Origin of the sequence: Phenylobacterium sp. 58.2.17, assembly GCF_026411515.1 — a bacterium.
In the GTDB taxonomy this organism is placed as follows: domain Bacteria; phylum Pseudomonadota; class Alphaproteobacteria; order Caulobacterales; family Caulobacteraceae; genus Phenylobacterium.
On record NZ_JAPMTQ010000007.1, the window covers coordinates 1 to 111284 of the forward strand.

The 111284-nt window shown below is 68.5% G+C and carries 106 protein-coding genes, 1 tRNA gene and 1 pseudogene (1 of these 108 running past the window's edge); 54 read left to right on the forward strand and 54 right to left on the reverse strand.

Translation table 11 applies throughout. The features are described 5' to 3' along the window. Positions 1-215: 215 nt before the first annotated feature. Positions 216-905, reverse strand: a complete 690-nt coding sequence (locus tag OUA97_RS07190; RefSeq protein WP_267231148.1) for an MgtC/SapB family protein — start codon at positions 903-905, stop codon at positions 216-218. 159 nt (positions 906-1064) lie between these two features. Between OUA97_RS07190 and OUA97_RS07195 the strand changes: the two genes are divergently transcribed. Further along, positions 1065-1232, forward strand: a complete 168-nt coding sequence (locus OUA97_RS07195) for a hypothetical protein (RefSeq protein ID WP_267231279.1) — start codon at positions 1065-1067, stop codon at positions 1230-1232. A 26-nt stretch (positions 1233-1258) separates the two neighbouring features. On the opposite strand, the gene OUA97_RS07200 is transcribed toward OUA97_RS07195, so the two are convergent. Beyond that, complete coding sequence (locus OUA97_RS07200) at positions 1259-2002, reverse strand: YebC/PmpR family DNA-binding transcriptional regulator (RefSeq protein WP_267231149.1); 744 nt, start codon at positions 2000-2002, stop codon at positions 1259-1261. 118 nt (positions 2003-2120) lie between these two features. Here OUA97_RS07200 and OUA97_RS07205 point away from each other — a divergent pair, with 118 nt between their 5' ends. Further along, complete coding sequence (locus OUA97_RS07205; protein ID WP_267231150.1) at positions 2121-2342, forward strand: hypothetical protein; 222 nt, start codon at positions 2121-2123, stop codon at positions 2340-2342. Here OUA97_RS07205 and OUA97_RS07210 read toward each other — a convergent pair. From OUA97_RS07210 to OUA97_RS07230, 5 genes are all read right to left on the reverse strand, one after another. Then, the gene (locus OUA97_RS07210) at positions 2296-2883 is read right to left on the reverse strand and encodes a histidine phosphatase family protein (protein ID WP_267231152.1); all 588 of its coding nucleotides are present in this window, start codon (positions 2881-2883) and stop codon (positions 2296-2298) included. The two genes, OUA97_RS07205 and OUA97_RS07210, sit on opposite strands and share 47 nt — an antisense overlap. Continuing rightward, entirely contained in the window at positions 2880-3467 is a 588-nt protein-coding gene (locus OUA97_RS07215; RefSeq protein ID WP_267231153.1) for a histidine phosphatase family protein, read from the reverse strand. The genes OUA97_RS07210 and OUA97_RS07215 overlap by 4 nt, the downstream gene beginning before the upstream one ends. Next, entirely contained in the window at positions 3464-4249 is a 786-nt protein-coding gene (locus OUA97_RS07220; protein WP_267231154.1) for an SDR family NAD(P)-dependent oxidoreductase, read from the reverse strand. Before OUA97_RS07220 ends, OUA97_RS07215 begins: the two co-directional genes overlap by 4 nt. 24 nt (positions 4250-4273) lie before the next feature. Further along, positions 4274-5107, reverse strand: a complete 834-nt coding sequence (locus OUA97_RS07225; protein ID WP_267231155.1) for an alpha/beta fold hydrolase — start codon at positions 5105-5107, stop codon at positions 4274-4276. A gap of 89 nt (positions 5108-5196) precedes the next feature. Beyond that, on the reverse strand, positions 5197-6159 hold the full coding sequence (locus OUA97_RS07230) for a quinone oxidoreductase family protein (RefSeq protein WP_267231156.1): 963 nt from the start codon (positions 6157-6159) through the stop codon (positions 5197-5199). A 213-nt stretch (positions 6160-6372) separates the two neighbouring features. On the opposite strand from OUA97_RS07230, the gene OUA97_RS07235 reads away from it, so the two are divergent. Further along, positions 6373-8103 carry an alpha/beta fold hydrolase gene (locus tag OUA97_RS07235; protein WP_267231157.1) on the forward strand — a complete coding sequence of 577 codons (1731 nt, stop codon included), beginning with the start codon at positions 6373-6375 and terminating at the stop codon, positions 8101-8103. Positions 8104-8433: 330 nt separating this feature from the next. On the opposite strand, the gene OUA97_RS07240 is transcribed toward OUA97_RS07235, so the two are convergent. The 3 genes from OUA97_RS07240 to OUA97_RS07250 all read right to left on the reverse strand — a co-directional run bounded on the left by OUA97_RS07240 (position 8434) and on the right by OUA97_RS07250 (position 12294). Next, entirely contained in the window at positions 8434-9597 is a 1164-nt protein-coding gene (locus OUA97_RS07240; RefSeq protein WP_267231158.1) for a DegT/DnrJ/EryC1/StrS family aminotransferase, read from the reverse strand. Between the two features lie 190 nt (positions 9598-9787). After that, positions 9788-11365, reverse strand: coding sequence for a globin-coupled sensor protein (locus OUA97_RS07245; protein ID WP_267231159.1), 1578 nt, complete (start codon positions 11363-11365; stop codon positions 9788-9790). A 188-nt stretch (positions 11366-11553) separates the two neighbouring features. Next, entirely contained in the window at positions 11554-12294 is a 741-nt protein-coding gene (locus tag OUA97_RS07250; RefSeq protein ID WP_267231160.1) for a TorF family putative porin, read from the reverse strand. Positions 12295-12372: 78 nt separating this feature from the next. On the opposite strand from OUA97_RS07250, the gene OUA97_RS07255 reads away from it, so the two are divergent. After that, positions 12373-13284, forward strand: a complete 912-nt coding sequence (locus tag OUA97_RS07255) for a LysR family transcriptional regulator (RefSeq protein WP_267231161.1) — start codon at positions 12373-12375, stop codon at positions 13282-13284. Here the strand turns inward: OUA97_RS07255 and OUA97_RS07260 are convergent. The 4 genes from OUA97_RS07260 to OUA97_RS07275 all read right to left on the reverse strand — a co-directional run bounded on the left by OUA97_RS07260 (position 13281) and on the right by OUA97_RS07275 (position 17418). Further along, positions 13281-14069, reverse strand: a complete 789-nt coding sequence (locus tag OUA97_RS07260) for a nucleotidyltransferase domain-containing protein (RefSeq protein ID WP_267231162.1) — start codon at positions 14067-14069, stop codon at positions 13281-13283. The two genes, OUA97_RS07255 and OUA97_RS07260, sit on opposite strands and share 4 nt — an antisense overlap. 71 nt (positions 14070-14140) lie before the next feature. Continuing rightward, entirely contained in the window at positions 14141-15724 is a 1584-nt protein-coding gene (locus OUA97_RS07265) for an AMP-binding protein (protein ID WP_267231163.1), read from the reverse strand. A gap of 190 nt (positions 15725-15914) precedes the next feature. Beyond that, complete coding sequence (locus tag OUA97_RS07270; protein ID WP_267231164.1) at positions 15915-16331, reverse strand: DUF2177 family protein; 417 nt, start codon at positions 16329-16331, stop codon at positions 15915-15917. A 55-nt stretch (positions 16332-16386) separates the two neighbouring features. Beyond that, complete coding sequence (locus OUA97_RS07275) at positions 16387-17418, reverse strand: SAM-dependent methyltransferase (RefSeq protein ID WP_267231165.1); 1032 nt, start codon at positions 17416-17418, stop codon at positions 16387-16389. 128 nt (positions 17419-17546) lie between these two features. Between OUA97_RS07275 and OUA97_RS07280 the strand changes: the two genes are divergently transcribed. The 5 genes from OUA97_RS07280 (at position 17547) to OUA97_RS07300 (ending at position 24821) form a co-directional block, all read left to right on the forward strand. After that, positions 17547-18872 (forward strand): NAD(P)/FAD-dependent oxidoreductase, encoded by a 1326-nt coding sequence (locus tag OUA97_RS07280; protein ID WP_267231166.1) that lies wholly within the window; start codon positions 17547-17549, stop codon positions 18870-18872. After that, positions 18869-19186, forward strand: a complete 318-nt coding sequence (locus tag OUA97_RS07285) for a DUF1365 family protein (protein WP_267231167.1) — start codon at positions 18869-18871, stop codon at positions 19184-19186. The genes OUA97_RS07280 and OUA97_RS07285 overlap by 4 nt, the downstream gene beginning before the upstream one ends. 111 nt (positions 19187-19297) lie before the next feature. Further along, a complete protein-coding gene (locus OUA97_RS07290) occupies positions 19298-21160 on the forward strand; it encodes an ABC transporter ATP-binding protein (protein WP_267231168.1) in 1863 nt (620 codons plus the stop codon). Beyond that, entirely contained in the window at positions 21157-23004 is a 1848-nt protein-coding gene (locus OUA97_RS07295) for an ABC transporter ATP-binding protein (RefSeq protein WP_267231169.1), read from the forward strand. Before OUA97_RS07290 ends, OUA97_RS07295 begins: the two co-directional genes overlap by 4 nt. Positions 23005-23165: 161 nt before the next feature. Further along, complete coding sequence (locus tag OUA97_RS07300; RefSeq protein ID WP_267231170.1) at positions 23166-24821, forward strand: M28 family metallopeptidase; 1656 nt, start codon at positions 23166-23168, stop codon at positions 24819-24821. Here OUA97_RS07300 and OUA97_RS07305 read toward each other — a convergent pair. The 4 genes from OUA97_RS07305 to OUA97_RS07320 all read right to left on the reverse strand — a co-directional run bounded on the left by OUA97_RS07305 (position 24818) and on the right by OUA97_RS07320 (position 27681). Beyond that, on the reverse strand, positions 24818-25294 hold the full coding sequence (locus OUA97_RS07305) for a hypothetical protein (RefSeq protein ID WP_267231171.1): 477 nt from the start codon (positions 25292-25294) through the stop codon (positions 24818-24820). The two genes, OUA97_RS07300 and OUA97_RS07305, sit on opposite strands and share 4 nt — an antisense overlap. Beyond that, positions 25284-25655, reverse strand: a complete 372-nt coding sequence (locus OUA97_RS07310) for a hypothetical protein (protein ID WP_267231173.1) — start codon at positions 25653-25655, stop codon at positions 25284-25286. Before OUA97_RS07310 ends, OUA97_RS07305 begins: the two co-directional genes overlap by 11 nt. Positions 25656-25957: 302 nt before the next feature. After that, the gene (gene fabF / locus OUA97_RS07315) at positions 25958-27226 is read right to left on the reverse strand and encodes a beta-ketoacyl-ACP synthase II (protein ID WP_267231174.1); all 1269 of its coding nucleotides are present in this window, start codon (positions 27224-27226) and stop codon (positions 25958-25960) included. 5 nt (positions 27227-27231) lie between these two features. Next, a complete protein-coding gene (locus OUA97_RS07320; protein ID WP_267231175.1) occupies positions 27232-27681 on the reverse strand; it encodes a MarR family winged helix-turn-helix transcriptional regulator in 450 nt (149 codons plus the stop codon). Between the two features lie 116 nt (positions 27682-27797). On the opposite strand from OUA97_RS07320, the gene OUA97_RS07325 reads away from it, so the two are divergent. Beyond that, complete coding sequence (locus OUA97_RS07325) at positions 27798-28379, forward strand: histidine phosphatase family protein (protein ID WP_267231176.1); 582 nt, start codon at positions 27798-27800, stop codon at positions 28377-28379. Positions 28380-28417: 38 nt separating this feature from the next. Here OUA97_RS07325 and OUA97_RS07330 read toward each other — a convergent pair whose 3' ends face one another. Together OUA97_RS07330 and OUA97_RS07335 are read right to left on the reverse strand one after the other, a co-directional pair. After that, on the reverse strand, positions 28418-29083 hold the full coding sequence (locus OUA97_RS07330) for a hypothetical protein (protein ID WP_267231177.1): 666 nt from the start codon (positions 29081-29083) through the stop codon (positions 28418-28420). Positions 29084-29115: 32 nt separating this feature from the next. Next, positions 29116-29385, reverse strand: coding sequence for a hypothetical protein (locus OUA97_RS07335; RefSeq protein WP_267231178.1), 270 nt, complete (start codon positions 29383-29385; stop codon positions 29116-29118). A gap of 105 nt (positions 29386-29490) precedes the next feature. Here OUA97_RS07335 and OUA97_RS07340 point away from each other — a divergent pair, with 105 nt between their 5' ends. Beyond that, the gene (locus tag OUA97_RS07340) at positions 29491-29853 is read left to right on the forward strand and encodes an STAS/SEC14 domain-containing protein (protein ID WP_267231179.1); all 363 of its coding nucleotides are present in this window, start codon (positions 29491-29493) and stop codon (positions 29851-29853) included. On the opposite strand, the gene OUA97_RS07345 is transcribed toward OUA97_RS07340, so the two are convergent. Further along, complete coding sequence (locus tag OUA97_RS07345; RefSeq protein ID WP_267231180.1) at positions 29850-30650, reverse strand: LytTR family DNA-binding domain-containing protein; 801 nt, start codon at positions 30648-30650, stop codon at positions 29850-29852. The two genes, OUA97_RS07340 and OUA97_RS07345, sit on opposite strands and share 4 nt — an antisense overlap. Positions 30651-30902: 252 nt before the next feature. On the opposite strand from OUA97_RS07345, the gene OUA97_RS07350 reads away from it, so the two are divergent. The 3 genes from OUA97_RS07350 to OUA97_RS07360 are packed head-to-tail and all read left to right on the forward strand — an operon-like array spanning position 30903 to position 33012. Beyond that, entirely contained in the window at positions 30903-31532 is a 630-nt protein-coding gene (locus OUA97_RS07350; protein WP_267231274.1) for a LemA family protein, read from the forward strand. Next, positions 31529-32317, forward strand: a complete 789-nt coding sequence (locus OUA97_RS07355; protein ID WP_267231181.1) for a TPM domain-containing protein — start codon at positions 31529-31531, stop codon at positions 32315-32317. The genes OUA97_RS07350 and OUA97_RS07355 overlap by 4 nt, the downstream gene beginning before the upstream one ends. Positions 32318-32319: 2 nt before the next feature. After that, the gene (locus OUA97_RS07360; protein WP_267231182.1) at positions 32320-33012 is read left to right on the forward strand and encodes a TPM domain-containing protein; all 693 of its coding nucleotides are present in this window, start codon (positions 32320-32322) and stop codon (positions 33010-33012) included. A gap of 6 nt (positions 33013-33018) precedes the next feature. Here OUA97_RS07360 and OUA97_RS07365 read toward each other — a convergent pair whose 3' ends face one another. Together OUA97_RS07365 and gloB are read right to left on the reverse strand one after the other, a co-directional pair. Next, positions 33019-34650 (reverse strand): Na+/H+ antiporter, encoded by a 1632-nt coding sequence (locus OUA97_RS07365; RefSeq protein WP_267231183.1) that lies wholly within the window; start codon positions 34648-34650, stop codon positions 33019-33021. 9 nt (positions 34651-34659) lie between these two features. Then, positions 34660-35424 (reverse strand): hydroxyacylglutathione hydrolase, encoded by a 765-nt coding sequence (gene gloB / locus OUA97_RS07370; protein WP_267231184.1) that lies wholly within the window; start codon positions 35422-35424, stop codon positions 34660-34662. Between the two features lie 81 nt (positions 35425-35505). On the opposite strand from gloB, the gene OUA97_RS07375 reads away from it, so the two are divergent. Continuing rightward, complete coding sequence (locus OUA97_RS07375) at positions 35506-36261, forward strand: class I SAM-dependent methyltransferase (RefSeq protein ID WP_267231185.1); 756 nt, start codon at positions 35506-35508, stop codon at positions 36259-36261. 67 nt (positions 36262-36328) lie between these two features. Then, positions 36329-36673 carry a P-II family nitrogen regulator gene (locus OUA97_RS07380; protein ID WP_267231186.1) on the forward strand — a complete coding sequence of 115 codons (345 nt, stop codon included), beginning with the start codon at positions 36329-36331 and terminating at the stop codon, positions 36671-36673. Here the strand turns inward: OUA97_RS07380 and OUA97_RS23355 are convergent. Beyond that, entirely contained in the window at positions 36670-38070 is a 1401-nt protein-coding gene (locus OUA97_RS23355; protein WP_323690553.1) for a hypothetical protein, read from the reverse strand. The two genes, OUA97_RS07380 and OUA97_RS23355, sit on opposite strands and share 4 nt — an antisense overlap. 15 nt (positions 38071-38085) lie before the next feature. Then, positions 38086-38427 carry a helix-turn-helix domain-containing protein gene (locus tag OUA97_RS07390; protein ID WP_267231187.1) on the reverse strand — a complete coding sequence of 114 codons (342 nt, stop codon included), beginning with the start codon at positions 38425-38427 and terminating at the stop codon, positions 38086-38088. A gap of 176 nt (positions 38428-38603) precedes the next feature. Here OUA97_RS07390 and OUA97_RS07395 point away from each other — a divergent pair, with 176 nt between their 5' ends. Further along, complete coding sequence (locus OUA97_RS07395) at positions 38604-41729, forward strand: autotransporter outer membrane beta-barrel domain-containing protein (RefSeq protein ID WP_267231188.1); 3126 nt, start codon at positions 38604-38606, stop codon at positions 41727-41729. A 20-nt stretch (positions 41730-41749) separates the two neighbouring features. Continuing rightward, entirely contained in the window at positions 41750-42028 is a 279-nt protein-coding gene (locus OUA97_RS07400) for a hypothetical protein (protein WP_267231189.1), read from the forward strand. Positions 42029-42071: 43 nt separating this feature from the next. Here OUA97_RS07400 and metW read toward each other — a convergent pair whose 3' ends face one another. Both metW and metX read right to left on the reverse strand, forming a co-directional pair. Continuing rightward, the gene (gene metW, locus OUA97_RS07405) at positions 42072-42734 is read right to left on the reverse strand and encodes a methionine biosynthesis protein MetW (RefSeq protein WP_267231190.1); all 663 of its coding nucleotides are present in this window, start codon (positions 42732-42734) and stop codon (positions 42072-42074) included. After that, positions 42731-43882: a homoserine O-acetyltransferase MetX gene (gene metX / locus OUA97_RS07410; protein ID WP_267231191.1), complete on the reverse strand. Its 1152-nt coding sequence runs from the start codon at positions 43880-43882 to the stop codon at positions 42731-42733. The genes metW and metX overlap by 4 nt, the downstream gene beginning before the upstream one ends. Positions 43883-44007: 125 nt before the next feature. On the opposite strand from metX, the gene OUA97_RS07415 reads away from it, so the two are divergent. The 4 genes from OUA97_RS07415 to OUA97_RS07430 all read left to right on the forward strand — a co-directional run bounded on the left by OUA97_RS07415 (position 44008) and on the right by OUA97_RS07430 (position 47470). Next, a complete protein-coding gene (locus tag OUA97_RS07415; RefSeq protein WP_267231192.1) occupies positions 44008-44499 on the forward strand; it encodes a SixA phosphatase family protein in 492 nt (163 codons plus the stop codon). 2 nt (positions 44500-44501) lie between these two features. After that, complete coding sequence (locus tag OUA97_RS07420) at positions 44502-44843, forward strand: DUF952 domain-containing protein (RefSeq protein ID WP_267231194.1); 342 nt, start codon at positions 44502-44504, stop codon at positions 44841-44843. Next, a complete protein-coding gene (locus tag OUA97_RS07425) occupies positions 44840-45880 on the forward strand; it encodes a quinone-dependent dihydroorotate dehydrogenase (RefSeq protein ID WP_267231196.1) in 1041 nt (346 codons plus the stop codon). The genes OUA97_RS07420 and OUA97_RS07425 overlap by 4 nt, the downstream gene beginning before the upstream one ends. Positions 45881-45973: 93 nt before the next feature. Then, positions 45974-47470, forward strand: coding sequence for a sensor histidine kinase (locus tag OUA97_RS07430; RefSeq protein WP_267231197.1), 1497 nt, complete (start codon positions 45974-45976; stop codon positions 47468-47470). On the opposite strand, the gene ggt is transcribed toward OUA97_RS07430, so the two are convergent. After that, complete coding sequence (ggt, locus tag OUA97_RS07435) at positions 47467-49188, reverse strand: gamma-glutamyltransferase (protein WP_267231198.1); 1722 nt, start codon at positions 49186-49188, stop codon at positions 47467-47469. The genes OUA97_RS07430 and ggt overlap by 4 nt on opposite strands. A 101-nt stretch (positions 49189-49289) precedes the next feature. Here ggt and OUA97_RS07440 point away from each other — a divergent pair, with 101 nt between their 5' ends. From OUA97_RS07440 to OUA97_RS07470, 8 genes and pseudogenes are all read left to right on the forward strand, one after another. Then, complete coding sequence (locus OUA97_RS07440) at positions 49290-50312, forward strand: P1 family peptidase (protein ID WP_267231275.1); 1023 nt, start codon at positions 49290-49292, stop codon at positions 50310-50312. Positions 50313-50426: 114 nt separating this feature from the next. Beyond that, a complete protein-coding gene (locus OUA97_RS07445; RefSeq protein ID WP_267231199.1) occupies positions 50427-51692 on the forward strand; it encodes a hypothetical protein in 1266 nt (421 codons plus the stop codon). Positions 51693-51788: 96 nt separating this feature from the next. Further along, positions 51789-51865, forward strand: a tRNA-Arg gene (locus OUA97_RS07450). Between the two features lie 38 nt (positions 51866-51903). Next, a pseudogene (locus OUA97_RS23415) lies at positions 51904-52206 on the forward strand (DUF6538 domain-containing protein); the annotation flags it as partial. Between the two features lie 12 nt (positions 52207-52218). Then, the gene (locus OUA97_RS07455; RefSeq protein ID WP_267231200.1) at positions 52219-53454 is read left to right on the forward strand and encodes a site-specific integrase; all 1236 of its coding nucleotides are present in this window, start codon (positions 52219-52221) and stop codon (positions 53452-53454) included. Between the two features lie 173 nt (positions 53455-53627). Beyond that, entirely contained in the window at positions 53628-53963 is a 336-nt protein-coding gene (locus OUA97_RS07460; protein ID WP_267231201.1) for a helix-turn-helix transcriptional regulator, read from the forward strand. Then, positions 53953-54705 carry a HipA N-terminal domain-containing protein gene (locus OUA97_RS07465; protein ID WP_267231202.1) on the forward strand — a complete coding sequence of 251 codons (753 nt, stop codon included), beginning with the start codon at positions 53953-53955 and terminating at the stop codon, positions 54703-54705. Before OUA97_RS07460 ends, OUA97_RS07465 begins: the two co-directional genes overlap by 11 nt. A gap of 73 nt (positions 54706-54778) precedes the next feature. Further along, a complete protein-coding gene (locus tag OUA97_RS07470) occupies positions 54779-55240 on the forward strand; it encodes a hypothetical protein (RefSeq protein ID WP_267231203.1) in 462 nt (153 codons plus the stop codon). A 10-nt stretch (positions 55241-55250) separates the two neighbouring features. Here OUA97_RS07470 and OUA97_RS07475 read toward each other — a convergent pair whose 3' ends face one another. The 3 genes from OUA97_RS07475 to OUA97_RS07485 are packed head-to-tail and all read right to left on the reverse strand — an operon-like array spanning position 55251 to position 56872. After that, complete coding sequence (locus OUA97_RS07475) at positions 55251-55499, reverse strand: hypothetical protein (protein WP_267231204.1); 249 nt, start codon at positions 55497-55499, stop codon at positions 55251-55253. Positions 55500-55520: 21 nt separating this feature from the next. Further along, positions 55521-56243 (reverse strand): endonuclease/exonuclease/phosphatase family protein, encoded by a 723-nt coding sequence (locus OUA97_RS07480; protein WP_267231205.1) that lies wholly within the window; start codon positions 56241-56243, stop codon positions 55521-55523. Then, a complete protein-coding gene (locus OUA97_RS07485) occupies positions 56240-56872 on the reverse strand; it encodes a hypothetical protein (RefSeq protein ID WP_267231206.1) in 633 nt (210 codons plus the stop codon). Before OUA97_RS07485 ends, OUA97_RS07480 begins: the two co-directional genes overlap by 4 nt. 227 nt (positions 56873-57099) lie before the next feature. On the opposite strand from OUA97_RS07485, the gene OUA97_RS07490 reads away from it, so the two are divergent. After that, positions 57100-58971, forward strand: a complete 1872-nt coding sequence (locus tag OUA97_RS07490; RefSeq protein ID WP_267231207.1) for a BPTD_3080 family restriction endonuclease — start codon at positions 57100-57102, stop codon at positions 58969-58971. On the opposite strand, the gene OUA97_RS07495 is transcribed toward OUA97_RS07490, so the two are convergent. Continuing rightward, positions 58958-59596, reverse strand: coding sequence for a hypothetical protein (locus tag OUA97_RS07495; RefSeq protein WP_267231208.1), 639 nt, complete (start codon positions 59594-59596; stop codon positions 58958-58960). The two genes, OUA97_RS07490 and OUA97_RS07495, sit on opposite strands and share 14 nt — an antisense overlap. Before the next feature lie 104 nt (positions 59597-59700). On the opposite strand from OUA97_RS07495, the gene OUA97_RS07500 reads away from it, so the two are divergent. Then, entirely contained in the window at positions 59701-60381 is a 681-nt protein-coding gene (locus OUA97_RS07500; RefSeq protein WP_267231209.1) for a hypothetical protein, read from the forward strand. 63 nt (positions 60382-60444) lie between these two features. Continuing rightward, positions 60445-60804, forward strand: coding sequence for an excalibur calcium-binding domain-containing protein (locus OUA97_RS07505; protein WP_267231210.1), 360 nt, complete (start codon positions 60445-60447; stop codon positions 60802-60804). Positions 60805-60811: 7 nt separating this feature from the next. Here the strand turns inward: OUA97_RS07505 and OUA97_RS07510 are convergent, their stop codons facing one another. The 3 genes from OUA97_RS07510 to OUA97_RS07520 are packed head-to-tail and all read right to left on the reverse strand — an operon-like array spanning position 60812 to position 61932. Next, positions 60812-61198: a hypothetical protein gene (locus OUA97_RS07510; RefSeq protein ID WP_267231211.1), complete on the reverse strand. Its 387-nt coding sequence runs from the start codon at positions 61196-61198 to the stop codon at positions 60812-60814. 9 nt (positions 61199-61207) lie between these two features. After that, complete coding sequence (locus OUA97_RS07515) at positions 61208-61618, reverse strand: hypothetical protein (protein WP_267231212.1); 411 nt, start codon at positions 61616-61618, stop codon at positions 61208-61210. Next, complete coding sequence (locus OUA97_RS07520) at positions 61618-61932, reverse strand: hypothetical protein (protein WP_267231214.1); 315 nt, start codon at positions 61930-61932, stop codon at positions 61618-61620. Before OUA97_RS07520 ends, OUA97_RS07515 begins: the two co-directional genes overlap by 1 nt. Before the next feature lie 28 nt (positions 61933-61960). Here OUA97_RS07520 and OUA97_RS07525 point away from each other — a divergent pair, with 28 nt between their 5' ends. From OUA97_RS07525 to OUA97_RS23360, 5 genes are all read left to right on the forward strand, one after another. Then, positions 61961-62299 (forward strand): recombinase family protein, encoded by a 339-nt coding sequence (locus OUA97_RS07525; RefSeq protein WP_267231276.1) that lies wholly within the window; start codon positions 61961-61963, stop codon positions 62297-62299. 341 nt (positions 62300-62640) lie between these two features. Further along, positions 62641-64269 (forward strand): ABC-F family ATP-binding cassette domain-containing protein, encoded by a 1629-nt coding sequence (locus OUA97_RS07530; protein ID WP_267231215.1) that lies wholly within the window; start codon positions 62641-62643, stop codon positions 64267-64269. A 314-nt stretch (positions 64270-64583) separates the two neighbouring features. Beyond that, entirely contained in the window at positions 64584-65300 is a 717-nt protein-coding gene (locus OUA97_RS07535; protein ID WP_323690562.1) for a 2OG-Fe dioxygenase family protein, read from the forward strand. A gap of 72 nt (positions 65301-65372) precedes the next feature. Continuing rightward, complete coding sequence (locus OUA97_RS07540; protein WP_267231216.1) at positions 65373-66191, forward strand: FkbM family methyltransferase; 819 nt, start codon at positions 65373-65375, stop codon at positions 66189-66191. Between the two features lie 33 nt (positions 66192-66224). Further along, positions 66225-67886, forward strand: coding sequence for a glycosyltransferase family 4 protein (locus tag OUA97_RS23360; RefSeq protein ID WP_323690564.1), 1662 nt, complete (start codon positions 66225-66227; stop codon positions 67884-67886). A gap of 3 nt (positions 67887-67889) precedes the next feature. Here the strand turns inward: OUA97_RS23360 and tauD are convergent, their stop codons facing one another. Genes tauD through OUA97_RS07560 form a run of 3 tightly spaced genes read right to left on the reverse strand, consistent with a single transcriptional unit; the run spans position 67890 to position 70744 of the window. Then, positions 67890-68768, reverse strand: a complete 879-nt coding sequence (gene tauD, locus OUA97_RS07550) for a taurine dioxygenase (RefSeq protein WP_267231217.1) — start codon at positions 68766-68768, stop codon at positions 67890-67892. 50 nt (positions 68769-68818) lie between these two features. Then, on the reverse strand, positions 68819-70081 hold the full coding sequence (locus OUA97_RS07555) for a DUF445 domain-containing protein (RefSeq protein WP_267231218.1): 1263 nt from the start codon (positions 70079-70081) through the stop codon (positions 68819-68821). Between the two features lie 6 nt (positions 70082-70087). Beyond that, positions 70088-70744, reverse strand: a complete 657-nt coding sequence (locus OUA97_RS07560; protein WP_267231219.1) for a type II toxin-antitoxin system HicB family antitoxin — start codon at positions 70742-70744, stop codon at positions 70088-70090. Positions 70745-70840: 96 nt separating this feature from the next. On the opposite strand from OUA97_RS07560, the gene OUA97_RS07565 reads away from it, so the two are divergent. Both OUA97_RS07565 and OUA97_RS07570 read left to right on the forward strand, forming a co-directional pair. Beyond that, positions 70841-71125: a hypothetical protein gene (locus OUA97_RS07565; RefSeq protein ID WP_267231220.1), complete on the forward strand. Its 285-nt coding sequence runs from the start codon at positions 70841-70843 to the stop codon at positions 71123-71125. A gap of 140 nt (positions 71126-71265) precedes the next feature. Next, on the forward strand, positions 71266-72471 hold the full coding sequence (locus tag OUA97_RS07570; RefSeq protein ID WP_267231221.1) for an MFS transporter: 1206 nt from the start codon (positions 71266-71268) through the stop codon (positions 72469-72471). Here the strand turns inward: OUA97_RS07570 and OUA97_RS07575 are convergent. The 6 genes from OUA97_RS07575 to OUA97_RS07600 form a co-directional block, all read right to left on the reverse strand. Further along, a complete protein-coding gene (locus OUA97_RS07575) occupies positions 72456-73694 on the reverse strand; it encodes a glycosyltransferase family 4 protein (RefSeq protein WP_267231222.1) in 1239 nt (412 codons plus the stop codon). The two genes, OUA97_RS07570 and OUA97_RS07575, sit on opposite strands and share 16 nt — an antisense overlap. Next, a complete protein-coding gene (locus tag OUA97_RS07580) occupies positions 73691-75574 on the reverse strand; it encodes a hypothetical protein (RefSeq protein ID WP_267231223.1) in 1884 nt (627 codons plus the stop codon). Before OUA97_RS07580 ends, OUA97_RS07575 begins: the two co-directional genes overlap by 4 nt. A 17-nt stretch (positions 75575-75591) precedes the next feature. After that, positions 75592-76347 carry an ABC transporter ATP-binding protein gene (locus OUA97_RS07585; RefSeq protein ID WP_267231224.1) on the reverse strand — a complete coding sequence of 252 codons (756 nt, stop codon included), beginning with the start codon at positions 76345-76347 and terminating at the stop codon, positions 75592-75594. Beyond that, a complete protein-coding gene (locus OUA97_RS07590) occupies positions 76344-77177 on the reverse strand; it encodes an ABC transporter permease (protein WP_267231226.1) in 834 nt (277 codons plus the stop codon). Before OUA97_RS07590 ends, OUA97_RS07585 begins: the two co-directional genes overlap by 4 nt. 142 nt (positions 77178-77319) lie before the next feature. After that, positions 77320-78045, reverse strand: coding sequence for a class I SAM-dependent methyltransferase (locus OUA97_RS07595; RefSeq protein ID WP_267231227.1), 726 nt, complete (start codon positions 78043-78045; stop codon positions 77320-77322). Between the two features lie 10 nt (positions 78046-78055). Next, on the reverse strand, positions 78056-79093 hold the full coding sequence (locus OUA97_RS07600; protein ID WP_267231228.1) for a dehydrogenase: 1038 nt from the start codon (positions 79091-79093) through the stop codon (positions 78056-78058). 207 nt (positions 79094-79300) lie between these two features. Between OUA97_RS07600 and OUA97_RS07605 the strand changes: the two genes are divergently transcribed. Continuing rightward, on the forward strand, positions 79301-79996 hold the full coding sequence (locus OUA97_RS07605) for a hypothetical protein (protein ID WP_267231229.1): 696 nt from the start codon (positions 79301-79303) through the stop codon (positions 79994-79996). Positions 79997-80022: 26 nt separating this feature from the next. Here the strand turns inward: OUA97_RS07605 and OUA97_RS07610 are convergent, their stop codons facing one another. The 3 genes from OUA97_RS07610 to OUA97_RS07620 are packed head-to-tail and all read right to left on the reverse strand — an operon-like array spanning position 80023 to position 85403. Next, positions 80023-81165: a glycosyltransferase family 4 protein gene (locus OUA97_RS07610; RefSeq protein WP_267231230.1), complete on the reverse strand. Its 1143-nt coding sequence runs from the start codon at positions 81163-81165 to the stop codon at positions 80023-80025. After that, positions 81162-84359, reverse strand: a complete 3198-nt coding sequence (locus OUA97_RS07615) for a glycoside hydrolase family 99-like domain-containing protein (protein ID WP_267231231.1) — start codon at positions 84357-84359, stop codon at positions 81162-81164. Before OUA97_RS07615 ends, OUA97_RS07610 begins: the two co-directional genes overlap by 4 nt. A 24-nt stretch (positions 84360-84383) precedes the next feature. Then, the gene (locus OUA97_RS07620) at positions 84384-85403 is read right to left on the reverse strand and encodes a sulfotransferase family protein (RefSeq protein WP_267231232.1); all 1020 of its coding nucleotides are present in this window, start codon (positions 85401-85403) and stop codon (positions 84384-84386) included. A gap of 203 nt (positions 85404-85606) precedes the next feature. Here OUA97_RS07620 and OUA97_RS07625 point away from each other — a divergent pair, with 203 nt between their 5' ends. Genes OUA97_RS07625 through OUA97_RS07635 form a run of 3 tightly spaced genes read left to right on the forward strand, consistent with a single transcriptional unit; the run spans position 85607 to position 89774 of the window. Then, complete coding sequence (locus OUA97_RS07625) at positions 85607-87475, forward strand: hypothetical protein (RefSeq protein WP_267231233.1); 1869 nt, start codon at positions 85607-85609, stop codon at positions 87473-87475. 50 nt (positions 87476-87525) lie between these two features. After that, complete coding sequence (locus OUA97_RS07630; RefSeq protein ID WP_267231234.1) at positions 87526-88512, forward strand: hypothetical protein; 987 nt, start codon at positions 87526-87528, stop codon at positions 88510-88512. Between the two features lie 56 nt (positions 88513-88568). Beyond that, a complete protein-coding gene (locus tag OUA97_RS07635; RefSeq protein WP_267231236.1) occupies positions 88569-89774 on the forward strand; it encodes a hypothetical protein in 1206 nt (401 codons plus the stop codon). On the opposite strand, the gene OUA97_RS07640 is transcribed toward OUA97_RS07635, so the two are convergent. Continuing rightward, positions 89771-90538 carry a DUF6270 domain-containing protein gene (locus tag OUA97_RS07640; protein ID WP_267231237.1) on the reverse strand — a complete coding sequence of 256 codons (768 nt, stop codon included), beginning with the start codon at positions 90536-90538 and terminating at the stop codon, positions 89771-89773. The two genes, OUA97_RS07635 and OUA97_RS07640, sit on opposite strands and share 4 nt — an antisense overlap. A 210-nt stretch (positions 90539-90748) precedes the next feature. On the opposite strand from OUA97_RS07640, the gene OUA97_RS07645 reads away from it, so the two are divergent. From OUA97_RS07645 to OUA97_RS07660, 4 genes are all read left to right on the forward strand, one after another. After that, a complete protein-coding gene (locus tag OUA97_RS07645; protein WP_267231238.1) occupies positions 90749-92476 on the forward strand; it encodes a type I secretion system permease/ATPase in 1728 nt (575 codons plus the stop codon). Continuing rightward, positions 92473-93846, forward strand: a complete 1374-nt coding sequence (locus tag OUA97_RS07650; RefSeq protein ID WP_267231239.1) for an HlyD family type I secretion periplasmic adaptor subunit — start codon at positions 92473-92475, stop codon at positions 93844-93846. Before OUA97_RS07645 ends, OUA97_RS07650 begins: the two co-directional genes overlap by 4 nt. Before the next feature lie 220 nt (positions 93847-94066). After that, positions 94067-96130, forward strand: coding sequence for a calcium-binding protein (locus tag OUA97_RS07655; RefSeq protein ID WP_267231240.1), 2064 nt, complete (start codon positions 94067-94069; stop codon positions 96128-96130). A gap of 101 nt (positions 96131-96231) precedes the next feature. Then, positions 96232-97896: a glycosyltransferase family 4 protein gene (locus tag OUA97_RS07660; protein ID WP_267231241.1), complete on the forward strand. Its 1665-nt coding sequence runs from the start codon at positions 96232-96234 to the stop codon at positions 97894-97896. Between the two features lie 363 nt (positions 97897-98259). On the opposite strand, the gene OUA97_RS07665 is transcribed toward OUA97_RS07660, so the two are convergent. Continuing rightward, positions 98260-98997 carry a sulfotransferase domain-containing protein gene (locus OUA97_RS07665; protein ID WP_267231242.1) on the reverse strand — a complete coding sequence of 246 codons (738 nt, stop codon included), beginning with the start codon at positions 98995-98997 and terminating at the stop codon, positions 98260-98262. A gap of 189 nt (positions 98998-99186) precedes the next feature. Between OUA97_RS07665 and rfbF the strand changes: the two genes are divergently transcribed. The 5 genes from rfbF to OUA97_RS07690 are packed head-to-tail and all read left to right on the forward strand — an operon-like array spanning position 99187 to position 103744. Then, positions 99187-99960, forward strand: a complete 774-nt coding sequence (gene rfbF / locus OUA97_RS07670) for a glucose-1-phosphate cytidylyltransferase (RefSeq protein WP_267231243.1) — start codon at positions 99187-99189, stop codon at positions 99958-99960. Continuing rightward, positions 99942-101015, forward strand: a complete 1074-nt coding sequence (gene rfbG, locus OUA97_RS07675) for a CDP-glucose 4,6-dehydratase (protein ID WP_267231244.1) — start codon at positions 99942-99944, stop codon at positions 101013-101015. Before rfbF ends, rfbG begins: the two co-directional genes overlap by 19 nt. Further along, positions 101015-102256, forward strand: coding sequence for a class I SAM-dependent methyltransferase (locus OUA97_RS07680; protein ID WP_267231245.1), 1242 nt, complete (start codon positions 101015-101017; stop codon positions 102254-102256). The genes rfbG and OUA97_RS07680 overlap by 1 nt, the downstream gene beginning before the upstream one ends. After that, positions 102256-102786 carry a dTDP-4-dehydrorhamnose 3,5-epimerase gene (gene rfbC / locus OUA97_RS07685; protein ID WP_267231246.1) on the forward strand — a complete coding sequence of 177 codons (531 nt, stop codon included), beginning with the start codon at positions 102256-102258 and terminating at the stop codon, positions 102784-102786. The genes OUA97_RS07680 and rfbC overlap by 1 nt, the downstream gene beginning before the upstream one ends. A gap of 1 nt (position 102787) precedes the next feature. Further along, a complete protein-coding gene (locus OUA97_RS07690) occupies positions 102788-103744 on the forward strand; it encodes an NAD-dependent epimerase/dehydratase family protein (RefSeq protein WP_267231247.1) in 957 nt (318 codons plus the stop codon). A 7-nt stretch (positions 103745-103751) separates the two neighbouring features. On the opposite strand, the gene OUA97_RS07695 is transcribed toward OUA97_RS07690, so the two are convergent. The 4 genes from OUA97_RS07695 to OUA97_RS07710 form a co-directional block, all read right to left on the reverse strand. Then, positions 103752-106034 (reverse strand): tetratricopeptide repeat protein, encoded by a 2283-nt coding sequence (locus tag OUA97_RS07695; protein WP_267231248.1) that lies wholly within the window; start codon positions 106032-106034, stop codon positions 103752-103754. 121 nt (positions 106035-106155) lie between these two features. Beyond that, positions 106156-106422: a SemiSWEET family sugar transporter gene (locus tag OUA97_RS07700; RefSeq protein WP_267231249.1), complete on the reverse strand. Its 267-nt coding sequence runs from the start codon at positions 106420-106422 to the stop codon at positions 106156-106158. Positions 106423-106522: 100 nt separating this feature from the next. Beyond that, the gene (locus tag OUA97_RS07705; protein WP_267231250.1) at positions 106523-107566 is read right to left on the reverse strand and encodes a sulfate ABC transporter substrate-binding protein; all 1044 of its coding nucleotides are present in this window, start codon (positions 107564-107566) and stop codon (positions 106523-106525) included. Positions 107567-107639: 73 nt separating this feature from the next. Further along, positions 107640-109154 carry an OprO/OprP family phosphate-selective porin gene (locus OUA97_RS07710; protein ID WP_267231251.1) on the reverse strand — a complete coding sequence of 505 codons (1515 nt, stop codon included), beginning with the start codon at positions 109152-109154 and terminating at the stop codon, positions 107640-107642. A 193-nt stretch (positions 109155-109347) separates the two neighbouring features. On the opposite strand from OUA97_RS07710, the gene OUA97_RS07715 reads away from it, so the two are divergent. Continuing rightward, entirely contained in the window at positions 109348-110763 is a 1416-nt protein-coding gene (locus OUA97_RS07715) for an ATP-binding protein (RefSeq protein ID WP_416362417.1), read from the forward strand. An 87-nt stretch (positions 110764-110850) separates the two neighbouring features. On the opposite strand, the gene OUA97_RS07720 is transcribed toward OUA97_RS07715, so the two are convergent. Continuing rightward, positions 110851-111284 carry the 3' portion of a TonB-dependent receptor gene (locus OUA97_RS07720; protein WP_267231253.1) on the reverse strand. The gene runs 1999 nt beyond the window's last position, so the window shows 434 of its 2433 coding nt (coding positions 2000-2433); its start codon lies beyond the right edge, outside the window; its stop codon occupies positions 110851-110853.

The window sequence follows — 111284 nt, forward strand, 5'->3', positions numbered from 1 at the left end:
GGGGCGGGCGTCTTGGGTTTGCGCCGGGGCCAGGCGGCGGCCTGGCCGGCCGCGCCCGCTGCAGGAACCACGAGGCCGAGCGCCAGCAGGTGGCGGCGGTTCAGTTTCGGCCGATCACCAGCGTCTCGCATGCAGCCCTCCAGAACTCCCACTGAGGACAATTCGCAGCTTGTCGCCGGAGTTTCGGCCATCGGGTGAAACCCGCAGGGACGCGGCTATTCGTGGCGGGGGGCCAGCTCGAAGGCCGTGACCCGCGGGTCGGCGCAAAGCTCGGCGGCGATCGCCTGGCCGGGGACGGAGCCGCGGCGGCGGAAGGTGGCGGCGAACTCGAAGCCCTCGCCGTTCGCCAGCAGCCGGTGGGTGACGACGTCGGGCGTCAGGTCGTGGCGGCCCAGCAAGGCGACCAGCTCGTCCTCGGTCGCGTAGTCGGTGGGGGCGTAGCGGATGACCAGATCGACGTGGTGGTACTGCGGGAGCTTCACCTCCAGCAGCCGGAACCCGACCAGGACCAGCAGGGTCAGCACCGTGCCGGCGATCGCCAGGCTGAAGAAGCTGATGCCGTAGAGCAGCCCGAGCGCGGCGGTGGTCCAGAGCGAGGCGGCGCTGGTCAGGCCGCGGACCGAGAACCCCTCCTTGAAGATCACCCCGCCGCAGAGAAAGCCGATGCCGGTCAGGACGCCATGCGCCATCCGCACCGGATCGATGCGGATGACGTCGTGCGGGGTGCCCCCCATCCAGCGGACCTGGTGCACGGCGGCCAGCATCAGCAGGGCCGAGGCCAGGCACAGCAGGATGTGCGTGCGCACGCCCGCGGCGCGGCCGCGATACTCGCGCTCGAAGCCGATCAGCCCGCCGGCGGCGACCGCCCCGGCCAGCGGCGCGAAATACTCGATCACCCAGTCCATGGACGTCAGAACGCGCGAGGTGCGGTTAAGCTTCGCAGGCGGTGAAAACCACGCCCCAAATCAGCCAACACCCTGTTATCGAAGGGCAATGACCGCGTGAGGCGGCGCCGTTGGGCGCAGCGCGGCTGGGGGATTGGAGAAATCGTGCGCAAGATCGTCTTGGTACTCGCCGTCGCCGGCATGGCGCTGGGGCTCGCCGCGTGCGGGCACAATGTCGAGCAGCGCGCCGCCACCGGGGCGGCCGCCGGACTGATCGTCGGCGGGCCGGTGGGCGCGGCGGTCGGGGCCGGGGTCGGCGTGGTGGTGAGCAAGGCCGCGGACAACTAGCATTGCCCGCGGCGGAGAGGTTCGGCCTAGCCGAACTTCTCCATGTCCTCGTCGGAGATGTCGTAGTCGCCGTAGACGTTCTGGACGTCGTCGTCGTCGTCCAGGGCGTCGATCAGCTTCAGCAGGGTCGGCACGGCTTCGGCGTCGACATTGACGTAGGTCTTCGGCCGCCAGACGATCTTGCTGGTCTTGGCCTCGCCCAGCACGCCTTCCAGCGCCGCGGCGACTTCGGCGAAGTCCTCAAAGGCGGTGTAGACGATGTGGGCTTCTTCGTCGGACTCGACGTCCTGGGCCCCGGCCTCGATGGCCGCTTCCATCACCTTGTCTTCGGAACCGACGCTGGCCGGATAGGTCAGCTCGCCCAGGCGGTCGAACTGGAAGGTCACCGAACCCGAGGCGCCGAGGTTGCCGCCGTTCTTCGAAAAGATCGTGCGGATGTTCGAGGCCGCGCGGTTGCGGTTGTCGGTCAGGCCTTCGACGATGATGTTGACGCCGCCCGGGCCGAAGCCCTCGTAGCGGACTTCCTCGTAGTTCTCGCCGTCGCCGCCGGCGCCCTTCTTGATGGCCCGCTCGATGTTGTCCTTGGGCATGGACTCGGCCCGCGCGTTGGTCACGGCCAGGCGCAGGCGGGGGTTCATCGCCGGGTCGGGCATGCCCGACTTGGCGGCGACGGTGATTTCACGCGACAGCTTGGAGAACAGCTTGGACCGCGCCGCGTCGGCGCGGCCTTTGCGGTGCATGATGTTCTTGAACTTGGAATGTCCGGCCATGTGTCTCTCTGAAAGGTCAGTGGGCGGCTTCTAGCGCCAGAGGCGTTTGAACGCCAGCGGGGCCGGAACCTGCTTGCCGCACAGGGGTTAGGCCTGCGCAGACACCGGAGCCTAGCCGATGACCGACTACTTCGACGACGTGATTGACGAAGAACCCACCGGATCCTTGGTGCGCTGGATGGACCGCCCGCCGATGCAGGTGGGCGCCGCGGCGCTGTCCGGCGCGGTGGCCGGAGCTTTCCTGCTGGGCGCGGTCGCGGCGCTGGGCCTGGTGATGCTGAGCCGCCGCACGACTATTGAGCCGCGACTTCGCAATCAATTCTCTCGACTGCTCCACTAGCCAGCCGGAACACGGCGTCCTGGGGCACCTCCTGCGCCAGGGTCTCGGCCCGCGGGAGGCCGAGATAGGCGCCGCGGACGACGCGGCCCGAGCCGCCGTGGCTGACCACGATCACCTTGCGCTGCGGTTCCGGCGGCAGGCTGGCCAGCCAGTCGCCGACGCGGGCCTCGACGCTTTCGTAGCTCTCGCCGCCGGGGGCCGCGAACTGCCAGCCGCCACGGCCGAAGGTCTCCGGGTGCTCGGCGGCGAGTTCGTCGCGCAGGCGCCCGTCCCACTCCCCGAACGACACCTCGATGACCCGGCGGTCGGTTTCGACGGGCAGGCCGAGGGCCTCGGCGATCAGGCCGGCGGTGGCCTGGGCGCGGCCGAGCGGGCTGGAGATCAGCCGCCAACCGTCAGGTTCCTCGATCAGGTCCCGCAGCAACCGGCCGATGGCCGCGCCCTGCGCGCGGCCGAGCGCCGTCAGCGGGGAATCGAGATGCCCCTGCTGGCGCCGCTCGGCGTTGAACGCCGTTTCACCGTGACGGACGAGGTAGATCACGCGGCCACCGGCGCGCAGGCCAGGCGTTCCACCGTTCCATCCCAGAGGCGGAACAGCGCGTCCTGCGGGGTGTCCTGCTGCATGGTCGCCTCGCGCGAGAGCCCTTGATAGGCGCCGCGCATCAGCACCCCGGCGATACCGTGACTGACCGCGATGATCTTGCGATCGGGCTCCGGCGGCAGAGCGGCCAGCCAGGGGCGGACCCGGGCGTCGACGTCCTCGAACCGCTCGCCGTCCGGGCTGCCGAACACCCATTCGCGCCCGGCGAAGGCCTCCGGATGCTCAAGACGCAGGTCAGCGTACATGCGGTTCTCCCACGAGCCGCAGCCGACCTCGATCAGGGCCGGGTCGATCTCCACCGGCAGGCGCAGGGTGCGCGCGACGATGGCCGCCGACTGGCGGGTGCGGCGCAGCGGGCTGGCGAGGATGCGCCAACCCTCGGCGTCGCCGATCTGTTCGGCGAGGACGTTGGCCATGGCCTGGACCTGGGCCATGCCCAGCGAGGTCAGCTGGGAGTCCGTCTGGCCCTGGAGGCGGCCGTCGCGGTTGTAGTCGGTCTGGCCGTGGCGCAGCAGGTAGATCATTTCTTGCGACGCACCACCGGATGCGAGGACGACAGGCCGCCGTCGACCACGATCGCCTGGCCGTTGACGTAGGAGCTTTCGTCCGAGGCCAGGAACAGGGCGGCGTTGGCGATCTCGATCGGCACGCCGCCGCGGGTCATCGGGTTGAGCTGGCCGATCTTGTCCTCGTTGCCGCGAGCCCGGGCGCCGTCGAAGATCGCCTGGGTCATGCCGGTCTCGATCAGCCCCGGGCAGATGGCGTTGACGCGCACGCCGGTGCCGTAAAATTCGTTGGCCGAGGTCTGGGCGAGGTTGATCACCCCGGCCTTGGAGGCCGAGTAGGGCGAGCCGCCGGCCCCCGAGCGGATGCCCGCCACCGAGGCGGTGCAGATGATCGAGCCCTTGCCGGTCGGGATCATCACCCGCGAGGCGTGCTTCACCAGCAGGAAGGCCCCGATCAGGTTGACCCGCAGGATCTCGGCCCAGAAGGCGCCGTCCTGCTCGTCGAAGCCGGTCCAGCCGCCGGAGATGCCGGCGTTGGCCCAGGCGACGTCGAGGCCGCCGAACTCGGCGGTCGCGGTCTTGACCAAGCTTTCGACGAAGGCCTCGTCGCCGGCGTCGCCGGTCAGGGCCAGCGCCTTGCCGCCGGCCTCGGCCACCAGGCGGGCGGTCTCCACCGCGCCGTCGGTCTTGTCGGCGATGACGAGGTTCGCGCCCTCGGCCGCGAACAGCAGCGAGGCGGCGCGGCCGATGCCGGAGCCGGCGCCGGTGATGACGGCGGCCTTGCCGGAGAGACGTCCCATGGAAGTGTCCTTTGTACTCTAGTGTCAGGCGCGCGCGGCGGCGGCGAGGATGGCGTCGATGAAGGTGTCGTGCAGGGCCGGCGGCAGGTCGTGGCCCATGCCGGGAACGACCCGCAGTTCCGCCCCGGGAATGGCCGCGGCGGTGGCCTCGCCGCCAACCAGCCGCACCAGCGGATCGTCGGCCCCGTGCAGCACGACGGCGGGAACCTTGAGCTTGCCGAGCCGCTCGGTGCGGTCGCCGTCGCCGCGGATGGCGCCCATCTGGCGGACCGAGCCGGTCGGGTTGAAGGCGCGGGCGTGTTCGGCGATCGCCCGAGCGCGCAAGGCGCCGGGCGGCCACGGATAGGCCGGGCTGCCGATGATCTCGGCGTTCTTCACGGCGTTGGCGAGGAACGCCTCGTAGTCGGCGGCGGGATCGGGCGGCGCCGCGGTCAGCACGGCGCCGGCCTCGGGAGTCGGGTCCAGGGTGCCCGGCGCGCCGGTGGCCGACATGATCGAGGTCATCGACAGCACGCGCTCGGGATGATTGATCGCGACGACCTGGGCGATCATGCCGCCCATCGACACGCCGGCCACGTGGGCCTTGGCCGCGCCAGCCGCGTCCAGCACGGCGACCACGTCGGCGGCCATGTCGGAGAGGCTGTAGGTCTCGCCCGGCTTGAACCAGGTCGACAGCCCGGTGTCGCGGTTGTCCATGCGGATCACGCGATAGCCGCGGGCCGCGAGCTTCTCGCAGAAGTCGACCGGCCAGCGGGTCATCTGCGAGCCGAGACCGCTGATCACCACGATGGCCGGCGCCTCCTCGGCGCCGAAGGTTTCGTACTCGAGTTCGACCGATCCGTTCTGGGCGCGGGGCATGGGTTTTTTCTCTCGGAGGGCGAGGACGAACCTACAGTGTCATCCCGGACCAGCGCGGCGCGCTTGCCGGGATGACACCCGTTGTTGGCTTACGGAACCAGCACCACGCGGCCGACGGCGGCGCGGCTCTCGATGTAGGCGTGGGCGCCGGCGGCGTCCGACAGCGGGAAGACCTTGTCGATCAGGACTTCCAGCTCGCCGCGGGCCGCCTCGTCGATCAGGCGCTGGATGTTGTCGTGCACCCGGTCGGTCATGATCTCGGCGCCGAGGAAGACGCCGCGCAGCTGGCGGTTGCCGCCCATCATCGCGCCGACGTCGACGACCATCGGCTCGCGGCCGGCGGCGCCGACCATCGAGACGCGGCCGCGATAGGCCAGGGCGTTGATCGAACCCTGCAGGGTCGGGCCGCCGACGGAATCGACGACCACGTCGACGCCCTTCTTGTCGGTCAGGCGCATGACCTCCTTCACCACGTCCTCGCGGGCGTAGTTGATGCCGTGGTCGAGACCGAGCGGCTTGAGGCGTTCCAGGCGCTCGTCCGACGAGGCGGTGGCCAGGACGGTGGCGCCGGCGCGCTTGGCGAGCTGGATGGCGGCCACGCCGACGCCCGAGGCCCCGGCCTGGACCAGGACGGTCTCGCCGGCCTTCAGGCGGCCGGCCTCGAACAGGCAGTCGTCGGCGGTGCCGAAGGTGACCGGGATCGCGGCGGCTTTCTTGACGTCGAAGCCGTCCGGAATGACCCAGCAGTTGCGGGCCGGCACCGAGCGCAGTTCGGCGTGGCTGCCCCAGTTGTTCACGGTGGCGACCTTCTGGCCGAGCTTCAGATGGGTGACCTCGGCGCCGACCGCGACGATCTCGCCGGCGGCCTGGTAGCCGACCACGTGCGGATTGGTCATCAGCGGGCCGCGCCAGCGGTTGAGGGTGTCGCCGCCTTCGATGGCGATCGCCTCGACCTTGATGATTACGCCGCGCGGATGCAGGTCGGGATCGGGGAAGTCCTCGTATTTCAGGACCTCGGGGCCGCCGTTCTCGTAATAGACCGCCGCCTTCATGTGCTTCCTCCAAATGACTTAAACAATTGTTTGAGGACGCTAGCCAAGACCAGGGGGGCGACGCAAGGGAAAGCGTGGCCGCCCGGTCGCCATCCCCGCCATCACACGAGGCTGTGACGCGCCTATTGCGGCGCGGCGCTTGCGGAGCCAGGGCGAACGCCGTTCTTCTGTGCCAGAACGGCACACTCAATTCAGCTCGCGGCGTTAATCCTAATGGCCCTGCTCGACAGTCAGGAACGCGTCGACGACCCGCCGTCCCCGGACGCCGCGCGGCTGGTGATCGAGACCATGTACCAGGTCGCCGCCAATCCCGAGGCATGGGAGCGGCTGATCGACGTGCTCGAAGAGGACGGCCTGGGCCGCGAGCCGGGCCCTGAGATTCTGCGCGGCCTGGCGCTCAGCGAGGACATCGCCCGGCTGGCCAGCCGCCCGGACGAGGGGCCGGCGACCACCGGCCGCCCGGATATCGGCTGGCTGCTGCTCAGCAGCCGCGGCAAGGTGATGGCGCACAACGGCGCGGCGCTGACCGCGCTGGGCGAGGCGGTGCTGGGGCTCGTGATCGGCCAGGCGGTGGCCTTCTCCAATCCCGACAACGCCGAGGCCCTGGCAGGCGCCTTGGCGCGGACGCGCGGACGTGCGGGCGGCCAGGTGATCCTGAAACTGGAGCGCAGCCGCGAGGAGGGCCCAGGCTTCGCCTATGTCATGCCGGCGAGGTCCTTGCCGGGGCTCGCCGACCTGCCGGCGATGGCGGTCGAGGAGGAGTGCTTTGCGGTGGTGTTCCCGGCCGCGACCGAGGCCGGGCGACTGTGGAGCTCGCTGTCGGAGAGCTTCGGCCTGACGCCGGCCGAGGTGCGGCTGGCGCGCAAGCTGCGGGACGGCCGCTCGCTGCAGGAGGCGGCCGACGAGCTGTCGGTCAGCGTCAACACCGTGCGCAACCAGTTGCGGGCGGTCTTCGACAAGATGGGGCTGAAGCGGCAGAGCGACCTGATCCGGGCCCTGACCGAACTGTCGTCCCTGGCCGGATTGATCGAGGCGGACGATCCGGTCCGCGCCCAGCAGGAGACGATCGCCGAGGCCCCGCCGGTGCGCTTCGTCACCTTGGCCGACGGGCGCAGGCTGGCCTATCGCGAGTACGGCGATCGCGGCGGACGGGCGGTGCTGACCTTCCACGAGGGGCTCGGCTCGAGCCTGCTCCCGCCCGGCACCGACTCTGCGGCGCGACGGCTGGGCCTGCGGGTGGTCTGCGCCGAGCGGCCCGGCTTCGGGCAGTCCGACCCGCGGCCGGACTACAGCTTCGACGGGGTGGCCCAGGACATGGTCGAGCTGTGCGACCAGACCGGCCTGGAGCGCCTGCAGATCGCCGCGGTGCTGTCGGGAACGCCGTCGGCGATCCAGACCGCCATCGCCTTGGGCGAGCGGGTGACACGGGTGCAGGTCTTTTCCGGCCGCCCGCCGCGGGCCCAGCCCGACCCGGTGCGCAATCCGCTGACCATGATGCGCAGCCGCATCGAAGCCAATCCGTGGTTGGTCGAGAGCTTCCTGGCGGTGCTGCGGCTGCGGCTGTCGCAGGCGATGATGATCCGGGTGATGCAACGCTCCAGCGCCCAGTCGCCCGGGGACCTGGCCTATCTGGCCGCCCACCCGGAGGCGGCGACCTATGTCGCGGCCTACATGACCGAGGCCCTGGCCTGTTCCAGTCGCGGGCCCGCGGACGAGCTGCGGGCCTTCCGGCGGGGGCGCAACATGAGCGTCAGCGGGCTGAAGGCGCCGTTGGTCGTCTGGCACGGCGAGCAGGATCGCCTGGCGCCGCTGCCGCAGCTGCTGGCGTTCCTGGGCTCGCACGTAAGCGAGGTGCGCATGCGGCCGGACGTGGGCCATTTCCTGGCCCTGCGACATTGGGACGAGATCCTGCGCGAGATGGCGGGCGGCGCCGGCGTTCGGTGACGCGCGGATAGTGCATTTGCGTCATGCGAGGCGGTCGCGACGCAGGGTCTGCTGGGGCGGCGGGTCAGGCTGAGCGGGCGGCTCGCCCATCAGATTCTGGATTTCGACGGCGGCGGTCTGACGCTGCGACCGTCGAGGGTCCTTCGTCAGGGATCAACGTCCCGGTCCCCTGGCGTGGCCACGGCCGAGCGCCGTGGACGGGAGCGAGGTCGTCAGGAGCGTCTTGCGGCGCTCCGGGCGCGCTGGGCCGGCTTCGGGGGAGGTCGGCCCAGGCCTCCGAGGCGGCGGATGCGGTCCCGAAGGAGCCGCGTCCGCCATCTCACCGGCGGCTCAGCCGTTGCGCTTCACATAGGCGCGGATGGCGGCGATGACCCGGTCCTGATCGTCCTGCGTCAGGTAGGGGTGCATCGGCAGGCTCATCACCACCTTGGACTTGGCGTCGGTGACCGGCAGGCCGCCCGGGGCCGGATAGGCCGAGTAGACGTCCTGGCGATGGATCGGGATCGGGTAGTAGACCGCGGTCGGCACGTCCTGGCCCTTCAGGTGGGCGATCAGGCCGTCGCGGTCGTCGGTCTCGATGGTGTACTGGGCCCAGACGCTGACGCCGCCGTCGATCACCTTGGGAACGGTGACCACGTCCGAGAGGCCGGCGGCGTAGCGGGCCGCGACGCGGTTCCGGGCCTCGATCTCGTCGGCGAAGATGGTCAGCTTCTGCAGCAGCACCGCGGCCTGGATGGTGTCCATCCGGCTGTTCATGCCGATGCGCAGGTTCAGGTACTTGGGGTCATGGTCGAAGGTCTTGCCCTCGAGGTCGGACTTCACCGCCTGGCCGTGGACGCGCAAGCTGACCAGCAGGTCGTGCAGTCGTTCGTCCTTGCACAGCACCGCCCCGCCGTCGCCGTAGCAGCCGAGCGGCTTGGCCGGGAAGAAGCTGGTGGTGGTGACGTCGGCCCAATGGATCGGGTGCTGGCCGTTCAGGGTGCAGCCGAAGCCCTGGGCGCTGTCGGAGATCAGCTTGAGGCCGTGCTTCCTGGCGACCGCCGAGATCGCCGGATAGTCGGCCGGCTGGCCGAACAGGTCGACGGCGATCACCGCCTTGGGGGTCAGCTTGCCATCGGCCTTCACCGCTTCGATGGCGGCGTCGAGGGCGGCGGGGTCGAGGTTATAGGTGTCGGGCAGGACGTCGACGAACACCGGCGAGGCGCCGACCAGCGGCATGACTTCGGCCGTGGCCGCGAAGGTGAAGGACGGGCAGAACACCGCGTCGCCGGGGCCCACGCCCCAGGCCATCAGCGGCAGCTGCAGCGCCTCGGTGCCCGAGCCGCAGGACAGCACGAACGGCGCGTCGCCGAAGGCGCCGAGCTCCTTTTCGAACTGGGCGATCTCCGGTCCCATGATGTAGGCGCCGGACCGCACGACCTTGAGGATCGCCTCCTCCAGCGGCTGGCCGAGGCGCGCGCGTTGGGCTTGCAGGTCGATGAAGGGGATCGGCATGTCGGCATCTCGCGAAACGAAGCGGCGCGCTACATGGCACGCGTCGGGAGCCTAGGCCAAACACGCTTGTTTTCGGAACGTTTCGCCGGAAACGAACTGGTCCCGGGGCGCCCCCCGACGCCGCCGGGACGGTCGGCGATCTCGAAGGAGACCAACTCGAACGTGCCGTCGTCGTGTTCGAGGCCGCTTATCAGAACTCTTCCCACTGCCGGGCGGCGGCCGCGATCTGGGCCTGGGCCCGGCGGACCGGGTTGCGGGCCGGCTGGTGGCGGCCTTCGCGCGCGGTCTCCGGCGCGGGACGAGCGGTTTCCGCGCCGGTCCGGAAGCGGGTGACCAGGCGGGCGAGCTCGACGCCTTCGCCCTTGAGGCTGGCGGCCGCGGCGGTGACCTCTTCGACCATGGCGGCGTTCTGCTGGGTCACCTCGTCCATCTGGTTCACGGCGCTGTTGACCTCGTTGAGGCTGACCGCCTGCTCGTTCGAGGACATGGCGATTTCGGAGATCAGGCCGTCGATCTCGGTGACCTTGGAGACGATGCCGCTCAGGGCCTCGCCGGTCGCGCCGACCAGCTTGACCCCGCGTGAGACCTGTTCGGTCGAGGAGGAGATCAGGGCCTTGATCTCCTTGGCGGCGTCGGCCGAGCGCTGGGCCAGGGCCCGGACCTCGGAGGCGACGACCGCGAAGCCCTTGCCGGCGTCGCCAGCCCGGGCCGCCTCGACCCCGGCGTTGAGGGCCAGGAGGTTGGTCTGGAAGGCGATCTCGTCGATCACCCCGATGATCTCAGTGATCTGGCCCGAGCTCTGCTCGATCTCGCCCATCGCCGCGACGGCGTCGCGGACCACGTCGCCGGAGGAGATCGCCCCCTCCTTGGCGCTCGAGGCGGCGGAGGAGGCCTGGCGCGCGCCCTCGGCGCTGCGCTTGACCGTGGCGGTGATCTGGTCGAGCGCGGCGGCGGTCTCCTCCAGACTGGCGGCCTGCTGCTCGGTGCGGTGCGACAGGTCGTTGGAGGCCGCGGCGATCTCGTCGGAGCCGCTGCGCAGCGTGCCGGTCGCCTCGGAGATCGCGCCGATGGCGGTGCGCAGCGAGTCGACGGCGGCGTTGAAGTCGTTCTTGATCTGCTCGTGCGCGCCGGTGAAGGCGGCGTTGATGTGGGCGGTGAGGTCGCCGTCGGCCAGCCGCCGCAGGCTGTCGGCGAGGATCTCGACGACCTTGTTCTGCTCCTCCTCGACCTGGCGGCGCTGGGCGTCGGCCTCGCGGCGAGCGGCCTCCAGCGATTCCAGGTAGACCGAGATGGCGAAGTCCATGTCAAGCAGGGTGGCCTTGACCAGGGCGCCCAGCTCGGCGGCGACCTGCTTGGAGCTGGTCGACTTCATGGCGAAGCCGCCCTTCGGCCAGCGGGCGGCCAGCAGCTTCTCGATCAGGGCGTCCAGCACCAGGGCGTAGCCGCCGATGTACCAGCGCGGCTCCAGGCCGATCCTGGCGTGGACCTCGCCCACGGTGGTCACCGCGCTGACGTAGCGCTCATCCAGGCGGCCGCTGGAGATCACGTCCCAGTGGTCGACCTGCTTGTTCTTGGCCCCCGAGATGTGGCCTTCGCTGGAGAAGAACGCGCGCGTCTGGGGCGTGGCGCGGACCTGTTCGTAGAAGCGGTCGAGCGCGCCCGGCAGCTCCTGCATGATGATGGATTTGACGCCTTGAATGTCCCGCAGGGCGGCTGGGGTGAGCTTGATGAAATCGAGCCGTTCGGCCAATGCGTTCGATGAGGTCATGGAAGTTCCCCACTGCAAGTCGTCGCCTGTGCGCGAATAACGGGGGCGCTTCGGTTAATGGCGATATAACAATGGAATGTAGAACAAGTGTTCGGTGCTCGATTGTTTTACGGAAATTGCGTAAAAGTTGGCATATCAAGATATGTGAACTTAGTTATCCAAGTATTGGGGGCTGTTGAGGCGTCGAGCTATATGATCGGCGGCAGGTCGACCCGAAGCGTCCCGATCACGCTGGGCTGGCACCAGTCGGTGAAGCCGCACTGGGCGGGGGTGAGATCGGTGTCCTCGTAGCGCAGCTCGAGAGACAACTGCTTCCAGGTCGCCGTCGCGCCGATGTTCCAATAGGTGCGGTCGTGGCCGCGCTCGATCCACCGGCGGCCGATCCCGGCCTTGAGGGACAGGTTGGGCCGCAGGGCGTAGGCGGCTTCGCCCTCCAGCCGCCAGGCCTCGCCGGCGCCATAGGAAGCCTCGGGCACGAAGCTGGCGGTGGTGGTCAACGCCCAAGGGCCCAAGGTCCGGCGGGCGGCGGCCTTGAACTGGATGAAGTTGTAGGTCGGGCCCCAGACGTGTTCGTTCGGGAAGGCGGTGAACATCGCCTCCAGCGTCAGCCGGGTCTTGCCGTCCTCAAGGTCGAAGTTCTTGCCGCCGTAGAGGTCGAGTTCGTAGGAGGTGTCGCCGGGGTCGTCGAAATCGACCTGGGTCGCGAACAGCCCGGCATAGAAGCCGTCCGGCCGCCACCAGTGGACATAGCCCTGCAGGGCCGGGTTTCCGTCCGAATTGCTGACCCCCTGGTAGCGGTAGTCGCTGGTCAGCCCGACCGATGAGAAAAGCCCGCCCCGGTTCGATTGGGCCTGGGCGCCAGTTGGGAGAAGCATGGCCGCCAGGGCGAGCAGGAGCCCGCACGGGGGAGCAGGCGATCGCAGTTTCATCTTGGCCTCGCCGCTCACTTGAGTTCGACGAGTTCTGGGCTATCTGCTCTTGGATATCGATGTTACTGAAATCGCTGCATGAGTGATTTCGATATCAATCAAGTCAGGCGGCTCGACGGCGGACTGCTGCTGGTGTTCCGCGAGTGTCTGCGGCGGCGCAAGGCGCAGGAGGCGGCGCAGGTGCTGGGCCTTAGCCCCTCGGCGGTCAGTCACGCCCTGACGCGGTTGCGCGATCTGTTCGGGGACCCGCTGTTCGTGCGCAAGCCCCATGGCCTAGTCCCGACCCGTCGGGCGCTGGAACTGGAGCCGCAGGTCGAGGCGTTGCTGCAACTCGCAGGGGCGGCCCTCGGCGGGCGCGAAGCGTTCGATCCCTCCACTAGCCAGCGCGTATTCCGGGTTTCGGCTCCCGAATTCGTCACCGACCTGATCGGCGGGCGGCTGCTGAACGCCCTGGCGGCGGAGGCGCCCGGCGTCCTCTTCACCGTCGAGCACATGGTCCAGGAACGGGCGCTGGAAGCGCTGCGGCGCGGGGAGATCGACCTGGCCGTGGGCCGGTTCGCCGGCGGCTTCGGTGAGCATCGGACCGAGCGGCTCTACGAGGATCGCTACTGCGTGGCCGCCCGGCGCGGGCATCCGCTCATCGACGGGCGCATAGACGCCCAGACCTATGCGCTCGCCGGTCACGTCTACGCCATGGCCGGCAGCGAGACGGCGGGCGACGAGAACCTGCCCAGCCCGCTAGAGATGACGATCGCGGCGCGCGCCGGCGCGCCGCACTGGATGACGGTGCTGGTGATGGTCGCGGCCAGCGACGCCATCGCCACCTGTCCGCGGCGGCTGGCTGAGCGGCACGCGGACATGCTGGGCCTGCAGGTGATGGAGCCGCCCTTCGAGCCGATGCGGCTGTCGGTCGAGGCAGTGCGGCGCCGCGGGACGGACGACCTCGGGATCGACTGGTTTCTGGGCCAGCTGCGGGCGGCGGTCGGCTAGATTTCCAGCCCAAGTTCGCGCCGCAGGTGGTCGCGGGTAGCGGCCTCGAAGGCCTCCGGCCAGGCGACGCCGAGGCGCTGGGCCAGGGGCTGGGCGTGGGCCAGGAACAGGCGGGCGATCTCGCCTTGCGTGTCCAGCAGGGCGGCGCGGTCGGCGGCGGGACCGGGCAGGGATTCGAGGGCGGCGCGCTGGTCGAGGGACAGGAACCCGTTCAGCCGCTTGGCGCCGCGGGCCGCGCGGGGGACGCCGTTTTCCTCAAGCAGCAGATCGACCAGCATCCCGCGCAGCAGCTCGACGCCCTGCTGGCCGACCAGCCATTCCTCGCGGCCGATGCAGACCGGCGACAGGCCGAGCACCCGCAGGAATTCGAAGATCAGGCGTGAGACGCGGGCGGCGGCGTCGCGATCGGGGCCCGCGGGACGTGGCGGCGGCGCGGCGGTCTCGCCGAGCAGGCGGCGCAGGCCCGCGCCGTCCTGGCCGGAGAACTCGGCCGGGGTCAGGAAGGCGAGGTCGAAGCGGCTCCAGCTGGGCGTGACGCCCGAGAAGATACGGCCGTGGACGAGGTGCGAGAACACCGTGGCGGGGAGGGCGAGCGCGCCCGCGACGCAATCGCGCAGGCAGGCGGCGAGGTCGGGTTCGTCGACGACGACGGTGACGTCGACATCGCTCCAGGCGTCGCCGGCGCCCCTGGCGAAGCTGCCCGAAAGCCAGACCGAACGGACGCGCGGGTCGGCGGCGAGCGCGGCGACGAGGTGGTCGAGCAAGGCCTGCTGATCATCGGTCATCAGCGGCAGGCTGGCGGCGCATGCGGGCGGCGGCAAACGATTTTACCGCCGCCCGTCCGTGAGCTTTGGGCTCAGATCTGGCGCGTGCGGCCTTCCCAATAGGGCGCGCGGACCTTGTTGCGCTGGATCTTGCCGGCCTCGGAGCGCGGCAGATCGTGGACGAAGTCGAGGCTGCGCGGAACCTTGAAGGCCGGCAGGTTCTTGCGGCCGAAGTCGAGGATCTCCTGGGCCAGTTCCTCGGAGGGCTGGTAACCGGGCTTCAGCAGGATCACCGCCTTGACCTGTTCGCCCCACTCGTCGTGCGGCACCCCGACCGTGGCGCTGTCGGCGACGGCGTCATGCTTGATGAGCTCGTTGTCGACTTCCTGCGGATAGATGTTCACGCCGCCGGAGATGATGGTCTCGGCGTTGCGGCCGGTCAGGAACAGGTAGTCGTCCTCATCGAAGAAGCCGACGTCGCCCATGGTGAAGAAGTCGCCGACCCGGTTGGCGGCGGTCTTGCCGGGGTCCTTGTAGTACTGGAAGCCGCCTCCGGGCGGCAGCTGATGGTAGATGCCGCCGGGCACGCCGGGGGGCAGGTCGTTGCCTTCCTCGTCGAGGATGCGGACCTGCAGCAGCGCCGGGCGCTTGCCGACGCTGCCCGGCTTCTTCAGCCATTCCTCGGAGGAGATGGTGAAGCCCGCGCCGCCTTCGGAGCCGGCGTAGTACTCGCTGAGCACCGGGCCGAACCACTCGATCATCGCCTGCTTGACCTCGGGCGGGCAGGGCGCCGCGCCGTGGACGACGTACTTCACATGGTCGACGGGATAGCGGGCCTTGACCTCGTCGGGCAGGGCCAGCAGCCGCTGGAACATGATCGGCACCAGGTGCAGGTGGGTGATCTTCTGTTCGGAGATCGTCCGCAGCACCAGCTCCGAATCCCACTTGTCGATGAAGTGCAGCGGCGCGCCGGCGCCCATGGCGGCGCGAATGTCGAAGGCCAGCGGCGCGGCGTGATAGGCCGGGCCCGCGCACAGCTGGATCGAGTTTTCGTCATAGTTGCGCAGGGCGTACATCGCCTGGGGCGTGACGACCGGCGCCTCGCGGAACACGCCCTTCGGGCGCCCGGTGGTGCCGGAGGTGTACATCATCTGGTTGCCGAGCACCGGATCGTCGATGTCCGAACCGTCCAGCGGGGCGATGGCGGCGTCGTAGCTCGCAAAGCCCGGGATGTCGCCGCCGACCGCCAGCTTGAGCACCACGTTCGGGCACTGCTCGGCGGCGGCCGAGATCACGCCGACGCGCGCCTCGCCGACCAGCACCTTGGCCTCGCAGTCGTTGATGATGTAGGCGATCTCGTCGGCGGTCAGGTGCCAGTTGACCGGTGTGATCCGCAGGCCCGAACGCAGGGTGGCGGCCTGGACCTCGATGAATTCGGCGCGGTTGGAGCAGACGATCGCCAGGGCGTCGCCGGCCTTCAGTCCATGCTGGCGGAAGAGGCGGGTCAGTTTGTTGGCCGCTGCGTTCACCTGCGCGAAGGTCCGCGAGCTGCCGTCGGGATTCACCACGGCGACCTTGTTCGGCTGCAGCTCGGCCCAGACGGCGGTGGTCATCCCGGTCGCCGCCGCGGCGTCCAGGACGGCTTCCAGGCTAGGGCGCTCTTTCAAATCTTCCATCAAATTCCTCCCGTCGCCGACGGCCGGTGCGGTCCGCGCAGCGATCTTTTCTATGATCCGAGACGGCGTTTCCCCGGCGGCCGCCACGCGAAATATGCGTTGCGGGATGGGCCGCTTCCGTTTCGGAAACTCACCATGACAGGGCGCGCGGCGCTCGACAACTTCGCGCGAAATCCAAACAAGGATCGGATCAGCCGGAGCGGGCGGCCAGGGCGCGATAGGCCGAGAAGCCGGCCGCCGCGGCGCAGGCGGTGAGGAAGGTTCCCCAAGCGATGTCGGCGAGGGTGATCTCGAGCGGCCAGACTTTTAGCGTCGCCTGGTTGGTGAGGTCATAGGTCGCATAGGCGACGAACCCGAGGACCGCGCCGTTGGCGGTGGCGCGTGTGACTCCGCCGCCCTCGCGAAAAGCGGGCCGCACCGCCAACAGCATGATCCCGGCGACGTAGATCACGTAGAAAGCGAACGCCGCGGGCAGGTCGGGCTTGTCGGCGAGGACTTGGTCGAGCGCGGGGCGATAGAGCCACGGCCCGACCTGCGTCAGCCAGACCGCGTCGATGAGCGCGAACGCCAGTCCGGCGGCGAGGTAGGCCAGGGCGAAGTTCAGCATGTCGTGTCATCCCCGAAAGCCGCGTCGCGCTGTCCGGAATGACAGCTGGGGGACATCACGGCGCGGGCTCCATCAGGTAGTGGCTTACGCCCCATTCCGATCCGTCGCGATGGCCGAACAGACCAGCGGTGGCGAGGAAGAACAATCGCCAGCGGCGGCCCCAGAGGATCGCGTTCGCGCCATAGGTTTCCGCCAGGATCGGACGGATCAGCGGGCCGTGGCGGTCGTAGTTGGCCAGCCAGTCGCGGGCGGTGCGGGCGTAGTGGACGCCGCTCCAGCGCCAGTCGGCCCGCACCTGGAAGAGATCGGGAAACTGATGGGCGAGGTCGTGGCTGGGCATCACGCCGCCGGTGAAGAAGTGCTGGGCGATCCAGTCGGTCTGGTCGCCCACATCGAAGCGGTAGGGCGTCGCGCGGTGGGTGAAGACGTGCAGAAAGAGCTTTCCGTCCGGCTTCAGCCAGGTCCTGGCCCTGGTCAGCAGCGCGCGCCAGTTGGCCATGTGCTCGAACATCTCCACGGAGACGATCCGGTCGAAGGCCGGGACCGGCGGAACGAAATCGTTCATGTCGGCGGTGACGACAGTGAGGTTGGAAAGGCCGCGCTCTTCGGCGCGGGCGCGAATGAAGGCGCCCTGGCTGGCGGAGTTGGAGACTGAGACGATCCGGGCGCTCGGCAGGGCGCGGGCCATCCACAGCGATAGCGAGCCCCAGCCGCAGCCGAGTTCGAGAATGGTCTGGCCGTCGCGTAGCTCGGCGTGGGCCGCAGTCTCCGCCAGCGCCGCCTCTTCGGCTTCCGCCAGGGTGTCCGTGGCTGATGTGTAGAGGGCCGAGGAGTATTTTTGCTGCGGCCCCAGCACGGCCTGGAAGAACCGCGCGGGCAGTTCGTAGTGCTGAGCGTTGGCGGCCTGGACGTGTTCGGCGATGGGCCGAGTCTCCATCTCGCGGGCGAAGCGGGCGGCCGCCTCGGGCGGGGCGCGGTCCAGGTTCCGCCGCGCGTCGGCGACCAGCAGGCCGATCGCCGCGCGCCGCACCGGGTCGGGCAGGGGCGCGCCCTCGAACGCATGGAGGGCGGAGGCGAGCAGGCTCATGGATGCGGCTCCGTTACGACGGCGTCCCAGATATACGGGCGCGGGCGTCGTTCGGATGCGGCTACATCCACCGGGGGCCGGCGTTCGTAGTTGCGTCGACGGGTTCGCCCGCTGACGGAGAACGCCTAGTGACCTGGAACCCGCCGTTGAAGATCGCCGTGATCGGAGGGGGCGTGGCCGGCCTGTCCGCGGCCTGGCTGCTCAGCCAGCGCTACGAGGTGGTGCTGTTCGAGGACGAGAACCGCCTGGGCGGCCACGCCAACACCGTCGTGGTCGATGGCCCGAGCGGCCCGGTCGCGGTCGACACTGGATTCATCGTCTACAACGAGCCGAACTATCCCAACTTCACGGCGCTGCTGGATCATTTCGGGGTAGCCAGTCGCCCGACCGACATGGCGATGAGCGTCTCGCTGGACGACGGCGACTTCGAATATTCCTCCGGCGCGCTGTTTGCCCAGGCCAGCAACCTGTTCAGCCTGCGATACTGGGCGATGCTGCGCGACGTAACGCGGTTCTATCGGCAGGGACCGAAGGACCTGGCGGCGCTGGAAACGCCGCTGACGTCGCTGGAGGACTATCTGCAAAAGCGAGGCTACTGCCGAGCGTTCTGCGATGATCACCTGCTGCCCCAGGCGGCGGCGATCTGGTCGACGCCGCTGCGGACGATTCGCGAGTATCCGGCCGCGGCCCTGATCCGGTTTTTCCAGAACCACGGCATGATGCGCGTGTTCGGGCGCGGCGTGTGGCGCACGGTCTGCGGCGGCAGCCAGGCCTATGTCGGCAAGCTGGCGGCGGCGATTTCGGGCGCGGTGCGGCTGTCGACGCCGGCGCGCGCGGTGCGGCGCGACCTGATCGGAGTCGAGGTGCGCGACGCCGCCGGTCGGGCCGAGCGGTTCGACCATGTAGTCATCGCCACCCACGGCGACACCGCGATGGAGCTGCTCAGCGATCCGGACCCGGAGGAGCAGCGGCTGCTCTCGGCGTTCAGCTACAGCCGGAACCTGGCGGTGCTGCACACCGACCCCAGCCTGATGCCGGTGCGCCGCGCGGCCTGGACCAGCTGGAACCACATCGGGCGGCGGGGGGATCCCGGGCACGGTTGCGTCACCTACTGGATGAACCGCCTGCAGTCGCTGAACTGTCCGCAGGACCTGTTCGTGACCGTGAACCCGACGCGGGACATCGCCCGGGAGTCGATCATCTGGGCGGAGACGTACGAGCATCCGCAGTTCGACGCCGGGGCGATCGCCGCGCAGCGGGAGCTGTGGTCGCTGCAGGGGCGGCGGCGGACCTGGTTCTGCGGCTCCTACTTCGGTCACGGCTTCCATGAGGACGCGCTGCAGTCGGGACTGGCGGTGGCCGAGGCGCTGGGCGGAATGCAGCGGCCCTGGCGGGTGAGGGACGAGTCCGGGCGCATCCAGCTGGAAAGATCGCCGTCGTGGCGAGCGGAATGAGCGTGTCCGGCATCTATGCCGGTGTCGTCACCCACACCCGGCATGGGCCGCGGCGCCACCGCCTGCGCTACCGCGTCTTCATGCTGGCGCCGGACCTGGACGAGGTCGACGAGCTGGGCGCGCGGCTGCCGCCAAACGAACGCGTCAGCGTCGCCATCGAGGCGGTCGACGGCGAGGGGGTGGTGCTCAAGGCGGCCTTCCATGCCCGCGGCCGCCCGCTAAACGCCGCGAACCTGCTGGCTGCCTGGGCGACGCAGCCGCGCCCGCGACCGCCGCTGCAGCCGGTTACCTTGGCCGTCCCGACCGGGCGCTAGAAGTCTCCGCGCAACACAACCTGGAAAATCTGCCGGTGCGTCAAAACAAGTCTGGCGCGCAGTCGACGTGCGGGTCAGAATGATCCGCATACTTCAAGATGGAAACTTGCCATGAGCGAGCCACGCCCCTCCCCGCGGGGTGCGCGCAGCTTTGACTCCACCGCCGCGCGCGTGGACGTCAGCAAAATGCCGCGCGTGCTGCAGCGGATCACGGCCCGCGCGCTGCGCTATCCGGGGCGGATGGCGCTGGCGATCGGGTGTTCGCTGGGGGCGGCGGTCGCCAGCCTGACCCTGCCGCGGCTGTTCGGCCAGGGGGTGGATCAGGCCGGAGCGCTGCTGAACGCCGGGGCCGCCCACGCCGGCGAGGCGCAGGGCGCGCTGTGGGGCACGGCGCTGCTGGTCATCGCCGCCACGGTGATCCGCGGCGTGCTGACCATGATGACCGGCTATCAGGCCGAATATGTCAGTCAGCGGGTCGGCTACGATCTGCGCCTGCAGTATTTCCAGCAGCTCCAGCGGCTGAGCTTCGGCTTTCACGACCGCATCCATTCGGGCGATCTGGTCACCCGCGGGATGCTCGACCTCGAAGGCGCGCGGGTGTTCATCCAGAACGGGGTGATGCAGCTGATCTCGCTGCTGCTGCTGCTCGGCTTCGCCGCGTACATGATGCTGACCACCGACCTGGTGATGGGGCTGATCGGCCTGGCCTTCGTGCCGGTGGCCGGCTTCGCGCTGGGGCGGATGGGCTTCCTGCTGCGGGTGACCTGGCTGCGGGTGCAGGAGCTGATGGCGGTGCTGACCCTGACCATGGAGGAGAACCTCCAGGGCATCCGCGTGGTCCGCGCCTTCGCCGGCAAGCGCTTCGAGATGGCCAAGTTCGACGCCGCCTCCAAGGAGGCGCTCGACTTCTCCTACAAGCGCATCACCCTGCGGTTCCGGGCGGTGTCGGTGATGAGCGTGTCGTTCTACGGCTCGATGGGGCTGCTGCTCTGGTATGGCGGCCACAAGGTCGTCGGCGGGGCGATGAGCGTCGGCAAGCTGACCGAGTTCCTGACCTACATGACCCTGCTGCAGACGCCGATCCGGCAGATCGCGATGATCTTCAACGCCGCGGCGCGGGCGACCTCGTCCGGGGCCCGATTGTTCGAGGTGCTGGACCTGGAGCCGGAGATCGCCGATGCGCCGGGGGCCAAGCCTCTGGCGCCGAGCGCCGGAACGCTGCGCTTCGACAACGTGGACTTCGCCTTCGATGCGGCCGGCAAGCAGGTCCTGAAGGATGTCAGCTTCGAGGTGCGGGCCGGCCAGACCCTGGGGATCGTCGGCCCGCCCGGCAGCGGCAAGTCGACGATCGCCAACCTGATCCCGCGCTTCTATGACGTCAGCGGCGGGGCGATCACCATCGACGGCCAGGATATCCGCGAGGTCACGCTGGCCTCGTTGCGCGAATATGTCGGGCTGGTGCAGCAGGAGTCGTTCCTGTTCGACGCCTCCATCGGCCACAACGTCGCCTATGCAGATCCGTGGGCGGACGACGCGCGGATCGAGGGGGCGGCGCGGACCGCCCAGATCCACGATCATGTGGCCGGCCTGCCCGAGGCCTACGAGACCCGGGTCGGCGAACGCGGCGTGGCGCTGTCGGGCGGCCAGCGCCAGCGGCTCTCCATCGCGCGCGGCGTGGTGCCGGGGCCCGGGGTGATGGTGTTCGACGATTCCACGGCGGCGATCGACGCGGTGACCGAGCGGCGGGTGCGGGACGCGCTGGCGCAAGCCACCGCGACCAAGGCGACGATCATCATCGCCCACCGGCTGTCCTCGCTGATGCACGCCGATCACATCGTGGTGCTGGACGACGGCGCCGTCGCCGAGCGCGGAACCCACGCCGAACTGGTCAGGGCCGGCGGGGTCTATGCCGATCTCTACGAGCTGCAGACGCGGTCCGACGCCGAGGCCGTGCTGGACGAGGACGCCGCATGAGCCAGGACCAGGTCAGGAAACCCCGCGCCTCGCTCGGCTCGTCCGAGGGCGAGGACATCTTCGGCGCCTTCGACGCCGGGGTGGCCAAGCGCTTCCTCGCGATGATGATCCCCTACCGCCGCGCCTTCCTGACCGCGGTGGTCGCAGTGCTGGTCTCGGCCGCCTCGGTGGTGGCGATTCCGGCGCTGATCGGACGGGCGGTGAACGCGGCGGTGGCCCGCGACGGGGCGCTGCTGGACCAGACCCTGATCGCCTTCGCCGGGCTGGTGGCGATCTATTCGACGGCGTTCTTCATCGAGCAGTGGCTGTCGGCGCGGCTGGCCCAGCGGGTGATCTTCGATATCCGCCGCAAGATGTTCGACCACTTCCAGGACGTGTCGCTGTCGTTCATGGACAAGACCCACGTCGGGCGGATCATGTCGCGGCTGCAGGGCGACGTGAACGCGCTGCAGGAGTTCCTGGAAAGCTCGACCGGGGCGGTCGGCGACTTCGCGATGCTGATCGGCATCGCCGCGGTGCTGATCAGCATGGACTGGAAGCTGGGGCTGCTGACCCTGACCGTGCTGCCGATCCTGATCGCCGTGCGGGCAGTGTGGCTGCCGTTCTCCAAGAGCAGCTTCCGCGAGGCGCGCGACGCCTCCTCGACCGCCAACTCGGCGCTGGCCGAGAACATCAACGGCGTGCGCACCGTGCAGGAGACCCGCCGCGAGGCGGTGAACTTCGACCTCTACAAGGACAAGGCCTACGAAAACTTCGAGGCCCAGGCGCGAGCGGCCTGGATGACCCAGATCATGGTGCCGACGGTCGACGTACTGACCGGCCTGGCGATGGCCATCGTCATCGTGGTCGGCGGCGACGCGGTGCTGGGCGGGCGGCTGGAGGTCGGGGTGATGGTCGCCTTCATCTTCTATGTGCAGCGGTTCTTCGACCCGGTCCGCATGCTGTCGATGCAGTACACGATCATGCAGCGGGCGATGGCCGCGGCGCACCGCATCTTCGAGGTGCTGGACGTCAAGGTGGCGATCCAGGACGCGCCCGACGCCCAGCCGCTGGGCGACGCTCCGGCGACGGTCGAGTTCAGGAACGTCACCTTCGGCTACGACCCGACGCGGCCGGTGCTGCACGACGTCAGCCTGAAGGTGAACCCGCGCGAGGTGGTGGCGTTGGTCGGCCCGACCGGCTCGGGCAAGACCTCGATCATCGCCCTGACGCACCGGTTCTACGAGGTCGACCAAGGCCAGGTGCTGGTCGGCGGCGAGGACGTGCGCGACGTCACCCTCGACAGCCTCGGCCGGACCATCGGCATGGTGCTGCAGGAGCCGTTCCTGTTCACCGGCACGATCGAGGAGAACATCCGCTACAACACCAAGGCCGCCAGCTTCGAGGATGTGGTGGCGGCGGCCCAGGCGGTGGCGGCGCACGACTTCATCATGAAGCTGCCGGACGGCTATCAGACCAAGCTGGGCCAGCGCGGGCGCAACATCTCGATGGGCCAGCGGCAGCTGATCTCGTTCGCCCGGGCGCTGGTCGCCGATCCGCAGATCCTGATCCTCGACGAGGCGACGGCGAACATCGACTCGTTCACCGAGCAGGCGATCCAGAAGGCGCTGAAGGTGCTGTTCGAGGGGCGGACCTGCATCGTCATCGCCCACCGGCTGGCGACCATCCGCGACGCCGACCGGATCATCGTGCTGCAGCAGGGCCGCATCCTGGAGCAGGGGAACCATGCCGAGCTGATGGCGACCGGCGGGCTCTATTCGCACCTCTACACCTCGGCGCACGCCTCGTTCGACGACCAGGTGGTGGCCACGACCGGCGACACGGAGTTCGCGACGCGGACGTGAGCAAGATCTCGGCTCATCCCGGCGAAAGCCGGGACCCGAGCTGACGTCGGGCGGCGCCGGGCGTGGTTCGGCGGGGCGGAGAGATCGCTTGGGTCCCGGCTTTCGCCGGGATGAACGGGTGGGTAGGGTCGCGCCAACCCTCCCAGATCAGAGTCGCATCCATGATCCGCCCCACCGCGCTGTCGCTCGCCCTGTCGCTGCTCGCCACGAGCGCCCTGGCCCAGGACCCGATCAATCCGGCCCGGCTGTCGGAGGTGACCAAGGTGCTGGCCTCGGACGCGTTCGAGGGGCGGTCGCCCGGGACGTCCGGCGAGGCCAAGACCGTCGAGTACCTCGTGGCGGAGTTCAAAGCCCTGGGGCTGGAGCCGGCCGGGGACGCCGGCGCGTACACCCAGGACGTGCCGCTGCTGCACACCCTGCTGAAGGACGACGCCGTCTTCGCGCTCGAATTGAACGGCAGGCGCCGCGAGCTGGTTCGCAACACCGACGTCACCGCCACCACTCTGCGGCCGGTGGACCAGGTGGCGATCGACAAGGCGCCGCTGGTCTTCGTCGGCTACGGCGTCACCGCGCCCGAGCGCGGCTGGGACGACTTCAAGGGCGTGGACCTGAAGGGCAAGATCGCGGTCTTCCTGATCAACGATCCGGACTTCGAGGCGCAGGCCGGCGCGCCGGTCGCGGGCAAGTTCGGCGGCCAGGCGGCGACCTACTATGCGCGCTGGACTTATAAGTACGAGGAGGCCGCGCGCCGCGGGGCGGTCGGGGCGCTGATCATCCATGAGGCGCCCGGCGCCGGCTATGGCTGGTCGACGGTGATCGCCTCGAACGGCGAGGGCTTCGACATCGTCCGCGCCGATCCCGCCAAGGAGAAGGTGCTGCTGCAGGGCTGGCTGAGCGGGGCGGCGGGGCGTGAGCTGCTGGCCGCCGCCGGCCAGGACTTCGACGCCCTGAAGGCCAAGGCCCAGCGGGTGGATTTCGCGCCCGTGCCGCTGGCCGGTGCAGCGTTCTCGGCCAGCTATGGCCTCACCCACGATCAGATCGTCAGCCGCAACGTGATCGGCAAGATCACCGGCGCCAAGCTGCCGAACGAGAGCGTGATGTTCGCCGCGCATTGGGACGCCTATGGCCAAGGCGCGCCCGACGCCCAAGGCCGCACGGTGCGCCCCGGCGCGCTGGACGACGCCATCGGCGTGGCCGGGACCATGGAGATCGCGCGGGCCTTCAAGGCCGGACCGCCGCCAGCCCGCACCCTGGTGTTCGCCGCCTGGACCGCCGAGGAGCGGGGCCTGCTGGGCTCCGAATACTACGGCGTGCACCCGACCGTGCCGCTGGAGACCATGGCCGCCAACCTGACCATGGACGTGCTGCAGCCGAACGGGCTTTCCAAGGACGTGGTGCTGATCGGCGCTGGCCAGAACGCGCTGGAGGACATGCTGGCCAAGGCGGCGGCCGCGCAGGGGCGGACGGTGACGCCCGACGCCCATCCGGAGCGGGCGCTGTTCTACCGCGCCGACCACTTCTCGCTGGCCCGCAAGGGGGTGCCGGTGCTGCTGCTGATGGGGCTGGGCGGCGGGGCCGACCTGGTGAGCGGCGGCCGTGCGGCCGGCGACAAGTGGGTCACCGACTATACGGCCAGCGCCTATCACACGACCGGTGACGCCTGGTCGGCGGACTGGGACCTGTCGGGCGCGGCGCAGGACGTGGCGCTGTTCTACGAGATGGGCAAGGAGCTGGCGGCTGGCGGGACCTGGCCGAATTGGAAGGACGGTTCGGAGTTCAAGCCGCTGCGCGACGCCAGCGCGGCCAAGCGGCGCTAGCTCGCCTCGTCGTTTGGCGCGCCGCCGCGCCGGTAGGCGGCGATCAGCATCAGCAGGTCGCGCTTGCTGTGGCCCAGGGCCTGGGCGAGCTCGGGCCGGCGGTAGACCTCGCCCGGAATGATCACCCGGCGGCCGTGCACCCGCTGGCAGTAGCCGAGGTCGATGAGGCGCGCGACGTAGCGGCGCGCCGTCTCGCGCGGGATATTCAGCGAACCGGCGATCGAGAGCACGCTGACCGGGCGGCGCATGTCGTCCGGGGTCAGGCCGGCGTCGAAGTCCGTCAGGTGGCGTTCGGGCGCGATGTGGCTGACCGTCGCCTGGCCGATGGCCATGAACACCACGCCGAGCATCATGTCGCCCTCGAAAACCTCGCTGGCGTTGGCCAGGGTGCGCAGCACGAAGCCGCCGGCCAGCCGGGCGAAGAACATGTCGGCCGGCTCGACGGCGGCCGGAGCGGGACCTTCAGGCGTCATGGGCGTCGGGCATCGGCCGCAGGCGGACCTCAAGCCCGCTGTTGGCCAACTCCATGCGGAAGGGCTTGCTGAAGGCCCAGCCCTCGGCGCCGGCCAGCAGCACGCGGCGGAACGGCGCGTGGGCGAACGGCGCGGCGGGGGCGGGTTCGGCGTACTCGCGCAGCAGCGCCTCGACGCCGGCCCGCAGTCGCCAGACCTCCATCGCCGGCATGCGGCTGCGGACGAAGTCGAGCAGTTCGTCGGCTGTGCACGGCTCGCCGAGGGTGCGGATGCCGGTGACGATGGCGATGAGCATCCGCGCCTTTTCAGCAGCAGTGTGCGGGGTGCGCAGGCGATCGGTCGGAAAATTTATGATCGTCATCCGCGAATGTCCGGACGACGGATTGTAACGCCATGTAAAATCCAGATCAGACAGCGTCGGGTATACGACGTTTGTTTGTCGTGTTCCGGCGGTGCGCCATCGATTTGCTTGAGTACCATAACTATGCGCTCGACCAGATAAGCTTCACAACTAAGGCCGATAGCCGCGCCGTGATAGCTAACAAGTCCTGAACGACGAGGTCGAAGTTCCCCATATTGGGGAAGCCGGGCGCACAAAACGATGCGGGCCGCACCCTGGGGTGCGGCCCGCGCGGCGGATACATCTTCTGGGCGCGCGGTGGCTCAGCCGTCCCAGCGTTTGAAGATCACGCTGGCGTTGACGCCGCCGAAGCCGAAACCGTTCGATAGCGCGTGGTCGAAGCTCGCCTGACGCGACTTGAGTGCGACCAGATCGAGGCCTGCGGCGTCTTCGTCGGGATTTTCCAGGTTGAGGGTCGGGGGGATCGTCTGGTCGCGCAGGGCCAGCACCGTGAAGATCGCCTCCAGCCCGCCGGCCGCGCCCAGCAGGTGGCCGGTCGCCGACTTGGTGGAGCTGATCGCCGGGCCGTGGCCGGTCCCGAATACCGACTTGATCGCCGCCAGCTCGCCCTTGTCGCCGACCGGGGTCGAGGTGGCATGGGCGTTGAGGTGGCCGATGGCCGACGGCTCCAGCCCGGCCTGGGCGAGCGCCAAGCGCATGGCGCGGGCCGCGCCGTCGCCGTCCTCGGGACCGGCGGTCAGGTGGTAGGCGTCGGCGCTGGTGCCGTAGCCGACCAACTCGGCGATCGGCTTGGCGCCGCGGGCCAGCGCGTGGTCCAGGGACTCGATGACCATGATCCCGGCGCCTTCGCCCATCACGAAGCCGTCGCGGGCGGCGTCGAACGGCCGGGAGGCCTTGGGCGGGGCGTCGTTGAACGCAGTGCCCAGGGCGCGGGCGGCCGCAAAGCCGCCGAGGCTGACGCGGTCGATGGTCGCCTCGGCCCCGCCGCAGATGGCGATGTCGGCCTCGCCGGCGCGGATCATCCGCGCGGCGTCGCCGATGGCCTGGACCCCGGCGGCGCAGGCGGTCACCGGCGCGCCGATCGGGCCCTTGTAGCCATGGCGGATCGACACCCAGCCGGCGGCGAGGTTGGCCAGGAACGAGGGCACGGTGAACGGCGAGAGCCGCCGGACGCCGCGCGCGTCGGTGATGCGCACGGCCTCGGCGATCGCCGGAAAGCCGCCGATGCCGGTGGCGATGATGGTGGCAGTGCGGTGCTTTTCGGCCTCGCTGTGCGGGGTCCAGCCGGACTGAGCGATAGCCTCGTCCGCCGCGGCCAGCGCGAACTGGATGAAGCGGTCCATCTTCTTCTGGTCCTTGCCCGGCACCGCAGCGTCGAGGTCGAAGCCGGCCTCGGCGTCCTCGGCCACGGACTGCACGGTTCCGGCCACCTGGGCAGGCACGTCGGGGGCGAGGTCGGCCGGCAGGCGCCGCAGCCCCGACTGGCCGGCGACCAGCCGCGCCCAGGCCTTCTCGGTTCCGGTTCCCAGCGGCGACACGACGCCCTGTCCGGTCACGACGATTCTACGCATCTCACTCACCTTTCAGCTCTCTCGAGGGCCAGGGCCGCATGCTCCAAGCGCACCAGGGCCTGACGGGTTTCGTCGGGGTCGCCGTCCAGCCGGGCGGCCAGATCGGCCTGGGCCCGCCGCCAGGCCGGGATGGTCTGTTCGATCAGGTCGGCGCCCTGCGGCGTGACCGCAAGTTGGCGGCCGCCGCGTCCGCGCCCGCCCTCGCCGGCGACGAGGCCGCGGGCCTCCAGCAGCCGCAGGTTCCGCACCAGGGCGGAGGGTTCGACCCCGACCTCCTCGGCCATGGCCGCGATTGATCGGTGCTCGCCGCGGGCGATGACGCCGAGCAGCACGTACTGGCTGATGTTCAGGCCGAACGGCTTGAGGCGCTGGTTGAAGGCGCGGGTCACCGCGCGCGCGGCCTTGCGGCTGCGGTGGCCGAAGCAGAACCAGAGCATGTCGTCGGCCGGCTGCATTATCTGGCATATACAGGATTTATCGCGCGCGCCAAAGCGCCCCGATGGGTCTGGCGCGGCGCGCCCGCGTCGGGGATAACGGCTGCAAAGCCGGGGAGCCGGCCAAGGGGAAACGCATGGAACTGATCCTCATCCGCCACGGTCTGCCGGTGCGCCGCGACGACAGCGCCGATCCCGATCTGTCTGCGGAAGGCCACGACCAGTCGCGCAAGGTCGCCGACTGGCTGGCCCACGAGGGCGCCGACGCGGTGTGGTCGAGCCCGATGCGCCGGGCCGTGCAGACCGCCCAGCCGTTCGCCGAGCGTTTCGGCCACGCGATCAACATCCACGAGGGCGTCGCCGAGTTCGACCGCGACTCCGGCGCCTACATCCCGATGGAGGTTCTGAAGCGCGAGAACTACGAGGCGTGGCTGGCGATGGCCACCGGCGACCATGGCGTCGACGTCGAGGCCTTCAGCGCCGCGGTGGTCGGCGGGCTGGAGGAGGTGATCGCCGCGCACCCTGGCCAGCGGGTGGCGGTGTTCTGCCACGGCGGGGTGATCAACGTCTGGACCGCCCACGTGCTTGGCATGGCGCCGCGGCTGTTCTTTGAGCCGGGCTACACCAGCGTTCACCGCTATATGTGCGCCCGCGGCGGTCATCGGAACGTGGTGGCCCTGAACGAGCGGGCGCACCTGCGGGAGATGGCGGGGGCTTGAGGGCACGGCCTTTAGCCGCCGCTTGTCGGCTGCTTGCCTTAAAGCAAGGCGATCGGGGTCAGGATCGCCAGCAGGCAGATGACCGCCGCCAGGGTTGAACCGACGGCGAACGCTGCGCCCCTGAAGATGCTCACCGCCAGCTTTGCCGAGAACCAGCGAGCCTGGACGACGAGGAACCAAGCCGCGCCGCCGGCCATCACAGCGACGCCCAAGGCGTTTGACAGTTCCTCGTGCGCGAAGATGAAGATGCCCGTGTTCAAGATCACCGCGCAGGGCGCGGCCAAGTAGCACTGGGCGTAGAAGGGCGCGCGCAGGGCCTCCCGCGAAAGCAACTCGCCTCGCGCCCTGAGCATGACCACGGCCGCCATGAGAGGCAGCAAGCTGAAGACCAATGCGCGCGTGAGCGCCTGGTTCTCGGGCGTGCTGTTGATCGCCTTCACCACCTCGGAGGTGGTCTCCGGGACCGCGTGAGTGGCGGTCCCGATCATGTTCAGCAGGACGACAGTAATGAGCAACAGCAGCGGCGGCGAAAGCGCTCGGTCGTAGCGTTCCTCGCCCTCATCCGACTGCTCGGCGTCCGAGTAGGCCATCCAGGTCAGCGGGCGGGTGACGACCCGCCAGAGCGTCAGCGGATAGAAGGCCAGCCAAGAGGTCGCTTCGAAGAGAAAATCTTCCAAGCTCCGCAGGATCTTCATGAAGTCCAAGGACTGCTCCGGGCTGGTGCGGCGATCTCAAGCTACCGAAATCTCAATCTGCCAGGTGGGAACTGGTCGAGATAGCTGCGGACGGCTTCGACCAACACCCCGCAGGTTGGCGAAGCCCCATCACCCGGCCCGAACGCATCGGTCTCGACCTTGGCGAGATAGGCTTGCGCCTCCTGGTCGTTCGCACCATTCCGCAGCTGTCCGACCAGGCCGATCAGGTGGGCGTCGAACTCATCGGCCGGGGCCGTTTCTTCCCAACCCGATGGAGAGATTGAGCGTCGCAGGGCGCGCGGTTCGCTCAAGCTCACGGTTCCGACAGTCATGGTCCGACGTTATCGGCACCCTTGATCGCCCTCAATGCGTTGCTTGGGCCTAAAGGCGAACGTCTCGCCGCAAGGAGCATGGGCATGCTGGACATCAAGATCGACGAGACCGCCGGTTACATCGAGCTGACGGTCGACGGGGCCATCGACAGTGCGGGATATGAGGCGGCGGTCGCGGCCATCGAGGCGCTGCTGAAGACCCACGACAAGATCAATGCGGTCGAGGTGGTGCGCAGCTTTGCGGGCATGGAGCCGAGCCTCTGGTGGCGCGACCTCAACTACAGCTTCTCGCGGCTGGATTCGTTCGGCCGCTGCGCGGTGGTGACCGACAACGGCTGGATGGGGCCGATGGCGCGGTTCTTCGCGGCCTTCCTTTCGGTGCAGGTGCGGACCTTCGACCTCAAGGACCTGGAGGCCGCGCGGGCCTGGGCCAAGGACGGCGTCTAACCGCGCAGGCGGGCCAGGGCCTCGGGGAAGCGGCGCGAGAGCGGCGCCTCCAGATCGCCGAGCCGGACGGCGTAGTCGCCGGACTTCTCAGGGCGCAGTTCGGTGACGCGGGCGGCGTTGACCAGCCAGGAGCGGTGGGTGCGCACGAAGCCGAGCGGCGCGAGCTCGGCCTCGATCGCGGTGAGCGAGGCCCGCATCAGCGGCTTGCGACCGTCGGCCAGGATGAACTCGACATAGTTGCCGGCCGAGGTCGCCGCCAGGATGTCGGCGGCTGGGCTTCGCAGGATCCGCGGGCCGTCACGGATGTCGAAGGTGGCGGGCGTGCTGACGGCCGCGGCCGGCTCGGCGCCGTAGAGCCGGATCATCGCCCATAGCGCGGCCATTCCCAGCAGATAGCCGAACGCATCCTTGCGCAGTTCGTAGACGAAGCGATCGGCCAGATCGAACCGGAACGGCAGATCCAGCGCCTGGAAGGCGGCCATTCGGAGCAACATGAAGCCGGTGACGTGGGCGGTCGTAAAGGCCAGGAGCCCGGCGGCCTGCACCGCGAGCATTCGCCAGACTGGGCGGCTGCCGGGCGGGGCGAGGCGGAAGGCGGCGAAGGCGATCCACAGGAAGGCGAGGGCCGACACCGCGCTGGTGCCCTCTTCCAGGACCGGCATGATGGGCGGGACCTCGGGGCGGTCGCGGAACGCCGTGAACATGTTGACGACGTTGAGCGTGACGATCGCCGCGCCGATCAGGGCGTAGGCCCGCCAGTAGGTCGAGCGTGTCCCGGATGCATCCTCGCTGGTCACGGATCGCTCGCCGCCGGTTCCTGCACGGGCTCTCGCGCCCGAGCGGACTTTCACCGCTTCGGGCCTCTCGGCCAAGCCCCGCGCGCCTCGCCCGCGCGAGCGCGTCTCAGTAATCGCGCGGAGATTGCGCAGTCGCCCGCCTCGGGCCAATGATGCGCGGGCCAAGCTCGGACTTGGCGGCCTTGGGAGCACTCTCACGTGACCAATATTCGCCAACGCTTCGCGCGCGCAGCCCTGATCGTGCTGGCGCCCATGCTGATCGCCGGCTGCGGGATCAACACCATCCCCACCAAGGACGAAAAGGCCAAGGCCGCCTGGGCTGAGGTGCAGAACCAGTACCAGCGCCGCGCCGACCTGATCCCCAACCTGGTGGAGACCGTGAAGGGCTATGCGGCCCAGGAGCGTGAGGTCCTGACCCAGGTCACCGAGGCCCGCGCCTCGGCCACCCAGGTCAAGGTCGACGCCTCGACCATCACCGACCCGGCCCAGTTCCAGAAGTATGCGCAGGCCCAGGACCAGCTGTCCGGCGTGCTCGGACGGCTGATGATGATCCAGGAACGATATCCGGACCTGAAGTCGAACCAGAACTTCATGGCTCTGCAAAGCCAGCTGGAAGGCACCGAGAACCGCATCGCCATCGCGCGGCGCGACTACAACGCCGCGGTCCAGGACTACAACACGGAGATCCGCACCTTCCCCGGCGCGCTGTGGGCCGGGACGGTGCACCGTTGGGCCAAGCCGATGCAGACCTTCGCCGCCAGCGCCGCGGCGCAGACCGCGCCGAGCGTCAACTTCGGTGGGTCGGCCCCGGCCGCGCCGCCGGTGAACATGGCGCCGGCGACTCCGGCCCCGGCCGCTCCGGTCCCGGCTCCCGCCCAATGACGATACGCACGGGGCCGTGGGGCGCAGCGCGCCTCGCGGTCCTGGTCCTGTTCGTCTGGGCCGGCGCGGCGCTGGCCGCGCCGACCTTCCCGCCCCTGACCGGGCGGGTGGTCGACGACGCCGGCATCCTGTCGCCCCAGGCCGAGGCGCAGCTGACGCAAGAGCTGGCGAGCCTGGAGACCCAGACCGGCCGCCAACTGGTGGTCGCGACCCTGCCCGACCTGCAGGGCTACGAGATCGAGGACTACGGCTATCAGCTGCTGCGCACCTGGGGCATCGGCAGCAAGGAGCGCAACGACGGGGCGATCCTGATCGTCGCGCCCAGCGAGCGGAAGGTGCGCATCGAGGTCGGCTACGGCCTGGAGCCGGTGCTCACAGACGCGCTCTCCAGCCTGATTATCAACCAGCGGATCATCCCGGCCTTCAAGGAGGGCCGGCTCGAGGAGGGCGTGGTCGACGGGACCCAGGCCATCGTCCAGCAGCTGTCGCTGCCTGACGACGAGGCGCGCGCGGCCGTCGCCAAGGCCCAGCAGCAGCCCGCGCAGGGCGAGGACGGGGTCAGCTTCGGGACCATCGTCGTCATCCTCATCGTCTTCTGGCTGCTCAGCGGCGTGTTCGGCGGCCGTCGGCGCGGCAGCCTGTGGTGGCTGCCCCTGATCCTGGGCGGCGGCGGTGGAGGCGGCGGCGGGCGCGGCGGTTGGAGCGGCGGCGGCGGTTTCGGAGGCGGCGGCTTCAGCGGCGGCGGCGGTTCCGGCGGCGGCGGCGGGGCCTCGGGGAGTTGGTAGGAATGCTGAGCGAAACGGACCGCGCCCGGATCGAGGCGGCCGTGAAGGCGGCCGAGGCCGGCACGACGGGCGAGATCTACTGCGTGGTCGCTCCTGAGTCGTCGGAGTACCTGGAAGTGCCGATCGCCTGGGGCGCGATCGCGGCCTTGGCGGCGCCGGCGGTGCTGCTGGCGGCCGGCGTCCATGTCACCGCGCCCGACGACATCGGCGGCGGCTGGTCGGCGGCGCAGATGAGCTCGGCGGCCGAAGCCGCGGCGCGCACGGCGCTGAGCGGGGCGATCCTGCTGCAATGCGCGCTGTTCGTAGCGGTGGCGATCCTGGTGGCGATTCCGGTGGTGCGCCATTTCATGACCCCGCGGGCGCTGAAGCGCGAACGCGTGCGGCGGCGCGCCCACGAGCAGTTCCTGGCCAAGAACCTGCAGGCCACGCGCGAGCGCACCGGGGTGCTGATCTATGTCTCGACCCGCGAGCACATGGCCGAGCTGATCGCCGACGAGGGCATCGCCGCCAAGGTGTCCGCCGGCGCCTGGGACGAGGCGATGGCGCGGCTCATGGCCGGCTTCAAGTCCGGGCGTCCGGCCGACGGCTTCGAGGAGGCGATCGGCCTGTGCGGGGCGATCCTGGCCGAGCACTTCCCGCCACGGGAAGGCGACAATCCCAACGAGCTGTCGGATTCGGTGGTGGTGCTGGAATAGGCCCGGCTATACCGCGTAGCGCGCTTCCAGCAGGTCGATCTCGCGAACCAGCTTGCGGGCGCTTACGTCGTCGAGGCGGCGCGCGCGCGCCAGTCGGAAGATCGCGTCGCGCTCGGCGCGCAGTCCGGCCAGGCGCAGCTGGCGCTCGATCAGTTCAGATTGGCGATGGAGCTCAAGCGCCTCGGGTTCCTGCCGGCGGCTGTCGATCCGCTGGCGATAGATCTCCATGATCCGCGCCGAGGCGTCGGTGTAGAGGTCGGCGTCGGCGCGGCCGCCGGCCATGTCGTGCTGGGCCTGTTCGATGGCTGTGATCGCGGCCTGGGCGGCCTCGACGCGGGCGTTGTCGATGTCGCTCTGATGCGAGGGCTCGGGCGGCAGCTCCAGGTTCTTCAGCAGCCGGGGCAGGGCGATGCTGGCCAGCACCAGCGAGACGATGATCACCCCGGCGGCCAGGAAGATGGCGAGGTTGCGGGCCGGGAAGGGCGTGCCGTCGGCCAGGGCGAAGGGCAGGGTCAGCACGCCGGCCAGGGTGATGGCCCCGCGCACGCCGGCCACCGAGGTCGCTGCGATCAGCCGCCAGCTGACCGGCGGGGGCGGCTGGCCCCGGCGCAGGGCGCGGGCGATGTTCCATTTCAGCGAAAACCAGGCCCAGACGAACCGGAGGGCGGCGAGGGCTGCGGTGATCGCCAGGACGTAGACGATCAGCCACCAGGGCTCGTGGTGGCCGGTGACCCGGACGGTCTCGGCGGCGCGGGCCATGATGCTGGGCATCTGTTCGCCCAGCAGCACGAAGATGACCCCGTTGAGGGTGAACTGGATGGTGTCCCAGACCGCGGCGCGGCGGACGCGGGTGATCGCCAGCGCCTGGCCGCTTTGCTCGGTGAAGCTCATGGTCACCCCCGCGGCGACGGCGGCGAGGATGCCCGAGCAGTGGAAGTGCTCGGCCAGCATGTAGGCCCCGAACGGGATCAGCAGGCTGACCAGAATCTGGACGCTGGTGTCCTCGCCCAGCTTGGCTGCAACCCAGTTCTTGGCGGTGGTGATGCTCCAGGTGACGCCGACGCCGATGGCCAGGCCGCCGAACGCCACCCACAGGAACGAGCCGACCGCGTGCTGCAGCGAGAACGCGCCGGTCACCGCCGCGGCCACCGCAAAGCGCATGCAGACCAGGCCCGAGGCGTCGTTGAGCAGCGACTCCCCCTCCAGGATGTGCATCAGCCGCTTGGGGATCTTGGTGCGCGAGGCGATGGCGGAGACCGCGATCGGGTCGGTGGGCGAGAGCACGGCAGCCAGCGCGAAGGCCACGGCCAGCGGCATGGCGGGGATCAGCCAATGGATCAGCAGCCCGACGCCGACGACGGTGAACACCACCAGGCCCAGCGCCAGTTCCAGGATCACCGCCCCGTCGCGGAACAGGTCGTCCTTGGGGATGCGCCAACCGTCGAGGAACAGCAGCGGCGGCAGGAACAGCAGGAAGAAGATGGAGGGCTTGAGGTCCACCGTCGGGATCGCCGAGATGGCGATCACGGCGCCCAGGGCGATCTGGACGAGCGGCAGGGGCAGACGCACGAGGCGGGCCAGCGGGGCGCTGACCGCGACGGCCAGCATCAGGAAGAGGATGGTCGAGATCCAGGCCAAGGCGCGGCTCTAGCCCTTGAAGCTGTCCTTGGCGGCGCGGATCGCCGCGAACGCCTCGTGGTCCGGGGCGCCGGACAGGCCCATGCGTCCGGCCAGCGCCGGCGCCCGCAGGAACGGGTTGGTCGCCTTCTCCAGGCCGATGGTCGTGGGCACTGTCCACTCGCCGCGCTCGCGGGCGGCGAAGATATCGCCGGCGCGGGCCTTCAACGCCGGGGCGTCGTCCACCGACAGGGCGAAGCGGGCGTTGGAGGCGGTGTATTCGTGGGCGCAGTAGACCTTGGTGTCGTCGGGGAGCTCGGCCAGCCGCTGCAGGCTGTCCCACATCTGCTGCGGCGTGCCTTCGAACAACCGCCCGCAGCCCAGGGTGAACAGGGTGTCGCCGACGAAGGCGATGTCGCCCGCGGGGGCATAGTAGGCGACATGGCCCAGGGTGTGGCCGCCGCTCTCGATCACCTCGAAGCGGGTCTCGCCCAACGCGACGATATCGCCGCCGGCGACGATGCGATCAGGCGCCTGGCCGATGCGCTCGACCTCGGCCGGGCCGATCACGTGGGCGCCGGTGGCGGCCTTGATCTCGGCGTTGCCGCCGGCGTGGTCGGGATGCCAGTGGGTGTTGAGGATCAGGTCGAGCTTCCAGCCGAGGGCGTTCAGCTCGCGCAGGATCGCCGCGGCGTCCGGCGTGTCGATGCAGGCGGCCAGACCGCTGGCGTCATCACGCACCAGGAAGCCGTAGTTGTCCGAGAGGCAGGGAAACTGATGGACGGTGATCGACACGTGTCACTCCAGGCCTTCTTGTCGGGGTAACTGCGATTTAGGGTCGGCAGCCGGGCAAGTCGAGCCTAAGTCTTGCAGAGCATGCGTCGCGACGTCCTCGAACTCCGCCAGTTCTACGCCACTCCGCTGGGCCGCGCGGCCCGCGAGATGGTGTCGCGCAAGGTACAGGAAACGTGGGACGACGCCCGCGACCTGGACGTGCTCGGCCTCGGCTACGCGACCCCGTTCCTGGGTTCGATCCGGCCGGCGGCGCGGCGGGTGGTGGCGGCCATGCCGGCCCAGCAGGGGGTGGAGCTGTGGCCGGCGGAGGGCGCGAACCTGGCCTGCCTGTCGGCCGAGGACGCCCTGCCGTTCCAGAACGCCTTCTTCGACCGGATCCTCGCCGTGCACGTGCTGGAGGAAAGTCCCGACCCCATCGCGCTGCTGCGCGAGGTCTGGCGCGTGCTCTCGCCCACCGGCCGGGTGGTGGTGGTCACCGCCGCCCGCAACGGACTGTGGGCTAACGCCGAGCGGACCCCGTTCGGGCATGGCCGGCCCTATACCCGCAGCCAACTCGCCGAGCTGCTGCGCGAGGCCGAGCTGGAGCCGACCGGCTGGACCCGGGCGCTCTACGTGCCGCCGGTCGCCTGGATGGCCGGCTGGGCCGAAGGCTTCGAGCAGGCCGGCTCGCGGCTGTGGCCGGGCTTCGCCGGGCTGGTGCTGACCGAGGCGGTGAAGGAGACCTTTGCGGTCAAGGCCAGGACCGCGCGGGTGCGGGTTCCTGCCGTTCGGCCGGGCCTTGCCCCGCTTCCGGCCAATCGGGCGCCTGTTTCGCGGGCGCAGGAACCGCCGAAGTAGACAAGCGCTTGGACACAGTATCGCTTGGCCCTAGCCTGGGGCGTCTGCCGAGTCTTGGAGTAGCACCATGAAAATGATCGTCGCGGTCATCAAGCCGAGCCGTCTGGACGCGGTGCTGGAGGCCGTCACCGAGGCCGGAGCCTCGGGCCTGACGGTCACCGAGGTCCGCGGCTATGGCCGTCAGCGTGGCAAGACCGAGGTCTATCGCGGGGCCGAGTACGAGGTGAAGCTGCTGCCCAAGGTGAAGCTGGAGATCGCCGTACCGTCGGACATCGCCGAGGCGGTGATCGAGGCCGTGGCGCGCACCGCCAACACCGGCAAGATCGGGGACGGCAAGGTCTTCGTGCTGGACCTCGAGCAGGCGCTGCGCATCCGCACCGGCGACCGCGACTCGGCCGCCATCGCCGGCTAGGACAGCACGAAGTCTCCGGACGAGGTCGACTCCCCGGCGGTCCCCTGCTCGTAGATGACGACCAGGGTCGTGACCGGGTACTCCGGGACAATGTGCCTGACGTTCATGGCGAACTCCGGGATCTCGATGCCGGGTCCGGCCAGGAAGACATAGGCGTCCCGCTCGCCGTCGCCATCGGTGTCCAGAAAGATTCGCTGTCCGGGGGCTAGCTTCGTTGCGAGCGCTCCGAAGGTCATCGGCTCCGTCTGGGTGGCGTCGATCCAATTATTAGTGCTGACGAGGCCCGCGTCCGGGCTGACGACGTTGACAGTCTTGCCCTCAGCGTTGACGAGACGGTCGCCTTGATCGGCGGAAAAGTCGAAAATCGCGCCGAGCAGGCCATCGGCGCCTGGCCGGTCCGGCAGGACGAACGTGTCGGCGCCGGCTCCGCCGGTCGCCAGGGCGGTCGGGGCGAGCTGAATCTGGTCGTCGCCCTCGCCGCCGTCGAGAAGATCGAAGCGGCCTTCGGGAGCCCCGCCGCCGTCGAGCGTGTCGTTCCCCTCGCCGCCATAGAGCTGGTCGGCCCCGGCGCCGCCCATCAGGCTGTCGGCGCCAGCACCGCCCGACAGGGTGTCGTCGCCGTCGCCGCCGCGCAGGGTGTCATCGCCCGCGCCGCCTTGGATGACCTGGCCGGTATGGATCTCCTCGGTCGGCGGGGCGGCGTCGTGGGTCGGCTCGGCCGGCGCCTCCAGCGCGGCCAGGGCCAGCGGCTCCGGGGGCTCGGTCTCGCCCGAGGCCGGCTGCGGCGCATCGGGCGGGGTGTCGCCCTCGGCGAGCGTCGAGCTGGCGGCGGCCTGGGCCTCCCCGCCGGCGCCGTGGGTCTGCGGGGCCAGCAGGTCCTGGCGTTGAACCTCGTCGGCGTTCGACTGGCCGCTGGCCGCGACCACGGCCAGCGGCGCGCTCGCGGCGGTCAGGTCGGCGTGTTCGATCGCGGCCGGCGTCGCCGCCGCGGCGTCGTCGACCTCGTGGATGAAGGTGGCGGCGACCACCAGGGCGATGAAGGTCTGCACCTGGCGGGCGCTGAGCGAGACGACGACGTCGTCGCGGGCCTCGCGCCAGTCGCCGCCCAGCAGCCGGTCGCAGGCGGCCCAGAGGGTCTCGCCCTCCTGGATCGCGTCGGCGGAGGCGTCGTGGATGACGAACTGGCCGTTGATCCGGGCGACGTGGATCAGCACTTCTTCCTGGTCGTCCTTGATGACGCACCAGGGGTCGCCCTCGTCGGTGACGCCGTAGACGACCTCGACCTTGGCGCCGCCTTCGGCCAGCCGGTCGGCCAGTTCGGACAGTCGCGCGCGTTCAGCGGCGGTCCATCCGCCGCCGGCGCTGGGCCGCGGCGCGAACGGGACGACGTTGTCCATTCCGACGGTGGTTCCTTAGCCCCTTCCCGCCAGGCGCGCGACCGGCGCGTCCTGGGCGGCGTCCCCGAACAGCAGCCGGAACAGCTCCGGCTCGTAGTATCGCAGCAAGGTACGGGCGAATTCGGCAGGATCGAGGCCCATCGCCTGAGCCCAGGCGCCTTGCGTCTCGATCGGCACGCGGCCTAGGCCGCTCTCCACCTGCGAGACGAAGGTATAGTAACGCAAGCCGACGCGTTCCGCCAGTTCGGCCTGGGTCAGGCCCGCAGCTTCGCGCCCGGCCTTCAGCCAGCGTCCGGCCTCTTGGCGCAGACTCTTGGTGACCGCCGCCCGCGCAGGATCGACCGCGCTTCTTGGCATGTTTCTACTCCTTCAAGCTCGCGCGGCGTCGCTGGCCGCCTGCGCATTTTGCGCACTTGACCCGTCGATGTACAGTACTTACGAAACGTGTTTATACGAGACGTGTAACGCCTCGTCATCGTCATAGCACGGATCTGTGGCCGCAAGCCACGTCGTGAGGTCCGACTGGAGTGATCATGCGCCTTCGCCACGTCCTGTTCGCCGCCGCATCGCCGCTTTGCCTGTTGGCGGGCGCGGCCCAGGCCGAAACCGTCATCGCGACCACCGTCGCTACGCCGGTCGCCACCGCCACCGCCGCCAGCGGGGCCCGCGACGACGTGAAGATCAGCACCGCCGGGACGATCCAGCCGACGTCCGCAGGCGCCGCGGTCACGCTGAACAGCAACAACACGGTGACCAACGAGGGGACGATCAAGTTCTCCAACGTCAACGACGCCACGGGCATCCTGGGCCTGGGCGGCATGACCGGCACGATCAAGCACGCCGGCACGATGACCATCGACGAGACGACGGAGATCAAGGACGGCGACGGCGACGGCGATCTGGACGGACCGTTCGCCACCGGCGCGCGCCGCTACGGCATCCGCGTCACCGGTCCGGGCGCCTTCCACGGCGACGTGATCCAGTCGGGCGGCTCGATCACCATCGAGGGCAACGACTCCGCTGGCATCTCGGTGGAAACGGCGATCGACGGATCGATCCGCACCGCCGGCGCAATCGCGGTGACTGGCTCCAACGGCTTTGGCGTCCACTCCGCCAGCACCGTCGGCGGCGATGTGGCGATCCGCTCGTCCGTGGTCGCGCAGGGCGAGGGCGCGGTGGCGGTAGCCACCGACGACAACATCGGCGGCAAGCTGATCCTGGGCGGCGCGATCTCCTCGACGGGCTTCCGCTACACCAGCCGCGGGACTGATGCGGCCGTCGCCAAGCTGGACGCCGACGACCTGCTGATCGGCGGCCCGGCGGTGCGCGTCCGCGGCGACGTGTTCGGAGGCGTCGTCGTCGACGCTGCGCCGGCCGACAACGACAAGAATAACGCCGACGAGGATGGCGACGGCGTGGCCGACGCCAGCCAGACCGCCGGCGCGGTCACCTCTCTCGGCTCGGCCCCGGCCATGCTGATCGGCTCGGATACGCGGGCGATCCGCCTGGGCGTCGGCGGGACCGGCGTCAGCGCCTATGGCCTGAACATCAAGGGCTCGGCCCAGGCGCTGGGGATCTATGACGGGATCTCGGCCACGGCCGTGCAACTGGGCGGTCTGGGCGGCGGCGTCACGATCGACGGCGGGGTGCGGGTGTCGGGCGCAGTCAGCGCCACCGCCGTCAAGGCGGGCGCCACCGGCCTGCGGCTCGGGGCCGGCGCCAGCACCCCGAAGATCCTGGTCGAGGGCGGCTCCATCAAGGCCGGCTCCACGGCCACCGAGGCGGTCGATGTCCGCGCCGTGCAGATCGACGCCGGGGCCGGCGTCTCCTATCTGGGCAATTCCGGCGACATCACCGCGACCATCACCGGGACCAAGGGGTCGGCGACCGCGATCCTCGACGCGGCCGGCTCGCTGAGCCTGATCGAGAACGTCAAGACCATCGCCGCCGGCTTCTCCACCACCGAGGCGGTCGCCGGCAAGGCGACAGCCATGGATCTGCGCGCCAACACCAGCGGCGTCACCGTCCGTCAGGGCGCGAACGCCTCGACCTCGGTCACCCCGGCCATCGTCGGCGACGTGCTGTTCGGCGCGGGCCCGGCGCGGCTGGAGCTGCTGGCCGGCACGATGGTCGGTGCGGCGGCCTTCGGGTCCGGCGCCGACGCGCTGGTGATCGACGGCGGGGCGACGCTGACCGGCGCGGTGACCGACGCCGGCGGCGGCCTGACCATGAACATCGCCAAGGGGCGGCTGACGGCGACCAATGTCGACACGCTCAACCTGACCTCTCTGACCCTCGGCTCGACCGGCGAACTGGTGCTGACCGCCGACGCGGCCGGCGGCAAGTCGACCAGCCTGAACGTCGCCGGCGCCGCAAACCTGGCCACCGGGTCCAAGGTCGGCCTGCGCTTCGCCTCCAAGCTGAGCGAGCCGACCACCTTCACCCTGATCAAGGCCGGGACGCTGACCGCCGGGACCATCGATCAGAGCCTGCTGGGCACGACGCCGTGGCTCTACAAGTCCGAGCTGCGGGTCGATCAGGCCAACAACGCGCTGCTGGCCGACGTGCGCCGCCGCACCGCGTCCGAGGCGGGACTGAACAGCGCCGAGGCGGCCGCCTATGACGCGGTGTTCGCCAATTTCGACCGCGACGCCACCGTCCGCGACGCCCTGCTGGCCAAGACCGATGGGACCGGCTTCGCCGGGCTCTACGACCAGTTCCTGCCCGACTTCACCGGCAGCCTGTTCCACACCCTGGCGGCGGCTTCGGACGCCACCAACCGGGCGATCGACGAGAACGACGGCGAACTGAACGGCGACGGGCTGCGGGTCTGGACCCAGGAGATCGCCTTCCTGGTGAAGCGCGACGTCGACCGCACCACCAACTACGACGCCGACGGCTTCGGCCTGGCCGGCGGGATCGAGGCCCCCTACACCGGCATCGGCACGCTGGGCCTGATGACCAGCTTCGTGAACGTCAATGTCGACGACGCCTTCGCCTCGGCGGCGGAGTCGCTGGGCGGACAGGTCTATTCGGCCGGCGTCTACTGGCGCGACACCGCCGGCGGACTGACCGCCAATCTCGGCCTGAACGGCGGCTATGCGTCCCTGAAGAGCACGCGGGTGCTGTCCGATCCGACCGTCGGCCTCAACAAGCAGACCAAGTCCGACTGGAGCGGCCTGACCTTCGCGGCCCATGCCGGCCTGTCCTACCTGTTCGACCTCGGCCGGTTCTATTTCAAACCCCAGGCCAACGCCGACTACTTCATGCTGAAGGAGGACGGCCGGACCGAGTCCGGCGGAGGCGCGGCCATGGACCTGTCCATCGACGAGCGTTCGAGCAATCAGCTCAGCGCCTTCGCGGGGGTCACCCTTGGGGCCCGGTTCGGCGAGGAGAGCGCCTTTGTCTGGAAACCCGAGCTGACCGCCGGCTGGCGGCAGGCAGCCGGCGACGGAGTGGACGTCACGACCGCCCGCTTCGTCGCCGGAGGTCCCGCCTTCAGTCTGGCCGCACCCGACCTGTCGGGCGGCGGGCCGGTGGTGCGCCTGGCCCTGCGCGGCCAGGGGCAATACTTCGACTTCGCCCTCGAGGGCGGCGGCGAGTACCGCGACGACTACGAGGCCTATGACGGCCGGGTGGTGGTCCGCTTCCTGTTCTAGCGGCGTGGAGTTGAACTGAGATGACGCTCTTGGCTGGAGCTTTCCTGGCGATCGCCGCCGGGCTGGTCGGCGTGGCGCGGCGCACCCATGGTCGCCCGCCGCTCTGGCGGTCGTGGGCGGCGCTGGCCGGAGCTGTCGTCTGTCTGATCTTCGGGGTCGCGCTGGTGGTCGTCGACCCCAGCGCCATCGTGGAGACGCCGGTCCTGCTTGTGGCCGGCTTCTGCCTCTTCGAAGGGAGCCTGGCGCTCCTCAGCCTGATGGCTGCGGCGGGACGCCCGCAGCCGAAGTGGCTCTCCTAAAGCGGCACTCCCCCCGGGCGGATGGTCCCCCCGTCGCCCGCCGCTATTCGAAGAGGCTTCCCGGGGGCGGGGCCGGCGTGCTTGGAGGCGCCGGCTCCGCCTTTCGGCTGAGCAGGAAGAGGGCGTTCTCGGCGCGCCAGTTCTCGATGGGACGCGACGGATCGATCTGACGCGCCGGCTTGCCCGGCACGAGCGAGGCGCAGGCGTCGATCCGCAGGTCGAGGTCGTCGCACAGCGCGGTGAAGTCGCGCAGCGTGCAGAGGTGGATGTTGGGCGTCGACCACCACGGCTCTGGCAGGGACTTGGTCTCCGGCATCCGGCCCTTGGTCAGCAGGTCCATCCGCACCCGCCAGTGGCCGAAGTTCGGCAGCGAGACGACCGCGCGGTCGGCGATGCGCAGCAGTTCCGACAACACGTGCTTGGGGTCGCGCACCTGCTGCAGGGTCTTGGACAGCACCGCGTAGTCGAAGGCCTTGGTCGGGAAGTTGTCGAGGTCGTGGTCGGCGTCGCCCTGGACCACGGCCAGACCGCGCGCCAGGCAGGCCGCGACGCCCTCGCGCGAGAGCTCCAGGCCCTGGCCGTCGATCTCCTTCTCGTTGGTCAGCAGTTCGAGCAGTTCGCCCTCGCCGCAGCCGACGTCGAGCACCCGCGCATGCGGGCGCACCATCCGGAGGATTTCCTTGAAGTCGTCGCGGATGGAAGTCACGCAAGGCCCCGCTTGTCGGCGGCGGAGGCCAGGAAGCCGCGCAGCGCCGAATCCAGCACCGGTTCGTCGAGGAAGAAGGCGTCGTGGCCCTTGTCGGTCTCGATCTCGGCGAACGAGGCGCGGCAGCCGGCGGCGTTCAGCGCGCGGACGATGTCTCGGCTCTCGGCCGTGGAATAGAGCCAGTCGGACGAGAACGACAGCACGCAGAAGCGCACGTGCCGCGCCCGGGCGAAGCACTCGGCCAGCACCCCGCCGCACCGCGCGCCGAGGTCGAAATAGTCCAGCGCCCGGGTGATGTAGAGGTACGAGTTGGCGTCGAAGCGGTCGACGAAGCTGGCCCCCTGGTGACGCAGGTAGCTCTCGACCTGGAAGTCCGCGTCGAAGCCCCACGACAGGCCGTCGCGCTGCAGCTCGCGGCCGAACTTCCGTTGCAGGGCCGGCTCGGACAGATAGGTGATGTGCGCGGCCATGCGGGCCACGGCCAGGCCCTTTTCGGGACGCACGCCGGCCAGTTGGTAGGCCCCGCCGCGCCAGTCGGGGTCGGCCATGATCGCCTGACGGCCGACCTCGTGGAAGGCGATGTTCTGGGCCGAGTGGCGCGCCGCCGCAGCGATGCAGATCGCCGAGAATAGTTTGTCCGGATAGTCGGCCGCCCACTGCAGGACCTGCATCCCGCCCATCGAGCCGCCGACGACGGCGAACAGGGTCTCGATGCCCAGCGCCTCGATCAGCATGGCCTGGGCCCGCACCATGTCGGCGATGGTGATCACCGGGAAGGAGAGGGCGTAGGGTTCGCCGGTCGCCGGGTTCAGCGAAGCCGGGCCGGTCGAGCCCATGCAGCCGCCGATGACGTTGGTGGCGATGATGAAGTAGCGCTCGGGATCGAGCGGCAGGCCGGGGCCGATCACCCGGTCCCACCAGCCGGGCTTGCCGGTGACGGGGTGGGGCGAGGCCGCGTGCTGGTCGCCGGTCAGGGCGTGGCAGACCAGTACGGCGTTGGACTTGTCGGCGTTCAGCGTGCCGTAGGTCTTGTAGGCGATCTCCAGCGGGCTGAGCAGCGCGCCGGAATCGAGGCGCAACGGCTGGTCGGCCGGGAAGCTGTGCAGCCCGCCGCCGGTTTCACCCTTCTGGATCGCAATCGCGCTCATGCGCCGCTTGGACCGCCAAGCTCTTTCGCTGTCAACAGCTTCGCGTATCGGCTCAGGACGGCTATGAGACCTTTCAAGCAGCGCTCGGGGGCGCGTCAGACAGCAAGGAGCGCGGCGGAGCGTTCATGGATCGGCTTATTCTCATGCGCCACGGGAAGGCGGAGCGCGACTCCAAGAGCGGCGAGGACTTCGACCGCAAGCTCACCGACCGCGGGGTGCGGGAATCTGCGGCCATGGCCGCGAACCTCGCCGACCTGGGTCTGGTCCCCGACATCGCGCTGGTCTCGGCCGCCCAGCGCACCCGCGAGACCTGGGCGGCGGCGCAAGGCGCCTTTCCCACCTGCGCCGCGCGGTTCGAGCGCGCGCTGTACCTGGCCGAGGAGCGGCTGGTCCGGGAGCTGGCCGAGGCCGCGGGCCAGAGCTCGCGCACGGTGATGGTCGTCGGCCACAATCCGGGCCTGCAGGAGCTGGCCATACGGCTGCTGTCGGAGGGCTCGGCGCCGGCGCCGCTGATCGCCCGCGCCCACGCCGCCTTCCCGACTGCGGCGGCGGCGGTGTTCCTGTTCGACGCCGCTGGGCGCCCCGCCTACGACGGCCTGTTCTTCCCGCGGGGCTGAGCATGGGACGCATCTACAAGATCCTCTCCCGCGCGGAATGGACGCAGGCGCAGGCCGCCGGCGTGTTCGAGGGCTCGGCGGTCGACCACGCCGACGGCTTCATCCACTTCTCGAGCGCGGCCCAGGCGGCCGAGACCGCCCGGCGGCACTTCGCCGGCCAGGCGGACCTGGTGGTGCTGGAGATCGAAGCCGACGACCTGGGCGCGGCCCTGGTCTGGGAGCCCTCACGCGGGGGCGACCTCTTTCCGCACCTCTATGGCGCGCTGGCGACCGACAAGGTGCGCGCCGTCACCGACGCGCCGCTGGCCTCGGACGGGGTTCCGCAGCTAGGGAAGCTGGCATGAGCCTGCACGACATCGCCGCCCGCGCCATGCACGTTCTCGATCCCGAGGACGCCCATCGCCTGACCATCCGCCTGCTGGCCATGGGCCTGGGGCCCCGGGCACGCGGCGACGACCCGATTCTGGCCACGCAGGTCGCGGGCCTGCGGCTGCCCAACTGCGTGGGCCTGGCGCCGGGCTTCGACAAGAACGCCGAGGTGTTCGGGCCGATGCTGGCCAGCGGCTTCGGCTTCGTCGAGTGCGGTACGGTCACGCCGCTGGCCCAGGCCGGCAATCCGCGTCCGCGCCTGTTCCGGCTGAGCGAGGACCGGGCGGTGATCAACCGCATGGGCTTCAACAACGAGGGCCTGGAGCCGTTCGCCGCGCGCCTGGCCAGGCGCGGCCCCGGCGTAGTCGGGGCTAATATCGGGGCCAACAAGGACGCCGAGGACCGCGTCGCCGACTATGTGACCGGCCTGACCCGGCTTTGGGGGCTGGCCTCCTATTTCACGATCAACATCTCCTCGCCCAACACGCCGGGCCTGCGGGCGCTGCAGACCAAGGCCGCGCTCGAGGAACTGCTGGGCCGGCTGGCGCAGGCGCGCGATGCGCTGCCGGCGGCGGGCCGCGTCCCGATGTTCCTGAAGGTCGCGCCCGACCTGGAGGACGGCGAGGTCGAGGCGATCGTCGAGACCGTGGTCGCCAACGGGCTGGAGGGGATCATCGTCTCCAACACCACCATCAGCCGCCCGCAACTGGCCTCGAAGTTCGCCGGCGAGACCGGCGGGCTGTCCGGCGCGCCGCTGACGGCGCTGTCGACCCGGATGCTGGGCGCCTTCGCCCAGGCCGCCGGCGGCCGCGTGGCGCTGATCGGGGCCGGCGGGATCGGGTCGGGCCAGGACGCCTACGCCAAGATCCGCGCGGGCGCGTCGGCGGTTCAGCTCTATTCGGCCATGGTGTTCGGCGGACCGGGCCTGGTCACCCGAATCAAGCGCGAGCTGGCCGCCTGCCTGCGCCGCGACGGCTTCGCCTCGGTCGCTCATGCGGTGGGCGCCAATTGAGGTCAAAGCGCGGGCTTTCCTACGGAATCGGCCACGCTTCGGAACGGCGCCGCGTTGCCGAACCGTTCCGGGTGCAGTAACGGGGGAGTCGTCATGGCGGACGCCCCCTCTCCTTCGGCGCCCAAAAAGCCGCCCACGCGCCGCTTTTTCTGGCCGGGCGGCCTGTCCGCACGTCTGCTGATTCTGACCGTCCTGTTCGTCGCCGGCGCCAGCGCCATCGCCCTGCCGGCGGCGCTCGCCTCGTTCGAGGAGCAGTGGCTGCTCGACCGGGTGCGGGCCGCGGAACTGGCCTCGATGGCCACCGAGGTCGCCCCCGACCAGATTCTCAGCGAGAACCTCGCCTCGCAGTTGCGCGAAGGCGCGGGCGTACAGACGGTTGCGGTGCTCGACAACGACGGCAACCGGTTCCTCAAGGTGCCCGGGCCGCGGCTGGAGGAGCCGCCCTATCTGGTCGACCTGCGCGACCAGGCGCCGGCCTCCTGGCTGTCGGCGCCGTTCCAGACCCTGTTCGGGGGCGGCGAGGGGCGGATGGTGCGGGTGATCGCCGAGCCGCGGTTCTACAAGGCCCAGTTCATCGAGGTGGTCGCGCCCGACGCCGAGCTGAAGGCCGAGCTCAGCGCCTATCTCTGGCGGCTGCTGGCGATCATGGGTTTCGTCTCGTTCCTGGCGGGCGGGCTGGTTTACCTGTCGCTCAACTACTTCCTGGTCCGTCCGATGCAGCGGATCACCCGGTCGATGGAACGGTTCGCCGCCGATCCCGAGGACACCGCCGCGCACATCGAGCCCTCGGGCCGCCGCGACGAAGTCGGCCGCGCCGAGGTGCAGCTGGAGCGCATGCAGGAGGAGCTGCGCGCCGCGCTCAGCTCGCGGGCCCGCCTGGCCGCGCTGGGCGAGGCGGTCGCCAAGATCAACCACGATCTGCGCAACATGCTGACCAGCGCCCAGATCGCCTCGGAACGGCTGGCGGCGCTGAAGGACCCGCAGGTGACCCAGGCCATGCCGCGCCTGGAGCGGGCCCTGGACCGGGCCGTGAAGCTGGCCAGCGACGTGCTGGCCTACGGCAAGACCGAAGAAGCTGCGCCCGACGTGCGCGCGCTGCGCCTGGCCGAGGTGCTGGAGGGCGCAGAGGAGGAGGCGCGCCTGTCGCCGGACGGCGTACGGATGATCTCGCTGGTCGACCCCGCCGACCAGGTGGTGGCCGATCCGGACCAACTGCACCGGATCCTGGTCAACCTGATGCGCAACGCCCGCCAGGCGATCGAGCAGCAGGCGGGGCGCGAGAGCCAGGGCGCGGTGCAGGTCTCGCTGTTCGATGAGGACGGGGTCAGCGTCATCCGTCTGGCCGACAACGGTCCGGGCGTGTCAGAGCGGGCGCGCGAGCGGCTGTTCCAGCCGTTCGCCGGCTCGACCCGGCCGGGTGGGGCGGGCCTGGGCCTGGCCATCGCCCGCGAGCTGGCCCAGGGCCACGGCGGCGACCTGTCGCTGGCCGAGACCGGGCCGCAGGGCACAGTGTTCGAGCTGCGGCTGCCGGGCGCTCCGACCCGCGCGCCGGCCCCGAAGCGCCGGCGCAGCAAGAGCCCCGAGAGCTAGAAGCCCTTCGCCACGCCCTCGCGGCGGTCGTCGGCGCCGCCCTGCAGGCCTTGCGGGGTGACCATGACGCCGTGCAGGCCAGAGCCTTCGCCGCCGCTGCCCTTGAACACGATCCCCTTGGCCGCCAGGGCGTCGACGACGCCAGGCGCGTAGCGGGCGGGCTCGGAGGCGAAGTTGTCGCCGCGGGCGATCAGGTTGGGCTGGTTGAAGGCGTCCTGCACGCTCAGCTTCCAATCCAGAATGCCGACCAGGGCCTTGAGGTTGTAGGCCAGGATCGAGTTGCCGCCCGGCGAGCCGATGGCCGCCACAAAGCGCCCCTGCCGGTCGAGCACGATGGTCGGGGCCATCGACGAACGCGGCCGCTTGCCCGGCGCCACGGCGTTGGCCGCCTTGGTCCCGTCGGCGTTGGCCGGGGCCCAGGAGAAATCGGTCAGCTGGTTGTTCAGGAAGAAGCCGCCGACCATGCGGCCGGTGCCGAAGATGCTCTCCACCGTCGTGGTCATCGAGACCACGTCGCCGTCGGCGTCGACGATCACGAAGTGCGAGGTGCCGCCCGGCTCCTTGGTGGCGTCGGGGGCCAGGGCGCCGGCGCCGCGCGGCGTCCCGGGGGCCGGCGCCGGACCGGCGACGTCGCCGATCAGAGTCGCGCGCTTGGCGACGTAGCTCTCTTCCAGCAGGCCCTCGATCGGAACCGGGGTGAAGTCCGGGTCGCCGAAGTAGCGGTCGCGGTCGGCGTACATCAGGCGGCTGGCCTGGGCGAACAGGAACCAGGCCTGCGGGTCGGTCGGGCCGCGGTCGGCGATGTCGGTGTGCGACAGGATGCCGAGAGCCTCCAACAGCGCCGCGCCGCTGGACGGGGCGTTGGGCACGCAGACGACATAGACGCGATAGGGGCGGCAGACCGCGTCGTCGACCTTGGGCTTGTAGGCCTTGAGGTCGGCCAGGGTGATGGTCCCGGGCAGCGGCCCTTCGTGCACCTTGGCCACAATGGCTTCGGCGATCGAGCCCTCCAGCAGCGCCTTGGGGCCCTCGGCGGCGATCTTGCGGACGGTGGCGGCGTAGGCCGGGTTCTTCAGCACGTCGCCGGCCTGGTAGCGCTGGCCGTCGGGCTTGGTGAAGTAGGCCTTGGCGTCGGGCGTGCCGGCTTGCGGGAACGGACTGGAGATCATGCCGGCCAGGCGCGGGCTGACCACGAAGCCGTCGGCGGCCAGCCGCTCGGCGTCGCCGAACAGGTCCTTCCAGGCCAGCTTGCCGTGCTGGGCCTGGGCCATGGCCAGCATGGCCACCGCGCCGGGCACGCCGGTCGCCTTGCCGCTGGTCACTGCGACCGGATAGGTGAGGGGCTTGCCCGAGCTGTCCAGGAACATGGTTTCGGTGGCGCCGGCCGGGGCGGTTTCGCGGCCGTTATAGGCGACCACCTTCTTCGTCTGGGCGTCGTAGAAGGTCATGAACGCGCCGCCGCCGACGCCCGAACTCTGGGGTTCGACCAGGCTCAGCACCGCCTGCACGGCCACCGCGGCGTCCACCGCCGAGCCGCCCTGGCGCAGCACGTTCAGCCCCGCCTCCACCGCCAGCGGATTGGCGGCCGTGACCATGACCTTCGGGCCCGCCGCGCTGGCTGCGGGGGCCGGGGCCGGCGCCTCTTTCGTCGCGGTGGTGGCGCAGGCGGCCAGGGCTAGGGCGAGAGGGAGGGCGGCGAAACGCTGGAGCTGAAGCACGTAGAACCCGTCGGAGGCGGAGGGGAGGAGAGCGCCACCATAGCCATCCGCGCGTGGACAACAAATGCGCCGCCGTGCTTTCGATGCCGATTATGAGCCAGATGCCTTCCGCCGCGCCGGGCGCGCGCAACCTGATCACCGACGTGCCGGGCCTGAAGGTCGGCCAGGCGAGCGACGCGGCCGCCCGTACGGGGGTCAGCGTCATTCTGCCGGATGAGCGCGCCGTCGCCGGCTGCGACGTGCGCGGCGGCGGCCCCGGCACCCGTGAGACCGACGCCCTGGCCCCGGAGAACCTGGTCGACGCGGTGGACGCCATCGTGCTGTCGGGCGGTTCGGTCTACGGCCTGGCGGCGGCCGACGGGGTGGTGGCCTGGCTAGGGGCGCAGGGGCGCGGCTACGGGCTGGTCAGCTCGAGCGGCGTGCCGCGCTCGCCGGTGGTGCCCGGCGCGATCCTCTACGACCTGAGCAACGGCGGCGACAAGGCCTGGGGCGAGGAGCCGCCCTATCGCCGGCTCGGCCGCGAGGCGGTGCTCGCCGCGGCTCTCGACGTCGACCTCGGCACCGCCGGCGCGGGCTATGGCGCGATGGCCGGGGCGCTGAAGGGCGGGACCGGATCGGCCTCGATCGTCAGCGCCGACGGGATCACGGTCGGGGCGCTGGTCTGCGTCAACTCGTTCGGGTCGGTCGTCGCGCCGGGCGGCAGGTCGTTCTGGGCCGCGCCCTATGAACTGGCCGGCGAGTTCGGCGGCCTGGGGGCCGCGGGCCTGGCGGCCGGGCCCGACGACTGGGGCCTGGCCAAATCCGACCCCAAGGCGCGGATGAACACCACCATCGCCTGCGTGGCCACCGATGTCGCCCTGACCCCGGCCCAGGCGCGGCGGGTGGCGATCATGGCCCAGGACGGGCTGGCCCGCGCCATCCGCCCGGTGCACGCGCCGTTCGACGGCGACGTGGTGTTCGCGCTGTCGACCGCGCGCCGGCCGCTGCCGGCCGAGGGCGCCGACTTTGCGGTGGCCCGGATCGGGGCGCTGGCGGCCGACGTCCTGGCCCGCGCGACGGCCCGCGGGGTCTATGCCGCCGCCCCCTGGTCGGGCGTGCGCGGCTGGCGCGATCTGCCCGTCTGACGGGTTCGGCGCTTTCGTCGCTCGCCTGGGACTGTTCGGCGATTTGGAGAACGCTGCAGCTGCGCATACAGTTTAGAGACCCGCGTTCTTAGAGTTCTGAATGGAGACCTGCCCATGCAGTGGGTGAGAACGACGGCGCTGGTCGCTGGCGCCGGCCTGATGGCCGGTGCGGCCGACGCGCAAACCAAGCAGCAGGTGACCGGCCCGGTCGCCACCTACTGGATGAGCGCCCAGACCCAGACCGGGTTCGGGGCGATGGGCGGCGGGGGCGGCGGACGGCCGTCCATGGGCGCCATGATGGGTGCGATGATGGGCGGCGGCGGCGGCAACGTCTCCAAGACCCTGACCCTGCAGCTCGGGTCCTCGCGCAAGCCGACCGGCGAACCGGCCGCCGAGCACCTGCCGCCGGCGGCCCTGCAGGCGGGCCAGAGCCTGCCGCTGCTGACGCCGAAGACCGCCGTGGCCCCGCCGCGCGAAGACGGCCGCATGCCCGAGAACTACAAGCCCAAGGGCAAGATGCTGATCTACTGGGGCTGCGGCGAACACGCCAAGGCCGGCCAGCCGATCGTCATCGACTTCGCCAAGGTCGCCGCCGGCCAGGTTCCGCCCGGCATGCAGGCCCTGGCCGCGCAGCTCGGCTCGCCGATGCAGCCGCCGTCGCCCAGCCGCAACACCACCTATGGCGAATGGCCGAACGAGAAGACCCGCACCGCGGTGCCGGGGGGCGGTTCTCTGGTCGGCGACCACTTGATCCGCGGCAGCTACACGCCCGAGATCAAGTTCGCCCTCGCCGCCCAGCAGGATTTCCTCGGGCCGCTGAACCTGACCAAGAACCTGATGAACCCCAGCGGCTCGGGCCAGCTGGCCTGGAACGCGGTGAACAACGCCGAGGGCTATCTGGCGACCGCCATCGGCGCGTCGGGCGACGAGACCATCGTGATGTGGTCCTCGAGCGAGGTGCAGGCCTCGGCTTTCGCCCTGCCGGACTACCTGTCGTCGGCCGACCTCAAGCGGCTGGTCGCTTCGCGGGCGCTGATGGCGCCCGGCACGACCAGCTGCACGATCCCGGTCGAGTTCACCAAGGCCGCGCCCCAGGCGATGGTGCAACTGGCCGCCTATGGCGGCGAGACCAACATCTCCTATCCGCCGCGACCGGCCGATCCGAAGGTGGCCTGGAACATCGATTGGACGGTCAAGGTCCGCTACAAGTCCCAGACCGGCGCGATGCTGGGCATGGAGATGCCGGGCATGGGCGACGACGACGACGCCGGCGTCGCGCGCGGCGGCCAGGGCGGCCAGCAGGGCAAGTCGCCCTTCGGCGTGCCTGGGGTCGGCGGAGCGATCTTGAAGGGGCTCGGCGGCCGTCTGCCGGGGCTCTGAAAAAGAAAATCGGCCGGGGCGAAATTTTCCTCTCGCCCCGGCTTGCCAACCGGAGCCTCCCCGACTAGGTTCCGCGCCTTCGCCGAAAGGCACTGCGCGCCCGTAGCTCAGCTGGATAGAGCATCAGACTACGAATCTGAGGGTCGGACGTTCGAATCGTTCCGGGCGCGCCATTTTCCCCACCATCGTTGAAAACACTGCGGTTTCACCGTTGAGGGAACCGTGCGCGGACGATTGCTACACAAACCTGCTACACAATCAGGCGCCTGAAATCGCCCCAACCATCGGGAAAGGCTCAGGAAAACGGTCAGTTGGCTGTTACACAAACAGTCTACACATTGTTCGACGCCATCTCGTTCGCCGGGGCGGTCGCATCTACTACCGGCGCCGCGTTCCAGAGGCTCTTCAGGCGGTCGTCGGGAGGCGCGAAATCTGGAAATCGCTGGGCACGGACAGCCCAACGGTCGCCCTGCGACGGTCCCACAGTGTAGCCGCGACGATTGAGCGTGAGTTCGAAGCGGCTCGCGTGCGCGCCGGTCTGAGCGCCGACCAGAGGATTCTTGCAGGGCTTGTTCAGGCTCCTTCCGTTGGGAGCGAGAACGACCGCCGGGGGCTTGTGCCGATCCCGCTCGCGGAAATGGCGCCCGACCTCTCGCTTCGAGAACTCTACGACCTCTACATGTCTGACCCGACGCGGGACTGGTCGCCTCGAACTCGGCTCTCCTACGAGACCACTCGAAAGCTGGTTCTGGCGATCATGGGAGAGAACACGCCTGTTCGGTCGATCAGCCGGGCTCATTGCCGAACCCTGATCGAGACTCTGCGCTGGCTGCCGCGCAATGCGCTGACGCGCTATCCGCGCCTAAACCCCGTCGAGATCGCGGCGCGCGCGAAGGAGGCCGAGCGCACCGACCTCGTGAGCCCGAGCAACATCAACACCTACCTCAACAAGGTGGGCGGTGTGTTCAACTGGGCGGTCAAGGAGGAGATGATGGACCGCAACCCAGCCAAGGGTCTGAAGGTGCCCGACGCCACTCTGAGGCGGGATAAGCGTCTACCGTTCTCCGACACTCAGCTTCGGTCCATTTTCGCCGCGCCGCTCTACACCGGGTGTCGGGATGACGGACACGGCTACGCCGTTCCCGGTGACTGCCGTCCACGCAATGCGCGCTTTTGGATACCTCTGATCTCACTCTTCAACGGGCTACGTCTGAACGAGGCGTGCCAACTGGATGTCGGCGATGTGAGGCTGATCGAGGAAGTGCCGTGCTTCGTGGTTACGGAGGCTTCAGAGGCGCGCGAGACTGACAAGCGGCTCAAGACCGCATCGAGCGAACGAGTGGTGCCCATCCATCCCGAGCTTGTCGCCCTCAAGTTCGTGGATTTCGCTGCGCGACGAAGGCGTGCAGGCGAGGCCAAGCTCTTTGGGGAGGTCGGACTCGGCGCGACCGGCTACCGCTCGACGACCTTCTCCGCTTGGTTCACGCGGTTCACAGGGAAGGTCAAAGCGCGGTCGAGTAAGACCTGCTTTCACAGCTTTCGGCACAACTTCCGTGATGCGCTCCGAGAAGCTCGGGTCGAAAGGGACATTGCGCTCGCGCTGGGTGGCTGGTCGGCTCCGGGTGGAGGCGGATCGTCGGCCTCTGTCTCTGACGCCTACGGGAGTGGCTACAGGGTCGCGACGCTCTTCGAGGCAATCAGTCGTGTGCGGTATCCTCAACTCGACCTCTCCCATCTGCACAACTTCGACAGTGTCGAATAGGACGCGCTACCTCTTGCGGTAGGTCGTGCGGGTGGTGGGGTTGTCATGGCGGCGCTCGTTAGCTGCCACCTTGGTCGTGGCCATGGATTGCGTAGAGCTAACTTATCTCTAAGCCATATTTCTGATTATGGCTTATATGTAAGTCACGTGGATCGTTCAGAGGCCCGGCTACCATGGCAAGGATCGCCCGCACATACTCCCGCTACGGGAGAGAAGCTGTTAGCGTGCTTGGGCAGCAAATTCGCATCAATCGGTTGGAGCGCCAATTGAGCGTCGCCGATTTGGCGGAACGCGTTGGCGTCTCAAGAGACATGTTGAGGCGGATCGAGTCTGGCGATCCACGCTGCACCATAGGTGCGGCCTTTGAAGCGGCTTCAATCGTCGGCGTGACTCTGTTTGAGGAGGACCGCGACAAGTTGACTCTGCGCATAGCTGAGCAGGAAGCGAAGCTGCGCCTCCTGCCAAAGGCCATCCATAAGGCGCGCACGGCGGTGAAGGATGACTTCTGAACCTCACCACGACGAGGCCTACGTCTGGTTCTGGCTGCCCGGCAAAGTAGAGCCTGTCGTCGCGGGCCGTATCGCGCGACAGCCGGATGGTCGGCTGGTATTCAACTATGGCCGGAGCTACCTCGCTCGAAACGACGCGATCTCGATCTACGAACCGGAATTGCCACTTGCGCCGGGTGAGATGCGCCCTCGGAAGAGCATGCAGATGCCAAGCTGCCTCCGAGATGCCTCGCCCGATGCATGGGGCCGGAGGGTCATCATCAACCGCACAATGGGGCTCAAGGGCAGCGAGGCCGACAGCATCGACCTCGACGAACTGACATACCTATTGGAATCCGGGTCAGATCGGGTTTGGTTCTACGCGAAGGCTCCTGAGACCCCGTGGCTCAGCATGGATCGCGAGCGCGGACAGTGGGAGGCGCTCGTGTTCGACGCCACCTACTTGCTCGCCAATCCGCTTGTCGTCGAGGCAACTCCGGACCGAGCAACAGTCTCGCATGCAAACAAGCGCCGCCGCCTCTCGGGAGCGGCGCTTGTTCCGCCAACGCGGGTCCTACAGTTGACCCGCATTCGCCGCCTCGGGTTCGTCGCGCAGGCCACTGGCCTCGGCAGCCCGAAACGTCCTCACGAACGGGTTGGCCACGAACGGCGCCTGCGCAATGGCCGGATCATTCCGGTCCGCGCCTGCGAAATCCACAAGGGTTGCGCTGGAGAACCTCTGAACCTCGTGGTGCGCCCATGACGCCGCTCCAGACTGCTTCGTCAGCAGCCATCTGACCGCGAAGGTAACCCGATGCGGTATAGTCGCACCTAACATGGCGGGCCAATGCTCATCTATCGAACGGGACTATGCCTTCCTGCGCACGCTCGCGAAGGCGACGGTCCTCGCGGTGCTGCTGCCGAAAGGGTTCATCACACGCTCGATTGAGGGCGCGATGACCCTCGTCGTTCTCGTGCTGGCTTGGGGCGCGTTCACAGGTCCCGCGACCCCGCCGCCGCTCAGCATCGTGAAGGTCGATGGCCCAGTCAGCGGGCTGGACTACCGTGTGTCCGCGCCAGACGGCGAGGGCGTTCAGATCGTGGACTTCGCGAATGACCTCGACGTTCGTGTGGAGGATGTTCGGTTCGAATGCACCTCATCCACGGTCGGGAGGTATGAGCTCCTTCTCGACCTGACCTACGAGCCTCACACGTCTGCGCGGGAGCGGGTCTACGGCAACTATTCCGAACCGCCGCCGATCTGCCGTCTAAAGTCTTACGAGACATATGCGCCCTGAGCGAGGCGCCCTACCCGCTGCTGTCCGAGCGGTCGCCCCACAGGATCACGCACGCCACCCGCAGCGCGAGAATGTAGCGTCGCTCTTCACATAGGCGGCGGAAGAGATGGATGAGGGCGCGCTCTGACGGAGGACGGTCGCCCCGCAAACAAGCGTAATTTGCCGCCATTCCGAGGTAGTAGCTGGAATAGTCGCGCAGGCTTGTGGTCAGACCACGCCGGGCGAGGATGGGGTAGAAATCGATACCGACGTTCGTCATGTCGGTATTTATGCAGATCGGTCAGCCAGTGGGGGTGAGGCGCATCACAACGCCGAAGTGATCGCTGAGTGCGCGGCCATCATCATCAAACCGGCTGAGGCCATGTAGGACCTGTGGCGCCAGATCGGCGGAATGGACGACGTGATCGATAGTCGGCTCATCGATTTCGCAGATCGGTCCATCTGTAGCGACGCGTAGGTCACCCAAGGCGGACACCAACGCAGCATGGGCCGCCTTTGAGCCCCAGATGCGGGGCACATACTGGTTGAAGTCGCCGAGCATGATGGTCGGCGTCCGTCGATCTCGGGCGCTGAGCAGCGTGGCGAGCCCGTCCCAGAACGCGATCTGTTCACTCCACATGCGCGCCTTTTCGGCGACCCCGACCTGTGATGCCGCGTGGTGCGGTGCGCAGATTCCGACCACCCGGATCGGCCCATTCGTGGTATCAGCCACGCCTGAGATATATCCGCCGGTGGCGGTGCCGTCGTTGCCTGCCACATCCACATCGCGCCATGGCTGCGAACTCCAGAGCACCACCAGTCGCTCGCTTTCGCGACGATTGAACGACCATGTTGCGCCTCGGGCCGCTATCTCGTGGCCGCCCAAGACAGTCGTCGAGCCCTCATGGGCTTCCGTGAGGCAAACGACATCGGGGCGCTCTGTGGCGATGCGATCCATCATCGTTGCGGCCTGACGGCTGTTCGGCCCCCGCCGCTCGAAGTTCCAGTTCACGACGACGGTCATGTTGGCGCCCAGCTACGCTTCTGAGCCGGGAAGCCGGGATAGGATACGGAATGATCGCCCGCATGATTGTCCATGCTGGGTTTCGTCAGGCAGCCTCGCGGGCTGGCGTAGCTATCGATCCGTCTCTCGGGCTCTTCACGCCATGTCAGGTTGAAGGCGGCGCGGATCGGATAGAACTCCATGCGCGAATAGGGAAGGTGGTCGTGAACCCACCACGCCATCGGTCGCCAATCTCGGTCAGACTCGTAGCGGTCCGCGAACCACGGAACGACGACGCACGCCGTCGCCCCCATGCGACCGTCCGCGTCACGGCGATCCCAAATGTGGCTGGCGTAGTTGGCCTCGTTGCTCGCGCAAGGATGCCCGTTCGCATTTCCAAACCCATTCACCAAGGAAGAGCGGTAGGCAGAACGGATCGCGATCCGTCCGAATGTGGCGTTCAGTGGCTCAAGCAATTCTTCGCAGAGGCGTGTGCCCGCTGCGATGGCGAGATCGGGATCGTCGGGGATGTTGGGCAACCCGTTCAGGTTCGCGATCTCGCTGTAGAGGAAATCGCGCATAAAGAAGTTGGGGGAGAGCCGCACCCGCCCGAGGTCTTCCAGCTTCGCTACGGACTTGGGTGACTTCATCGCGGGCCGGTCTCACTTTCTGGGGCACAACTTTGGGCTCCGAGGGGTTCACATTTCATATCGGCGCAGCGGCGCGATCCACCCGCGCGACCTGAGACCAGCCATCGAACATAGGGACGCTACGTCAGAACCGGTCGCACACCCTCACGCGCGCCCAATCGGCGGTTCCCCACTGCAACCTCCGTGATAGAAAGTCTCTGGGGACACGTAATGTGGGGGGATGCGCGGTGGCGCAGCAGTTCTTTGAGCGTCCGATTCTGAACTCGCCATATGAGCAGCCTGCCTGCCATTGGGAGTTGGATGACGATGGGCAGCCGACCGGCGTGCTCGTCGAGAGCCGTCGCCGCTCGGACCTGATCACTCCGGTTCCCAAGCCGAAGAAGCGGAAGCGGAAGTCGGCTGCGCAGATGGAGATGACGTTCGACGCGGGCGACGACCTGTCGTCGGTCGAGCAGGAATACAATCCGACCCCGATTATCAACGAGGTCCGCACCTATGTGGACCAGTGGCGGAAGCTGCCGAACCCGGAGCAGTGGCTCGTCACGCCTGAGACGGAGCGCCTGCTCAAGCACTGGCGTCATCATGACTTTCAGGGCGTTCGCCCTTTCTTCTGTCAGGTCGAAGCCGTCGAAACCGTCATCTGGTTGACCGAGGTCGCGCCGAAGCTGGGGGCGCGAGGCGCCAAGTTCTGGGACCACATCAAAGGCGCCAACGCGCAGGCCAATCCAAACCTGATGCGCCTTGCGCTGAAGCTCGCGACAGGCGCCGGAAAGACGACCGTCATGGCCATGCTGATCGCGTGGCAGACCGTGAACGCCGTCCGCCATCCGAACAGCAAGACCTTCTCGCGCGGCTTCCTGATCGTGGCGCCCGGCATCACGATCCGCGACCGCCTGCGCGTGCTGCTGCCGAACGATCAGGAGAGCTACTACCGCAGTCGCGAGATCGTTCCACCCGACATGCTGGCCGACATCGACCGGGCCAAGATCGTCATCACCAACTACCACGCCTTCAAGCTGCGCGAGCGCGCCAAGGTCGCGGCGGGAACGCGGACAGCGCTGGAAGGCTGGCGCAAGGAGAAGCTGGAGACCCTCGAAACCGAGGGCCAGATGCTCCAGCGCGTCATGCCTGACCTCATGGGCATGAAGAACATCGTCGTGCTGAACGACGAAGCCCACCACTGCTACCGCGAGCGCATCAAGGACGCCTCCGGCGAAACCGAAGCCGATCTCACAGGCGACGAAAAGGACGAAGCCAAGCAGGCGAACGAAGCCGCGCGTATGTGGATCACTGGCCTTGAGACGGTGAAGAAGAAGCTGGGCGTCTCGATGGTTTACGACCTCTCTGCGACGCCGTTCTTCCTGCGTGGCTCCGGCTACATCGAGGGCACGCTCTTCCCGTGGACCATGTGCGACTTCTCGCTGATGGACGCCATCGAATGCGGGATCGTGAAACTGCCCCGCGTGCCGGTCGCCGACAATGTGCCCGGCGGCGACACGCCGAAGTTCCGCAATCTCTGGGAACACATCGGCAAGGACATGCCGAAGAAGGGGCGCGGCTCGGGCTCCAAGAAACTCGATCCGCTACGCCTACCGCCGGAACTCTGCACGGCGCTGGAGGCGCTCTACGGTCACTACGCCAAGACCTACGAGCTTTGGGATGCAGAGGGCGTTGGCGTCCCGCCGGTGTTCATCGTGGTGTGCAACAACACCGCGACCAGTCAACTCGTCTACCAATACATTTCCGGCTTCCATCGTGAGAATGATGACGGCACGACCACGCTGGAGAACGGGCGCTTAGCGCTGTTCCGGAACTACGACGAGTTCGGCAATCGGCTGCCGCGCCCAAACACGATCCTGATCGACAGTGAGCAGCTTGAAAGCGGCGACGCCCTCGACAAGGACTTCAAGGAAATGGCCGCCGACGAGATCGAGCGGTTCCGTCAGGAGATGGTCCAGCGCACCGGCGACATCCGCGCCGGGGAGAACATCGACGACTCCACCCTCCTTCGGGAGGTCATGAACACCGTGGGGAAAAAAGGCAGGCTCGGCGAGCAGGTTCGCTGCGTCGTGTCGGTCAGCATGCTCACCGAAGGATGAGCGACGTTGGTAGCCAAACTGAGCACCAACCGAATGACTTCGACCATTCGAGCGTGTCTACAAACACCCCATGGGATCGCTGCGCTTGCTTCATGAATTCAGCGAGCGGCTTCAACAGGTCATCGTCACCAAGCGCTCGCCAGCCTGAAAACGGCATTGTCAGTTGGACTTCGGCCCACCCGGTTTCGCCAACGGGCTGAAGCGAGAAGGCCTTTTCCAGTAGGGTGACCGAGGCAGGCACCTTGACCGTGCCGCTCTGGACCGCGTTCGGCGCCTCGTCGATGCGCGCGTGCCAGCCCGCAAAGGCCGAAAGGTCACACCCCATCATGGACTCGTGTGTCGTAAGCACGACGGCGTGCCGAACGTTGTCCGCAGCTATCCTCGCGGCGGCGTCATCGAGGCGCTTCTGGACTGATCCTGAACCACGAGCCTTCGAGTCAGCCTCGATCACCTCAAGCGGGATGTTTAGCCTCTGGGCATCGACCCGAAGCGCGTTTGCCTGCTCGCGGATCAGAGCGATGGTGGGGAGTGCGAAGAAATAGAGGCCCGGTGTTTGGATCGCATCGAGCCGCATGGCCGTGCTCTTTCCGCATCCCGGCGGCCCTGTGAGCACTTCGATTTCCAAACTACATCCCCCGTCTGTCATTGGTGCCGATAGGGCCATTTGGAGCCCCGACTACGGTATGAACACTTGCCTCCGGCCATGTGACGGGAGGATTAAACGAGGTCATGATCATCTCGCCCGATGTCTACGCGGAGAAGCTCACCCTGTTGGGCGGGACGACACAGGAGATGATTGATCAAGCGACCGGATTATTCAGCGGTCCCAGCGTCGATCTCCATCGCTGGGCAGTAGAGGCTCGGCAATCGCTTGTTTCGCCCCCCGAGGACCCGCCAGAGAGCTTGTTCAAGGCCATCTTCGCTGTTCTCCCGGCTTGGGGAATGCACCGTATGGGCGCGAGCGCTACGCGCATGCCCGACTTCCAGACCTTTGCCGCGAGTCTGCAATCAGCTTGGCCTGACTTGAAGGGACTATGGAGGGCTGGCCTCCCGCTCACCGGCGACCAGTGGCAACAGCTTGAGCGGGCCTTCCGGGCCATCCAAGCCCGCGCGACACAAGACGGTAGCCAGATCGTATCGCGCTCAAAGGTCCTGCTGCACTTGCTGCCGTGTCTTTGCGCGCCCATCGACCGCGAATACACGCTGTCGTTCTTCGGCGTGAAGACCATTCACGAGTATCGTCGAAAGACCCAACCCGATTACGAATGGCGTCTATATCGAGAGCTTCATGAGCGGTTCTTCCACGTCGCTCCGACCGATGAGCGCACGCGCCGCTTCATGGAGCGGCAGGGATTGTTCGACACCTCTGCCATGAAGATCGTGGACAACCTCATCTTGGCGAACACTTGACTCAGCGTGCGGTCAGGCCGGGAATCAACGGGCGGTTCATCGTCGGCCCATAGGCTGAAGCCGATGCCGCCGACCGCCAAAGAACTTCGGCTGAAGCAGATCAATGCCCGCTTCAAAGCCGTCACGCCCCGACGCTACCGGCGCCGATGGCGACCGTCTGTCTCGGCAGTGCTGGTCAGCATCATGGTGATCGGCGCAATCGGCTTCGTGCTGATGCTGCCCCAGAACCATCTGGCCGATCCGGCCATGGTGGACATGTCGATCAAGGATCGCGTCCGCCATCTGCTCGCCGCTCCGAACTGCTCAGCCGCCCGACTGGTCGGAGCCACTCCCGCCCGTCGCGGAGAGCCGGGCTACTGGGACGACCATGACGCTGACCATGATGGCATAGCCTGCGAACCGATCCCGGCTTGGCATCGGTGAATGGGCCTTAGGCGCGGTTAGCGGCATCGATGTGCAGCCTCAGCCGGTCGAGGTTCAGGGCGACCTCTCGAAGCCGTCCGAATGTGATCCGCACCAGAGCGTCGGCAGGATCGCGGCAGACGACTTCAGCTTCGCCGCCACGCCGAGGCCGAGCTTGAATCTCGCAGAGCCCATGAGCAAGCAGATGCCGAATGGCGGCGGCGTCCTTGATCCCATCGACAAGCTCCGCGTCAGGCTCGGCCACCGCCAACCACCGCTGGACGACGGGCGTGCGTGTTGATCCGTCCAGTGCCTTCAGCATCGCGCTCTCAAGATATCCCCAGCGCAACATCACCTCGCCCACGGCGGCAAGCAGGTCGCGGGCGACGATGGTTCTGGTCTGGCTGGCGTCCATGGAGTGGCCCTACGCCCACATGGCTGCGGTCTTGGCGACGCAGTGATCGGGAAGGGGCTTCTGGCCGCCGACCAGATACCCAGCGGTGTTTGTGCCCTGATTGTGCGGGCCGTAGTCCACCCCGAGTTCGGCCTGCAACAGTGGGTCTATGCCCGCCATGGCCGGAAGGCCCGCTTTGGTCGCCGTCACCGCCGCCTCGCGACCGGGCTTGGAGTTGATCACTTCATACATCCGCAGCGTCAGAGGATCGTCCAAGGTGAGCGCAGCATCATTGGAGAACGGCAACCCGGCCTCTTCGATGAGAGCCTTCAGGGTTGCCCCTTGCGGCGTGTGCGCGAGCCGACAGGCGTTCTTGTAAAGCTCGGCCCGCTGGTGAACGGTCATCGCCTTCAATTCGTCGAGCGTCCACGACTTCGCCATTAGCGCACCTCCCCTTCGATCCGACCATAAAGGGCCGCGCGCGAGAACAGATTGCCCGGCGCCACGCGGGCGCCCTTGGTCACTGGTTTCCAACCCTTCTCAGCGAGAATGTCCCTGATCCAGCGGCCAACGTGCTGCTTCTCCGTATCATCGAGCGCACCAACCTTGGCCGCGATCTCTGCGCCGACAGCCTGAGCAGGCGGCAGGCCGTGCTTGGCCAGACACACCATCTCGACCTGCCAGTTGTGGTCGAAAAGGATCGCGCCGACACCCTCTCCCGTCTTGGACGCCTTAAACTCTTCAAACGAAGCCATGAGGCCCTCCCAATGAAACAAGGAGGCCATACGCCCCCTTGTTGTTGCGCACCAGCAGGCCATCGACACCTCGACCCCGTCTGGCCGCATGCTCTTCCAGATGCTCGGCGTCTTCGCCGAGTTTGAACGCGCCATCATCACGTCGAGGATCAAGGCCGCCCATGACCGCTGTCGTGTGAAAGGCGTCCGCATCGGTCGCCCGCCCATGGCCGTCAGCCGTGTCGAGAAGGTCGAACGAGCCTTGAAGGACGGTCACTCGATCCGTGCCGTCGCCGCCGCTACTGGCGTCTCCACAGCCACCGTCCAACGTGTGAAACGGTCCATGGAGACGATGAAGGAAGACCGTCAGGAGACCGTCACCGCCTGATCCCAACGACTCGTCAGATGATGGCCGAAACCATCATCCAGCGGTCGCCTCATGCCCTCCGACGAGCCCGATAGCCCGAGCTACCAGACTACCCCTCGGCAAGATCGTTCCGGGCGCGCCATTTCTTCCCAATGAAATCAAAATCCTACCCGTGAGGGGTGGCCCGGCGGAAATTCCCCTGGTCCCCGCGGCGCCGCGCCCGCCTGCTTCCGGCTGGGCGGCGTCGCTAGCGCATGCGGCGAACACTCAGTGTTGAGTTTGAGGCTGCGTGGGGCCTCGCCCGGGGGTGCGGCGGCCAGAGGACTGGCGTTCTCGCCTCGGCCGCGTTAGCAGGCCGCCCCATGATCCGCCTCGACAACATCTCCAAGCAGAACGGCCACCAGATCCTGTTCATCGAAGCGTCGATGGGCATCCAGAAGGGCGAGAAGGTCGGGCTGGTCGGCCCGAACGGCGCCGGCAAGACGACGCTGTTCCGCATGATCACCGGTCAGGAGCAACCCGACGACGGGCTGGTGGCGATCGATCCGGGAATGACCATCGGCTATTTCAGCCAGGACGTCGGCGAGATGTCGGGCCAGAGCGCCGTCGCCGCGGTGATGGACGGCGTCGGTCCGGTCAGCGCGCTGGCCGCGGAAATGGCCCAGCTCGAGGCCGCCATGGTCGATCCGGACCAGGCCGACAAGATGGACGCCATCATCGAACGCTATGGCGAGGTGCAGGAGCGTTTCGAGGAACTGGACGGCTATGCGCTGGACGCGCGGGCGCGCGAGGTGCTGGCGGGCTTGAGCTTCAGCCAGGAGCGCATGGACAGCGACGTCGGCCTGCTGTCCGGCGGCTGGAAGATGCGCGTCGCGCTGGCTCGCATCCTGCTGATGCGGCCGGACGGCATGCTGCTGGACGAACCCAGCAACCACCTCGACCTGGAAAGCCTGATCTGGCTTGAGGCCTTCCTCAAGAACTATGACGGCGCGCTGCTGATGACCTCGCACGACCGCGCCTTCATGAACCGCATCATCGGCAAGGTGGTGGAGATCGACGCCGGCTCTCTGACCACCTATTCGGGCGATCTCGACTTCTATGAACAGCAGCGCGCCCTGGGCGAGCAGCAGCGCCAGGCGCAGTACGAGCGCCAGCAGGCCATGCTGGCCAAGGAAATCAAGTTCATCGAGAAGTTCAAGGCGCGCGCCTCGCACGCCGCCCAGGTGCAGAGCCGGGTCAAGAAGCTCGACAAGATCGAACGCGTCGAGGCTCCGCGCCGCCGCCAGTCGGTCCAGTTCGAATTCCAGAGCCCGCCGCGGTCGGGCGACGACGTGGTCGCGCTGCGCAACATCCACAAGGGCTACGGCGCCCAGCCGATCTATGAGGGACTCGATTTCCTGGTGCGGCGCAAGGAACGCTGGTGCGTTCTGGGCGCCAACGGCGCCGGCAAGTCGACACTGCTCAAACTGGTGGCCGGCGCCGCCGCGCCCGATCAGGGCACGGTGAGCATCGGGGCCAGCGTCAAGATGGGCTACTTCGCGCAGCACTCCATGGACCTGTTGGACGGCGAGGAGACGATCTTCGAGTCGCTGGACGGTTCCTTTCCGCAAGCCGGCCAGGGCGCGCTGCGCACCCTGGCGGGATGCTTCGGCTTCTCCGGCGACGATGTCGACAAGCCGTGCCGCGTTCTGTCCGGCGGCGAGAAGGCGCGTCTGGTCATGGCCAAGATGCTGTTCGATCCGCCGAACCTGCTGGTGCTCGACGAGCCGACCAACCACCTCGACATGGCGACCAAGGAGATGCTGGTCGCGGCCCTCGCGGACTTCGAGGGCACCATGCTGTTCGTCTCGCACGACCGCCACTTTCTGGCGGCGCTGTCGAACCGCGTGCTGGAACTGACGCCTCAGGGCGTCCATCAGTACGGCGGCGGCTATGCGGAGTATGTCGCCCGCACGGGCCAGGAAGCGCCGGGTCTGCATCCGGGCGGGTAGCCGCAGGCGTCCTGCGGTCGGCGCTGACCTCGGGGCCGATCACGCTGTTTCCTTCGAATGGCGGAGGCGCGCGCGCCGGGTGCTGGCTAGCAGGCTCGACGAACAGATCGGCGAGGCGGTGATGGCGGAAGGTCGGACGGGCGGTGTTGGGCTGGGCGGCGTTCGCGGGCGTCTGGGCGGGCGCGGCGTGCACCCTGCAGCTCAACGCCCAGACCTTCGAACAGGCCCAGTGAATAAACGCCCCGCGTGATACGCGATCGGACTTGAATGTCGCCCGGAACGGCATAGCTGCGGTGCGCCGAAGGAGCGCGCCATTGCTCGACGAGATCAGACTGCAGGTGGCCAGGGACGGGTTCGCGCGGGTGCGCGGGTCGCAGATGCGCCGCCTGTTGGGCGAGGCGCCGTTGGCCGACTGGGCCGGGTATGCGGCGAGCTGGAACGACCTGGCCGTGGACGAGTACATGGCCGACGGCGGCCGCTATCGGCGGCGGCGGTATGCGACGCTGGAGGCGCGGCCCGGCCGTATCGAGCGCCTGGCCCATCAGCCGCACTTCCAGAGCCTGGATTACAACCGGCTGAACGGCGGGGTCGAGCGCTGGTTCGAGCCGATCACGCCGCAGGTCTGCGACCTGCCGCTGACCCGCGCCATCCTCGACGCCTCGCTGGACGTGTTCGGGGCCGTGGCCGGGCCGGAAGCGGGGTTTCCGTGGCGAACCGAGATGCACCAGTTCCGTATCGAGGCGCGGGCCGGCGAGGCGGGGCGCCCGACGCCGGAGGGCGCGCACCGCGATGGCGTGGACTGGGTGCTGGTCATGCTGGCGGCCCGCGAGAACGTCGCGGCCGGCGTCACCGACATCTTCGATCCGTCCGGCGGCGCCCTGGGCAGCTTCACCCTGCTGGAGCCGCTGGACGCGGTGTTCATCGACGACCACAGGGTGTTTCACGGCGTGACGGCGATCGAGCCGGTCGATCCGACGCGCCCGGCCTATCGCGACGTCCTGGTGGTGACGTTCCGGCGCAGCGACCGGTGAAGCGAAGGCCGCTTGGCGGCCGCACTTGCTCGTGCGACAGACTTTCCATCGCGGTTCTGGGAAGCGCTCGCCATGTTGGTGCAGACGGAAGCGTACGGCTTGAAGCTGCTGGTCCCGGCCAATGATAGCGGCGTGAGCCAGTGCCTGCGTGACAATGGCGAGTTTGCGCGGGTCGAGGTCGAGCTGATCCAATCGCTGGTGGACGGCGGCGTCTATATCGACGTCGGCGCGAATATAGGGTCGATCGCCCTGCCGCTGGCCAAGGCCGCAAAGCTGGTGATCGCGGTCGAGGCCAATCGCGGGTTCGCCAATGTCCTGGCGGCCAACGCGCTAAACAACGGCCTCTACAATGTCTCCACCGTGCACGCGGCCATCGGCGAGACCGAGCGGCTGGCCCGCTTTCCGATGATCCCGTTGGGTCAGCCTGGCAACCTCGGCGTCTCTGGCTTTCATCTGGCCGGTAAGTTCGCTGAGGAAGTCGTCCGGATGACGACTCTCGACGCCATCACCCCGCCGACGACGACGGTCATCAAGATTGACGTGGAGGGCTACGAGCCGTCCGTGCTGATGGGGGCCGGACGCGTACTGCGGGAGGTGCGGCCGGTCTGGCTGGTGGAGAGCGGCGACGACACGCCTGAAACCTGGTCGGTGATCGACGTGTTCCGCCAGGCGAACTACGAGATCTACTGGTTTTTTGCGCCCTTTGTGACCATCCACCCCCATCGGGGCGCCTCGCCGGCGAAGCTGCGCGGCGATGTGAACATTCTTGCCGTTCCGCGCGAAATGGCCCAACCGGAGTGGGAGATGCGGCGCGTGGTTCCGGGGGAGCCGCGCCCGACCTCGATCGCCGACTTCCCCTACCTGACCCGCTACGGCTTCAAGCTGGCCTGACGCGAAGCTCTTCAGACGACACGGATCTCCGCCTTGGCACGCAGTATCGCGCTTTACCATCCGTCCGCCGGCGTGCGGCCGAAGCACAACCCGTTCGGCAAGGACGTCGCCAATGTCGAGCTGTTCAAGGCGGTGTTGCGCTATGCCGACGTCGACCGGGTCGACTTCCTGACGGGGGCGCAGGTGTCGCCGGCGGACCTGGTCATGGGCCTGACCCCGGGCGAGGTCGCACGGCCGCAGGTCACGACCACCCACTTGCTGGACCTGGGCCCGGCCAAGGACGCCGGCGCGCTCGTGCGCGGGGTGCCGGAGTTGACCGACATGGCCTGGCTGCGCCGGCAGGTCGGGCTCGAGAACGCCTACAGCCTGGTGGGCATGGTCCACACCCTGGCGCCGCCGGCGATGCGCGAGATGATCGCCAAGGCGGCGGTGGCGCCGATGCAGCCCTGGGACGCGCTGATCTGCACCTCGCCGGTGGTGCAGGAGTCGCTGGTCGAGATGTTCGACGAGTGGACCGGCTACCTGGCCGACCGCTACGGCGGAACCAAGCAGATCCGCCCGCACCTGCCGTTGCTGCCGCTGGGCGTGGAGGGCTCGGCCTTCGCCGCCCTGGCCGACCGCCCCGACGTTCGCGCCGCGACCCGTGAGGAAATGGGCGTCGGACCCGACGACATCGTGGTGATGTGGGTCGGGCGGCTGTCCTTCTTCGAAAAGGCCTTTCCGCAGCCGATGTTCCGGGCGGCGGAAGAGGCGGCGCGGGCGAGCGGCGTCAAGGTGCACTTCGCGCTGGTCGGCTGGTTCCCGGACCCCGCGCTCCACCGCGAGATGTACCAGGAGACGGTCCAGGCCTATGCACCGTCGGTCAGCGTCCACTACCTGAACGGCAACGATAGCGACCTGGTCGGCAGGATGTGGGCGGCGGGCGACATATTCCTGTCGCTGGTGGACAACATCCAGGAGACCTTCGGGATCACGCCGCTGGAGGCGATGGCTGCCGGCATGCCGGTGGTGGCCAGCGACTGGGATGGCTATCGCTTCACGATCCGCGACGGGATCGACGGGTTCCTGGTCCGCTCGCTGGGCGGGCCGCGCGGCGCGGGGCAGGGATTGCTGAACCGCCATCTCCACATGGGCCTGACCTATCAGGCCTATGTCGGCTCGGTGGCCCAGCACACGGCGATCAATGTGGGCGATGCGGCGGCGCGGATCGCCGATCTGATCGCCTCACCGGAGCTGCGCGCCAAGATGCGCGAGGCCGGCCGTCGTCGCATTCGCGAAACCTTCGACTGGAAGGTTGTCGTCGCGGGCTTGCAGGAACTTCTCACTGAGCTCGAGGCCATCCGGCTCGCCGCGCAGCCCGAAGAGCTGAAGTACACGCGCAATCCGACCAAGACCGAGCCCTATGGCGCGTTCGCGAGGTTCGCGACCTCGGTGCTGGGCGCCGGAACCCGTGTCGTCGCCCGGCCCGGGATCACCCTGGCCGACCTCGAACGCACCAAGACCATTCGGCTGGACGACTACGCGTCCGGGGCCAGGGCGTCGCATGATGAGAGCGTGGCCATGCTGACGCGGCTGATCGCAGAGGGCGAACTGAGCGTCCGCGAGCTGGTCGCGCCGTTCCCGCAGAACCGTCAGCAGCTGCTCGGCATGTCCATCGTCTGGATGTGCAAGCTCGGGCTGCTCGACTGGCGCTAGGGCCTATTCGGCCGCGGCCTTGACCCCGGCCGGCAGCCGCGAGCGGTGATAGGGCCGGTCGCCCAGCACGGTGGCCCGGTTCATGATCCGCCGGTGGGGCAGGTAGTCGTTGACCGCATAGTGCTGGGTCACGCGGTTGTCCCAGAAGGCGATGGCGTTGGGGCTCCAGCGCCAGCGGACCAGGAACTCCGGCTTCTGGATGTGCTCGAACAGCATGTTCAGGATCGCGTCGCTCTCCTTGCGGCGCAGGCCCTTGATCCGCTCGGTGAAGCCGAAGTTGACGAACAGGCCGTCCTCGCCGGTCTCCGGATGGGTGCGGATCACCGGATGCAGCACCGGCGGGTGCTCGGCGGCGGCCTTGGCGTGCTTGTCCTCGCCCGCGGCGTTGGCGACGATCCCGCGGGTGGGGAAGCCGCGGGCGAAGTCGTGCACGGCGTCGAGGCTGGCCAGGAACTCGCGGAAGGCCGGCGACAGCGCCTCGTAGGCCGCCTTCATGTTCGACCAGATGGTGTCGCCCCCCGACGGCGGCAGGCGCCTGGCGTAGAGGATCGAGGCCATCGGCGGGGTCTCGATGAAGGTGACGTCGGTGTGCCAGCTGTCGTTGTCGGTCGGGTTGTCCTTGTGATTGTCCAGGATGAACAGCTCTGGCGCCTCGGGCACCCCCGGATAGAGCGGGTGGGTGTGCAGCGCGCCGAAGCGGGCGGCGAAGTCGCGGTGCTGGACCGGGGTGATGTGCTGATCCTCGAAGAACACCACCTGGTGCTTGAGGAACGCCTGGCGGATCGCCTGCAGCAGGTCGTCGCTGACCGGCTGGGCGAGGTCGACGCCTTCGATCAGCGCCCCGATGGTCGGGGTCAGAGGGGTCACCTTGAACTGGGCCATGTCGAGTTCTCCGCGTGGTGGCGCATCTAAGCGCGGGCGGGAGAACGGCGCTACTGGAGTCCGAAGGCGCGGCTCGCAGAAAAGATCGCCAGGCCCACCAGCCCGCCTACAAGCGTGCCGTTGACGCGGATGAACTGCAGGTCCTTGCCGACCTGCAGCTCGAGCTTGTCGACCACGCCCTTGGTGTCCCAACTGGCCACCACCTGGGCGACGAAGCCGCCGATCTCGTGGCGGCGCGGGGCGATGACCTGGCGGGCCAGGATCCGGGCCCATTCGTTGAGCCGCGCCTGGGCGGTCTGCTCGGTGTGCAGCCACTCGCCCAGGGCCAGCAGCATCTGCTCGAGCCGCTCGGTCAGGCCCGCGCCGTCGCCGTCGACCAGCCGCTGTTCGATGTCGCGCCAGACGCCGGCCGCCTGCTCGCGCAGGGCCGGATCGGCCAGCAGCTTGGCCTTCAGGTCTTCACCCTTGGCGATCAACTCGGGATCATGGGCCAGGCGGTCGATGAAGCTCTCGATCCAGGCCTTGAGCTCCTGGCGCCAGGGATGGTCGGGCGCGCGCATCTCGACCAGCAGTTCGCCGAGGCCCGTGGTGACCTTCTGGGCGATCATCTTGTCGATGAACCTGGGCATCCACTTCCAGGACTTGGCCTCGACCTTTTCCTGGATGGTCGCTTCGTTGGCTTCGAGGTAGGCGGCCAGCTTGTCGAGGCACCAATCGAAGGCGGCCTGGGAGCGGCCTTCGTTCCAGAAGGCGGCCAGCAGCTTGGAGGCGGTCGGGGCGGCCGGCACGGCGCGGATCGCGGCGCTCGCCGCCGAGCCGGCGGTCTCGCGCAGCATGTCGCGCGGCAGCACCTTCAGGATGGTGGGAACGAGGCCGGACAGCCGTTTGGCCAGTCGCCGCGCGTGGCGCGGCTGGCGCAGCCACTCGCCGCCCCAGCGCGCGACCTCGATCTGCTTCAAACGGCTGTCGAGCACGTCGACGGTCAGGAAGTTGTCGGCGATGAAGCCGCCCAGCGCCTGGCCGATGCGGTCCTTGTTGCGCGGAATGATGCCGGTGTGGGGGATCGGCAGGCCCAGGGGGCGGCGGAAGATCGCGGTCACCGCGAACCAGTCGGCGCAGGCCCCGACCATTGCGGCCTCGGCGAAGGCGCGGACATAGGCGAGCCACGGCCAGTAGTCGTCGCCTCGGCTGGCGGCGACGAAGACGATCGCCATCGCCACCAGGAGCCCGGTGGCGATGGCTTGCATGCGCTTCAGGTCGCGCAGCTTCTGTGCGTCTGGCGACGCGGTCGTCGCGATCGTACCTGCCGCCATGTCGGACTAGATCGCCGCGTCGGCGCGTTGGCTCGCCTCATCCCTGGGGGCCTCGTCCTTGCGGGCTTCGGCCTCCTTGCGGCGCGCCATGGCCGCCGAAATGTTGTCGGCGGTCTTGCGGATGGTGTCGGTCAGCTTGGCGTCGAAATCGTTGACGCTGCGGTTGAACGTCGAGTCCGGGCCGAGGCTGTCGGTGATCTTGCGGCCGAGCACCGACCACTCGTCCTGCAGCTTGCGGGCGATGGCGTCGAAGTCCGCGCCCGTCCCGGCGCCGATCTTTTCGCCGAGGGCGGTGCGCGCAGCCGAGGCGATGAAGCCCGAGCGACTCATGCCGCGGGTCTCGGCGGCCTGGTCGATACGTTTCAGCAGCCGCTCGCCGATCGAGATGTTCACCCGCACCGGCGTGTCCTCGACCGCGACGTCGACCAGGAACGGAATCACCCCGGCCTCGGCCGCGACGGCTTCGAGCGCGGTGGGCTTGGGCCAGTCGTGACCGTCGTCGGCCAGGCGCTGCAGTTCCTTCAGCACCGCCTCGCGGGCGGCGACGACCAGGGCGGCGATGTCGGCGCCCTCGACGGCGAGGCCGGGCAGGTCGGGGAAACTGGCGCTGTAGCCGCCGGCCGGGGCGGTGCGGGCGAGGGCGACGAAGACGAGGGTGGTCATGGGGAGGATCCTCCGCGAAGAAACGAAGAATAGACGTTGTGTAGTTTTGCGCAAATTCAAGCCGTCGTGTGCGCCTTGGCCGCAGGACTGGGAATCATGCGATCAGGCCCCATGCCCAGCCCGCCCGGATTGCCTGAGTTCGACCTGCCGATGATCTTCGGCGACGCCATGGCGGGGCTCGGCTTCCAGTCCGGGGTGGCGCGGCTCGCCTTTGCAGCCAACGTCGCCGACGAGGCGGGCGAGGAGCACAAGGTCAAGTCCGGCTATCTGATCCTGACCCCGAACTGCATGCTGGAGCTGCGCAGCCAGATCGATCAGATCCTGACCGAGCTGGAACGCCAGGGCGTGATCAGCTTCACGCCGGATCGCCTTGACGGCTAGCCCGGCGCGGCGGCGGCAAGTCCCTTGGGGGCATTGACGCGGCGATCCAAGCGCTTCCTGTTTACTGAACGCTCGCGAACACGAATTGTATAGCGAAGGCGGGCAGCCTGCAGATCCAGTGCGCCGGGGAGGGATAGGCCATGACAGGAGCGAGCACGCGTGCGGCGAATCCGGGCCTGATCGTCGCCATCTGCTTCGGCATCGCCGCACTGGAAGGCTATGACATCCAGGCGTTCGGAGTGGCCGCACCCCATATGGCGCCGGAACTCGGCCTGGGGCCCGCGCGGCTCGGCTGGGCGGGCAGCGCGGCGATGATCGGGCTGGTGATCGGGGCGCTGTTCGGCGGCTGGGCGGCCGACCGTTACGGCCGCCGGCCGGTGCTGATGGGCTCGGTGGCGCTGTTCGGGATGTTCTCGCTGGCCACGGCCTTGGCCACAAATTTCGAGACCCTGACCCTGGCGCGGCTGGCGACCGGGCTCGGCTTCGGCGGGGCGATGCCCAACCTGATCGCCATCGCCAGCGAGATCAGTCCGCCGCACCGCCGGGCGCTGACCACCACCAGCATGTTCTGCGGCCTTCCGGTCGGCGGGGCGCTCGTGGCCCTGGCGGCCCAGCTCGGCGAGGCCGGCGGCGTGGACTGGCGGATGCTGTTCATGATCGGCGGCGCCCTGCCCTTGATGCTGGTGCCGGTGGTCTACTTCCTGCTGCCCGAAACCCGCCCTGCGCGGGCGGGCGACGGCCCGCCGCCGCAGCTGCTGGCGGGACTGTTCGCGGACGGCCGGGGCCTGGCCACGGTGCTGATCTGGGCGGTGTTCGCGCTCGACCTGCTGGTCACCTACCTGTTGCTGAACTGGCTGCCGCTGCTGGTCGTGGCCAAGGGCTTCACGGCGGCTGAGGGCGCGGCCGCAGCCTTCGCGATGAATCTCGCGGCGGTGGTCGGCTCGCTGGTGCTGGGCTGGGCGGCGGACAAGGTCGGCTACCGTTGGCTGTTGGTCGCGGTGTTCGCGGGTCTGGCCGGCGCGCTCTACGCCCTGGCCGCGGCGACCGGCCTGCCGATGATCCTGGCGGCGTCCGCCGCCGCCGGCTTCACGGTCATCGGCGGGCTCTACGTGCTCTACGCCCTGGCGCCGGTCTATTACCCGCCGCAGTTCCGCGCGGCGGGGGCCGGGGCCTCGGTCGCGGCCGGGCGGCTCGGATCGATCGTCGGGCCGTTGATCGCCGGCCAGCTGCGGGCGGTCGGCTACGGTCCGGGCGACGTGCTGAACGCGCTGGCGCCGGCGGCGGTGGTGACCATGGCGGCGGTGTTCGTGCTGACCACCTACGCCAAGCCCTACCGCGAGGCCTGAGCCCGTCGCGAGGCGCCGGCCGCGGCCAGGGCGGCGCGCTGCACGCCGTCCGGCAGGGTGGCGAACCAGGCCTGGGGAGAAAGCTGCTCGGCCACCCGCTGCTTGCCCGCCTGCGACAGCCGGGCGGCCAGGTCGCGGTCGGCCCGCAGCCGCCGCAGGGCCTGGGCGGCGGCTTCGACGTCGGGGTCGGCCCAGGTCTGGCCGCGATAGATGCCCTGCGGGTCGTCCACGGCGATGGGCTGCGAGGGGATCACCAGGGCGCAGGTCTCGTCCATGAAGTCGACATTGCCCGACCAGCCGGTGCCGATGACCGGCGTACCGAGCGCCATGGCCTCGGCCATGGTCAGGCCGAAGCCCTCGGCCCGGTGCAGCGAGATGAGCACGTCGGCCGAGGCGATCAGGCTCTTCACCTGAGCGTAGGGCCAGACCACGTCCAGCACCTCGACATTGGCCGGAGCCTGGGCGCGCAGACGGGCCAGGAAGTCAGGGAAGGCCGCCCCGTTCTGGGTCTTGATCACCAGCCGGGCGGTCGGGTCGTCCGGGAAGGCCCGGGCGAAGGCGGCGATCATCGCCTCGGGGTTCTTTCGCGCGGCCGAGGACTTGAAGTCGAACAGGGTCACGGCGGTGAACCGCTCGTCGCGCGGGGCCGGCGCGACGCCGCGATAGTCCTCCATGAACAGCGGGTGCGGCACCACCCGGACCGGGGCCTTGGCGCCGGTCAGGGCCGCGCCGGTGAAGGCGCTGGGAACCCAGACCTCCTCCAGGAAGGCGGCGTCCTTCAGCCAGGCCTTGGGCGCGCGGGGCAACTCCCAGGCCCAATAGCCGTAACGCGGGCCGCGGACGTTCTTGGGGCCCAGGAAGGCCAGCGCGGCCAGCAGCTCGGGGGCGTTGACGTGGAAGATCCACGGGCCCGGCGTGCGGGCGGCCTCGGAGGCGCCGATCCAGTCCAGCTTCGCCCCGGCGATGTCGACCTGTTCGACCGGCGCGCCCAGCGCCTCGAAGGCGCGGACGGCCAGCTTGGCCGAGGCGGCGATGCCGTAGGAACCGCCGAAGTCGCCGACCACCCGAATCGGGCCGCTCGTCGTCTGCGCGTCATGCGGGGCGCGGGCCTGATGGCGGACATAAGCCTCGAGCGCCGGTCCCAGGATCGGCTGGGCCAGGCGGCGGACAGGCTCGGGAGTCAGCGCGCGCCAGGCGCCGCGGGCGGAGGACAGCAGGCTCATGCGCTGGCGGACTCCCAGGCGACGCCCTGGGCCAGCAGGGCCACGGCGTCGGCGGCGATCAGCCCGGGCGCGGTGCGGAACACCAGCTTGCCGACCCGGGCGGGGGGATCGGCGGGCGCGCCCTGCGGCGTGCGGAAGCGGCCGGCGCCGGCGTCGAACACCAGCGCCTCGCCGCCGGCGGCGTCGGGCGTCCAGCGCTCGACCGCCAGCAGTGTGTTGATGGCGCCGGCGGCCGGGGCGCGGCCGGCCTCGACCGGTTCGCGGCGCACCGACAGGCGGGCGAGCTCGAACACCGGATGGCTGTCGACCGTCTGCGGCAGGGCGGCGACGTCGACGCCGTACTCGGCCAGCCCGCCGCCGATCAGCCAGCGCAGGAAGCCGAAACGGCCCTTGAAGGTGGTCAGCGGAAACAACCGCTGCAGGTCGCCGCGGCTTTCCCAGATCGACAGGAACAGGCGCGGGAACGGCATGCCGCGGGCCAGTTCGCGCACCGGGGCGTTGAAGCCCGAGCGCAGCGCCGTGCCCACCCATTGCGGCCAGGCGGCGCGATGGGCCAGACCGTAGGCGGCGAAGCGGAGCTTGGCCTCCGAGAGGTCGCCGGCCACCTGGCGGGCGGCGCGCAGGGCCAGGTCCGGCTCGGCGAAGGCCTCGGGCGGAGCCAGCCGGGCCGAGAAGCGGCCGTCGATCGATTCCGGGCCCAGCAGCCAGGCCTTCAAGCCCGCTTCGTCAGTGGCGAAGCGGTCGCGCAGGTCGCGGCGCGCATGGGTCAGGGCGCCGACCGCCGGCGCCTCCGGCGCGCTGGTCAGCCAGCTGGTCAGTTCGGCTGAGCCCGTCAGCCAGGGTCCGTCCAGGAGACCGCCCAGCGGCTCGCGGAGCACCTCGCCAGGCCTCACCGCGGCCCAGGCCTCGGCCGCCGAGGTCAGGCCGCCGCCGAAGTCCTCGCCGGCGCGGGCCGCGGCCAGCATGCGGCGGCGGGTCTCGCGCGGGACGAGTTCGCCCGAGGGGAAGGCGCGGTGGGCGTAGGGAATGGCCGAGGCCTCGACATGGCCGTTGCGCAGCAGCGCCTGGGCGTAGTCGGCGAGCAGGGCGGCGAGGTCCGAGCGCGGCGTGACCTTGATGCGGTCCTGGTGCTTGGAGAGCAGGTCCGGCCGGGTCGGGTCGAAGCCGGAGAAGTGGAAGAAGGCCAGCGGCTGGCCGTCGACGCTCCAGCCGTCCGCCGTACGGGCGACCTGGCGGCCCTCGAGGTTCCAGTAGGCGAGGTTCAGGGTCGGGGTGCGCAGGATGGCCAGGTCGCTGACCAGGCCCGGCGCCAGGTCCATCCACTTCTGGTCGGTGAACAGGCCGGCGGCGAAGTCGACGCGGCAGTCGAAGCGCAGCTTTTCGGCCCACCAGTCGAGCAGGTCGAAGATCTCCGGTTCGGCCCGCATGGCTGCAAAGCCGAGATTGAAGGAGCCAGACTGCAGGATGACGTGGTCGTTGGGGCTGGCCTCGCCGCGTAGCGGACGGGTGGTGTGCGGGGTCAGGGCCAGGGGGGCCTTGGCCAGTCCCTCGCGCACGGCGTCGAGCGGGCGATAGACCCAGATGTCGGGATCGAAATAGGCGCCGGAGGTGACGCCCTCTCCCGACAGCAGCGCCTTGAAGCACAGCGGCTTGACCGCGGTGTTGAGCTCCAGCGCGTCGTAATAGGCGCACATGGCCGCGAAGTCCGGCACGACGCTGGCGGCGTCGAGGGTGCGGATGCCCGGGTCCTTGAAGGCGATCGGGCCGTCGGTGGTGACGACCACGCGGCGGATGCCCGGCTCGATGGCGCCCAGGCTCTCCATCAGGCTGGCGGCCTGGGCGGCGTAGTTGCGCGAGACGATGGTGAAGATGAAGTCCAAGGTCGCTCCCCGGGGCGTCAGGCGGCGGCCAGCAGTTCGTCCAGCTTCTTGACGTCCATGATCTTGGAGGCGACGCCGCTCTCGATCCGCATGACCTTGTTGCAGTAGAGGCGGATCAGTTCGAGGTCGTGCGAGGCCAGCACCAGGATGCCGGCGCGCTCCATCAATTCCAGGATCCGCTTGTGGGCGAGCTTCTGGAAGTCGGCGTCGCCGACGGCGATCCACTCGTCCATCAGGATGACGTCGGCATGGACGGCGGTGGCCACGGCGAAGGCGAGGCGCGCCTGCATGCCGGCCGAGTAGGTTTTCAGCGGCATGGCCAGGAACGGGCCGAGGCCAGTGAATTCGCCGATCTCCTGCATGCGCTGTTCGATCTCCTTGGCGGAGAGGCCGGCGATGCGGCCGCGCAGGCGGATGTTGTCGAGCCCGGTCGCCGACGGGTCGATGCCGAGGTTCAGGTCGAGCATGGCGGCGATCTGGCCGTGCACGTCGATGGTGCCCTCGTCGGGCTCGTAGGCGCCGGCCAGGGCGCGCAGCAGCGTGGTCTTGCCCGAGCCGTTGTGGCCGATCAGCCCCAGGCGGTCGCCCGACTTCAGTTCGAGATTTATGTTCGACAGCGCCGTGACCTCGGGCGCTCCCATGCCCGTGCGGCCCAGCTTGCCGCCCACGGTGATGCGCGCCAGGTGCTTCTTCAGCGACTTGGAATCGACCCCGTAGACCGGGAAGCGCAGGGTCAGGTCGGTGACCCGGATGGAGACCTCGGGGCCCTTCATAGGTAGTGCACGATCCGTCGACGGGTGAGGGCGAAGGTGGTGAAGGTTCCGGCCCAGCCGAGCACGGCCAGGACCACCATGAAGATGTAGGTGCGCGGGTCCACGACATTGCCGAGCAGCGGCGCGCGGACGAGCTCGAGCAGGTGATAGAATGGGTTGAGCACCAGCACCGCGTGATCCAGCAGCCGACCGCCGGGCAGCCAGAACACCGGGGTCATGAACATCGCGAACTGCACGACCGAGCCGACGATCTGCGGGATGTCGCGGAAGCGGGCCGAGGCGATGCCGGCCGCCAGGCTGATCCAGGCGATGTTGACCAGCAGCAGCAGCACGCCGACCGCGCCCATCAGCACGTCGGTCTGGCGCCAGTGGTCGTAATAGACCAGCACGCCGACGATGATGATCAGGTGGTGGGCCAGGTTGATCACGTTGCGCATCACCGTGCGCCACACGAAGGTGAACATCGGCAGCGAGCTCTGGCTCAGGATGCCCGCCGCCTGCACGAAGGTCTGGCAGCCCTCGAGGATGACGTTGGCGATCAGGCCCCAGACGACGATGCCGAGCGCCACATAGGGGATGAACTCGTTGACCGGGACCTTGAACAGGTTGGCGTAGAGGAACCCGATCCCGGCCACCATGAGGCCCATGGACAGGGTGATCCAGAACGGGCCGAGGATCGATCCGCGATAGCGCGAGACGACGTCGTGCTTGGCCAGCGACCAGGCCAGGCCGATGCGGTCGAGCGAGGCGCGCAGGTCGGCGAACGCCATGCTGAACTCGTGCATGGGACCGCGCCGTCCGGTGCGAACCATGTGTTGTGCGGATTGCATTCAGTCTCCCGACCAAGAGCGCGCCGACGCACCGGCCATCTGTGGCGCTCGCCGGTGGGTAACAGGTCGCATTTTACGGCGCAAGCATGGCGCCGGGCGTGGAATCCAAAGGAAAATCCGCTCCGGCGCCGCCAGCTGGCGGTTACAGCTCGCTTTCGTCCTCGAAGGGCGGAGCGCTGGTCTTCATGTGGGCGTGGTCGGCCCGGTACTGGTTGAAGTGGCGGCGGTCGGCGGGCGAGGGCTGGGCGACGTCGCGCACCAGGCCGCCAGCCGCCAGCTCGGCGGCCGAGCGCTTGCGGACCACGAACTCGATCCCGCACTCGCCGATCGGCGTCAGGGTCTGGTCGAAGCGCGGCAGGTCGTAGCGGAAGGTCGAGTTCAGCAGCGCCACCTTCTCGACGTCGGCGGCCGGCCCGAGGTCAGACAGGATCTCCAGCACGTTGATCGAACGGTCCGACCAGGACTTGGCCTTCAGCATGGTGAAGGTCCACTTGTGGTCGCGGTTGTGGGTCGAGGGGAACACGCCCTGTTCGTAGAGGTCCTCGTCCGGCACGGTGACGACCAGGAAGCCGCCCGGCTTGATCGCGCCGAACCAGGCCTTCAGTCCCTGGCGCGGATCGACCAGGTGCTCCAGGCAGTGGCTGGAGTGGACGAAGTCGAGGCTCTCGGGGGCCAGGCCCGCGAGGAACTGGGCGTCGCCGTCCTCCCAGTCCCAGACCCGCACGGATTTCAGGCCCGGGAAGAACGGAACGTAGAGCGACAGCGGGTCGGGCTTGCCGCCGATGTCCAGCCCCTCGCCGACGAACCAGCGACGGGTGAAGTTCGGGTCGGCCATCCGGCGGACGATGGATTTCGAAAGTTCTTTCAAGGTCTTGATCCTATCGTACGTCCCAGGATTCGGCCCCGGTCGAGGTGAAGCGGGCGGCCTGGGCTACGCCGCCGAAGCCGCCCAGCAGGCGCTTGAGCCCCTCGCGCCGCGTCGGGTCGACGAGGAACATCATGAACCCGCCGCCGCCGGCCCCCGACACCTTGCCGCCGAACACCCCGAAGTTCTTGGCCGCCTCGTAGACGGAGTCGATCATCGGCGAGGACATGTTGTGGGCGGTCTGCTTCTTCAGGCTCCAGCCGGAGTCGAGCAGAGCGCCGAAGCGCGGCAGGTCGCCGGCCATCAGGGCGTCGCGCATTTCGAAGGCGCTGGCCTTGATGGCGTGGAGGCTTTCGATCGACTTGGGGGCGTGACTGCGCATGTTGGCGGTCTGCTCGTCGATGATCGCGGCGGATTCGCGGCTGACCCCGGTGAAGTAGAGCACCAGGCTGGCCTCCAGTTCCTTCATCACCTTGTCCGGCACCGCGACGCTCTCGACCTCGACCCGCGCGGCGTCGAAGAACCGCATGAGGTTGAGGCCGCCATAGGCCGCGGCGTACTGGTCCTGCGCGCCGCCGGCCAGGCCCAGCTCGCGCCGTTCGATGTCGAACGCCAGCCTGGCGACCGCATGGGCGTCCATCGACAGTCCCATGAACCTGCGCATGGCCTCCACCATCGCGACGACGAGTGCGGACGATGAGCCCAGACCCGAGCCGGGCGGGCAATCGGCGTAGGAGACCAGGGTGAGCGGCAAGGCGCGCCCCCCGGCATGATCGGCCATGAAGCGGTTGTAGACGCCCTTCAGCAGGCGCAGCGGCTCGTCGGTCGGCAGCGGCGCGACCGCGTTCGCCTGCCAGGTCTGGTCGCGGTCGGCTGCGACCAGGCGGACCTGGCCGTCGTCGCGGGCCTGGACGGTGACGTGGGCGAAGAGGTCGATGGCCGCGTTCAGCACCACCCCGCCGTGCTCGTCGCAATAGGGCGAGACGTCCGTGCTGCCGCCGCCGAAACCGAGACGAAGGGGGGCGCGGGCGCGCACCAGTTCATGACGCATGAGGGGCGATCTGATCCCGACCTGACTGACTGCGATGAGGGCGGGGTAGTCGCCGCCGGCCAGCTTGGCAACCGTCATCGGCGCCAGACGACGGTCTGGCGACTCGATGCAGTATCTTCGTTGCGACCCTGGCGAGAGCCGGGGCGGCTATCTATCTGGGCTGTGGGCCGCCCAATCCTCCCCCCCGGGGGCGCTCGGAAGTATCGTATGAAATCCATCCTCAACATTGCGGGTGCGGCGGCTATCGCCCTGACCCTTTCGGCCTGCGACCAGCCGGCGCCGTGGGCGCGCGCGGCTACCGCGCCTGAACCGGTCCGGGGCGTTGAGAACCTGCGGGCCCAGGCCGTGGCCTGGAACGACGCCGCCCAACGTTTCGAGATCAACGGCGCGCCGCTGAAGGCCGGCCGGCTCTGGACCTTCGACGGCTCGACCGAGGGCTTCGTCGCCGGCGGCGGCGAAGTGCTGCCGGCCAGTCCCGTCGGCATCGACCTGCGCAACGGCGCGGCGGACTCCATGCTGCGCTCGCCCAAGGGGCTGGCGCTCGATGGCAGCCGCTACTCGCTGGTGCTCGTGCGCCTGACCCGCACCCGCGCCGGCGCCGACTGGGACGGTTCGATCTTCTATTCCACCGCCGAGCACGGCGAGGCGGGCGAGTATCAGGCCAAGCCGCGCGACGGCGCCGACCCTGCGGTCAACGAGACCGTCGTGCTGGTCTACGACATGGCCAAGCTGAAGATGGGCGGCGACGACTGGACGAACTCGCTGATCGATCAGATCCGGGTCGACACTGACGACGCCGCCGGCGGCGGCTTCGTCGTGCATCAGGTCGCGGTGACCGAGAATCCGGGGGTGACCGCGCTGGCCCAGGCCCCCGTCGGGCCGACCACCATCGCTCAGCGCTAGGTCGTGTGGCTCCGGTCCAGGGCGGCTCAGGCCGCCTTGGCGGCGGCCAGCTCCTCCATCCGCGCCACGTAGCGCAGGCCGATCGCCCGGGCGCTGAAGTTCGTGCGGATGTGGCGACGGGCGCGCTCGCCGAGCGCCCGAGTCCAGGCCGGATCGTCTAGCAGGCCGCCGATCAGCTCCACGGCGTGATCCACCGACGGATCGGCCCAGACCTGCCCCTCGCCGAACAGGTAGGCGTCCGGGGCGACGGGGATCAGCTTACAGTCGACCAGCAGGCTGGTGTCGGGCGTCATGAAGTCGAGATTGCCCGAATAGTTGGTCGCCACCGCCGCGCGGCCCATGACCATCGCCTCGGCCGGCCCGCGGCCGAAGCCTTCGGAGCGGTGCAGCGACACGAAGGCGTCGCAGCAGCGGACCAGGTTCTTGATCTCGTTGTCGCTGAGCTGGCGGGTGATCGCCTGGATCTGGCCGCCCATCGCGCGGATCCGCCGTTCCAGCTCCTTGCGGGCGAGATTGCCGTCGTCGCCGCCCTTGTACTTCACGACCGCATGCAGGGGCGCATGCGGGCGCTGGGCGACCAGCTTCTCGAACGCCTCCAGCATCGCGAACGGGTTCTTGCGTTCGGCGTAGGACGAGAAGTCGAAGAAGAACAGGCAGACGAAGGCGTTCTCGGGAATGCCGAAATGCCGGCGGCCGAGGAATGACGACATGGTCAGCTCGACCGACAGCGGCATGTGCGTGATCGGCCGGGTGGTCGCGGCGGCGACCGCGTCCTGGATGAACTGCGACGGCGCCCAGACCTCGTCGAAACGGTCGAGGATCTTGGCCCACGGCGCGGGGTACTTGGCCAGCTCCCAGGCCGGATAGATGATGTTGTAGGCGCTTTCGAAGGCCGGGCCCGAACCCAGATGCTCGAGCACGCCCATCGCCTGCTCGACCTCGTCGGCGTTGATGCAGAAGAGGTTGGCCTTGGGGCTCAGCTTCGGAACGATGTGGCCGGCGAACTCGCGTTCGAAGTCGGGGTCCTTGTTCCGGTCCATGCCGTAGATGTCGATGACGCCGGGCGTGGCGCCGGCGGCGCGGAAGGCGCGGAAGGCCGAGCGCACATGCTCGGCCATGCCGATGGCCGAGAACGGATGGCCGACGAGGACGAGGTCTTCAGGCGTCATGACTTGTCCAGCAGGTCGGCGTCGGCGGCGTTCTTGATCGCCTCGAGCCAGGCATGGCCGAAGCGCTGGTCGGGCTCCAGGTGGGCGCCTTCGCCCCATTCGTTCCAGGCGTTGATGAACACGATCCGCTCGTCGCCGAAGTTCTGGCGGCGGGTCTCCTCGAACATCGCCTCGGTCCAGGCCTGGAAGGCGCCGGGGGTCGCGTGCTGGTAGTTCCAGCCGCTGTCCTGGCGGCGGGGGGTGTTGTCCCAGGACGGCATCACCCCGCGGAAGCGCTTGTGGCCCAGCGGCTCGGTCCCGAGATAGTTGCGGACCATCTGGCGATAGTCGTTCACGCGGCCCTCGAAGCGGGCGTTGTAGAGCGGGCCTGGCGGATGGATCAGCGCGCCGTTGCCGGCCGGCGGGAACTCCACCGAGGCGTCGAAGCCGATGCTGGCCGGATCGGTCTTGCCGCCGGCCTTCTCGAAGCTCTCGACGAAGGCCAGGTAGATCTCGCCGATCCCGGCCTGGCGGCAATGGTCGCGCCAGGCGTCGGCCCAGGCCCTGGCGTCGGGCAGCAGGCCGGGGCGATAGATGAGCACCAGCGGCTTGCCGTTGACCCGGATGTAGTTCGGCCGCTGCAGGAACGGCTCCATCTCGGCGATCGAGGCCTCGGCGTCGCCGCTCGCATAGGTCTGGGCCAGCAGCACGTCGCGCTCCTGGCCGTCCCAGGTGCGGGTCCAGTTCTCGTTGGCCCAGCAGAGGCAGAACGGGAAATCGTCCGCGCCGCCGTCCAGCAGCGGCTCCAGCGGCGTCTCAAGAATGCGGCGCCCGCCGGTGAACCAGTAGAAATAGTGGCAGAAGCCGCCGATCCCGTAGCGGCTGGCGAGCTCGGCCTGGCGGCGCATCGCCTCGGGGTTCGACAGGTCGTAGAAACCGAGGTCGGCCGGCACGTGCGGCTGGTAGTGGCCGCGATAGTTCGGCAGCGCGCGGCTGACATTGGTCCATTCGGTGAAGCCGGGGCCCCACCAGCGGTCGTTCTCGGCCACCGTATGGAACTGCGGCAGGTGAAAGGCGATCGTCCGCACGCGGTTGAGGGCTTCCAGCCGCTCGCCCCAGCGCTCCACGAACTTCTGCTGATTGCGCACCGCGAGGCGGTGCTTGTAGCCGCTGTCGATCGAGTTGGCGGTGACGCTCAGGTGGTGGACGATGGCCGAGGTCGGCTCGTAGATCACCCGCAGGCCGCGCTCGCGGAGGCGGAAGCAGAGATCGGCGTCCTCGCAGTAGGCCGGGGCGAAGGTCAGGTCGAAGCCGCCCAGCTCGCCGAACACCGCCCGCCGGACCATCAGGCAGGCGCCCGAGGCGTAGTCGACCTCGCGCCGCACGTTCCAGCGCGGCAGCTCGGGATCCTCGAACAGGCCGATCATCTCCGCAGCGCCGTCGATGCCGATGCGGGCGCCGGCCTCCTGCAGGCGGCCGTCGGGGAACAGCATCTTCGGGGCGACGGCGCCGACGTCGGCCTCTTCGGCGAACGGCGCGAGCAGCGCCGGCAGCCAGCCGGGGCGCACCTGGACATCGTTGTTCAGGAACACCACGAACTCGCCGCGGGCCTCGCCGGCGGCGCGGTTACAGGTGCGGATGAAGCCGAGGTTCTCCGGGTTCGAGATCAGCTTCAGGCCGGCGACCTTGGCCAGCACCCTGGCGGTGTCGTCGCTCGAGGCGTCGTCGATGACGATGACTTCAGCCTCGTCCAGGTCGCCGCAGGCCTGCAGCGCCGCCAGGCATTCGAGGGTGAAGGTCAGGTTGTTGTAGGCCGGGATGACGATCGAGACCTGCGGCGCCTGCGGCGCGGCGAAGGTCAGGCCGGCGGCGGCCTTGTCGATGTCGCGGGCCTCGACCTTGATCAGGTCGAAGGGCTTGACGCGCACGTCGCCGATCGCCCGCTCGCGGATGCGTTTGCGGGCCGCCTTCAGGTCGCGATAGGCTTGATTGTCATAGGCCCCGGCGTCGCGGGCCCGGCCAGCGGCGCGCAGCTGTTCGAACAGTCCCGCCTCGCCCTGCGGCCGCGCCACGGTGGCGCCCGGCTCGGGCTTGGGCGTGCGGCTCAGGGCCCAGTGCTCCAGCGACGAGACCGGCTGTTCGGCCGCCTGCGGGTTCTCCAGCAGGTAGGCGATCTCGTTGAAGTCGGCCGCCGGTGAGACGCCCTCGAAGGCGCCCTCGGTCAGGTAATGGACGACCGGATGCATGGCGGCCGGCATTTCAGCCTGCTGGTCGAGGTAGAAGGCGGTGTCGAAGTGAATGCTGGGGTCGCGGCGTTCCTCGAACCCGTGCGCCAGGAAGTGGGCCAGCGCGCTGGAGCCCATCGGGGCGGCGTCGCGATAGCGGTCCATGTACCAGCCCGGCTCGAACAGCGGGTGGGGGCTGCGCATCTCGCTGGCGCCGCTGGTCGCGTAGTGCAGCAGCGGCGCGACGTCGGCCTCGGCCACGTCGGGGTTCATCGCCAGGTACCAGGCGCCGCTGAACAGCGGGTGCGGCTCGTAGCCCTTGCGCCAGCCTTCGCGCAGGTAGTGGACCAGCGGGTTCTCGCCGCTGTCGGCGACCTCCTCGGCCTGTCCGACATAGTGGCGCACGTCGAACAGCGGGTGCGGGTCGTAGCCTTCGGTCACCCCCCTGTGCAGGTAGTGCTGCAGGGCGGTCAGGCCCGTAGCGGCGACTTTGACGGCGTGGCGGCCGCGATAGTCCTTCAGGTCGAACAGCGGGTGAGGGGCGCGTCCCTCCTGGTCGCCGGCGACCAGGTAGTGAGCCAGCGGCGCCCAGCGCGAGCCGCGCAGGTCGTCGTTGTTTTCCAGGTACCAGGCCTGGTCGAACAGGGCCTTGGGATTGACGCCGCCGTCCGGGCCGGCGCGGACATAACCGATCAGGTCGCGCGCCTGGCCGCCGTCGCGCCCCAGGCCGATCCGCAGCTTGAAGTCCCAGACCCCCGAGCGGGCGATCAGCGCTGCGCGGCCCGGCCACTTGGCGCGTGCCAACATCATGTCGATGCGCTGTTCGGTCGGGCCCTTGTCGGCCAGGCCGACCCGGCGGGCGGCGGCCTTGCGGAAGCGGTTCCAGCGATCCTCGGCGACCACGCGCCGGGCGCGATGCAGGTCGCGGCGCTTGGCGAGCAAGGCCTCGGCCGTGTTGTCGGGAACGGGGTGTTGGGTGTCGTTGGCCACGGTCGGTATTCTCGGGCGCGGTGCTTAGCGGCCGGCCAGGGCGGTGTCGACCATGGCCTCGATCTTCGCGCGCTCCTGCCGCAGGAGCGCCAGGTCTCGCTCCAACGCCTTGATTTGCTGCTCACGCACCTCGCCCAGCTGGCGTTGGTAGAGCAGTTCGGCGCGGGTCGAATCGAGCGTATTGGTCACAGGCGTGACCAATACGCCCATCTGCGACTTCATTTGGGCGATCTGGGCCGCGGCGCGCTCCAGCGGGGCGCGGTCGGGCGTCTCGCCCGCCGCTGAGGCCGTGAACCAGTCTAGCACTTCCTGAGCCATGGCCCCGACCATCGGCACGTCGGCCAGCGCGCCCATGCCGTCGTTGTGGCGCAGGTCCTTGGTCAGGAAGCCGTCGATGGCCGTGGCGGCGTGATCGGTCAGGCGGGGAAGCGGGGCGCCCAGCGCCTGCTCCATCCTGGCGACCTCGGCCCGCCAGTCGGCCAGCAGACCATCGTAGGACACGAAGGCCCGCGGCAGGTCGCGGCTGCCGGCCTCGGCGGCCAGCATATACAGCGTCCAGATCAGCACCGACTTTTCGACCGGGAAGGCGTCGCGGCGGGCCAGCGAGCCGGCCACGGCGAGGGGGTGGCGAACAGGGATGACCACCCGGACGGCTATGCCGGCGCGCTCCAGCACCGTGCGCCACATCGGCAGCAGCACCGAGACCCGGGGATCCTTGAGCAGCGGATGAATGGCCTCGCCGAACTCGGCCTTGAAGAGGTCCAACGCACGCGTCGTCCAATCGGCCTCGGCGTCCGGCGCCAGGGGCGCGTAGGGCAGGTTGAAGGGATCGTCCCAGGCGCTGCCGGCCGCGCGCAGGCGCTGGTCGTTGAACACCGAGATCTTCCAGGGCTCGAAGTAGCCCTTGGCGTTGTGTTCGTCGCCCGGCATCACGTTGTCGGGCAGTTCGGCCCCGGCCAGGGCCAGCAGCTGGGCGGTCGCCGAGGTGCCGGAGCGGTGCATGCCGAGGACCAGATAGGCGGTCCGCTGGAAGGTCTGCTGCATGTCGCCTTTGTCTCGCTTCGGACGTCCTCGTCGGTCCTGGGCCGATTGCCGAACCGGCGTTCTCGCCGCGATTTCAAACCGGAACCGCCAGGCTCAGGCGCTCCGCTGTATGGCCGCTTGCGCCCCGCTGCAAGGCTGACGCGGTTGATCGACGGACGCAACTGATGCAAACCCAGGCTTGGAGTCGCACGGAAAGTTCGCACATGGCCGCCGCGGCCTCACCAGATCGCGCCCACCGTCTGCTGGTGGTGGCGATGGATTTCGACTTCTACCGTCAGGCCCATTCGGACCTGACCTATGCCGATATCGACCCAGCCGGGCACTACGGCGCGGCCGGCTGGCGCGAGGGCCGCGATCCCGCGCCGTGGTTCTCGACCGACGCCTATCTCGAGCAGAACCCTGACGTGGCCCAGGCCGGGGTCAATCCGTTCGTGCACTACCTTCGGAGCGGCTATCGCGAGGGCAGAGCGATCTCACGGTCGCAATTCGCTGATGCCTACTACGCAGCTCTGGCGAACGGCGATGTGCCGATCACTGCGGCCGAGCGGAGCGCCGCGGCCGAGCACTTCGACGCGCGGTTCTATCAGACGATGAACCCGGACCTGGCGAAGGTCGGCATCGATCCTCTCGATCACTTCCTGCGCCACGGCTGGCGCGAGGGTCGCGATCCGAGTTTCGAGTTCTCGGTGGCGGACTATCTGGAACTCAATCCGGACGTCTCGGCCAGCGGAGTGCATCCCTTTGTGCACTACGTGATGACCGGCCGGCACGAGCGCAGACCGCTGAAGCTGGATTTGACGTTCCGGCAGGCGGCGCTCGGCCGCTTGCAGAGCTTCGAGGGCCGCCTTGCCGACGCTCGGCGTTGGGCCCGGCCCATCGAACTTACGCAACTGGGGGTCCTGGCGGAGGCGTTGGCGAACGCGCCTGCGCGCGGACTGCACCTGACATTCAGCCATGACGACTACAGCCGCTCGGTCGGCGGATCCCAGCTTTGCGTGCAGCGCGAGGCGGCCGAGTTCGCGCGGCTGGGCGTCAACCATCTGCATGTGTTCCCCGCCAACGGATGGCCGACGGTGCGGAGCGGCGCGACCCGTACGCCTATGGGGGTCCTGCTGAACGGCGAGACCGTCGGGTCCTTTGTTCCCCACGACATCACCAGGGCGTTGAAGAGCTATCACGCGGAAGGACCGCGCAGCTTCGCGATCCATCAGATGCTTGGGCACTCAAGTCGCGATGTCGTCGACATCGTACGCGCAGCGGGCATGAACGCCGGCTATTTCTGGCTGCATGACATGGGCTCGCTGTGCGCGGGGGTTCATCTCATGCGCAATGACGTTGAGAGCTGTGGCGCGCCTCCCCCGCAAAGCGCGGCATGCGGCGTCTGCATCTACGGCGCTGCGCGCAGCGGGCAGCTACGGGAGCACGAGTTGCTGTTCTCGCGTCTGGACCTCACGGTGATTGCGCCCTCGCAGGTGGCTCTCGACACGTGGCGTGAAGGTAGTGATTTCGGCGCGCGCGAAGCGTTGGTCTTGCCGCACGCGACCCTTGTTCCGTCCGACGAGCCGCCGCCCATGAGGGACGGACCTCTTCGCATCGCCTTTCCTGGTACGCCGTCGATCCACAAGGGCTGGCCGGTCTTCAATCATCTGGCCAACCGCTTTGCGGCCGATCCCCGCTATGAGTTCTTCCATCTGGCGAGCAAACCCGCGACAGGGACCACGGCACGCCACCATCATGTTGCGGTGACGGTCGACCAGCCGCTGGCCATGCGCCAGGCCATGATCGATCTTTCCATCGACGTCGCCCTGGTCTGGTCGTTGTGGCTGGAGACCTTCTGTTTCGTGGCCTATGAGGCTGCTGCTGCTGGCGCTGCGGTCGTCACGAGTCCGGAAAGCGGAAACGTCGCGGCCTTCGCCGCCGATAGCGGGCATGGCTTGGTGCTGCGAGACGAACAGGCCCTCGAAGCCTTGTTCGAGAGCGGCGAAATCCTTCAGTTGTCGCGCTCTGTGCGCCGGCCCGGCCTCTTTGACTTGAAGTTCAGCAGGCTTGCGGCGGAGCTTGCGCCGGCATGAAGGTTCTCTGCTTCTCCAGCTTCACCTACGCCTATCTTGACCGTGCGCGCGTGCTGTTCGCCAGCCTGCGGCGTTTTCATCCCGATTGGGAGCTGGTCGCGCTCATCACCGACCTGCCGCCGCCGGGCTTTCAGCTACGTCTGCAGGACGAGCCGTTCGATCGGGTGGTTCATCCGGACACCCTGATCCCTGACTTCAAGTCCTGGCTCTTCAAGCACGATGTGGTCGAGGTCTGCACCGCAGTGAAGGGACCATTCCTGCTCGACGCCTGCGGCTCGGGCGCGGACGTGGTCATCTATCTTGATCCGGATACAGCGCTCTTCTCGGACCTCACGCCGCTGATCGAGCAGCTTGAGCGGGATGACATCCTGCTCACGCCGCATTTGCTAGTTCCGAACGAGGATCATCAGGCGATCTTCGACAACGACCTGGCGACCTTGCGCACGGGCATCTTCAATCTCGGCTTTGTGGCGGTGAAGGCGAGCGGAGAGGGAGCTCGCTTTGCGCAGTGGTGGAACGACCGCTTGCTTGAGTACTGCTACGACGACATCCCCGCAGGGTTGTTCGTAGATCAGAAGTGGTGCGATCACGTGCCGGTATTCTTCGATCGGGTCGGGATCGTGCGCGACCCCGGCTACAACGTCGCGAGTTGGAATCTCAGCCAGCGCAAGGTCGCGATCGGCCAGGACGGAGCGATCAGGGTGAACGGCGCGCCCTTGAGATTTTGGCACTTCACCAAGCTCGGGCCTACCGGCGACGTCATGACCAGGCGCTATGCGGGCGACAGCCACGCGGTCTATGAGATCTGGCGCTGGTACAAGGAACGGGTCGACGCGGCGCGCGATCCGATCATTCCCGATCGCTACTGGGCCTATGAGCAGTACGGTGACGGGACCGAAATCGAGAGAGCCCATAGGCTGCTCTGGCGCGAGCGCGCCGATCTGCGGATGACGTTTCCCGACCCGTTCGATGCTTCGAAGGGCGGGTTCCTGGACTGGCTGCGCGCGCAGGGCCTCGCGGGGCTTCCCGCCGCTTGACAGGCGGACGCCCAAGTCTGACACGAATGGCGAGATAGAAGGAGGGTCGGGCCATCATGGCGGCCGACAATGGGGCCCCAGCGGCGCTCGAAAGCGCCCATGCAGGCGCGCTGATCGACAAGATCGAAGCTCTGTTGCGCCGATGTGCGGCACTGCAAGGCGCCAGTCAGCGTGTCTCGGCCGAGAGCGGCCTTAGTCGAACGCGCCTGGGCGCGGCCCTGGCCGAGGCGATGCTCGCCCGCTGGGAGCTTGAGGCGCAAGCCCGCGAACTCGCGCTCACGGGGTACAGCGCGGTTGCTCGGCCGTCCGCGCGGCCGCGGCGCTACAACCGGATCGCGCGGCGTATCGATTCGGCGCTCGAGCGTCTTGGCGCCTTCGGGCGCGCAGCAATCATCGCCCGATCGGGCCTGTGGCGCACCGGCGGGCAGGGCGGGCTGAGCGCGATGGCTGCCTATGCCCGGCGTGGGGGCGACGCATCGGCCCAGCCGTCCGCCCTGTTCGATCAGGCCTGGTATCTGAGGGCGCGGCCGGATCTCGTCGGCACGCGCACCAGTCCGCTGCCGCACTACCTGCTGCATGGCGCCGCCGAGGACCTGGATCCGCATCCGCTGTTCGACACCGATTTCTATCGGGCGCGGAACGCGGCGGCGTTGGGCGAGACCGGCCTGACGCCGCTCGAACACTTCGTGCGCGTGGGGGCGGGCGAGGGGCGTGATCCGCACCCTTTGTTCGATATCGCTTACTATCTGCGCCAGGCGCCTGACCTGATCGCCAGCGGCGAGAACCCGATCACCCACTACGAACGCGAGGGCGCAGCGCGCGGCCTTAGTCCTCACCGGCTGTTCGCAGCCGACTACTACGCCGAACAGGTCGGCCAGGCGGGCGCGCCTTCGCTGATCCACTATCTCAAAAGCGGCTCCGACGCCGGCCTGCGGCCCCATCCGCTGTTCGATCCGACCTGGTATCGCGAGACATATCCCGAACTCGCCCCGGCCGAGCCGCTCGTCCATTTCCTGCTGGTCGGCGGCCTTGAGGGGCGCAGTCCGGGGCCCTGGTTCGACACGCAGCGATATGTCGCCCTGCGCGTCGATGGGCTTGAACCAGGGCGCAATCCGTTGGTCGACTACCTTGAGGGGGGCGCCTGGCGCATCAGCGAACCGTGGCTGGGGCGTCCAGAGCCAGGCTTTCTTGACCTCGCTGCGGACTACGCGAGCTGCGCCCTGACTCCGCTTGAGCTGTGGGCTCGCAAGGGTAGGGGCTAGATCCCAAGCGCCTGAAACTCGCGCCAGACAGCGCGGTAATAGTCCTCGATGTAGTGGAAGGGGCTCAGGCCCCAGCGATGGCGCACGTCGGCAAGCTGGAGCGGCCCCGGAGCGCAGACGCGCCTTGCCCGTGGCAAGGCCGCAGAGAAGGCGTCCTGTTGCTGGCTGAGGATCGCATTGTAGTCGGCGATGGCGGCTAGCTTGCCGCCGAAGATCTCGACGTCGCCAAAGGCTTGGCGCCCACCGGCCTCGTCCAGATAGTGCGAGGCCCACTGAGTCTCATGGAGAATGAGCCGAGCCTCGCCAAGCGGCGTCATGTCCAAGATGTCCACCATCTGGCGGAGCGCCTGCCGCCAGAGGAGGTCGCAGGCCGCGCTGGTGCGGCTGATCGCGTGCGCGTCATTGAAAGGCGCTTGGCGATGGTATCCGCTGACATCCAGCTCCCAGCTGTGTGTGACCAGCGTGCCCTGCGCCGCCAGCAGATCGAAACGCTCGTCGATGAAGTCGAAGATGAGATGGGTCGGGCGATAGGCGACCAACTGGGCGAGCGCCGTCTTGCGTATATCGGCGACCATGGCGCGATGTGTGGAGACGCCGAGAGACGCCGGCGGGTCTTCACTGACGACCACGCCGTTGAGCGGCGGGGCGAACAGGCTCGCCAGACTCGTCCGTGAAATATAGAGCAGGTCCTGCGGCGGCGCTTCGCCCACGATCGGCCACACATCGCGGGTAATGCAGCTCCCGATTATGGCGACCCTGGGCAATCCCTACTCCTCGCGCCTCGGGCGACGGCGATTAGAACTTCGACACGTGCGGCGCGAATTTTCGCCGTCGCGAGCGCCATTGACATCCTTAAGAGGCCCGATCATGTGTCGCGCGTTTTTGGCGCAATCCGCCTTGGACTTCGAGCACCTATTTCGGCCATCGTCATCGCGGCCATCGGCGGCGACCATCCACGGAACGGCGCGGCGCGCATGAAGATCTTTAATCCGTTCGCGGATATGCCCGACAACCCGCTCACCCGGGCGATTAAAGAGGGCTACAAGCCGCTCGCCTACGCCGGCGGGTTCAGTCTGGTCTCGAACCTGCTGTACTTGGCCTTGCCGATCTTCACCTTCCAAATCTACGGAAGGGTGCTGTCCAGCTACAGCGTGCCGACGCTGCTAGTCCTGACCTTCATGGTCATGCTGGCCTTCCTGATTTCGGGCCTGATCGACGATTTCCGGGCCAAGGTGCTGATCAACTACGGCGTGATCATGGACCAGCGGGTGTCGGGCCGGGTGTTCTCGGCGTTGTTCGACACAGTGATCCGCGGCAATCCGTCGGCGCGCTCGCAGGCGCTGCGCGACCTCGACAGCTTCCGTCAGATGCTGACCGGACCAGCGTTCGGCACGATGTTCGACCTGCCGTGGATGCCGGTGTTCATGATCGTGCTGCTGATCATCGACCCGATCATCGGTCTGGTGACAATCGGCGGGGCCGTGCTGCTGTTCCTGATCACCCTGTTCCAGGACCGGGCGACGCGGCCGGCGCTGAAGGAGGCCAACGAAGCGGCTCTGCGCAGCTATGCCTTCACCGATGCGGCGCTCCGCAACGGCGAGGTCGTGCGGGCCATGGGTATGGTCGAGCCGCTCGGCTCGCGCTGGGCGACCTTCCGCTCGGTCACCATGGAGCGCAGCGCCAGCGCCAGCGAGCGCGCCAGCGTCATCAGCAACATCAGCAAGTTCGTGCGGCAGGCGATCCAGGTGCTGATCATCGCCATCGGCGCCTACCTGGTGGTCAAGGGCAAGATCCACTCGGGCCTGCTGTTCGCAAACATGATCCTGGCCGCCCGCGCGCTGCAGCCGATCGAGCGACTGGTCGGGTCGTGGGATGCGCTGACCAACGGCTACCGCTCTTACCAGCGGCTCAACTCGCTGTTCGCCGACTACCGGCCGACCAAGGCCTCGACCACCCTGCCCAAGCCGCTGGGCCAGCTGTCCGTCGAAGGCGTCAACTTCGCGCCGCAGGGGGCGACGCGCTTCGTGCTGCAGGGCGTCAATTTCAAGATCGAACCGGGCGAGATGCTCGGCGTCATCGGCCCGTCCGGCGCCGGCAAATCGTCGCTCGCCCGCCTGATGGTCGGCATCTGGCAGCCGAACAGCGGCAACGTCCGGCTCGACGGCGCCGACGTCTACAGCTGGGACCGCAGCGATTTCGGCCGCCACGTCGGCTATCTGCCGCAGGATACAGAGCTGTTCTCCGGCAGCATTCGCGACAACATCGCCCGCTTCCGCGCCGATGTGGACGACGAGCAGGTGGTCCGCGCCGCACAGGTGGCGGGGGTTCACCAGCTGATCCTGCGGCTGCCGAGCGGCTACGACACCGACCTGGGCGAATCCGGCCACGTGCTGTCGGCGGGCCAGCGCCAGCGCGTGGGCCTGGCGCGCGCGCTGCTGGGCAATCCGCGGCTGATCGTGCTCGATGAGCCCAACGCCGCCCTGGACGCTGAGGGCGAAGAGGCGCTGGTCAAGGCGCTGGACGCCCTGAAAGCCGGCGGCTCGACGATCGTCATCGTCTCCCACAAGCCGAGCGTGTTCCGCTCGGCCGACAAGATGCTGATGCTGCGTGACGGCCGGATGGAGATGTTCGGGCCGCGTGAACAGGTCATGGCGCGGGTCGTGCAGCCCGCGGCTCCCCGTGCGATCGAGGCCGGCCGATGAAAATGGATTTCAACGCGCCGAAGCCTTACGTCACGCCGCAGTTCGACGATAAGGACCTCGTTCCGCTCGATCCGGTCCTGGCCCAGCGCATGCGCCGGCCGATCGTGGCCGGGGCGGCGGTGGTCGGGGTGTTCGTGGTCGGCCTGACCCTGTTCGCTGCGGTCGCCAAGGTCGACAGCGCCGTGGTCGCGCCCGGCATCGTGCGCGTCGAAGACAACCGCAAGACCATCCGCCACCGCGAGGGCGGCACGATCAAGACGATCAACGTCAAGGAAGGCCAGCACGTCCGGCAGAATCAGGTGCTGCTGACCTTCGACGAGGTGCAGCCGCGCGCCAGCACCGATGTGCTGCAGAACCAGTACGACACCCTGACCGCGCAGCTGGCGCGGTTCCAGGCCGAGGCGACGGATCAGAAGACGCTGGTGATTCCGGCCGAGCTGACGGCCCGCGCGGCCAGCGATCCGCGGGTCGCGGGCATCATCCGCGACCAGGAATTCCTGTTCACCTCGCGCCTGCAGTTCTTCGAGACCCAGGGCGCGGTGCTCGCCCAGAAGCTGCAACAGCTCGAGACCCAGATCAGCGGCGTGCAGGCGCAGGTCGACGCGGTCCGCGAGTCGGACCGCCTGACCCGCGAGGAACTGGCCGGCTACCAGACGCTCTACGAGAAGGGCTACGCGCCGAAGACGTTGATCCTGCGCTACCAGCGCTCACTGGCGGACCTGGCCGGCCGCAAGGGCCAGCTGATCGCCGAGATCACCCGCCTGCGCGAGCAGATCGGCGAGACGCGCCTGCAGATCACCACCCTGAAGGAACAGCGGATCACCCAGGCGGCCGAAGGCCTGCGCCAGATGCAGACCGGCCTGGCCGAGGCGACACCGAAGCTGGCGGCGGCCCGCCAGATGCTCAACGCCGCGACCGTGCGCTCGCCGGCCGACGGTTACGTGCTCGACCTCACCCAGTTCACCATCGGCGGCGTCGTCGCTCCCGGCGAGCGGCTGATGAGCGTGGTTCCGGCCAACGCGCCGCTGATCGTCACCGGCCGAATCAAGCCCCAGGACGTCGACGTCGTGAAGCCGGGCATGAAGGCCCGGGTCCGACTCTCGGCCTTCAATTCACGCCGCACGCCGCCGGTCGACGCCACCGTCATGACCGTTTCTGCCGACCAGCTGGTCGACGAAAAGACGGGCGAGGGCTACTTCCGCGTCGACCTGAAGATCCCGCCGCAGGAGCTCGTGAAGCTGCCCAAGGGCGACAAGCTAAGCCCCGGCATGCCGGCTGAAACCATGATTGTTACAGGTAACAGGTCGATCCTGTCCTACGTGGTCAGCCCGCTCACCGACACCATCCGGGACGCCCTGCGCGAGGACTGATCCGTTAAGATTTGGTGTGCGGCAAACGCAGCCATGAAGGGGGTTTGCACCCGTTTTTGGTGTTGCGCATCAACCGAGGTTCCGATACGCATTCCTCGGGCTCGTTTAACCTTCGCCACGACCTTGTTGTGACGCAAGGATTAGGACCGCTGGGACCGCTCCATTGGAAAATGGTGGCCAGGCGTTTCGGGGGTCCATGTGACACAGACTGGAGAGAAGCATGGCTAACTACAACTTCGATACGATCACCGCCGCTGAGGCGTTGGCGTATGAGGCGGGCAAAGACACCCTGACCTTCGCTGCCGGCGTGAACGCCGCTCAGGTCTCGGTTTCGTTTGTCGCGGCGGGCGCCTTCCCGAGCACCGCGACTGTCGTCCTCACCCTGGGCGCCCGCTCGGTGACCTTCGGCACCGGCATCTACAATCAAGGCAACAACGTTGGTGAGATCGTCTTCACCGACGGTTCGAAGCTCTACGTCGGCGACGGCATCGTGAACCCGCTCGTGACCGGCACCGGCAAGGCTGACGCCCTGTACGGCTTTGACGGCGACGACACTCTCGTTGGCGGTGACGGCAACGACTTCCTGCAAGGCAACAAGGGCGCAGACAGCCTCGAAGGCGGCGTGGGCAACGACACCGTGCTTGGCGGCCAAGGCGCCGACAACATCAAGACCGGCGACGGCGCCAACTACGCCCACGGCAACGCGGGCGCTGACACCATCGTCGGCGGTCAAGGTGCTGACACCATCCTCGGCGGCAAGGACGGCGATAGCATCAGCGGCGACCTCGGCGCTGACTACATCTCCGGCGACGTGGACGCCGATACGCTGGCTGGCGCGGCCGGCGCTGACACCCTGCTGGGCGGTCAAGGCGCTGACTCGATCGTTGGCGGCGACGACAACGACTCGATCGACGGCGGCGACGACGCTGACACCGTGCTCACCGGTAAGGGCGCGGACACGGTCCTGGGTGGTCAAGGCAACGACACCATTACCAATGACGTCGACGGTGGTGCCGATTCCATCGACGGCGGCACGGGTGATGACAGCCTGACCGGCAGCGCGGCTGATAACGACAGCCTGCTTGGCGGCGACGGCAATGACACCATCGTGACCCTGGGTGGCAACAACTACGCCCACGGCAACAAGGGCATGGACACCATCACCGGCGGCGCGGGCAACGACACGCTGCTCGGCGGTCAAGACAACGACCAGATCACGACTAATGCCGGTGCCAACTACGCCCACGGCAACATGGGCGCGGACAGCATCACCGGCGGCGCCGATGCCGACACCCTGCTCGGCGGCCAAGACAACGACACCATCGTTGCCGCTGCTGGGGCTGACTACGTTTCCGGCGATCTGGGCGATGATAGCCTTGTCGGTGACGCTGGCGCTGACACCCTGCTGGGCGGCGAAGGCAAGGACAGCCTGATCGGTGGCGACGGCAACGACAACGTCGACGGTGGCGCTGGCAACGACGTCATCACCGGTTCGGCGGATGCGTCGAGCGACAAGGTTGTCGGCGGCGACGGCGACGACGTGATCAACTACGCCGCGGGTACCACTGGCGCTAACACGCTCGATGGCGGTGCCGGCATTGACAATATCACTGGCGGCGGCGGCAACGACGTCATCACCGGTGGCGACGGCAACGACATCCTGACCGGTGGCGCTGGCGACGACTCGATCACCGGCGATGCTGGCGTCGACAACATCCAAGGCGGCGCTGGCGCCGACACCCTCGCGGGTGGCGACGGCAACGACGTCATTGATGGTGGCGACGGCAACGACGTCATCCGTGGCGGCACTGGCGACGACGGGATCCTCGGCGGTCTCGGCAACGACAGCATCACCGGCGGCGAAGGCAACGACGTCATCAACGGCGGCGACGGCGCGGACACCATCATCGGTGGTCTCGGCACCGACGCACTCACCGGCGGCGCCGGTGCTGACCGCTTCGTGTTCGGCGTGGGCGACAGCTCGTCGGCTTCGGCGACCTCGGTGGACTCGATCGCCGATTTCGAAACCGGCGTTGACGAAATCTCGGTCGGCGTCCTGGCGACCGCGACCAACTACGTCGCGCAGACTGCGGCTAGCTACGCCGCGGCCCTGTCGGACGCGACGGCCCTGATCGCCGCCGGCGCTCGCGACATCGTCGTGATCGAAGTTGCGGGTAGCGACACCTTCATCTTCGCTGACAGCGCCAACAACAACTCGGTCGGTAACGCGATCAAGTTGACCGGCGCGACGCTGGCCGACATTGACGCTGGCGACTTCATCTAAGTCGGCGACAGTCTAGAACTACGAAGGGCCGCCCTCCGGGGCGGCCCTTTTTCTTTGGCTCGGGCTTGGCGGACTCGGGGCGCTCGGGTACCGCAGGTGGCATGTCCAATGCCGCGATCTATTTTCACGCCGATAGTTTCGACACCTCGCGCGAGCGGCTGATGGGGCGTCACTCGGCCGGCGAGAGCTTCCTCCGCGGCTTCCTGCGGCATGCGCAGGTCGACGAGCTATGGCTGTATGACGCCCTGAACGTCGGGGCCGCCAAGGGCGAGGCTATGCTCAAGGGCGTCGAGCCCCCGCGCCAGGTCCGCCGGTGGATCGGCGAGCGCAGCCTTCGGCAGCTCGCGCAGCCCGGCTGCCTCTACTATCCGGCTGCGGACATCCCGGCCCAGGCGTGGCGGCGCCAGCCGCTCGGGGACGCCAGCTACAGCCTCTGCGGCGTGACCCACACCACTGCCAGCGCCGGGACCATGGACATCCTGGCCAACATGGCCGTCGCCCCGGTCCAGCCTTGGGATGGCCTGATCACGACCTCTCGTGCGGTCCGCACCAGCGTCGAGACCCAGATCCAGGCGATGCGCGACTACCTGGGATCGCGGCTGGGCGCCGCCCGCTTTCCCAGCCCCCAGATCGCAACCATCCCATTGGGCGTAAACGTCCAGGATTTCGCGCGGACCGACGAGAACCGGCGCGCGTGGCGCGAGCGGCTCGACATCCCGCAGGACGCCATCGTCGTCCTCTATGTCGGCCGACTGCACATGGCCGCCAAGATGAACCCGGCCCTGATGGCCATGGCCCTTGAGGCCGCCGCAAAGCGCACGGGCAAGCCGATCTACTGGGTCGTTTCCGGCTGGGGCCACACCGACGCCTATACCGAAACCCACCATCGTTGGACGACGGAGCTATGCCCGTCGGTGCACTACCGACCGGTCGACGGCCGGCCCGCCGACACCCGGTTTTCGATCTGGTCGGTCGCCGACATCTTCATCTCCTTCTCCGACAACATTCAGGAAACCTTCGGGCTGACGCCGGTCGAGGCGATGGCGGCCGGTCTGCCGAGCGTCGTCACGGACTGGGACGGCTACCGCGACACGGTGCGTCACGGCCTCGACGGCTTCCGGATCCGGACCTTCGCGCCGCGTCCGGGTCTCGGCGGTGACCTAGCCTACTACCATGCCAACGGTTGGCTGGCTTACGAGCGCTATCTTGTCTCGGCCGCCCAGATGACCTCGATCGACCACGTCGCCGCCACCGACGCGCTGGTCGATCTGATCGAAAATCCTGATCTTCGCGCCCGCATGGGCGCCGCCGCCGCCGAGCAGGCGCGCCAGGTGTTCGACTGGTCGCGGATCATTCCCCAGTATCAGGCTTTCTGGGGTGACCTCGCCGAGCGTCGTCAGGCGGCCGCCGGGCAGGCCACGTCCGGGGTGAACCCCTATCGCATGGACCCCTTCACCTTGTTCGAGAGCTATCCGACCGAGGCGTTGACCGCCCGGACCCGCGTCGCCGCCTCCCCGGGAATGACATGGGAGATCGCCGAGGCCCGGCTGAGCAGCGGCCTGGCGACCATCGGCGACTGGCCGCGTCCGCCGCTTGCGGAAATGCACGAAGCGTTCGACCACCTCACGGAGAGCGGCGCGACCGTCGGCTCCATCTTGGAGTACTTCCCCGCCCATCGCCGGAATTTCGTCGAGCGCGGCCTGCTCTGGATGGCTAAGTTCCAGGTGATCGATCTCACCCCCAACGGCGGCCCCATCGTCGATTGACGCGTCCAAGCACACCGCTGGCCTGAACGGCCAGGCGCGCGCTGGGATGTTGTCGACGGTTGCAGTGGTGAAGAAGGGGGCGGTCGTCCCAATCAGGATGACGCCTGGAATCGAAAGGCCGGACAAAGAAACCAGTGGTTTCTTTGTCCGGCCGAAGCGACACAGCCATGGAGAGCAGGGCTGACGCTCAACTATAGCTCAGCGGCCCGTGCGGTCAAAGCGTCCCAGGCGCCGAGAGAGCGCGCTAACGGTTTTGTGACCTTCACTGTAGCGCCCAGCCGGCAAGGCGCGGCAGACGTCAGCCGGGCCCCCGAGGACCAGCGAGGAGCGCTTCTCCGGGGCTCCTGCAGCCCGAAACATGCCTCAGGGAAAACGGATGCCGGTCAGGGCTTCGAACTGCTCATGGTCGGCTGCGTAGAGCTCCCGAAGAAAGCTCACGTCGGCGGGATCAAGGTCGCCGCCGACCTCTTGGCCGACGTGTACCTCGCGGTGTTCGACCGGGGCGGGGGGCGGCGCGCCCAGGAACGCGTTTACACGGGCGAGCGTGGCGCTTGGTTCGGCACGCAGTTCGTCGGCCGTCAGGAACAGGACCTGCTCACGCGGAAACAGCCCCAGCAGCCGCTCGATCTGTTCGCCGTAGAACCCGCGCTCGACGTACGAGAACTCCCGGTGCACGCCCCAGGGCTGCGCATCGAACAGCCGCGCGCGGCCATGCCGAATGCACCATGAGAACGGCTGCGTCTCGACGCCGCGCGAGGTTTCCATGCGCCAATGCGACCAGGCGCGCTCGACCGGATCGCGCAGCATGAGGACGATCTTGGCGGCGGGGTTGTAGGCGGCCAGCCGCTCCAGGCTGCGCGGCCAGTAGATGTAGATCGGCGTCGCCTCTCCGCGGATCAGCGTGGGGTCGCTCCAGTCGAATCGCGCGTGATAGGGGCCATAGTCCGGCGCGCTCCAATCGATCGTTTCGTCGTCGAAGAAGTGCACTTCCTTGATGTCGGGCAAGCCATAGGCGGGATCGTCCTGCAGGTAGTCGAACAGAGCGGTCGTTCCGGCCTTCTGCACGCCCACGACGACGAAATTCACCAGCGACGGACGCAATCGGGCCTCCAGGAAGACGTGGCGATCATGCTGCGTCGCCTGCGACCGGCATACACGACTTCATCGGGCGTTCGACACACGATAAGAGAGGTGCGCCCCGGGCTCGGGCGAATGGACTGAAGGCGGAACTGTTTTGAAGACGAACTCTGTTGCGCTGCGCCGAGGCGCGGGCCGCGAAGGCGACCTGGCATGAAGGTCGTCCTGTTGGCGGGCGGACTCGGCACCCGCATCTCCGAGGAAAGCCACCTCAAGCCCAAGCCGATGATCGAGATCGGCGGCCGGCCGATCCTCTGGCACATCATGAAGCTGTTCTCGCACTACGGCTTCAACGACTTCATCGTCTGCCTTGGCTACAAGGGCTACGTGGTGAAGGAGTACTTCGCCAACTACGTGCTGCATAACGCCGACCTGACCGTCGATCTGGCCAAGGGGGCGCTCGAGTACCACGCCACCAACCACGAACCTTGGCGCGTCACCCTGGTCGACACCGGGGCGGAGACGATGACCGGCGGGCGACTGAAGCGGGTCGCCCAGTACCTGAACCCAGACGAGCCGTTCTTCCTGACCTATGGCGACGGCGTCGCCGACATCGACATCGGCGCATTGCTCGCCTTCCACCAGGCGCATGGCAAGGAGGCGACAGTCAGCGCGGTGTCGCCGCCCGGCCGGTTTGGCGCCTTGGAGATTGTCGAGGGAGCGGTCCAACGCTTCATCGAGAAGCCGCCCGGCGACAACGGCCTGATCAACGGCGGCTTCTTCGTCCTGCAGCCGGAAGTGGTCGGCCGCATCGCCGGCGACGCCACGGTCTTTGAGGCCGAGCCGCTGGAAAGCCTGGCGCGCGACGGTCAACTGATGGCGCGCCCGCACGACGGCTTCTGGGCGGCCATGGACACCTTGCGCGACAAGAACCACCTGGAAGCGCTCTGGGCTTCGGGCAAGGCGCCGTGGCGGCTCTGGAAGTGACGCGGCCCAACCCCGCCTTCTGGGCCGACAAGCGTGTCCTGCTGACCGGCCATACCGGCTTCAAAGGCTCATGGGCGGCGGTGTGGCTGGCGCAGATGGGCGCGCAGGTGACCGGCCTGGCGCTGGCGCCAGACCAGACGCCGGCGCTGTTCGATCAGGCCGGGATCGCCGCTCTCATCGAGTCGCATGTCGTCGACCTGCGCGACCAGGCCGCCGTCGAGGCGCTGGTCACGGCGCGGAATTTCGACCTGGTGCTGCACATGGCGGCCCAGCCGATCGTGCGCACCTCGATCGAGGATCCGGTGGCGACCTTCGCCGCCAACATCATGGGCACGGCCCACCTGTTGCAGGCGCTGCGTGCACAGCCGGCCCTGGCCGCCGTGCTGGTGATCACCTCGGACAAGGTCTACGCCAACAACGAACAGGGCCGGGCCTTCCAGGAGACCGACGCCCTGGGCGGCAAGGATCCGTACTCCGCGTCCAAGGCCGCGGCCGAGATCGTCACCCAGAGCTTCGCGCGCAGCTACTATGAAAAGGCCGGCGTGCCGCTGGCCACCGCCCGCGGCGGCAACGTCATCGGCGGCGGCGACTTCTCGCGCGATCGACTGGTGGCCGACATCGTCCGCGCCGGTCAAGCGCAAGGGGTGACGGTGCTGCGCCATCCGGAAGCGACCCGCCCCTGGCAGCATGTCCTCGACTGCGTCGCTGGCTACCTGGTCTATCTTGAACGGCTGGCCAGCGATCCGGCCGCACCGCGCGCGCTCAACTTCGGTCCGCGTCCGGGCGGCCCTGAGGTGACCGTCGGCGAACTCGCCACCCGCGCCACCCAGGCCCTGGGCGCCAAGCCCTGGCGTCATGAACCCGATCCCCAGTCGCTGGAGGCCAAGTCCCTCGGCATCGACGCCAGTCTGGCCCGCCAGGTGCTGGGCTTCGAAAGCCGTCTGGATGCGCCGACCGCTGTCGAATGGACCATGGACTGGTATCGCGCCCAGGCCGACGGCGGGGACGCCCTCAGCCTCGTCCGTGACCAGATCTCGCGTTACGAAAGCCTTTGATGACTGTTCCCGCCTGCCGTTTCTGCCGCGCGCCGCTGACCCAGACTTTTCTCGATCTGGGCGACCAGCCGCTGGCCAATTCCTACCTGACCAAGGCTCAGCTGGCGTCGGGCAAGGAGGGCTTCTACCCGCTGCACACCCGCGTCTGCGGGACCTGCTTCCTGGTCCAGGCCGACGACCCGGTCGCGGCCGACGCGATCTTCGACGAGGGCTACGCCTACTTCTCCGCCTATTCGGAGAGCTGGGTCGCGCACGCTAAGCGCTACGCGGAGGCCATGGCCGCGCGGTTCTGCCTGGGGTCGCAGTCGCTGGTGGTCGAGGTGGCGTCCAACGACGGCTATCTGCTGCAGCACTTCAAGGCCATGGGCGTGCCGGTGCTGGGCATCGAGCCGACCGCCAACACCGCCGAGGTCGCAGTCAAGGAACGCGGCGTGCCGACCGAGGTCGCGTTCTTCAATGACGCCACCGGCCGGGACCTGAAAGCGCGCGGCGTCGCCGCCGACCTGATGGCCGGCAACAACGTCCTGGCCCACGTTCCCGACATCGGCGACTTCGTGGCCGGCTTCCAGCATGTGCTGAAGCCGCAAGGCGTGCTGACCTTCGAGTTCCCGCACCTGCTGAACCTGATCGAGAAGGTGCAGTTCGACACCATCTATCACGAGCACTACTCGTACCTGTCGCTGCTGGCGGTCGAGAAGGTGCTGCGCGCCAACGGCCTGCGCCCGTTCGACGTCGAGCTGCTGCCGACCCACGGCGGCTCGCTGCGGCTGTTCTGCGCGCACGAGGCGTCGAGCCACGTGGAGACCCAGGCGCTGAAGGATCTGCGCGCCCGCGAGCACGCCGCTCGTCTCGACCAGCCGGCCGGCTACGAGGGCTTCGCCGCCCGGGTGGAAGAGGTTCGTCGCGGGTTCCTCGATTTCCTCGCGACCGCCAAGGCCGAGGGCAAGCGCGTCGCGGCCTATGGCGCAGCGGCCAAGGGCAACACCTTCCTGAACTATGCCGGCGTGACCCCCGCCGACATCGTCGCGGTGTTCGACGCCAATCCGCACAAGCAGGATCGCTTCCTGCCGGGGACGCACATTCCGGTCCACGCCCCGGCGATGATCGCGGAGTTCAAGCCCGACTACGTGGTCATCCTGCCCTGGAACCTCAAGGACGAGATCATGGGTCAGCTGGCCTATATCCGCGACTGGGGCGGACAGTTCGTGACCGCCGCGCCGGACACCAAGGTCGTCGGCTGATGCGGTTCACGGCGACCGAGATCGACGGCGTCGTAATCGTCGACCTGGACCTGATGAGCGACGAGCGCGGCGCGTTCGCACGCCTGCACTGCCCCGACGAGTTCGCCGCGGCCGGGCATTCGTTCGTCCCACAGCAGACCAGTCTGTCGCGCAACGCCAAGGCCGGCACGCTACGCGGCATGCACTACGAAGCCGCGCCGCGTGAGGAAGCCAAGCTGGTGCGGGTCGTCCGTGGGCGGATCTTTGACGTCGCCGTCGACCTGCGCCCCGACAGCCCGACCTATCGCCGCTGGATCGGGACCGAACTGTCGGCGGCCAACGGCCGCGCCCTGCTGATCGGCAAGGGCATGGCCCACGGCTTCGTCACCCTCGAGGACGACAGCGACGTCCTCTACCAGATCGACAGGATATTCGAGCCGGGGCATGGGCGGGGCGTGCGTTGGAATGATCCGGCCTTCGCGATCGTCTGGCCGCTCAGCCCTGTCGTGATCTCGGAGCGTGACGCGACCTATCCGGACTTCGGAGCCTGACATGGCGAAGATCCTGCTCACGGGAGGCAGCTCCTTCAGCGGGCTTTGGATCGCGCAGGCCCTGGCAGGCGCCGGTCACCAGGTCACTGCCACGGTCACCCGGCCGAAGGCGGCCTATCAGGGGCTGCGCGCCGAGCGGGTCGGGCGTCTGGAGTCCTGCGCGCAGGTGGTCTTCGAAGCGCCGATCGCCTCGCCGGCGTTCCTGGAGCTGGCCAAGGGCGGCCACGACCTGCTGGCCCACCACGCCGCCGATATCCCCAACTATCGATCGGCCAGCTACGATCCTGTCGACGGCTTCGTGCGCAACATCGCCGGCTTCGAGCCGGTTCTGACGGCGTTCGCGGCGTCTGGCGGCCGCGCGGTCGTGGCCACCGGCACCGCCTTCGAGGCCGGTGAGGGCGGCCCCGAGGGGGGCGGCCTGGCCATCAGTCCGTATGGCCTCTCGAAATCCCTGACTAACGAGGCGCTCCGGCACATGGCCCGGTGGCGCGGCCTGCGGTTCGGGAAGTTCGTCGTCGCCGGTCCGTTCGGACCGTGGGAGGAGGGGCGAATGGTCTGGTCCCTCATGCAGCGCTGGTTCGAGGGGCAGGCGGGGGTGGTGCGCACGCCCCGCTATGTTCGCGACAACATACCCGTGCCGCTGCTTGCGCAGGCCTATGTCGGGCTGGCGGAGACGCTGCTCGCCGCGGCGGGGCCGGAGGAGAGGATCGCCCGTCCGTCAGGTTTCGTCGGTACGCAGGAAGCGTTCGCGCGACGGCTGGCCGCTGAGATGGGGCCGCGCCTGGGGCTCGCCTGCGAAGTCGACGTCTTGGCGCAGCCGGAGCTGAGCGAACCGCTGGTGCGGACCAATGACGAGCCGTGCCTTGGGGCCGGCTGGGATGAGGGCGGCTTTTGGGACGCCTATGCGGACTACTATCGGCGCATCGCGGCCGGCGGCTTGTTAAGCGCGCCGGCCTGAGGCGAGGTCAGACCTCGCCGTTCACGGCCTTCTCGATCATCGCGAAATAGTCGGCGGCGAACTGCTTGGTGTCGCCCAGCGGGCTGGCCCTCAGGCGGGCGCGCATGCCGCGCCGCAGTTCGCCGATCCGCGCGGGGTCGGCGGCCAGCTTCAGAGCGATGTCGACATACTCCTCGGTCGTCTCGGCGCAGAGATCGCCCAGGCCGGCGTTCATCAGCACCGAGTAGCTGAGGCGCTCGAACACCGCCGGGCCACGCTTGGCGACGACGGGAACGCCCATCCACAGCGCTTCGCAGGTCGTGGTCCCGCCGGTCTGCGGGAAGGCGTCCAGCGAAATGTCCATGTCGTTGTAGTACGGCAGGTGACGGCCGCGGACGACCTCGAAGACGATCCGTTCGGCGCCGACGCCGTGCGCCGCGAAGATCGCTCGCAGATTGCTCTGGAAGATCGCCGAGCCGCCTTCCGGACGGACGAACAGGAACCGCGAGTTCGGCGTCGCCGCGACGATCCTGGCCCAGGTCTCGATGACCTGGCGGTTGTACTTGTACGGATTGTTGGCGGTGCCGAAGGTGACGTAGCCGTTGCGCTCGACCGGAGCCTGCGCCACGGCCTGCGGGTCTTCGCGGAAGGCATTGGGGCCCATGGTGTACCAAGCCCGGGGCAGCACCAGAGGCTTCTCGATCACGAGCGCCCGATCTTCCGGCGTCATGTAGGGGTCGAGCACCAGGTAGTCGATTTCCTTCAGGCCGGCCGAGTGCGGATAACCCACCCAGCTCGCCGACAGCGGGGCGGGCTTGTAGGCCATCACCCCGATCTTGTTCATGTGGGTCGAGCCGCCCAGTTCGATCAGCATGTCGAGCTGGTCGTCGGCGATCATCTGCGCGGCGTTGCGGTCGGTGATCTCCGGGACCCAGCGGAACTGGTCCACCATGCCGGTGATCGCCTTCTGCGTCTGGTCTTCCTGGCCCTGGTAGTACGAGTAGCAATAGACCTCGAAGCGATCGCGGTCGTAGTGCTCGAACAGCGGCAGGGCGAAGTAGGCGACCGGGTGGCCGCGCAGGTCCGAGGACATGAAGCCGACGCGGATCTTGCCGTTCGGAACCCGCGGCGCGGGATGGGCGATCGGCCGCCGGGCGACGGCCTCTTCGACCTTGCGGCCCCAGATGCGGTGCTGTTCGATCAGTTCCAGCCGATCCTCGGGCGCGTCGGCGCGCGCCAGGTGGGCGAAGAGCGCGGTATGACGGCCGGCCTCGGCCCAGGTGCGGCCGATCTGCGCGAAGGTCCCCAGCTGGGCCATGCTGTCGTAGTCGGCGACACGGGTCATCAGCTCGTAGGCGATCTTGAGATTGGACGCTTCCATCGGCATGCGCGGCAGCACGTCCATCATGATCCGATAGCCGCGCTCCAGGTTCGCGGCCTCGTCGCCGTGTCGCGAGCGCCCGAGGCTTTCGGCGAGCATGATGTGATACTTGACGTCGTCGGGGGCGAGCTCGACGGCTTTCTCGAGGTAGGTGTTCGCGCGCGGGCGGTCGTAGTCGGTGATCGTGGTCCCGAGCTGAAAGTAGAGGTTTGCGGCCTTGGGATGCTGCTCGATCGCATCGAGCAGAAACTGCTCGGCTCGGCGCGCCTCGCCGCCGCGGCGTATCGAGACGCCGCGGGCTTCGACGAGCCGCAGGTCGTCAGGGCTGGCCGCCGCCGCGCGCGTGAGAACGTCATCAGCCGCTTCGGGCGTGCGCAGCTCCTGAGTCACCCCGATCAGGTCCAGCCAGGCGTCGGCCCCGCCGGGCTTCAGCTTGGTCGCCAGGTTGAGGCGGGTCTCGGCCTTCTCCAGGTCGCCGGCGAACCAGTATGCACGGCCCAGGGCCCGCTGCAGGTCGGCGTCGCTGGGTGTCTGGCGCACGAGCTTGGTGAACACGTCGATGGCCTGCGGATTGCGCAGGTCGTTGTAGACGTTGCCGAGGTTGTTCAGGACCGACTTGTTCTTGGGATCCAGCTTCGCGGCGCGGCCCAGGGCCGACAGCGCCTCGTCATAGCGGTGCAGTCGGCGCAGCGCGACGCCGCGGATGTTCCAGAGATCGATGTCCTTGGGATGGCGATCGACCGCTTGGGTCGTCCAGGTTTCGGCGCGCTCGTACTGTTTGTGACGGATCAGCAGGGCCGTGAAGTTGCGATAGATGTGAAGCGGCGCCTGGGGATCTTCCCGGAGACTGGCCTCGATCAGCGCCACACCTTCTTCGACGCGACCGGCCTTGAGGGCGGCCTCCGCGGGAGCGAATCTCTCAGTCGACATACAAGGGTCCCATGCCGCGCCGTCGGCCCGCCGATGCGGCGGCGCGTATCTGAAAATGCGCGGAAGGTGCAGCGCGCGCGCAATCTAGTGAGGGCCGACCGCGGCGCCAACTATGGCGCGCTTATCCGTCGCGGAAGCGCCACTTCAGCGCGAGGATCACGGCCGAGAGCAGAAGACAGACGCTGTTGGCCGCGATGACCGGCCAGCTGCCGGTCAATGCGCCATAGGCGATCCACAGCGCAAAGCCGCTGACCGTCACCACGTACATCCGCAGGCTGATCGACGAGGCGTCCCTTTCACGCCAGATCTTGACGATCTGTGGCGTGAAGCTGGCCATCGAGCAGAGCGCCGCTGCGGTTCCGACCATGTCGGCGAGATTGAGAGTCATGGCCGCAGAACGGCCTGCCGTGGCGCAGGTTGCGCTCACGAAGTAGGGCGCGGGAGCTCTCGCCCCGCGCCCGGGTTCGTCCACGTCCGCGGAAGAGGGATCAGCGCGGCTTGTAGATTCTGTCGAAGACGCCGCCGTCGCCGAAGTGGGTCGCCTGGGCCTTCTTCCAGCCGCCGAAGGCGTCGTCGATGGTCACCAATGGGATCTTCGGGAACTTCTTGGCCCACTTGGCCGCCGCCGCGGGGTCGCGCGGGCGGTAGTGGTTCTTGCCGATCAGGTCCTGGGCCAGCGGGCTGTAGAGGAAGTTGAGATAGCCCTCGGCGATGGTGCGGGTCTTCTTGCGGTCGACGACCTTGTCGACCAGCGCCACCGGCGGTTCAGCCAGGATCGACATCGACGGATAGACGATGTCCACCTTGCCGGGGCCCAGCTCCTCGATGGCGAGGTAGGCCTCGTTTTCCCACGACAGCAGCACGTCGCCGATGCCGCGCTGGACGAAGGTGGTGGTCGAACCACGCGCCCCCGTGTCGAGCACCGGCACGTGCTTGAACAGTTCCTCGACGAAGGCCTGCGGATTGCGGCCGTTCTTCTGGGCCCAGGCCCAGGCGGCCAGGTAGTTCCAGCGCGCGCCGCCCGAGGTCTTCGGGTTGGGGGTGATGACGTCGATCCCGGGCTTCACCAGGTCGCCCCAGTCCTTGATCTTCCAGGGATTGCCCTTGCGGACCAGGAACACGATCGTCGAGGTGTAGGGCGTCGAATTGTTGGGCAGGCGCGACTGCCAGTTCGCCGGCAGCAGCTTGGCCTTGGCGGCGATTTCGTCGATGTCGCTGGCCAGGGCCAGGGTGACGACGTCGGCCTGCAGGCCGTCGATCACCGAGCGGGCCTGCTTGCCCGAGCCGCCATGGCTCTGCTGGATCGTCAGATCCTGGCCGACCTTGTCCTTCCAGTACTTGGCGTAGGCGGCGTTGATGTCCTTGTAGAGCTCACGCGTGGGATCGTAGCTGACGTTCAGCAACGTGATCGCCTTCTTGCCCTGGGCGGCGGCGGGGCCGGCCAGCAGGGCCGGCGCGGCAACGGCCGCGGCGCCGGCGGTCCCGGCGGCGAGCAGGCCGCGGCGGGACAGGTCTTGTCGGTTCTGGCTCATGGGACGAGGTCCTTTGGGGCTCGTGGCTGGGGCGACGCGACCGGCCGTAGCCGCGCCGCCCGTGCCGTTGGGGTTAGAACGCGTACTGCGTGCGCAGGGAGTAGATGTTGAAGTCCTGGCCGACCTGGGCGCCGGCGGGCGGGGTCGCCGCGCCGGTCCCGAAGGCCGTGCCGCCGGGGGACAGACGGTCCACGGAGACGTCCTGGAAGGCCGCCTGGAACCGCAGCACGTTATTGACGTACCAGTTCAGGCCCAGGGTGAAGATCTCCTGTTCGCCGCCACGGATCGCCGAGGCGACCGGCGCCGTGCCCGGCGAGCCGGCGAGATAATTCAGGTCCAGCACCGAATAACGCAGGCCCAGCTCCCAGGCTCCCCAGGTCCCCTTCTTGAGGTCGAAGGGCTTGGCCGGACGGGGGGCGTCGAAGGTGCCGGCGCTGTAGCGGCGCGGCTCGCCGGTGAGGGTCCAGCCGGCCTGCGCGTACCAGCCGGAGAAGTCCGGATCGCTCAGCGCCCCCTTACGGTCGACGTCGATGTCGAAGTACTCAGTCTGGACGTAGAGGTTCTTCCACTGAGCGCCGAACTCGGCCCCGATGGCGGTCAGGCCGTCGGCGTCGATGTTGCCGGTGTCGATCAGGCGCGTGCCGTCGACGCGGATTTCCGGACGGTCGCGCAGGCGGATGTTGGTGGTCGCCGGGGCGCCGGTGACGTCGGGACCGCCTGCGGCCGGATTGAACACGATCGAGGTGTTGACCCCGACGTGGATCAGGCTGTCGTCGCGGCGGAACGGCACATAGGTCAGGCGGCCGACAAAGGCGGTCTGCTCGTCGAAGCTGGAGGTGCCGATGATGTTGCCGGTGATCGCCGCCGTGCCGGTCCAGTTGTCGCCGCCGGCCAGCAGGGCGACGGCGGTACGGCCATCGCCGGCCGCGATGGCGCGAACGGTTTCGGCCGGCGAGGCGCGCTCGACGAACAGCGAACCGTTGGTGGACACCGCTTCTTCCAGGCCCGAGGGCGGTGAGAAGGCGCCGATCCGCAGTTTCAGGTTCGCGACCGGGAAGCCGTACTGCACCCAGGCGGCGCTGATCTTGCCGGCTTCTTCCGTGCCGGACCCGCCGAAATCGTAGAGGAAGTTGTAGTCGAAGGCGCCGAAGGCCTTGCCCTCGATGCCGATCCGGGCGCGGCGGAAGTTGGCGCCGTCCGACAGGTCGCGGGCGTGGTCGTTCTCGTTGGCGTCGCCGAACGAGCCGCGGCGGAAGTCGGTGGCCAGCGGGCCGGCGGCGTCCTGGTCGTAATGGGCGGCGTCGAGCTGGAACACGCCGCGGAACGAGGCGGTGAAGGCGCCGTCGGCGGTGGAGATGGTCGGACGGCCGTTGGCCAGCGACACCGTCGTGGCGGTCGCTTCCTTACGGACGTCGGCGATGTTGTTGGCTGTCGACTGCTTGAGGTCGGCGAGCTGCGACTGCAGCGCCGTCAGTTGCTCCTCAAGCGCCTTGATGCGCGCATCGGTCGCCTCGTCGGCGGCCGCCAGTCCAGGCCAGGCGAAGGCGATGGCTGCCGCGCCGGTGATGAGTTTGGTTTTCCACGTCATGTGGTTCTTGCCCCTCGTTATTGTTGGAGTTCGTTCAAACTCGACCGCATGTAGACGCGATAATTCCCATCGGAAAAATCGAGTTTGACTTGAAGCGGTCGTAGATTTCCTGACAGCGCGCATCGATCGCAGCCCCGCGCTTGGGTCGCTGTCATCCCGGTGACATAAGGGTCGGGCTTCGTTGTTCGTCGTGTTGCAGGATCGATTCGCCTTGGCGCTTCCGCCGTCGTCTTCGCGGTCAGCTCTCCCGGCCTGGCTCGGCTCGGTCGGACCTGTTCTGACGGCTGGGGCCGCGGGAGTGGTGGCCATTCTCGGCTTCGCCCTGCTGGTCGGCGCCAGTGCGCAGGCGGTGTCATGGATGTTGCTGGTGGTCAGCGGCGTCACCGGACTGGCGGCCTGGCACGTGGCCGAGCGCGTGGGCATGCCGACGCCCAGCGCCAGCGCTTTCGAACGCGCCACGCATGAGGACGCGCCGCCCTATGCGAGCCTGATCGACGCCCTGCCGGACCCAGTATTGGTGATCGCCGCCCATGAGCCAGATGACCTCACAGGGCGGCGTTTCGTGCTGGTTAACGCCGCCGCCCGGGAAACCCTCCGGGTACAATATGACGCAGGGATGCTGGTGACAGTGATCCGCGACCCGGACGTGCTCGAAGCCGTCGACAAGGCGCTGTTCGGGCAGGTCGAGGCCGAGGCCGTCTATGAGATGGGCGGCGCCCAGGAACGCGTCATGCGGGCCATCGCCAAGCCTGTCGGACAGGCAGCTGACGGCGCGCCGCTGGCCTTGCTGGTGCTGCGCGACGAGACCGACATCCGCCGGGCCGAGCGCACGCGCGCCGATTTCCTGGCCAACGCCAGCCACGAGCTGCGGACGCCGCTGGCCTCGCTGTCGGGCTTCATCGAAACCCTGCGCGGCCACGCCAAGGACGACGCCGGCGCGCGCGAGAAGTTCCTGTCGATCATGCAGGCCCAGGCCGAGCGGATGTCGCGGCTGATCGACGACCTGCTGTCGCTGAGCCGCATCGAGCTCAACGAGCACATCGCCCCGCACGGCGAGGTCGACCTGATCATGGCGGTGATGGACGTGCTGGACTCGCTGGGGCCGCTGGCGCGCGGCCGCGGGGTGCGGCTGGAGCCTGTCGACCTGCCGGCGCGCGGCGAGGTGATGATCGCCGGCGACCGCGACCAGATCATCCAGGTCATCCAGAATCTCGTCGACAACGCCATCAAGTACACGCCGAACGGCAAGGCGGTGCGGATCTCGCTGCGCAGCGGAGTGTCGGCCGGCGCGGCGGCGGCGGTCGGCGATCCGCGCGCGGCGCGCTTCTCGCTGCTGACGCCAGACCGCGCCTCGGACCTCTATGCGGCGCTGCGGGTGTCGGACGCCGGCGTCGGCCTGGCGCGCGAGCACCTGCCGCGGTTGACCGAGCGTTTCTATCGCGTCGAGGGCCAGAAGAGCGGCGAGCGCTCGGGCACGGGTCTCGGCCTGGCCATCGTCAAGCACATCGTCAATCGCCACCGCGGCGGACTGGCGGTCGAGAGCGTCCAGGGCGAGGGCGCGACCTTCACCGCCTACTTCCCGATGGTGAAGGCCGAAGCGGCGTCCTGACGGATACAAAAATCCCCGGGACGGCGCCCGGGGATCAGTCGGCGGGGAAATCCGGCTACAACGCGCCGGCTCCAGAACTTGCCAGCTCTAGAATTTGAACGTCAGCGAGGCCCCGTAGGTCCGAGTCTGTCCCGGGAAGCGGACCACGACGTTGGCGTTGCTGCTGACCGCGCTCCAGTAATACTCGTCGGTCAGGTTGCGGCCCCAGAGCGACAGCTCCCAGCGGTCGTCCAGCGCGTGCAGGCCCAGGCTGGCGTTCAGCACGCCGTAGTCCTCGATCACGAAGCGCGGGTCGCCCTCCAGGTCGGCGTGCGATTTGGACTGGTAGCGGCCGGCGATCGCGGCCTGCAGGCCGAGGTTTTCGCTCAGGTCGCGGCTGTAGAGCGCCGTCAGACCGCCCTGGAATTTCGGGCTGTAAAGGAACGGCTTGCCGTCGAAGTCCATCGGCAGGCCGGCGGCGTTGATGCCGATGTAGTTCTTGACCTCGGTGTGCAGGAAGGTCGCTGAACCGATCAGGGTCA

Bases quoted from the DNA above. Each gene is read 5' to 3' on its own strand.
- OUA97_RS07190 (WP_267231148.1), bottom strand. From the start codon at position 905: ATGGACTGGGTGATCGAGTATTTCGCGCCGCTGGCCGGGGCGGTCGCC.
- OUA97_RS07200 (WP_267231149.1), bottom strand. From the start codon at position 2,002: ATGGCCGGACATTCCAAGTTCAAGAACATCATGCACCGCAAAGGCCGC.
- OUA97_RS07205 (WP_267231150.1), top strand. From the start codon at position 2,121: ATGACCGACTACTTCGACGACGTGATTGACGAAGAACCCACCGGATCC.
- OUA97_RS07215 (WP_267231153.1), bottom strand. From the start codon at position 3,467: ATGATCTACCTGCTGCGCCACGGCCAGACCGACTACAACCGCGACGGC.
- OUA97_RS07220 (WP_267231154.1), bottom strand. From the start codon at position 4,249: ATGGGACGTCTCTCCGGCAAGGCCGCCGTCATCACCGGCGCCGGCTCC.
- OUA97_RS07225 (WP_267231155.1), bottom strand. From the start codon at position 5,107: ATGCCCCGCGCCCAGAACGGATCGGTCGAACTCGAGTACGAAACCTTC.
- OUA97_RS07230 (WP_267231156.1), bottom strand. From the start codon at position 6,159: ATGAAGGCGGCGGTCTATTACGAGAACGGCGGCCCCGAGGTCCTGAAA.
- OUA97_RS07235 (WP_267231157.1), top strand. From the start codon at position 6,373: ATGGCCCTGCTCGACAGTCAGGAACGCGTCGACGACCCGCCGTCCCCG.
- OUA97_RS07240 (WP_267231158.1), bottom strand. From the start codon at position 9,597: ATGCCGATCCCCTTCATCGACCTGCAAGCCCAACGCGCGCGCCTCGGC.
- OUA97_RS07245 (WP_267231159.1), bottom strand. From the start codon at position 11,365: ATGACCTCATCGAACGCATTGGCCGAACGGCTCGATTTCATCAAGCTC.
- OUA97_RS07250 (WP_267231160.1), bottom strand. From the start codon at position 12,294: ATGAAACTGCGATCGCCTGCTCCCCCGTGCGGGCTCCTGCTCGCCCTG.
- OUA97_RS07255 (WP_267231161.1), top strand. From the start codon at position 12,373: ATGAGTGATTTCGATATCAATCAAGTCAGGCGGCTCGACGGCGGACTG.
- OUA97_RS07260 (WP_267231162.1), bottom strand. From the start codon at position 14,069: ATGACCGATGATCAGCAGGCCTTGCTCGACCACCTCGTCGCCGCGCTC.
- OUA97_RS07265 (WP_267231163.1), bottom strand. From the start codon at position 15,724: ATGGAAGATTTGAAAGAGCGCCCTAGCCTGGAAGCCGTCCTGGACGCC.
- OUA97_RS07270 (WP_267231164.1), bottom strand. From the start codon at position 16,331: ATGCTGAACTTCGCCCTGGCCTACCTCGCCGCCGGACTGGCGTTCGCG.
- OUA97_RS07275 (WP_267231165.1), bottom strand. From the start codon at position 17,418: ATGAGCCTGCTCGCCTCCGCCCTCCATGCGTTCGAGGGCGCGCCCCTG.
- OUA97_RS07285 (WP_267231167.1), top strand. From the start codon at position 18,869: ATGAGCGTGTCCGGCATCTATGCCGGTGTCGTCACCCACACCCGGCAT.
- OUA97_RS07290 (WP_267231168.1), top strand. From the start codon at position 19,298: ATGAGCGAGCCACGCCCCTCCCCGCGGGGTGCGCGCAGCTTTGACTCC.
- OUA97_RS07295 (WP_267231169.1), top strand. From the start codon at position 21,157: ATGAGCCAGGACCAGGTCAGGAAACCCCGCGCCTCGCTCGGCTCGTCC.
- OUA97_RS07300 (WP_267231170.1), top strand. From the start codon at position 23,166: ATGATCCGCCCCACCGCGCTGTCGCTCGCCCTGTCGCTGCTCGCCACG.
- OUA97_RS07305 (WP_267231171.1), bottom strand. From the start codon at position 25,294: ATGACGCCTGAAGGTCCCGCTCCGGCCGCCGTCGAGCCGGCCGACATG.
- OUA97_RS07310 (WP_267231173.1), bottom strand. From the start codon at position 25,655: ATGACGATCATAAATTTTCCGACCGATCGCCTGCGCACCCCGCACACT.
- fabF (WP_267231174.1), bottom strand. From the start codon at position 27,226: ATGCGTAGAATCGTCGTGACCGGACAGGGCGTCGTGTCGCCGCTGGGA.
- OUA97_RS07320 (WP_267231175.1), bottom strand. From the start codon at position 27,681: ATGCAGCCGGCCGACGACATGCTCTGGTTCTGCTTCGGCCACCGCAGC.
- OUA97_RS07325 (WP_267231176.1), top strand. From the start codon at position 27,798: ATGGAACTGATCCTCATCCGCCACGGTCTGCCGGTGCGCCGCGACGAC.
- OUA97_RS07340 (WP_267231179.1), top strand. From the start codon at position 29,491: ATGCTGGACATCAAGATCGACGAGACCGCCGGTTACATCGAGCTGACG.
- OUA97_RS07350 (WP_267231274.1), top strand. From the start codon at position 30,903: ATGCTGATCGCCGGCTGCGGGATCAACACCATCCCCACCAAGGACGAA.
- OUA97_RS07355 (WP_267231181.1), top strand. From the start codon at position 31,529: ATGACGATACGCACGGGGCCGTGGGGCGCAGCGCGCCTCGCGGTCCTG.
- OUA97_RS07360 (WP_267231182.1), top strand. From the start codon at position 32,320: ATGCTGAGCGAAACGGACCGCGCCCGGATCGAGGCGGCCGTGAAGGCG.
- OUA97_RS07375 (WP_267231185.1), top strand. From the start codon at position 35,506: ATGCGTCGCGACGTCCTCGAACTCCGCCAGTTCTACGCCACTCCGCTG.
- OUA97_RS07380 (WP_267231186.1), top strand. From the start codon at position 36,329: ATGAAAATGATCGTCGCGGTCATCAAGCCGAGCCGTCTGGACGCGGTG.
- OUA97_RS23355 (WP_323690553.1), bottom strand. From the start codon at position 38,070: ATGGACAACGTCGTCCCGTTCGCGCCGCGGCCCAGCGCCGGCGGCGGA.
- OUA97_RS07390 (WP_267231187.1), bottom strand. From the start codon at position 38,427: ATGCCAAGAAGCGCGGTCGATCCTGCGCGGGCGGCGGTCACCAAGAGT.
- OUA97_RS07395 (WP_267231188.1), top strand. From the start codon at position 38,604: ATGCGCCTTCGCCACGTCCTGTTCGCCGCCGCATCGCCGCTTTGCCTG.
- OUA97_RS07400 (WP_267231189.1), top strand. From the start codon at position 41,750: ATGACGCTCTTGGCTGGAGCTTTCCTGGCGATCGCCGCCGGGCTGGTC.
- metX (WP_267231191.1), bottom strand. From the start codon at position 43,882: ATGAGCGCGATTGCGATCCAGAAGGGTGAAACCGGCGGCGGGCTGCAC.
- OUA97_RS07415 (WP_267231192.1), top strand. From the start codon at position 44,008: ATGGATCGGCTTATTCTCATGCGCCACGGGAAGGCGGAGCGCGACTCC.
- OUA97_RS07420 (WP_267231194.1), top strand. From the start codon at position 44,502: ATGGGACGCATCTACAAGATCCTCTCCCGCGCGGAATGGACGCAGGCG.
- OUA97_RS07425 (WP_267231196.1), top strand. From the start codon at position 44,840: ATGAGCCTGCACGACATCGCCGCCCGCGCCATGCACGTTCTCGATCCC.
- OUA97_RS07430 (WP_267231197.1), top strand. From the start codon at position 45,974: ATGGCGGACGCCCCCTCTCCTTCGGCGCCCAAAAAGCCGCCCACGCGC.
- OUA97_RS07440 (WP_267231275.1), top strand. From the start codon at position 49,290: ATGCCTTCCGCCGCGCCGGGCGCGCGCAACCTGATCACCGACGTGCCG.
- OUA97_RS07445 (WP_267231199.1), top strand. From the start codon at position 50,427: ATGCAGTGGGTGAGAACGACGGCGCTGGTCGCTGGCGCCGGCCTGATG.
- OUA97_RS07460 (WP_267231201.1), top strand. From the start codon at position 53,628: ATGGCAAGGATCGCCCGCACATACTCCCGCTACGGGAGAGAAGCTGTT.
- OUA97_RS07465 (WP_267231202.1), top strand. From the start codon at position 53,953: ATGACTTCTGAACCTCACCACGACGAGGCCTACGTCTGGTTCTGGCTG.
- OUA97_RS07470 (WP_267231203.1), top strand. From the start codon at position 54,779: ATGGCGGGCCAATGCTCATCTATCGAACGGGACTATGCCTTCCTGCGC.
- OUA97_RS07475 (WP_267231204.1), bottom strand. From the start codon at position 55,499: ATGACGAACGTCGGTATCGATTTCTACCCCATCCTCGCCCGGCGTGGT.
- OUA97_RS07480 (WP_267231205.1), bottom strand. From the start codon at position 56,243: ATGACCGTCGTCGTGAACTGGAACTTCGAGCGGCGGGGGCCGAACAGC.
- OUA97_RS07485 (WP_267231206.1), bottom strand. From the start codon at position 56,872: ATGAAGTCACCCAAGTCCGTAGCGAAGCTGGAAGACCTCGGGCGGGTG.
- OUA97_RS07500 (WP_267231209.1), top strand. From the start codon at position 59,701: ATGATCATCTCGCCCGATGTCTACGCGGAGAAGCTCACCCTGTTGGGC.
- OUA97_RS07505 (WP_267231210.1), top strand. From the start codon at position 60,445: ATGCCGCCGACCGCCAAAGAACTTCGGCTGAAGCAGATCAATGCCCGC.
- OUA97_RS07510 (WP_267231211.1), bottom strand. From the start codon at position 61,198: ATGGACGCCAGCCAGACCAGAACCATCGTCGCCCGCGACCTGCTTGCC.
- OUA97_RS07515 (WP_267231212.1), bottom strand. From the start codon at position 61,618: ATGGCGAAGTCGTGGACGCTCGACGAATTGAAGGCGATGACCGTTCAC.
- OUA97_RS07520 (WP_267231214.1), bottom strand. From the start codon at position 61,932: ATGGCTTCGTTTGAAGAGTTTAAGGCGTCCAAGACGGGAGAGGGTGTC.
- OUA97_RS07530 (WP_267231215.1), top strand. From the start codon at position 62,641: ATGATCCGCCTCGACAACATCTCCAAGCAGAACGGCCACCAGATCCTG.
- OUA97_RS07540 (WP_267231216.1), top strand. From the start codon at position 65,373: ATGTTGGTGCAGACGGAAGCGTACGGCTTGAAGCTGCTGGTCCCGGCC.
- tauD (WP_267231217.1), bottom strand. From the start codon at position 68,768: ATGGCCCAGTTCAAGGTGACCCCTCTGACCCCGACCATCGGGGCGCTG.
- OUA97_RS07555 (WP_267231218.1), bottom strand. From the start codon at position 70,081: ATGGCGGCAGGTACGATCGCGACGACCGCGTCGCCAGACGCACAGAAG.
- OUA97_RS07560 (WP_267231219.1), bottom strand. From the start codon at position 70,744: ATGACCACCCTCGTCTTCGTCGCCCTCGCCCGCACCGCCCCGGCCGGC.
- OUA97_RS07565 (WP_267231220.1), top strand. From the start codon at position 70,841: ATGCGATCAGGCCCCATGCCCAGCCCGCCCGGATTGCCTGAGTTCGAC.
- OUA97_RS07570 (WP_267231221.1), top strand. From the start codon at position 71,266: ATGACAGGAGCGAGCACGCGTGCGGCGAATCCGGGCCTGATCGTCGCC.
- OUA97_RS07575 (WP_267231222.1), bottom strand. From the start codon at position 73,694: ATGAGCCTGCTGTCCTCCGCCCGCGGCGCCTGGCGCGCGCTGACTCCC.
- OUA97_RS07585 (WP_267231224.1), bottom strand. From the start codon at position 76,347: ATGAAGGGCCCCGAGGTCTCCATCCGGGTCACCGACCTGACCCTGCGC.
- OUA97_RS07590 (WP_267231226.1), bottom strand. From the start codon at position 77,177: ATGCAATCCGCACAACACATGGTTCGCACCGGACGGCGCGGTCCCATG.
- OUA97_RS07600 (WP_267231228.1), bottom strand. From the start codon at position 79,093: ATGCGTCATGAACTGGTGCGCGCCCGCGCCCCCCTTCGTCTCGGTTTC.
- OUA97_RS07605 (WP_267231229.1), top strand. From the start codon at position 79,301: ATGAAATCCATCCTCAACATTGCGGGTGCGGCGGCTATCGCCCTGACC.
- OUA97_RS07610 (WP_267231230.1), bottom strand. From the start codon at position 81,165: ATGACGCCTGAAGACCTCGTCCTCGTCGGCCATCCGTTCTCGGCCATC.
- OUA97_RS07620 (WP_267231232.1), bottom strand. From the start codon at position 85,403: ATGCAGCAGACCTTCCAGCGGACCGCCTATCTGGTCCTCGGCATGCAC.
- OUA97_RS07625 (WP_267231233.1), top strand. From the start codon at position 85,607: ATGGCCGCCGCGGCCTCACCAGATCGCGCCCACCGTCTGCTGGTGGTG.
- OUA97_RS07635 (WP_267231236.1), top strand. From the start codon at position 88,569: ATGGCGGCCGACAATGGGGCCCCAGCGGCGCTCGAAAGCGCCCATGCA.
- OUA97_RS07645 (WP_267231238.1), top strand. From the start codon at position 90,749: ATGAAGATCTTTAATCCGTTCGCGGATATGCCCGACAACCCGCTCACC.
- OUA97_RS07650 (WP_267231239.1), top strand. From the start codon at position 92,473: ATGAAAATGGATTTCAACGCGCCGAAGCCTTACGTCACGCCGCAGTTC.
- OUA97_RS07655 (WP_267231240.1), top strand. From the start codon at position 94,067: ATGGCTAACTACAACTTCGATACGATCACCGCCGCTGAGGCGTTGGCG.
- OUA97_RS07660 (WP_267231241.1), top strand. From the start codon at position 96,232: ATGTCCAATGCCGCGATCTATTTTCACGCCGATAGTTTCGACACCTCG.
- rfbF (WP_267231243.1), top strand. From the start codon at position 99,187: ATGAAGGTCGTCCTGTTGGCGGGCGGACTCGGCACCCGCATCTCCGAG.
- OUA97_RS07680 (WP_267231245.1), top strand. From the start codon at position 101,015: ATGACTGTTCCCGCCTGCCGTTTCTGCCGCGCGCCGCTGACCCAGACT.
- rfbC (WP_267231246.1), top strand. From the start codon at position 102,256: ATGCGGTTCACGGCGACCGAGATCGACGGCGTCGTAATCGTCGACCTG.
- OUA97_RS07690 (WP_267231247.1), top strand. From the start codon at position 102,788: ATGGCGAAGATCCTGCTCACGGGAGGCAGCTCCTTCAGCGGGCTTTGG.
- OUA97_RS07695 (WP_267231248.1), bottom strand. From the start codon at position 106,034: ATGTCGACTGAGAGATTCGCTCCCGCGGAGGCCGCCCTCAAGGCCGGT.
- OUA97_RS07700 (WP_267231249.1), bottom strand. From the start codon at position 106,422: ATGACTCTCAATCTCGCCGACATGGTCGGAACCGCAGCGGCGCTCTGC.
- OUA97_RS07705 (WP_267231250.1), bottom strand. From the start codon at position 107,566: ATGAGCCAGAACCGACAAGACCTGTCCCGCCGCGGCCTGCTCGCCGCC.
- OUA97_RS07710 (WP_267231251.1), bottom strand. From the start codon at position 109,154: ATGACGTGGAAAACCAAACTCATCACCGGCGCGGCAGCCATCGCCTTC.